This window comes from Streptomyces sp. NPDC036984, from assembly GCF_055607665.1.
The window spans coordinates 1-93,490 of record NZ_JBVJRL010000029.1 but is presented as its reverse complement, the minus strand read 5'-3'; the positions used below and the strand labels follow the sequence as shown (position 1 = coordinate 93,490).

The window sequence follows — 93,490 nt, the reverse complement described above, 5'->3', positions numbered from 1 at the left end:
CGCCGAGACCCGCGAGGTGCTGATCAAGTCCCTGGCGATGCTGCACACCAAGCACGCCGACCTGCCCTCCCGCAAGCACGGCAACCCCCCGCAGTAACCCAGCGGACCCGCCGCGGCAACCCCGCGGACCTCTCTCTCACGGAGACTGACACCCATGAGCACTCCTGACATCCGCGTCGAGAAGGGCCACGCCGAGCCCGAGGAAGTCGCCGCCATCACGGCGGTCCTCATGGCCCGCGCCGCCGCGCAGCCGGCGGCCACGGCCGAGACCCACCGCGGCCGCGCCAAGGCGGGCTGGCGCCGCCTGGAGCGCGAGGGCGGCTTCCGCGCCCCGCACAGCTGGCACTGACGTTTTCGCGCTTGACCGCAGCCCCGCTGCTCCGTTCGGGAGGGCGGGGCTGCGGTGTGTTCAGTCGAGGGTGACGGTGACGCCGGGCAGGTCGGGGGCGGTGACGGGGCCGACGGGGGTCTCGCACTCCCACAGCGTCAGCCTCCTGAGCCGCGTCAGCTCACGCAAGCCGTCGAGTCCGGTCTCGGGCAGCAGACATTTGCTCATGACGAGGTCCCTGAGCTGCGGGCACGACGGCGTCAGCCGTCGGGGCAGATCCTGGGCATCGAAGGTGTACAGCGACAGGTCGCGCAGGTTCGGCAGCGCCGACAAGGGAGCGAGTTCGGGAAGCCGACTGCGTCGCACGCCGTCCAAGAGCAGGTGTTGCAGGCTGCTGTAGTGGGTCAGGGCGTCCAGCCGGGTCTCTTCCGTGACGCGCTGAAACCCCAGGACACCAAGGTCCGGCAGGGCAGGGAGGCTCTCGTTGCCGTCCGGTGCGCGCAGTGAGAGGAAGCGGAGTCCAGGCAGGTCCGCCAGTGCCTCGGGGTGGCGCAGAGACGGCTGACCGAACAGGAAGAACAGTCCGAGCGCCGAGTGGCCCTTCAGCACGGACAGATCGGCCGTCTCCTCCACCGTGCACGTCAGTTCTTCGAGGGGAGGCAACTCGGCGACGACGGACAGGTCCTTGAGCGTGAAGGCGATATCCAGCGTTCTCAGCGACCGCAGCCGCACCGCCGGCCGCAGCTGCCCCGAATGCGTCAGCACCACGGAGTGCTCGTCCAGGGGAAGCCCGGCCATCACCCGATCGGCGTAAGCGTCGGCATCGAAATACGACCAGGCGTCGATGAGCGCGGCGACCACATCACGCCTCCCGTCCTCTGCGTACGCCTCCAGCAGCCCCAACGCCTCCTCCCCGCCGATCAGAGCCACGGTCCGCACGGTCTGCACGGCCGCCTTCGACGTCAGCTCGTCCAGGAAACGGGGCATTCTCCGCAACAGACTCGGCCCGACCGCGGCCAGCGCGGGCGGGTCCGTCTTCCTGCGTGGCGGCAGAAGCGCGGATACCGCCTCCTCCAGCCGCATGGCGAGCCCGTCGGAGACCGCCGGCACCGTCTCCTGACAGGCCGCCGCGAGCAGCCGGAGGGTGCGGGCGTGCCGGGACTCGTCCCGGGACCGGTCCAGGATCCCGCCGAGCAACTCCTCCCGCTGGGGCGTGTTGGCGTGCCCGGCCGCCATGACGATCGTCTCCCGCCACAGGTCGAGATGGGCACGCCCGACGAGATTGCCGATCCGGTCCTCCTGCACCGCCTCCTCGGCGGCCAGGTACTCCTGGAAGGTGCGGTGGACGAAGTCCAGGCGGCCCTCGGCGGGGGAGCGGAGCAGCCCCGAGCGGCTCCTCAGCTGTTCGATCACCCGTCGGCCGTCCTGCTCCTCCAGGTGCCGCATGCCCGCGAGTTTCCGTCCGACGTACTCTCCGGCCCGGTCCAGAGAGATCTCGGTCCGGTTGTTGTCGGACAGTCGCCACGCCAGGTCCCGGAGCAGCATCAGCTTGTCGCCCAGGCTCAGCCGACTGTCCACCGCACTGGGCACGTTCCGGTCCGCGTCCCGGTCGTGGACGAGGGTGTGCAGGGCGTTGCGGTACAGCTCCATCCGGTCGCGCGGGAGCTGGCTGCCGCGGTTCAGGTGCATCGCGCACAGCATCGCCGCGAGCAGCGGCGTACCGGCCAGCGACTGCAGGTGGGGGCGGTCCTTGAGGCTGGTGAGCAACGACTGCTCGTACCGGGGGAGTTCGTCCACCGGGCAGGGCAGTTCGTCGCCGAGCTCCCGAACCGCCTGATGCCACTGCCTGACGAACGCGGCGAGGTCCGGCGGTGACATGCGGTCCAGCTGGAGGGCCGTGAATCTCTCCGGTCGCAGCCAGGCTGCGCTCGCCGCGGCCGGTCGGGAGGTGACGACGACCCGTACCTCGCCGTACGCGGCAAGCAGGCGGCGCAGCCAGTCCCGTACGCCCCGGCGCTCGTTGTCGAGCAGTTCATCCACCCCGTCGATCAGGAGCAGTGCCCGGCCGTCTTCCAGCTGCCGTTCCACCCAGGCCCTCGGCATGACCCCGGAAATGCTCTCGGCGACGGAGTCCAGCATCGCCTCCGGCCTGGGCAGCTCCCGCCCGCTGTACTCACGCAGCTTCACGAAGATCGGCGTCAGGCCGTTCCAGGCCGCCAGCTCGCCGGTGAAGGCCCCGCGGGCCGCCGTGACCGCCAGCCAGCGCAGCAGTGTCGTCTTTCCGGAGCCCGCCTCGCCGCGCAGCAGCACGCGTGAGGCACTCCCGAGCGCGGCCTCGACCCGCATCCCGGCGCTCTCGCCTCCGGGCTCCTCCCAGTCGCTCATGTCGGGCCGCAGCACGGGGAGCGAACGGGCCGGACGGCGCCGGCTGCCGTCGTCGCCCGTGGCCCGCAAGCTCACATACGCCACCGACAGCCGCACCCGCGCCCCCGCCCGGTCCGACGTGCGCCGGAACAGCTCCACCTCGTCCAGGGTCGTGCTGACCAGCTCCAGATAGCGGCGCCGGAAATCCTCGTCCCGGTCCGTCCCCTCCGGCGCGAACAGCGACCGGTCCGGGAGCCGCTCCAGCACCCGGGCGATCTGCGCGCCCAAGGACGTCGTACGGCTGAGGAGTTCGCTCAGCGCCCGCTCCTCGAAGACCGGCAGCCCCTGCACGATCCGCACGTAGTACTCGACGCACTCCGCGAAGAGCACCTCGTGCAGCCGGCTCTCCGCCTCACCGAGGCCCACCGGCGGCCGTACGGAACCTGTCACCCGGCGCACGATCTCCGCCGGTCTCGCGTCCGCGGCCAGCACCGCCTCGTCCGACAGGTCCGCCGCCGCGAACGTGTCGCACACCCCGTCGATCACGGCCTGCCGGCTGCTCTCCTCCAGCCCGGGGAACTCCCGCTCCAGGAACGGCGCCAGCCGGTCGTACACCGCGTCCGCGATCTCCTCGAACTGCCGTTGCACGCCCCGCTGGAAGCGGAGCCCGGACACCCGCAGCCGGATCAGCTCCGACATGTCCAACCGGCGTTCCTGCTCCCGCCGTTTGCCCCCGAGCCACATCTGGGCCGCGGCCTTCGCCACGGTCGTGCCCAGTCGTAACGCCGCCGCCTCAGCACTCATCGTCCGCCCCCTCGATCACGTCCGGATCCAGTGTGGCAGCGGGGTACGACAAAGGGGCCCTCTCCGGAGGGAAAGGGCCCCTCGGCAAGCGGGGATCGGCTAGCGCAGCCGCGCCATCAGGGCGTGCTCCACGAGCGTGATCAGCGCGCTCTTGGCGTCAGCGCGATGGCGGGCGTCGGTCGTGATGATCGGGGTGTCCGGCCCGATCTGCAGCGCTTCCCGTACTTCCTCGGGGGCGTAGGGCTGCTGGCCGTCGAAGCCGTTGAGGGCGATGACGAAGGGCAGGCCGCTGTTCTCGAAGTAGTCGACGGCGGGGAAGCAGTCGGCGAGCCTCCTCGTGTCGACCAGCACGATGGCGCCGATGGCACCACGGACCAGGTCGTCCCACATGAACCAGAAGCGGTCCTGGCCCGGCGTACCGAAGAGGTAGAGGATCAGGTCCTGGTCGAGGGTGATACGGCCGAAGTCCATGGCCACCGTGGTGGTGGTCTTGTCTCCGGTGTGGGTGAGGTCGTCGATGCCGGCCGAAGCGGACGTCATGACGGCCTCTGTGCGCAGCGGGTTGATCTCCGAGACGGCGCCGACGAACGTGGTCTTGCCCACGCCGAAGCCGCCCGCCACCACGATCTTCGCGGAGGTGGTGGAGCGGGAAGGACCGCCGCTAGAGCTTGCGAAGTCCACTGAGCACCCTTTCGAGCAGTGTCACGTCTGGCTGGCCACCGGCGTTCTCGTCGCCGCCGGGCTGATGGATGGCGACCAGGCCCGCCTCCGCCAAGTCGGCGACGAGGATCCTGGCCACGCCGAGGGGGATCGTGAGGAGCGCCGAGATCTCGGCCACCGACTTGATCTCTCGGCAGAGGTTGCAGATGCGCTGATGTTCGGGCAGCTGGCCCTGCATCTGGTGCGGCTGCGCGGTGGTGTGCACCAGAGCCTCGATGGCGAGCTGGTAGCGCGGGCGGGTCCGGCCGCCGGTCATGGCGTACGGACGCACCAAGGGGTTGTTGGACGCCGTAGCGGGGGCCGGCTCGGGGCGACGCTGCGGCTGGACCGGCTGGATACGCGGGGCCTGGGGCTGGTCGTACGGCGACGGGCCGGGGCCCTGCGGCGCGTACGGCTGCCGGTGGCTGGGCGCGGAGGGGAAGTTGTACCGGTTCGCCGAACCGTCGCCCTGACCCTGACCAGGGCCGTACGACCAGTTACCCGAAGACGAACCGCCTGGGGGTGTTGCCACTTTCTCCTCCTCCGACTGCGCCGGGCACCCAAACCTGTGGCGCCGCGTCCCGAAACCTTACGGCCCCGGGACACGAATACGCACCGTCCGATTACTAGTTGAGAAGGCTCCCCTGGAGCTCCGCACGGAGATCCGGGGTGAGGACCGTGCCCGCGCGGTCCACCAGAAGTGCCATCTCGTACCCGATGAGGCCGATGTCCGCCTCCGGGTGGGCCAGAACCGCGAGCGAGGAACCGTCGGAGATGGACATGATGAAGAGGAATCCCCGCTCCATCTCCACAACCGTCTGGTTCACGCTGCCGCCCTCGAAGATGCGCGAGGCACCGGCGGTCAGCGAGGTCAGACCGGAGGCGACGGCCGCGAGCTGGTCGGCGCGGTCGCGGGGGAAGCCTTCGGACATCGCCAGAAGGAGTCCGTCGGCGGAGACCACCACCGTGTGGGACACCCCCGGGGTGTTGTCCACGAAGTTGGTGATCAACCAGTTCAGGTTCTGTGCCGCCTGGCTCATCGGGCTCACACTAACGCTCCTGGTTGTAGGTGCTGTCAGGACCGAAGCCCTGGCCGTTCGTTTCACTGCCTGCGCTGCGTCCGCGCTGGACGCCCCGACGCAGGTTGCTCAGCCTGCCCCGGACGTCCTCCGGGGCGCGGGAGACCTGTGGGCCTCCCTGGGGGGTGGTTTCGGCGGAACCCTCGACCAGGTTGGCCTTGGGTACCCGCCGCGGCAGGCCGGAGGCGGTGACCCCGCCTGCCTTGGGTTTCCGGAGCTGCGATGCCTGCTGCCACCGCTCGTCGTTCGCCGAGCGCCAGCTGCTGTCGCCGCCCGCTCCCGGCGCGTTCCCCTGCGCGGGAGCCGGGGCTTCCCGCTGCGCGCGCGCGGTGCCGTTGGCCGAGCCGGCGCCGTGAGAGCCGCTCGCGGTGGAACCGCGGCGGGGCAGCCCGGCGTCGGTCAGCTCGTGTGCGGCGGGAGAGGCCGTTTCCGGACGGTCGAAGCCTACGCGGTTCCGCTCACCTGCGTCAGCGGCCTGCGAGGATTCCGTTTCCGGAGCGTACTGGGCCGGATAGCCGCTCTGGTAGCCGTCCTGCTGGGGCCAGTCGTCCTGGTAGGACGGCGTCTGGGCAGGCTCCGCATACGGGGCCGCGGGCTCCGGGTAGCCGCCGTTTCGAGCGAAGCCGTCGGCCTGCTGCTGGTCACCGTTCGGCGCGTAGTACTGCTCGTCGTACGGCTGCTCGTACGAGGTGTGCTGCTGCTCCTCGTACGCCGGCGCCTCGTACGCCTGCTGCGGCTGCTCGTCGTACGCCTGCTGCTGTTCCTGGTACGCCTGCCGTCCGGTGAACGGGTCCGCGTACCCGGCGTGGGCCTCGGGGGCCTCCTGCTGCGGCTCGCCGGGCTGCTGGCCGTGGCTCTGCGCCTCCAGGGCGGCGCGGCGCCCCTCGCGCATCAGGGAACGGCCGACGGGGTCCAGGTCGCGGATGTCGTCGGGGACCTCCGTGTACTGGCTGTCGTCGAAGCCCAGCTCGGCGGCGGTGCGCATCGGCTGCACCTGGCTGAAGTTCTCACCCTGGAACTGCTGCTCCGGGATGATCTGCGAGACCGTGAACTCCTCGCGCTCCAGGGAGTCGCCGCCACCGCCGTGCGTGATCGCGTCCGGCAGCATGACCAGGGAGGTCGTGCCGGCCTGCTCGCCCGAGGGGCGCAGCTGGACCCGGATGCCGTGCCGGTCGGACAGCCGGCCGACCACGAACAGGCCCATGCGCTGGGAGATCGCGGCGTCCACGGTCGGCGGGTTGGCCAGCTTGTGGTTGATGTCCGCGAAGTCCTCGGCCGTCAGGCCGATGCCCTTGTCGTGGATCTCGATCATGATGCGGCCGTCGGGGAGACGGGTCGCGGTGACGCGGACCTTGGTCTGCGGGGAGGAGAACGTGGTGGCGTTCTCCAGCAGCTCGGCGAGCAGGTGCACGAGGTCGGTGACCGCGCGGCCGTGGATCTCGGCCTCCGGGACGCCGGACAGCTCGATGCGCTCGTACTGCTCCACCTCGGAGGAGGCGGCGCGCAGCACGTCGACCAGCGGGACCGGCTGGTCCCAGCGGCGGCCGGGCTCCTCGCCCGCGAGGACCAGGAGGTTCTCGCCGTTGCGGCGCATACGGGTGGCCAGGTGGTCCAGCTTGAAGAGGTTCTCCAGCTGGTCCGGGTCGGCCTCGTTGTTCTCCAGGTCGGTGATCAGGGTCAGCTGGCCCTCGATCAGCGACTGGTTGCGGCGCGAGAGGTTGGTGAAGATCGCGTTGATGTTGCCCCGGAGCAGGGCCTGCTCGGAGGCGAGCCGGACCGCCTCGCGGTGGACCTGGTCGAAGGCGCGGGCGACCTCGCCGATCTCGTCCTTGGTGGTGATCGGGATCGGAGCGACCCGGGTGTCGACCCGGCCGGGATCGGTGCGCGAGAGCTGGTCGACCAGCATCGGGAGCCGCTGTTCGGCGATGCCGAAGGCGGCGTTGCGCAGCTGGCGCATCGCGCGGCTCATCTGGCGGGCCACCAGACCGGCCAGGATGAAGGCGGCCAGCAGAGCGATGACGACCACGGCACCGGTGATGAAGGCGGAGGTCTTGGCGTCGTCGGCGATGTCGGACGCCTCGTTCACCGCCTTGTCGGCCATGTCCGACTCGATCTGGCGGTAGGCCTTGTACTTGAGCGTGTTGAACGCGAACCAGTTGTCGGCGGTGATGCCCTTGGCGGCCAGTGCCTGACGCGTGAGCGGGCTGGTGTCCTTCATGGTGGCGAGGGCCGTGACCATGTCGGTTTCACCGGTCGGCGGAGCGACGTACTGCGGGTTCCGCGCCTTGGCCTGCTCGGCCAGGGCGGCGCCGTCCGCCTTGATCTTCTCCTTGGCGTCGTCCAGCTTCTGGGCGTCGGCCTCGGTGCCACCACCCTTGTACTCCTCGACGGCGATGCGCTCGAGGTAGGCGTACGAGGACAGGGAGACCCGCTGGGTGGCCAGGTTCGGGGCGTCCGGGCCGGGCTTGACCAGCAGGTGCGTGCCGATCGACCGCTCCAGCGAGAGCGCCGCCTTGGTCAGCGAGATGGCGTAGACGGTACGGCCGTAGGAGGTGATGTTTCCGGTGCCCAGGCCGAGCTCGTTGGCGAACTCCATCAGGGGGTGGGCGAGGGCGACGTAGCCCTCCTCCGTCTGGACGCCGGTCGTCTTGGAGGTGTAGGCCGCCTGCCGCAGCTGCACCAGCTTGGGCTCGGCCTCGTGGAACAGGTCCAGCCGGCGCTTCAGGCCCGCCTCGCCCGGCATGCTCTTCGTCGCCTCGTCGAAGGCGTCGGCGGCTCGGTCGGTGGCCTTGCGGGCGTCGTCGACGGTCTGTTTGCCGGTCCCGTTCTGCTTCTTCAGCAGCAGCGGAGCGGCGGTGACGTCACGCTCGTTCTCCAGGGCGTCGGCGTAGCCGAGGGCGGCGCGCACCAGGCGGGCGGTGTTCTCGGCGTCGCGGGCCTGCTGCCAGGTGTCGATCGAGCTCTTCACCTGGAAGCCGCCCATGACGAGGCCGACCGCCACGGGTATGAGCAGGATGGCGTTCAGACGGGTGGGCACCCGCCAGTTCCGCGGGGAGAAACGGCCGCCGCTGGGCGCGGGCGTGGCCGCCGGTTCCGCACCGGGCACGGGGGTGGGCGCCGCAGCGCGCGGCGGCGGGGTGAAGTTGCCCCGTGCCGACGGCTCGGGACCGTTCTTGCTTCGCCTCACTCGACCAACAACCTCTCGGCGGTCGGCACCTTCGTCGTGCCGCAGTCTCTCAGAGCCCGGTTCGTCATCGACCACTCAGTACGCACTCAGTACGTCATCGACCATTGGGCAGTTCAGGCATTCCAGCACGTGGACCAGCGCACTTCCAAACAGTGGAAACCTCGTGACGGCGCCGTTGTAAACGCCAGATAAAACGGTCATAAAGAACGAGCCCCGCCAAAAGGCGGGGCTTTTGTGAGCACAGCGGCACCGCCCGACCGCGTCGCGTGGTGAGACCGGCCGATTCCTCTGCCGAACTGTTATGAACCGGAGCCGACCGTGTCTAAGACCACAGCCGGCTCCGCGCCCCTTACGACAACTGCCGTGCGACCCGTCGGACTTGAGTGCTACCTCAGCCGTGCCATCAGAGCGTGCTCCACCAGCGTGATCAGCGCACTCTTGGCATCCGCGCGGTGCCGGGCGTCGGTCGTGATGATCGGGGTGTCCGGCCCGATCTGCAGCGCTTCCCGTACTTCCTCGGGGGCGTAGGGCTGCTGGCCGTCGAAACCGTTGAGCGCGACGACGAACGGCAGGCCGCTGTTCTCGAAGTAGTCCACGGCCGGGAAGCAGTCCGCGAGGCGCCGGGTGTCCACGAGCACCACCGCGCCGATGGCACCACGGACCAGGTCGTCCCACATGAACCAGAAGCGGTCCTGGCCCGGCGTACCGAAGAGGTACAGGATCAGGTCCTGGTCGAGGGTGATACGGCCGAAGTCCATGGCGACCGTCGTGGTCGTCTTGTCTCCGGTGTGGGTCAGGTCGTCGATGCCGGCCGAAGCGGACGTCATGACGGCCTCTGTGCGCAGCGGGTTGATCTCCGAGACGGCGCCGACGAACGTGGTCTTGCCCACGCCGAAGCCGCCCGCCACCACGATCTTCGCGGAGGTGGTGGCCCGGCCCGCGTCAGAGCTTGCGAAGTCCACTGAGCACCCTTTCGAGCAGCGTCACATCCGGAGCGCCGCCGTTGTTCTCGTCGCCACCCGGCTGGTGGATGGCGACCAGGCCGGCCTCGGCGAGGTCGGCGACCAGGATCCGGGCCACCCCGAGCGGCATGGCCAGCAGCGCGGAGACCTCCGCCACCGACTTCACCTCGCGGCACAGGTGGCAGATGCGCTGGTGCTCCGGGAGCAGTCCCATGAGCGCTGCCGGGTCGGCCGTCGTGCTGATCAGCGCCTCGATGGCGAGCTGATACCGCGGCCGGGTCCGGCCACCGGTCATCGCGTACGGGCGCACCAGCGGCTGGTCGCCCTCGTCCCCGTACGGCTCCGCGTACGGATCATGATGGGCGGTGGGCGGGGTCATGAATCCTCCGGGCGGGACAGCAAGTCGGTGAGTCGTGCCGTCTGACGGGGCCGGTGGGGGGATTGTGGCGGCCGGACGGTGTTTTAGTGAGGTGGGTGGTGCCGGGGGAGGTCAGTGAAGCAGACTTCCCTGGAGTTCGGCGCGCAGGTCCGGGGTGAGTACCGCCCCCGCGCGGTCGACGAGCAGTGCCATCTCGTAGCCGACGAGACCGATGTCCGCATCGGGATGGGCCAGGACCGCGAGGGACGACCCGTCCGAGATGGACATCAGGAAGAGGAAGCCGCGCTCCATCTCGACGACCGTCTGCGCCACGCTGCCGCCCTCGAAGATCCGGGACGCCCCGGCCGTGAGAGAGGTCAGCCCGGACGCGACGGCCGCCAGCTGGTCGGCGCGGTCCCGCGGGAAACCTTCGGACATCGCCAGCAGAAGGCCGTCGGCGGAGACCACCACTGTGTGCGACACCCCGGGGGTGTTGTCCACGAAGTTGGTGATCAACCAGTTCAGGTTCTGTGCCGCCTGGCTCATCGGACTCAACTAACGCTCCTGCTGGTGAGTGGGGCTCGGGAAGCTGCCGGTCTGGCCGCTGCCGGCCTGACGGCCCTGAGCGATGCCCCGACGAAGATTGGTCAGCCGTCCGCGTACGTCGTCAGGCGCACGCGAGACCTGCGGACCGGCTTGGTGCTGTTGCTGCTGCGCCGTGCCCGGGACGAGGTTCGCCCGGGGGACGCGGCGCGGCAGGCCGGAGGTGGTGACCCCGCCTGCGGCGGGCTGCCGGACGCGCTCGGCCTGCCGGACGAGTTCGTCGTTCGGCGAGGTACGCCAGGAGCCGGTGTTCGGCGCGGGCCGCTGCGGAGCCGGCGCGGGCGCCTGCGGCTGCTGCGGCGGGGCCGCGCTCTCCTGCTGCTGACCGCCGTGGAACCAGTTGGTCTCCAGTGTGTCGTACAGCGGGGTACGGCCGTCGCCCGGGTTGCTGGCCGGCGGCAGCGCCTCCGGCTCGTGCCGGGCCGGGTACTGCTGCGGGTCCTGGTGGACCGGGCGCTGCTGCGGGGCCGCCGGGCGCGGGGCGCCGAAGTCGTCACGGCCGGCCGGCTGCGGGCGCTCGAACTGCCCGGTGTGGCCGGGGGTCTGGTGCGCGGGCAGCGCGTGCTTTCCGGTGGAGCCGTTGTCGTAGCCGCCGTCGTACGCCTGCGGGGCCGGGAACTGGCCCGTGTGCTGCCCGCCGTTGTCCTGCGGAGCGGGCGCCTGCGTGCCGAACACGTCGGGGCGGACGAAGGAACCGCTGCCCTGCTGGGCGCCGGGACCGTCGAACCGGCCGGGCTCCCGGTCGGCGTCGGGGCGGGCGAACTGGCCGGTCTGCTGCGCGCTGTCGGGGCGCGGGTACTGGCCGGTCTGCTGGAAGTCGTCGGGACGCGCGAACTGACCCGTGGCCTGAGCGGAGCCGCCCGCACCGGGCAGCTCGGGGCGCGGGAACTCACCCGTCGCGGCCGGACCCTGGGCGTCGATGCGGGGTATCTCCGAGGTCGAGCCCGGACCCTGCCGGTCGTCCATGCGCGGCATCCGCCCGGCCTGTGCCGGGTCCTGCTCGTCGTGGCCGCGCGGGGTGTCCAGCGAGGCACGCGACGGCGGGGCCTGGGTGTCGTTCCAGTCCGGGGTGCGGGACTGCGGGGCACCGCCGGGCAGCTCGGCCCGCGGGCCGCCGCGCGGCGGCAGCTGGGGCTGGCGGCCGGAGTCCGAGGGGGCGCCGGGCCGCTTCCGGCCGCGGCCGCCGAAGAGGTCCTGCTGCTGTCCGCCCGGGTTCGCGGCCTGGAGACCCTGCGGGGCGCCGGGCGCCTGACCGCCGAAGCCGCCGGCACCGGTGGGCATCGGCCGGCCCTGCTGCTGACCACCGGGAGCACCGGGGCCGCCCTGGGGACCACGCGCACCGCCCGGCCCGCCGGGACGCCCGCCCTGGCCCGCGCCGGGCAGCGCGGCCCGGGGACCCTGGGCGGAGCCGACCTGGCCGCGCGGGGCCGGACCGGCACCGAGCAGACCGCCACCGGCCGGGGCGCCGCCGAGGGCGCCGCCGTTGTTGCCGTTCTGCCGCCGGGCCGCCGCCGCACCGGCCGCGGCCTGCGCGGCAGCCGGGCCACCGGTCGTCACGGGCGCGCCGGGCTTGCCCGCGGGCTTCTTGCCGCCCTGGGCCACATCGACGGGCAGCATGACCAGCGCGGTCGTACCACCGGAGTCGGACGGGCGCAGCTGGATGCGGATGCCGTGCCGCTGGGACAGCCGGCCGACCACGAAGAGGCCCATGCGGCGGGAGACGGAGACGTCCACGGTGGGCGGCGAGGCGAGCCGCTCGTTGATCGCCGCGAGGTCCTCGGGGGAGAGGCCGATACCGGTGTCGTGGATCTCGATCAGCACGCGGCCGTCGGGCAGCGCGTGACCGGTGACCTTGACCTTGGTCTGCGGCGAGGAGAAGGAGGTGGCGTTCTCGAGCAGCTCGGCGAGCAGGTGCACGAGGTCGTTGACCACGCGGCCGGCGACTTCGGTGGTCGGCACCGAGGCCAGCTCGATGCGCTCGTACTGCTCCACCTCGGAGGCGGCGGCACGGAGCACGTCGACCAGCGGGACCGGACGGGTCCAGCGGCGGCCGGGCTCTTCACCGGCGAGAACGAGGAGGTTTTCGCCGTTACGGCGCATACGGGTGGCGAGGTGGTCGAGCTTGAACAGCGAGGACAGCTGGTCCGGGTCGGCCTCGCGGGACTCCAGCTCGGAGATCAGCGACAGCTGGCGCTGGATCAGACCCTGGGAGCGGCGCGAGAGGTTGGTGAACATCGCGTTGACGTTGCCCCGCAGCAGGGCCTGCTCGGCGGCGAGGCGGACCGCCTCGCGGTGCACGTCGTCGAAGGCCGCGGCCACCTGGCCGATCTCGTCACGGGAGTGCACACCGACCGACTCCACGGAGGTGTCGACGTCCTGCGGGTCGGACTCGGAGAGCTGCTTGACCAGCTCGGGCAGGCGGTCCTGGGCGACCCTGGTGGCCGTCTCCTGGAGCCTGCGCAGCGAGCGGATCATGGACCGGGCGACGACGAACGCGCCGACCAGCGAGACACCGAGCACGATGAGGATCAGCGCACCGGAGATGATCGCGTCACGCTGGGTGGCGCTCTTCAGCTCGCGGGCCTTCTGCTCCATCTCCTCGAGCAGCGTGTGCTCGATCTTCTTCATCTGCTCGATCTTGGTCGAGCTGTCGTCCACCCAGTCCTTGTAGGACCGCGCCGGCAGCTGCTGGAGGCCGTCCGGGGACTCGAAGGAGCGCTTGGCGTAGGTGTCCGCGGACTCGATCGTCGGGTTGCCCTCGTCGATCGGCTTCAGCAGTTCCTCGGCGTTCTCGTTGGCGTAGATCTTCCGGAAGATCGCCAGCTCGGAGCCTTCGCTCTCGTACGCCGACTGGCCGTAGAGGCGGTCGTTCTCGGAGAGGTCGCCCTTGGTGTCGGTGGTCGCGGGCAGCGCGGCGGCGATCATGGCGCGCTGGACGGAGGCGTACTCCTTGGCGGTGGAGAAGGCCGCCAGGGCGCGCGTGCGGGAGATCATCTCCGGGTTGCTGGACGCCTCGGCCATGTCCTGGGAGAGGCCGATCAGCTGGCTGATGAGCCGGTGGTAGGACTCGACCGTCTGGGTCGCGTTGTCCTTGGAGGTGTAGGCCTTCTGACGGATCTTGGCCAGGTCGTCCAGCTGGTTGGCGAGGCCGACGAGGGCGTCGCGGACGCCCTGGAGGTTGCCGTCCTTGCTGGCGGCGTCGATCTCCTCGGAGGCGTCGAGGAAGTCCTCGCGGGCCCGGTCGGTCTTCTGCTGGTAGCCCTTGATCTGGTAGTCGGTCGCCTTCAGACCGCCGTGCGCCAGGGGGCCGGCGGACTGGTCGCGCTCCTCCTGGAGCGCGGCGGCCAGCTCGGTGGCCTGCTTGGTCATCTCCGTCAGCAGCTTCATGTTGTCGAGCTGCTGGATGTCGTCCATGGACTGGTCGATACGCAGCGCACCCAGCGAGGTGGCCGCGACCACGGGCAGGGCGAGCAGCGACACCAGGCGCGTGGAGATGCGCCAGTTGCGCAGGGCCAGGCGCGAGCCGGTGCTGGTCGGGCCCTGGGCGGGCTTCACCGCCGGGGTGGGGTTGCCCGAGGGCGCCGCCGTCGTGGCGGACGAGGAGGCCGACGTACCGGAGCGCCCGGAGCGCTCACCGCCGTCTCCGGCCGGGCCCGGGTTCTGGGCGTGCTGGGGCGAGGAGCTGACGGCCCTGGGGCCAGTCCCGCCGTGCGGCTCCGGCTCCGCCGAAGCGCTGCCATCCCTCTTGAAACGTCCCTGCACTAGCGTCGCAACCTCTGGACCAGGCGCCCCTCCGCGCGAACGGAGGGACACGGTGTCGGCGTTGTGGGGAGCGTCCTGAACACGCGCCCCAAGTGGTCTTGAGTGACCGGCGCTGGTTCCCCCCTGTCCCGCCGCCGCTCGGCGCTGTTGCGCCCTGCGCGCCGGCTCGATCCCGCGGCGGTCCGTGGAATTCCAGCACAGTGCAGGATCTCCAACAAGGGCAGTGGGCCGAGCTGTGACCTCCGTGACAGCGCGTGATGGGTAAGTCACCACCCGTGGAACCAAATTCGGTGCATACCGGACACATCCATGCGAGTCGCCGCTGGGTGTCTGGTGTCCCAGTCGCCATGATCAGGAGCGGAATGATGGCTTCAGGGGGTCAATGTCCGTTTCGTTGAGGCGGATTGTCAGCCGGAATTGACCGATTTGCCCGTGAGGTCGTGAGCAAACTCACACGCTGGTCGTGGGCAGTTGGCGGCTTCGCCGGGGAATCGGATGTTTAGCCTGACGCTTTACAGGACGGACGACTCTGCCAACCCACTCGATCAGAGGGCACAGGACGACAACGGTGAAGACGACGATGATGTTCCGCACGATAGCCAACCCGCGGCGCACGACCCTGGTGCACCTCGAGGACGCCGGCGAGCTGCACACGCCGGAGCTCCCGGAGCACTCCGTCGACCTCCCGGCCCAGACGGCCAACCCCCGGCGCACCATCCTCGACGAGATGCCGGCCGGCGTGGGTGCCGCGGCCGGCGAGTGAGGAACGGCTCCGCCGGGCGCGGCCGGAAGGGATCGTGCGACGGTCCGTCCGGCCGCGCTCGCGTACGGGGCGGCCGCGCTCCTTTCTGTGCCGGGGCGGCGCAGGGTCTGCCGCACAAGCTCGGGTGACCCGCCTCTGACCTGCGGCGATGCCCCCAGAAGTGAAGACCGTCGAAGAGCTCCGATAGCCTGAGGCGTCAGTACGCCGGTTCTCAGTGAGGGGCGCAAGGATCCCGTGCGCATCGCCAGGTTCTCCATCGACGGGAACGTAGCCTTCGGCGCGGTCGAGGGCGACAAGCAGGACGAACTCGTCCTCGACATCATCAAGGGCATCCCGTTCGCCGACTACGAGCTGTCCGGGACGAAGGTGCCCCTGAGCAAAGTCAGGCTGCTCCCGCCGGTGCTGCCCAACAAGGTCGTGGCGTTCGGCCGCAACTACACCGAGCACGCGCGTGAGCTGGGCAACGAGGTGCCCGAGGCGCCGTTCGCCTTCTTCAAGCCGTCCACCTCCGTGATCGGCCCCGGCGACGACATCCAGTACCCGTCGTTCTCCGAGGAACTGCACCACGAGGCCGAGCTGGCCGTGGTCATCGGCCGGATGTGCCGCGAGGTGCCGCGCGAGCGCGTCAAGGACGTGATCTTCGGCTACACCTGTGCCAACGACGTCACCGCCCGCGATGTGCAGAAGCGCGAGAAGCAGTGGGCCCGGGCCAAGGGCTTCGACACCTCCTGCCCGCTCGGCCCCTGGGTGGAGACGGACCTGGACCTCGCCCGCGCGAACGACCTGACCATCCAGCTCACCGTCAACGGCGAACAGCGCCAGCTGGGCCGTACGAGCGAGATGATCCACTCCATCGAGGACCTGATCGTCAACATCTCCGAGGCCATGACGTTGCTCCCCGGCGACGTGATCCTCACGGGCACCCCGGCAGGCGTCGGGCCGCTCACCGTCGGCGACGAGGTCGCCGTCACCATCGAAGGCATCGGCACTCTCACCAACAAGGTTGTCAAGCGTGGCTAGCGCACCCGTCCGCGTACGTTTCTGCCCCTCGCCCACCGGTAACCCCCACGTGGGCCTGGTCCGCACCGCCCTGTTCAACTGGGCGTTCGCCCGGCACCACCAGGGCACCCTGGTCTTCCGCATCGAGGACACCGACGCGGCCCGCGACTCCGAGGAGTCGTACACCCAGCTGCTCGACGCCATGCGCTGGCTCGGCTTCGACTGGGACGAGGGCCCCGAGGTCGGCGGCCCGCACGCGCCGTACCGGCAGTCGCAGCGCATGGACCTCTACGCCGAGGTCGCCCAGAAGCTCCTCGACGGCGGCTACGCCTACCGCTGCTACTGCTCCCAGGAGGAGCTGGACACCCGCCGCGAGGCGGCCCGCGCCGCCGGCAAGCCCTCCGGCTACGACGGCCACTGCCGCGACCTGAGCGCCGAGCAGATCGAGACGTACAAGGCCCAGGGCCGCTCCCCGATCGTCCGCTTCCGCATGCCCGACGAGGCGATCACCTTCACGGACCTGGTCCGCGGCGAGCTGACCTTCACGCCGGAGAACGTGCCCGACTACGGCATCGTCCGCGCGAACGGCGCCCCGCTGTACACCCTGGTCAACCCCGTCGACGACGCGCTGATGGAGATCACCCACGTCCTGCGCGGCGAGGACCTGCTCTCCTCCACCCCGCGCCAGATCGCGCTGTACAAGGCACTGATCGAGCTGGGCGTCGCGAAGCAGATCCCGGCCTTCGGCCACCTGCCGTACGTGATGGGCGAGGGCAACAAGAAGCTCTCCAAGCGCGACCCGCAGTCGTCCCTCAACCTCTACCGGGAGCAGGGCTTCCTGCCCGAGGGCCTGCTCAACTACCTGTCCCTGCTGGGCTGGTCGCTCTCGGCGGACAAGGACATCTTCACGATCGAGGAGATGGTCGCGGCCTTCGAGATCTCCGACGTGAACCCCAACCCGGCCCGCTTCGACCTGAAGAAGTGCGAGGCGATCAACGGCGACCACATCCGCATGCTGGATGTGACGGAATTCACCGAGCGCTGCCGCCCCTGGCTGCAGGCCCCGTTCGCCCCGTGGGCGCCGGAGGACTTCGACGAGGCCCAGTGGCAGGCGATCGCCCCGCACGCCCAGACCCGCCTCAAGGTCCTCTCCGAGATCACCGACAACGTCGACTTCCTCTTCCTGCCGGAGCCGGCCTTCGACGAGGCGAGCTGGGCTAAGGCGATGAAGGAGGGCTCCGACGCCCTCCTGCGCACGGCCCGCGAGAAGCTCGGGGCGGCCGACTGGACCTCCGCCGAGTCCCTCAAGGAGGCCGTCCTGGCCGCCGGCGAGGTGCACGGCCTCAAGCTCGGCAAGGCCCAGGCCCCGGTCCGCGTGGCCGTCACCGGCCGCACCGTCGGCCTGCCGCTCTTCGAGTCCCTGGAAATCCTGGGCAAGGAGAAGACCCTGACCAGGATCGACGCGGCCCTGGCCAAGCTGGCCGCGTAGCCGAACCACCCGCAAGGGGCGGCACCCGGAACTCCGGGTGCCGCCCCTGTCGCGTTGTTCACCCGGCGGGATACGTTCGGATCATGAGCATCAGAGCCGTGGTCTGGGACGTGGACGACACTCTTTTCGACTACACGACCGCGGACCGGGAGGGGATGCGGGCGCACCTGGTGGCGGAAGGGCTGCTCGCCGGGTACGGCACCCCGGAGCAGGCCCTGACCCGGTGGCGGGAGGTCACCGCTCAGCAGTGGGCGCGGTACGCGGCGGGGGAGTGCTCCTTCCAGGACCAGCGGCGCGACCGGGTGCGCGTGTTCCTCGGCGCCCGGCTGAGCGACGCGGAGGCCGACTCCTGGTTCCAGAGCTACCTCGGGCACTACGAGGCCGCCTGGCGGCTCTTCCCGGACGTCCTGCCCGCCCTGGAGGCCCTCGCGGCCAGCCACCGGCACGCGGTGCTGTCCAACTCCAGTCTCACCGTCCAGGAGCACAAGCTGCGCACCCTCGGCCTGCGCGACCGTTTCGAGTCCGTGCTGTGCGCCGTCGAGCTGGGCGTCTCCAAGCCGGAGGCGGGCGCCTTCCTGGCGGCCTGCGAGGCGCTGGGGCTGCCTCCGCACGAGGTGGCGTACGTCGGCGACCACCCGGAGATCGACGGGCGGGGCGCCGCCGAGGCCGGGTTGCTGTCCGTGTGGATCGACCGCGGAGCGGCCTACGCACGGGCCGTCGGGGAGGTCGTGGCGCACCGGATCTCGACCCTCTCCGAACTCCCGGCGCTCGTCCGCGCGGATACCCGTTTTGGAGCCCCGTCCACCTTCGGGTAATGTTCTTTCTGCGCCGAGGGGAGCGGGCCGGAAGGCCGGAGCCCCGAGGAGCGAACTAGAACGAGAACCCCGCAGGGGCTTGAGTTCCAGTGGCCTATGGTGTAATTGGCAGCACGACTGATTCTGGTTCAGTTAGTCTTGGTTCGAGTCCAGGTAGGCCAGCTCGCAGAGCTTATCTGCAAAGCCCCCGTTGTGTAGCGGCCTAGCACGCTGCCCTCTCAAGGCAGTAGCGCCGGTTCGAATCCGGTCGGGGGTACTGATCTCGACTCTGTCGAGGTCGCTAGGGCCCCCGTTGTGTAGCGGCCTAGCACGCCGCCCTCTCAAGGCGGTAGCGCCGGTTCGAATCCGGTCGGGGGTACTGACTGGTCTAAACCATCATTGGTCTATGGTGTAATTGGCAGCACGACTGATTCTGGTTCAGTTAGTCTTGGTTCGAGTCCAGGTAGACCAGCTCGGATCTGCGGAAACGTAAGATCCTCGCCCCCGTTGTGTAGCGGCCTAGCACGCCGCCCTCTCAAGGCGGTAGCGCCGGTTCGAATCCGGTCGGGGGTACGCACAGGGAAGGCCCTCCACCTCGGTGGAGGGCCTTCGCCGTTCCCGGCGCCGGCCGGCTCACCCGAAGCCGTACCGCCGCGTCGACTCCTCTTCCTGGGCCAGCCGGTGCAGCGCCTTCAGCACCGGCTCATTGAGGATCGCCCCCAGGATCGCGAACTCGACCTGCTCCGCCTCCGTCGGGTACGTCTCCATGTTGTCCAGGTCCAGGACGGCTGTCCGGTGCATCAAGTCGGCGTACGGTGCGAGCTGTTCGGCCCCCCAGACGTAGCCGAGCCGGCGGAACGCGGCCACCCCCACCACCAGTGAGCGGTACGCGGGGGAGATGCTCGCGAGCTGCTTGGCGTTCTCCCAGCCGAGCCGGTCCAGGAGCGCCGCGACCTCCTGGTGCGCGGCCTGGACGTACTCGTCGTCCTCGTCCGGCTCCGGCACCTGCGGCAGCGCCCACAGCGCCGCGCCGAGGTGCATCGCGCCACCCAGGGATTCGTCGTCCACGTGCCCGAGCACCTCCCGGACCGTCGCCACCGGGACCCGCCCGACCTGGATCATCGCGCGCACCAGCCGCAGCCGGCGCAGATGCTCCTCGTCGTACTCCGCCGTCGTCGCGTTGACCTGGCGGCCCGGCGGCAACAGTCCTTCGCGCAGGTAGTACTTGATCGTCGCGGTGGGTACACCGCTGCGTCCGCTCAGCTCGGCAAGCCGCATCCCTTGCGTTCCTCCTTGGATAACGGCACTATCCAAGCACGCGCCGCTTGGATAGCGCCGCTCACCGACGAGGGGGAACTCATGGTGTCCCGAACGACCGCCGACGCGGAGGGCGAGATCGTCGTCCTGCTGATCGGTATGCGTATCAACCGCTTCTGGGCGGTGCACCTGTGGCTGCCCGTGATGCTCGCGATGTTCCGCATGCTGCGGGAACTGGAGAAGGACCCCGGGCGCGGGCTGCGCGCCAAGGTGATGCTGACGGCGTCGCCCCGGACGTACTACGTCGTGCAGTACTGGGAGTCCAAGGACAAGCTGTACGCCTACGCGACCGCGCCGGACGCCTTCCACCACAAGGCGTGGGCCGTGCTCAACCGCAAGGAGCGCACGGGCAAGCTGCGGGGGCAGGTCGGGATCTGGCACGAGACGTACGTCGTGCCGGAGGGGTCGTACGAGGCGATCTACGGCGACATGCCGGCGTTCGGGCTCGCGGCCGCGCACGGACAGGTGCCCCTGGAGAAGCGCGGCCGGTACGCCAAGGACCGGTTCGCCCACCGGTCGCAGCAGGCGCCGGCGGGGGAGCGGGCCGGCTGAGGGCGAGACGGGGGGTCGGGGGAGCGAGGAGGGCCTGCCGCGGCGTTGGGGCAGGCCCTTCTCAGTGTTCGGACACCCCGCTCAGCCCGAGCGGCGCAGGGCCTCGGAGAGGCGGGCCGCGGCGTCGATGACCGCCTGGGCGTGCATACGGCCCGGGTGCCGGGTCAGACGCTCGATGGGGCCGGAGACGGACACGGCGGCCACCACGCGGTTGGAGGGCCCGCGTACGGGCGCGGAGACGGACGCGACGCCCGGCTCGCGCTCGCCGATGGACTGCGCCCAGCCGCGCCGCCGTACGCCCGACAGGGCCGTCGCCGTGAAGCGGGCGCCCTGGAGGCCGCGGTGCAGGCGCTCGGGCTCCTCCCAGGCCATCAGGATCTGTGCCGACGAGCCCGCCTTCATCGTGAGTGTCGAACCCACCGGGACGGTGTCCCGCAGGCCGGACAGGCGCTCCGCCGCGGCCACACAGATCCGCATGTCACCCTGGCGTCGGTAGAGCTGTGCGCTCTCGCCGGTGACATCACGGAGGTGGGTGAGCACGGGGCCCGCCGTCGCGAGCAGGCGGTCCTCGCCCGCCGCCGCCGCAAGCTCCGCGAGGCGCGGGCCGAGGATGAACCGGCCCTGCATGTCACGTGCCACCATGCGGTGGTGTTCCAAGGCCACGGCCAGGCGGTGAGCCGTGGGTCGTGCCAGTCCGGTGGCGCCGACCAGACCCGCGAGGGTGGCCGGACCGGACTCCAGAGCGCTCAGGACGAGGGCCGCCTTGTCCAGAACGCCGACGCCGCTACTGTTGTCCATGCAACGATACTCACGTCTCACTCTGTGAAACGCAAGTTCAATTTTCCGTGGAACGCGCCACCCTGGAATCACACAGCGGCCCGCAGACCAACGGGCCTGGCGGTGGACGCCCGGAATCACGACTTCATGGGGCCCCTCACAAGGGCAGTCGCCGCTTCCTCAAGATCTCGAGTTGGGCCGGTGGACGTGTGCCGGCCGGAGGGAAAGCGATGGGTAGGACACTCGCGGAGAAGGTCTGGGACGACCACGTCGTCCGGCGCGCCGAGGGCGAGCCCGACCTCCTCTTCATCGATCTGCACCTGCTGCACGAGGTGACCAGCCCCCAGGCATTCGACGGGCTCCGCAAGACCGGCCGCCCGGTGCGCCGTCTCGACCTCACCATCGCGACCGAGGACCACAACACCCCCACCCTCGACATCGACAAGCCCATCGCCGACCCGGTCTCCCGCGCCCAGCTGGAGACGCTGCGCAAGAACTGCGCCGAGTTCGGGGTGCGGCTGCACCCGCTGGGTGACGTCGAGCAGGGCGTCGTGCACGTCGTCGGCCCGCAGCTGGGCCTGACCCAGCCGGGCACCACGGTCGTCTGCGGTGACTCCCACACCTCCACGCACGGCGCCTTCGGCGCGCTGGCGTTCGGTATCGGCACCTCCCAGGTCGAGCACGTGCTGGCCACCCAGACGCTGCCCCTGGCCCGCCCCAAGACCATGGCGATCACCGTCGAGGGCGAGCTGCCCGAGGGTGTCACCGCCAAGGACCTCATCCTGGCGATCATCGCCAAGATCGGCACCGGCGGCGGCCAGGGCTACATCCTGGAGTACCGCGGCTCCGCCATCGAGAAGCTCTCGATGGAGGCCCGGATGACCATCTGCAACATGTCGATCGAGGCCGGCGCCCGCGCGGGCATGATCGCCCCCGACGAGACCACCTTCGCGTACCTCAAGGGCCGCCCGCACGCCCCCGAGGGCGCCGACTGGGACGCCGCCGTCGCGTACTGGAAGACCCTGAAGACCGACGACGACGCCGTCTTCGACGCCGAGGTCGTCATCAACGCCGGCGAGCTGTCGCCGTTCGTCACCTGGGGCACCAACCCCGGCCAGGGCGCACCGCTTTCGGCGAACGTCCCCGACCCGGCTTCGTACGAAGACGCTTCGGAGCGCCTGGCCGCCGAAAAGGCTCTGGAATACATGGGGTTGGCGGCCGGACAGCCGCTGCGCTCCATCGACGTGGACACCGTCTTCGTAGGCTCCTGCACCAACGGCCGCATCGAGGACCTGCGCGCCGCCGCCGACATCCTGCGGGGCCGCAAAGTCGCCGACGGCGTACGGATGCTGGTCGTCCCGGGCTCCGCGCGGGTCGGTCTCCAGGCCGTCTCCGAGGGCCTGGACGTGGTCTTCAAGGAGGCCGGCGCCGAATGGCGGCACGCGGGCTGCTCGATGTGCCTCGGCATGAACCCCGACCAGCTGGCCCCCGGCGAGCGCTCCGCGTCCACCTCCAACCGCAACTTCGAGGGCCGGCAGGGCAAGGGCGGTCGTACGCACCTGGTGTCGCCGCAGGTCGCGGCCGCCACGGCCGTCCTCGGCCACCTGGCCTCGCCCGCCGACCTGTCCGACGCAACCGCCGCGCCCGCTGGAGTCTGATCAGCCATGGAAGCATTCACCACGCACACCGGCCGGGCCGTCCCGCTGCGCCGTTCCAACGTCGACACCGACCAGATCATCCCTGCTCACTGGCTCAAGAAGGTGACCCGGGACGGTTTCGAGGACGGCCTGTTCGAGGCCTGGCGCAAGGACGCCGAGTTCGTCCTCAACCGGCCCGAGCGGCAGGGGGCGACCGTCCTGATCGCCGGCCCCGACTTCGGCACCGGCTCCTCCCGCGAGCACGCCGTCTGGGCGCTCCAGAACTACGGCTTCAAGACCGTGATCTCCTCGCGCTTCGCCGACATCTTCCGGGGCAACTCGCTGAAGAACGGCCTGCTCACGGTGGTCCTGGACCAGAAGATCGTGGACGCGCTGTGGGAGCTGACGGAACAGGACCCCACTGCTGAGGTCACTGTGGACCTTGAGGCGCGTGAGGTGCGTGCCGAGGGCATCACCGCCTCCTTCGAGCTGGACGAGAACAGCCGCTGGCGGCTGCTGAACGGCCTGGACGACATCTCCATCACGCTCCAGAACGAGGCCGACATCGCCGCGTACGAGGCCAAGCGGCCCGCCCACAAGCCGCGGACGCTCCAGGTCTGAGCCGGCCCCCGAACAGGTCGGGTTTCGGCCACCCCAACACCCCGTCTGTACCCCCGATCGCCACGATCGGGGGTACAGCCATGTCTGCACCCGAACGGCCCCGTCGCGCCGCGCCGACGCGCTCAACTGCCCATGTTAAGAAGGTCGTTGTCCGGGTACGTGAGTGCTGTGTTCGCGCCCTCCGCAAGTGCCTGGAAAGCCATTTGAGGCGGTAGTTGCCCCCTGAGCAGGCGACAACTCGCCCCAGATGGCACAATCTGTGCATGGGACACGACGGCCAACTCCAGCTCTATACGGCGGTCGCGAACCAGCTCAAGGAAGCGCACGCAAGGGTGCGCGCACTGCAAGTCCCGGAGGGCGTACGGATGGCGCTGACCCGGAAGCTGCTGGTCATTACGGCCGCGGCCAAGCACGATCTCGCCGGTGCGGCAAGGCGGCTCGAGCGGTTCACCGCGGACCTCGACGAGGGTCGGATCCCTGACGAGGACCGCTGAACAGCCCGAGACAACCGAGTCCGTTGCGGCACAAGGGTGATAAGCCCGTTTCGTGTTTGATTTGCGGTATATATCTGCCTAACGTGCGAAAAAGCTTGAACACTTTCGTTCTGGCGAGGTCTCCGAAGGGGAAGACGTGAACAAGGCGCAGCTCGTAGAAGCGATTGCCGACAAGGTGGGCGGCCGCCAGCAGGCCGCCGATGCTGTCGATCATGTCCTGGACGCCATCGTCCGCGCGGTCGTCGCGGGCGAGCGGGTCTCGGTCACCGGCTTCGGGTCCTTCGAGAAGGTGGACCGCCCCGCCCGCTACGCCCGCAACCCTCAGACGGGCGAGCGGGTTCGGGTCAAGAAGACCTCCGTGCCGCGCTTCCGCGCCGGTCAGGGCTTCAAGGACCTGGTGAGCGGCTCGAAGAAGCTTCCGCGGGGTGGCGAGGTCTCGGTCAAGAAGGCGCCCAAGGGCAGCCTGACCGGCGGCGCCGCGGCGACGGTCAAGAAGGCCGCCGCGAAGAAGACCACCAAGGCGGCGGCCGCGAAGAAGACGACGGCCAAGAAGGCGGCACCGGCGGCGAAGAAGACGACGGCGGCCGCCGCCGCGAAGAAGACCACGGCGAAGAAGGCGCCCGCCAAGAAGACCACGGCGACCGCCAAGACCACCGCGGCGAAGAAGACCACCGCCAAGAAGGCGACGGCCAAGAAGGCTCCGGCCAAGAAGGTCACCGCCAAGAAGGCCCCGGCCAAGAAGTCGACGGCCCGCAAGACCACCGCCAAGAAGACCACCGCCCGCAAGGCGACCTCGTAAGGCCGCCAGGGCACTCACGCGCCGGGCCGGACTCCCCTGGGGAGCCCGGCCCGCGGCGTGTGTAAGGGAAGTTACAGGGTTTGAAGGGTTACGAGGGTGATCCGGACGGCGTCGCCCTCGCCCTCCGTCTCGATCCGCACCCGCTGCCCGGGACGCAGCAGCCGGAGGTCTCCGGCGTCGAACGCGGCGGTGTCGAAGGGCATCGGGGTGCCGTCGTCGAGGAGCACCTGGCCGCTGCGGGTCTGCGGGTCGTAGGTGTATGCGGTGGCCTGCATGACGGCCAGCCTAATGCCCGCCGAAGTGGAGGGCTCGTCGGCGGCCTTCCGGGCGCACCTCAGGATCCCGGGAACAGCAGCCCCGCCGACGCCGCGGCCGTATGCCGGCCCACCCCGAGGGTCAGCGCGGCGCGCAGGTCGTCTCCCGTGTCCACGTCCTGGCGTACCGAATCGACCTCCGTGAGTGCGAGTTCCGTCGCGCCGGAGGCCCGGTGGCGGAAACGGGAATCAATGCCGAACGCCGGCTGCAATTCCCGGCCGGGGCCCGCGGCCAGCAGAGTTGTGCCGCGCCCCGCCGTATCCGCCAGAAAAGCGCGGGCGAATTCCGCGGCAGCGGCCAGCACCCGGGACAGTTCCCGCGGACGCAGTGCCGGCAGATCGGCGTTGAGGGCCGCGACCGGAGCGCCGGGGCGGATTTCCCGTACGACGGCGGCACCGTGCGCCAGAGCGGCGTTCAGACCGTTTGCGGGGGTGTCCGGGACGATCCGCGCGCCCAGCGCGGCCAGCTCGCGGCCGGCCAGCTCGTCGTCCGTGACGACCGCCACATCCGAAACGGCCGGGCAGGCCAGCGCCGCGGCCACGGTGTCCTGCGCGAACGCCAGTGCCAGTCCCGGGCGCACCCCGTCGCCGGCGGTGTCAGCGAGCCTGCTCTTGGCGCGCGTCAGGGGCTTCAGGGGGATGACCAAGCTCCACAGCACCGGCGTACCGTCCCTCTCTCGTCGCGGTCATTGTCCCCCGGGCGATCCGGAGCCGAGGGTGTGGGGGAGGGGTGCGAAGCTCCTCACGAGGGCGGGGGCGGTGACGGGCGGGCGTACGGTGTTCTCGACAGACCGGCGGCCCGGGGCCACACTTGTGCGGCCCCCGCCGGGGTGGCAGCCCTAGAGGAAGGTGTCCTTGTGTCCCGCCGCAGAATCGGCTTCTGGTACCGCTTCGCCGCGGTGATCTGCAAACCGCCGCTGGTGGCTCTGATCAAGCGGGACTGGCGTGGAATGGAGCACATTCCGGCCGAGGGCGGATTTATCACCGTGGTGAACCACAATTCCCACGTGGACCCCTTCGCGTACGCGCATTATCAGTACAACACCGGGCGGGTCCCGCGATTCCTGGCGAAGAGCGGCCTTTTCAAGAAGGGATTCGTCGGCGCCGCCATGCGCGGCACCGGGCAGATCCCCGTCTACCGCGAGTCCACGGACGCGCTCAGCGCCTTCCGCGCCGCCATCGACGCCGTGCAGCGCGGCGAGTGCGTCGCCTTCTACCCCGAGGGCACCCTCACCCGCGACCCGAACGGCTGGCCCATGACCGGCAAGACCGGTGCCGCGCGCGTCGCCCTCCAGACCAAGTGCCCGGTCATCCCGGTCGCCCAGTGGGGCGCCAACGAACTGCTGCCGCCGTACGCCAAGAAGCCGGACCTCTTCCCGCGCAAGACCCACCACGTGCTGGCGGGCCCGCCCGTGGACCTCTCCCGGTTCTACGGCCAGGAGATGACCCCGGAGGTGCTGAAGGAGGCCACCGAGGTCATCATGGCGGCCATCACCCGCCTCCTGGAGGAGATCCGCGGCGAGAAGGCGCCCGAGGCGCCGTACGACCCGCGCCGCGAGCGGATCGAGCAGCGGCGCCGCACCGAGGCGCAGACGCGGGGCAAGCAAGCGGAAGGGCAGAGCAAGTGAGCAAGCCTGTGCGGGCGGCCGTCATGGGCACCGGTTCGTGGGGCACCGCCTTCGGCATGGTCCTCGCCGACGCCGGCTGTGACGTGACCCTGTGGGCCCGCCGCCCGGAGCTGGCCGAGGCGGTCAACTCCACCCGGACCAACCCCGACTACCTGCCCGGCGTGGAACTCCCGGAGAACCTGCGTGCCACCGCCGACCCGGCCGAGGCGCTGCGCGACGCGGACTTCACCGTCCTCGCGATTCCGTCCCAGACCCTGCGCGCCAACCTCGCCGAGTGGACCCCGCTGCTCGCTCCGGACACCGTCCTCGTCTCCCTGATGAAGGGTGTCGAACTCGGCTCCACCATGCGGATGAGCGAGGTCATCGAGGACGTAGCCAAGGTCGGCGCCGACCGGATCGCCGTCGTCACCGGGCCCAACCTGGCCCGCGAGATCGCCGCCCGCATGCCCGCCCTGGCCGTCGTGGCCTGCACCGACGAGCAGGTCGCCCAGCGGCTCCAGGCCGCCTGCCACACGCCGTACTTCCGGCCGTACACCAACACGGACGTGGTCGGCTGCGAACTCGCCGGCGCGGTCAAGAACGTCATCGGGCTCGCGGTCGGCATCGCCGACGGCATGGGACTCGGCGACAACGCCAAGGGCTCGCTCATCACGCGCGGCCTCGCCGAGACCACCCGGCTCGGCCTCGCCATGGGCGCCGACCCGCTGACCTTCTCCGGACTCGCGGGCCTGGGCGACCTGGTGGCCACCTGCTCCTCGCCGCTGTCCCGCAACCACACCTTCGGCACCAACCTCGGCAAGGGCATGACCCTGGAGGAGACCATCGCGGTCACCCGGCAGACCGCCGAGGGGGTCAAGTCCTGCGAGTCCGTGCTGGATCTGGCCCGCCGGCACGGCGTCGACATGCCCATCACCGAGACGGTCGTCAGCATCGTGCACGAGGGCAAGTCGCCGGTCGCCGCGCTCAAGGAACTGATGGCCCGCAGCGCCAAGCCCGAGCGCCACTGACCCACCCCCCACGAGGCACGCCGAGCGGTGCCGGATCCCGGCCGCGAATCGTTCCGGAGCCGCCCGCGAGCCGTACCGGGTCCCGGCCGCGAGTCGTCCGGCAACCGGCCGCGAGCCGTTCCGGACCCGGCTCCGAGCCGTCCCACGCGACGCTCCGCGACCGTCCGTGCGACGCTGAGCGACGGCCCGGGAGCGCGCGCTGACTTGGGCGCTACCTCCGGGTACTCTCATCGCGATATGAGCACCGAGAACCTTCCCCAGAGCCCTGAGCAGCCGTCGCGCAAGCCGCGCGTCGCCGTCGTGTTCGGCGGCCGCAGCTCCGAACACGGGATCTCCGTGGTCACCGCCGGCGCCGTCCTCAAGGCCATCGACCGGACGAAGTACGACGTCCTGCCGATCGGTATCACCGCGGACGGCCGCTGGGCGCTGACGGCCGACGAGCCGGAGCGGATGGCCATCACCGACCGCCGCACCCCGAGCGTGGAGGAGCTGGCGGAGTCGCACGAGGGCGGCGTGGTGCTCCCCGTCGACCCGGCCAGCCGCGAGGTCGTCTACAGCGAGCCCGGCTCCGTGCCCAAGGCCCTCGGCGAGGTCGACGTGGTCTTCCCGGTGCTGCACGGCCCCTACGGCGAGGACGGCACCCTCCAGGGCCTGCTGGAGCTGTCCGGGGTGCCCTACGTGGGCTCCGGCGTGCTCGCCTCGGCCGTCGGCCAGGACAAGGAGTACATGAAGCGGGTGTTCACCTCCTTCGGGCTCAAGGTCGGCCCGTACGTGGTGATCCGGCCCCGCGAGTGGGCCCAGGACGAGTCCGCCGCCCGCAAGAAGATCGTCGACTTCGCGGGGGAGCACGGCTGGCCGCTGTTCGTGAAGCCCGCGCGCGCGGGTTCGTCCATCGGTATCACCAAGGTCGACGACCTCTCCGGCCTGGACGAGGCGATCGCCGAGGCGCAGGCCCACGACCCGAAGATCCTCGTCGAGGCGGCCGTACACGGCCGTGAGATCGAGTGCGGCGTCCTGGAGTTCGAGGACGGTCCGCGCGCCTCCGTCCCGGCCGAGATCCCGCCGCCGGACGCGCACGCGTACTACGACTTCGAGGCCAAGTACATCGACTCCACGCCCGGCATCGTCCCGGCCCCGCTCACCGAGGAGCAGACCGCCGAGGTGCGCAGGCTCGCGGTCGAGGCGTTCGAGGCGGCCTCCTGCGAGGGACTGGTCCGCGCGGACTTCTTCCTCACCGAGGACGGCGAGTTCGTGATCAACGAGATCAACACCATGCCCGGCTTCACGCCGATCTCGATGTACCCGCAGATGTGGCAGGCGAGCGGGATCAGCTACCCCGAGCTGGTGGACCGCCTGGTGCAGGCGGCGCTGCGCCGCTCGACCGGGTTGCGCTGACCCCGCGGGTCAGTGCCGCATGGAGGCGAGCCCCTCCGGGACCGCCTTCTTCACGGCCGCTGCCAGGTCCATGAGCACCTGGGCGCTGTCGTCCGACCCGGACAGCTTCTTCGGCAGCGTCACCTGCACATACGCACGGCGACCGGACGTGGTGAACCGCCACGTCCCGTCGTCCTCCTTCTCCATCAGCCAGTCGACTCCGTCGACCCCGCCGCCGATCGCGTTCGGGTCCTCGCCGAGGGCGACCTTGGGATCGATCATCTTCGGCGGCCGGACGATGCCGCAGCGCAGTATGATCGCCGGGTTTCCCCAGCCCGCCGTGTAGGCGGACCGGGGTTCGGGGTCCTGGCGGCTTCGCCCGTCCACCTTCCGTGGCAGCACCTTGTCCAGGTCACGGCAGATCGGGGCGGTCTTCGCGTCGGGGGTGGGAACCGCCACGGTGTCGTCGTCCGCGCTGGAGCAGCCCGCGACCACGATGAGCAGGGCGGGCGCGAGCAGGCCGAGAGGCCGGTGACGGAAGATGTTCACCGGCCAAGCGTAGACGGGGGCTACAGATGCACGACCGGGCAGGTCAGGGTGCGCGTGATGCCGTCCACTTGCTGGACCCTCGCGACCACCATGCGACCGAGTTCGTCGACCGTGTCGGCCTGGGCGCGCACGATGACGTCGTACGGACCCGTCACGTCCTCGGCCTGGAGCACTCCAGGGATCTTGTTGATCGTCTCGGCGACGGTCGACGCCTTGCCGACCTCCGTCTGGATCAGGATGTACGCCTGTACCACGGAACCTCCAGGGCGGCCACGAGGATCATGTGGGGAAAAGGAACGCCACGGTATCGCGTCGCCGCTCCCCGCGGGGAGACCTGCGGGAACCGGGCTTGCGCGCCAGGGTGCAGGCACGACGGAAGTTGACGGTCACCTGGACCGTTTCGATGGTCATCACGACCGTGTCGGCGGCCGGGGGACTGCGACGACGGTCACCTCGACCGTATCGGGGACACTGATGACGCGCGACCGGGCACGGCAAGGGAGAGAAGGGGAGCAAGGGACATGAAGGGCACTGTTGGTGAGCTCGGGGAGTTCGGGCTCATCAGGGAGCTCACCTCCCGTCTCACCACCACCCCGGCGGTCCGGGTCGGCCCCGGCGACGACGCCGCGGTGGTCGCCGCGCCCGACCGCCGGGTGGTGGCGAGCACCGACATCCTGCTGGAGGGCCGGCACTTCCGCCGCGACTGGTCCACGGCCTACGACGTCGGCCGCAAGGCCGCCGCGCAGAACCTCGCGGACATCGCCGCGATGGGCGCCGTACCGACCGCGCTGCTGCTCGGCCTGGTCGTCCCGGCCGAGCTGCCGGTCGCCTGGCCCACCGAGCTGATGGACGGCCTGCGCGACGAGTGCCAGGTCGCCGGAGCCTCCGTGGTCGGCGGGGACGTCGTACGCGGCGACACGATCATGGTGTCGATCACCGCGCTCGGCGACCTGCGCAACCAGGAGCCCGTCACACGCGCGGGTGCCCAGCCCGGCGACATCGTGGCCGTCACCGGCTGGCTCGGCTGGTCCGCGGCCGGGTACGCGGTGCTCGCCCGCGGCTTCCGCTCGCCGCGCGCCTTCGTGGAGGCCCACCGGCGCCCCGAGCCGCCGTACCACGCGGGCCCGGCCGCCGCCGCGCTCGGCGCCACCGCGATGTGCGACGTGAGCGACGGACTGATCGCCGACCTCGGGCACATCGCCGAGGCCAGCAAGGTCCGCATCGACATCCGCTCCGGCGCGATCGACATCCCGACGCAGATGAACGACATCGGGCAGGCCGTCGGCGTGGACCCGCTGCAGTGGGTGCTGACCGGGGGAGAGGACCACGCGATCGTGGCGACCTTCCCGTCGGACGCCAAGCTGCCGGCCCGCTGGAAGGTCATCGGTGAGGTCCTCAACCCCTCCGCGCTGCCCCAGGTGACGGTCGACGGGGCGCCCTGGACCAGCAAGGGCGGCTGGGACCACTTCGGGGACATCGAGTCATGAGCACCCCCGGAGCGCCGCCCAGGGTCCTCACGGTGGCCGGCTCGGACTCCGGGGGCGGTGCCGGCGTCCAGGCCGACCTGAAGACGATGCTGGCGCACGGCGTGCACGGCATGAGCGTGATCACGGCCGTGACCGCGCAGAACTCCCTGGGCGTGCAGGGCGCCTGGGAGCTGCCGGTGGAGGCGGTACGGGCCCAGTACCGCAGCGTCGTGGACGACATCGGCGTCCAGGCCGTGAAGACCGGCATGCTGTCCTCCGCCGAACTGGTCGAGGCGGTCGCCGAGTTGATCTCCGGCACGGACGCGCCCGCCGTGGTGGACCCGGTGGGCGTCTCCAAGCACGGCGACCCGCTGCTGGCGGCCTCCGCGCTGGACTCCGTACGGACGAAGCTGCTGCCGGCGGCGACCGTGGCCACCCCGAACCTCGACGAGGTGGCTCAACTCACCGGGGTGCGCGTCGAGTCCGAGGACGATCTGCGGCGGGCCGCGGCGGCCGTGCTGGAGTACGGGCCGCGGTGGGTGCTGATCAAGGGCGGACACCTGTCCGGAGACGCCTTGGACCTGCTCACCGACGGCGCCGAGGAGCACTGGCTGCGCGCCCCCCGCCACGACAACCGGCACACCCACGGCACCGGCTGCACCCTCGCCTCCGCGATCGCCTGCGGGCTGGCGCGGGGCCGGGCCGTGCCGGAGGCGGTCCGGGTGGCCAAGGAGTACGTCACCGGGGCGATCGCCGCCGGCTTCGCCCTCGGCGCCGGCATCGGGCCCGTGGATCACGCATGGGCGCTGAGGCGCGAGACTCCCTGAGCCCGATGGGCGCCTTCGGGTGGGCCGCCTTCGGGTGGGCCGCCTTCGGGTACGGCAAAAAGCCGGCCCACCCTCAGGTGGACCGGCTCAGTGCAGCGGACCAGGCAGTGGCCGCGCGCTCAGCTGTTGGCGTCAGCGCGAGACCTTGCCGGCCTTGATGCACGAGGTGCAAGCGTTCACGCGCTTCGGCGTCCCGCCGACCACGGTACGCACACGCTGGATGTTCGGGTTCCAGCGGCGGGGCGTACGGCGGTGCGAGTGCGAGATGTTGTTGCCGAAGCCCGGCCCCTTGCCGCAGACGTCGCAGTTGGCAGCCACGGGTCACTCCAAAGACTTCAGATGCACTTACGGTTAATCCCGGCATGCCGGGATCGAGATCCTAAAACCTGAGATCTTGAGTGGCGTTGCCAGGGGACGGCCCGATCGGATCGGGCAACCGGAGCAGCATACAACGGCTGCACCAGCACCACGAAACTACCATGGCAGCTCGGGGCCCCGCTCCCGGCCCTCTTCCGGAGGACACCGGTCCGGGGTCTACGCTGCGTCCACGTCCAGCCAGCTCAGGGAGGCGCAGGTGGCGCAGGTGCCGCAGACATTCTTCGATGCTCTCGCGGTGCGCACCTGGTGCGGTCTGGCGCTCCGGGCACTGGGGCGGGCCCGCGAGGAGATCGACGCGATCAACGTCTATCCGGTGGCGGACGGCGACACCGGCACCAACCTCTATCTGACCCTGGAGTCGGCGACGACGGCCGTGGAGGCGGTGTTCGCCGGGTACGGGACCGGCTGTACGGAGCCGTCCCTCGCGGACGCGGTACGGGCCATGGCCCACGGGGCGCTCATCGGGGCCCGGGGCAATTCCGGGACGATCCTGGCGCAGCTGCTGCGGGGCATGGCGCAGGTGCTCGCGGAGAACGGTGACGCGTCTCACATCGACGGCTCCGGGCTGCGGCTGGCCCTGCGCCGGGCCGCCGACTCCGCCCGGCAGGCCGTGGCCCACCCGGTCGAGGGCACGGTGCTGACGGTCGCCTCGGCCGCCGCCGACGCCGCCGAGGGGGCCGAGGGCGACTGCGGGACGGTCGCGCGGGCCGCCTACGAGGGCGCGCGGGCGGCCCTGGCGGCGACCCCGGGCCAGCTGGCCGTCCTGAAGCGGGCCGGTGTGGTCGACGCGGGCGGACGGGGCCTGGTGGCGGTGCTGGGCGCGCTGGTGGAGGCGTTCACGGGGGAGTCGGTACGAGAAGCTCCGCTTCGGGAGAGCCCGCGTCGGGAGGCGTCGCTCGGGGAGGCCCCACTCGGGGAGGCCCCACTCGGGGAGGCGTCGCTCGGGGAGGCCCCGCTGGGAGAGGCGTCGCTCGGGGAGGCCCTGCTTCTGCAGGCCCCGCGGGCCCCGGAAGCCGTTTCCGTCGGGCACGCGCGCGGGGAGAGCGGTTCCGCACCCGACCTCTGCGCCGACGCGACGGAGGCCGACGGCCCCGCCTTCGAGGTGATCTATCTGCTGGAGGCCGACGACGCTGCCGTGGCCCGGCTCCGCGCGCGGCTCGACGCCCTCGGGGACTCGCTGGTCGTGGTCGGCGGCGACGGACTGTGGAACGTCCATGTGCACGTCGACGACGCCGGCGCCGCCGTGGAGGCGGGCGTCGAGGCCGGGCGGCCGTACCGGATCCGGATCACGCACTTCGGGCTCGGCGACGCGCACACCGGCCGCGAACGCCCACCCCGCGAACGCGCCCAGCGGGCGGTCGTCGCCGTCGTACCGGGCGAGGGGCTGGCCGGGCTGTACGCCGAGGCCGGCGCCACCACCGTCCTGGCCCGCCCCGGAGAGCCGCCCGCCAGCGGGGAACTGGTGCAGGCCGTACGGCGCGCCCACGCGCGCGAGGTCGTGCTGCTGCCCAACGACGCCGAGCTGCGTCACACGGCCGCCGCCGCGGCCGAGCAGGCCCGCACCGAAGGCATCCGGGTGGCGTTGATCCCGACCCGCTCGGCGGTCCAGGGCATCGCCGCGCTCGCGGTGCACGAGCCGGAGCGCCGGTTCGACGAGGACGTCGTCCAGATGACCTCGGCGGCGGGCGCCACCCGGTACGCCGAGGTCGTCGTCGCCGAGCACCAGTCGTGGACGACGGCCGGGATCTGCCAGGCCGGCGACGTGCTCGGCCTGATCGACGGCGATGTGGCGGTGATCGGCACGGACGTCACCGCCACCGCCCGGACCGTCCTGGACCGCATGCTCCAGGCCGGCGGCGAGCTGGTCACGCTCGTCGTCGGCGACGAGGCGCCCGGGACCGTCGCCGCGCACCTGGAGGCGCGCGTACGGGCGTCCTACCTGGCCGTGGACACGGTGGTGTACCGCGGCGGCCGGCAGGGCGCGCTGCTGCTCATCGGCGTGGAGTGACGCGGCGCGGCTCAGCCCCGCGGCTCGGCCTGCGCGCCCGCCTGTGCATCGTCCTCCGCGACCTGCGCGTCTTCCGCGTCCTCCGCCTCCTGTGCCGCCTCCAGCAGCTGGTCCGCCTCGGCCCGCCGCGCCCGGACGGTCTCGTCGCCGTCGTCGGTGCCCTCGTAGGCCGCGAGCACGGCACGCGCGCGTGCGGCCGCCCGCGCAGGGCGGCCTAGGTCCGCCTCCAGCCAGCCCGCGGCCAGTTCGGCGCCGGTACGGCCGTGCAGCCCGGCCGTGCCGAGCGCGTCGAACACCGCCACGGCCCGCGTCATCTGCTCCAGCGCCGCCTCGAACGCGGCGCGGATCGCCGGGTCCTCGGCCTCCTCGGGCGCCGAGCGGGCCAGCAGCTCCGCGAACTGCCGGTGCGTCCCGCCGAGTTCGGTGGCCAGCTGCTCCCGGTCCGCCGGGTCCGCCACCGCCAGCGCCGCCTCGCACTCCCGTACCGCCTGCGCCATCAGCACGCGTGCGTCCGCCGCCCCGGACTCCCCGCCCAGCGCCAGCCAGGCGCGGGCGCGCAGCGAGCGGACCAGGAACTGCGTGTTGCCGAGCGCGCGCCACAGGTCGCCCGCGCGCGCGTAGGCCCGGTCCGCCTCCTCCGCCAGCCCGGCGCTGCCCAGCGACTCGGCGGCGAGGTGGGCGAGCGTGGCGTGGTCCTGCTGCTCGGGCCAGTGCCGGGCGAGGTCGGCGGCCTTGAGCCGCTCTTCGGCGGCGGCCCGGTGCTCACCCAGCTCGCCCAGGCAGTCCCCGAGCCACCAGTGCGCCTGGACGACCACCCCGTCGCCGTGCGTCTCGGCGCTCAGGTCGGCCAGCGCGGACTCCAGCACCTCGGCGGCCTCCGCGTACCGGCCCAGGCGCAGCAGGAAGCCGCCCAGCTGCTGACGCGCCCAGGCGCCCAGCGTGCCGCTCTCGCCGGCCTCGTCGGCCCAGTGCGCGGCCTCCAGCGCGTGCTCGGCCGCCTCCGCGGGCGCGTCCCGGCCGCCGAGCACCTCGGCGAGCTGGAGGTGCAGCTGAGCCCGCCCGACCGGCTCCACGTACGGCCCGCCGTGCTCCAGGGCCGCCCGCAGCGCCCGCTCGGCGCCGGCCAGGTCACCGGCCTGGTGGGCCAGGGCCGCGATCTGCACCTCGTACTCCACCGCGAACCACGGCAGCCCGGCGGCCACGTACCCGCCGGCGGCCTGCCGGAACAGCTCCGCCGCCCGCTCCGCGTCCCCGGTGAGCCCGGCCAGCTCGGCGAGCATCGCCCGCGCCTCGGCCGCCCGCGCCGACAGCCGCACGTCACCCCCACCGCGCCCCTCGACGAGCGCCAGCACCTCCCGTACGGCGGCTTCGGCCGCCGCGACGGCACCCGGCCGGTCGGCCCCCTCGTGCACCTGTCGCATCAGGATCCGTGCCCGGCTCATCACCACCGACGCGGTCTGCCGTACGCCGGTGCCCTCGTCGGCGTAGAGCGCGAGTACCTCGTCGTACAGGCCGGTGACCGTGGCCAGGGCCGCGGTCACCTCGCCGGTCAGCGCGCGGACGTACGCCCCGCGCGCGCGTGCCGCCAGCGCCTCGCCGGGGTCGCCCGCCTCCGCGTACAGCGCCGCCGCTCGTTCGAACAGGGGCAGGCCCTCGGGGCCGCGGGCCATCGCCTCGTGGTCGGCGATCTCCGCGCGGTCGCGCGGCGCCAGCCCGGCGCCGTCCCGCGCCGCCCGCGCGACGGCCGCCCACGCCTCCAGGGCATGCGGCCGCAGGGTGTCCGACAGCCGCCGTGCCTCGGCGAGCAGGACGGGCAGGCCGGCCTCGTCGGGGGCTTCCGGCGACGCCGGGGGCGCGACCGCCGGTGTGGGCGCCGGGCGTACCGTACGCACCCCCAGCGGCAGCCGCTCCACCAGCGGGCGCTGGGCCATCCGCGCGCGGATCCGGTCGCCGACGGACGAGGTGCCGTTGCGGCGGTCGAACCGGTCGGCCAGTTCCGTCGCCTCCGCGCGCGCGTGCGCGGCGAGTTCCCGCGCGGTCCAGGTCCGCCCGGCCGGGCCCGGCACCCGCTGCTCGCCCAGGCCCAGCCCGGTCAGCCGGTCCATGAGCAGCGTCACCACGGCCATGAAGTCCAGCCGGCTGCGCGGATGCCCGGTGTCCGTGAAGTACGCCGGCCGCTCCGCCAGCAGCTCCAGGCCGCGCGCCTCGTTGCCGGTCAGCGCGCAGAACTCCACGTGGTCGGCGTACGCGCCGCGCATGCTCTCCATCGGGCGGACCAGCCGGAAGCCCCGCAGATGGTGCGCCCGGGCCTCCTCCACGCGGCCGAGCCGCAGCAGCGGGGCCAGCGATGAGGCGAGCGCGGTGTGCGGTTCGTGCGCGCAGGCGAACTCTCCCTCCAGCACCGGCCGCCACAGCCGAAGCGCCTCCGCGTCCCGGCCGCACCGGACCTGCCAGGTGCCCTGCGCGTGCAGCTCACAGGCGTGGCAGTCGGCCATCCGGTCCCGATCGGCGGCCAGCCACGCGGCGTACGCCCGCTCCGCGCGCGCGAGGTCCCCGATGTGCGCGGCCACGCTCAACTCGGCGCTGCGCACGGCACGTTCGGAATGCCCGGCGAGCCGGTAGCGGTGCTCCATCTCGCCGAGCCACTTCTCGATCGAGGCGAGCGGGATGTGCGGCTGGTCCAGCATGCCCGCCGACATCCACTTGAAGACCCAGTGCAGCGAGTGCGTCTCGTACTCGTCGAAGTCCTCGGGCCGTTCGTCCCACATGCGCAGCAGCCGCGCGAACGGGACGAACATCTTGTCCTTCTCGGAGCTGTAGTTGTAGACCTTCAACTGGTGCCCGAGCGCCTCGATCACGGCGAGCGGGATGTCCAGCCGCTCGGCCTCGGCGAGCAGTTGCTCCGCGCGCGCGTTGCGGGCCGGGCCCTCCGGCTGCTCGGAGTTCTCCGCCAGCGCCCGGCGCAGCGCGTCGAGATCCGTGATCTCACTCATCGTCCGTCACCCTCCCCGTGGGTCGCCCATGCGAGCAGCCCGATGAACGCCCGGTTGAGCAGCGCCGAGTCGGCCGGCCGCAGCGGCCGCTGCGCCATCAGCAGCGCCTGCCCGTACAGCGACTCGGTCGCGGTGCCGATCAGCTCCGGGTCCCCGAGCGCACCGATCCGCCGGACCAGCGGGTTGAGATGGTTGAGCACCAGACGCGCGCGGGGGGCGCTGCCGCGCAGCGAGCCCAGGATGCCCGCCCACAGGTCGTCGGCCTGCTCCTCGGCAGCCGCGCGGGCCTGCTCGTGCCGGGCCGCCCGGTCGTCCAGGTGCAGCGCGGGCACGGACAGCGGGTGGAAGGCCCGCAGGACGACGTCACAACCCAGCGGATCCAGCCTGGCCCGCGCGGCGGCCAGGAAACCGGACAGCGCCAGCTCCTCGCCCGGGTCGACCGCGTCCAGGTGCGCGGTCACGGTGTCCGCGTCCAGCTCGGCGACCACCGTCCCCGGCCGCACCCGCGGCAGCGCCTCGACCAGTTCGCTGTCGTACGTGTAGCCGCCGTTGATCACGCCGACGCCCTGCGCCGAGGCGATCGGCGCGACCTGCCGGTACTCCTCGACGGTCCGCGTGAAGTGCACCACCGGGTGCCGCTGTGCGAACTCCTCCAGGGACAGCTGCCCGTCGGTCGTCTCGAACGGCAGCCACGGCAGCATCGTGCGCAGCATCTCCCGGTCGTGCCGGGCCAGGGACTTCACGCCCAGGTGGTGCACGGCGAGGAAGGCCGACAGGCGCTCCGGGTCACCGGCCGCCAGCCCGGTCAGCCAGGACCGAATCCTTTCGCCGAGCGCGTCCCGTACGGCGGCGAGCGTCTCGTCCTCGTACAGCGACTCGCGCGAGGCCGTCGGCCGCAGACTGTCCGTGTCCAGTACACAGCGCACGAAGAACGCCCAGTCCGGCAGCAGCTGTTCGGCCCGCTCGGTGAGCAGCATGCCCTTCAGATGCACGCGGTGCGTCGCCCGCTGGGCCGGGCTCACCGCCGACGGCAGCACGTACGCCACCCCGCGGACCCCGGCCAGCGGCACGTCCAGGTCGATCGAGTCCAGCGGGGCGAAGCCGAACAGCTCCTGGCAGTGCCGGGCCAGCGCCACCCTCCGGCCGGCCGGACTCGGATGGGCGCGGTCCCAGGGGGCGGGCAGCTCGGTGACGGGCTCGTCGCCGACCCGGACGTCGTACGGCAGCAGGGAGCCGAAGTCGCGGGCGAGGCCGCGGACCCGCTCGGGCGCCAGCCACTCGGCCGCCCCGGCCCGCGCCGTCAGGTACACGGTCGTACCCGGCTCGGGCCGCTCCGCGGCGGGCAGTGTCCGCACGGTGTACGAGCCGTCGTCGCGGGCCGTCCACTCCACCGGCGGGGCCTCGGGCGTACGGGCGCTGCGGCTGACCACCCGGATCCGCTCGGCGACCACGAAGCAGGCCAGCAGCCCGATGCCGAACTGGCCGAGGAAGTCCGACCGGGCCTCCGCGAGGCCCTCGGCCCGCTTGGAGCTGCGGCCGATGGTCGCCAGCAGGCTGTGCACGTCCGGCTCGGTGAGCCCGACACCGGTGTCCTCCACACGCAGCCCGCCGTCCCCGGCGTACAGCCGGACCCGCGCCGGGGCGTCCGGCTCCGCGGCGCGGCGGGCGGTGATGGCGTCCACGGCGTTCTGGAGCAGCTCACGCAGATAGACCTTGGGGCTGGAATAGAGGTGATGCGAGAGCAGGTCCACCAGACCGCGCAGGTCGACCTGAAACGTATGAGGTAGGTGAGGTGACTGGGATGCCTGGGATGCCTGTGAGGTCTGGGAGTCCATCGTCACTGCGCCGGAGGGGGAGTGCGTGCGGCGCGGGGTCGGGCGGTCCCGGCGGGGCGGTGACCGCGAAGGATGGCCGGAGCGCGCCATCCTAGGCCGGAAGATCCCGTCTGACCAGGAGTTTCCCTGATGTTTACGGGATCGGGCCCGGAACCCGCAGGGCAGCGTCTACGGCATTGTCAGTGCGGTGGTGTGCAATGGATCTCGTGCCCGCACTGGAAGAACCACTGAAGCAGCCCCTCAAGTCAGTGCTCGGCCCCGCCACCGCGAAGGTGATGGCCGAGCACCTCGGCCTGCACACCGTCGGCGATCTCCTGCACCACTACCCGCGCAGATACGAGGAGCGCGGCCAGCTCACCCACCTAGCCGACCTCCCCATGGACGAGCACGTCACGGTGGTCGCCCAGGTCGCCGACGCCCGCCTGCACAGCTTCGCCTCGGCCAAGGCGCCCCGTGGCAAGGGCCAGCGCCTCGAGGTCACGATCACCGACGGCAGCGGCCGGCTCCAGCTGGTCTTCTTCGGCAACGGCGTGCACAAGCCCCACAAGGAGCTGCTGCCGGGCACCCGCGCGATGTTCGCCGGCAAGGTCTCCGTCTTCAACCGCCGCCTCCAGCTCGCCCATCCGGCCTACGAGTTGCTCAGAGGCGACGGCGAGGAAGCCGTCGAGACCTGGGCCGGTGCCCTGATCCCGATCTATCCCGCCACAGCCAAGCTGGAGTCCTGGAAGATCGGCAAGGCGGTGCAGACGGTCCTGCCCACCGCCCAGGAGGCACTCGACCCCCTCCCGGACTCCCTGCGCGCGGGCCGCGGCCTGGTCCCCCTCCCGGAGGCCCTGCTCAAGATCCACCGCCCGCACACCAAGGCCGACATCGCCGACGCCCGCGCCCGTCTGAAATGGGACGAGGCATTCGTCCTCCAGGTCGCCCTGGCCCGCCGCCGGCACGCCGACACGCAGTTGCCCGCCGTGCCCCGCGCACCCAAGCCGGACGGCATCCTCACGGCCTTCGACGACCGCCTCCCGTTCACCCTCACGGAAGGCCAGCAGAAGGTCTCCCGCGAGATCTTCGACGACCTCGCCACCGCACACCCGATGCACCGCCTGCTCCAGGGCGAGGTCGGCAGCGGAAAGACACTGGTCGCCCTGCGCGCCATGCTCGCCGTGGTCGACACGGGCGGCCAGGCGGCCATGCTCGCGCCCACCGAGGTCCTCGCCCAGCAGCACCACCGCTCCGTCACCGAGATGATGGGCGAACTGGCCGAGGGCGGGATGCTGGGCGGCGCCGAGCACGCCACCAAGGTGGTGCTGCTCACCGGCTCCATGGGCACGGCGGCCCGCCGCCAGGCCCTGCTCGATCTGGTCACCGGCGAGGCCGGCATCGTCATCGGCACCCACGCCCTGATCGAGGACAAGGTCCAGTTCCACGACCTCGGCCTGGTCGTGGTCGACGAACAGCACCGCTTCGGCGTGGAACAGCGCGACGCCCTGCGCGGCAAGGCGCACTCCCAGGGGGAAAGGCGGCTCCCGCACCTCCTCGTCATGACGGCGACGCCCATCCCGCGCACGGTCGCCATGACGGTCTTCGGCGACCTGGAGACCTCGGTCCTCGACCAGCTCCCGGCGGGCCGCTCCCCGATCGCCAGCCACGTCGTCCCGGCGGCCGACAAGCCCCACTTCCTGGCCCGCGCCTGGGAACGCGTGCGCGAGGAGGTGGCGAACGGCCACCAGGCGTACGTCGTCTGCCCCCGCATCGGCGACGAGGACGACGACCCGAAGAAGGCCGGCAAGAAGCAGACCGCGGAGGAGGAGGCCGACAAGCGCCCCCCGCTCGCGGTCATGGAGGTGGCCGACCAGCTGACCCGCGGCCCCCTCAAGGGCCTTCGGGTGGAGGTCCTGCACGGCCGTATGCACCCCGACGACAAGGACGCCGTGATGCGCCGCTTCGCGGCCGGCGAGACGGACGTCCTGGTCGCCACCACCGTCATCGAGGTCGGTGTGAACGTCCCGAACGCCACGGCCATGGTCATCATGGACGCCGACCGCTTCGGCGTCTCCCAGCTCCACCAGCTGCGCGGCCGGGTCGGCCGTGGCTCCGCCCCCGGCCTGTGCCTCCTGGTCACCGAGATGCCCGAGGCGAGCACGGCCCGCCAGCGCCTGAACGCGGTCGCCGCCACCCTGGACGGCTTCGAACTCTCCCGTATCGACCTCGAACAGCGCCGGGAGGGTGACGTCCTCGGCCAGGCCCAGTCCGGCGCCCGCTCCAGCCTCCGGGTCCTCGCGGTCATCGAGGACGAGGAGGTCATCGCGGAGGCGAGACAGGAGGCGGCGGCGGTGGTGGCGGCCGACCCGGAGCTGGAGCACCTGCCGGGCCTGCGCACGGCCCTGGACGCCCTGCTGGACGACGAGCGGGAGCAGTATTTGGAGAAAGGATGAGAAAGGGCGAAAAAGGGCGAGAACGGGTGAAGCGGGGGTGAAGCGGACTTGCCCAGGGCCGCGGCGCCGTGTCGCCATGCGGCTGCGCCACCCGGGCGCGAGCGGCCACGACGGGCCTGCTGCCACACTGAATTCGTAACCACCCCCGAACAAGGACCGAAGATGACCCGCGTGATCGCCGGCGCAGCCGGCGGACGTCGCCTGGCAGTCCCGCCAGGGACCGGCACCCGCCCCACCTCCGACCGCGCACGTGAGGCCCTCTTCTCCACCTGGCAGTCCCTCCTCGGCGGCCCCCTGGACGGCGAACGGGTCCTCGACCTCTACGCCGGCTCGGGCGCCGTGGGTCTGGAGGCGTTGTCGCGGGGCGCGGGGCACGCCCTGCTGGTGGAGGCCGACGCGCGCGCGGCGAAGACCGTCCGTGAGAACGTGAAAAACCTGGGCCTGCCCGGCGCCGAGGTCAGAGCGGGCAAAGCGGAACAGATCATCAAGGCGCCGGCGCCGGAAGAGCCGTATGACCTGGTCTTCCTCGACCCGCCGTACGCCGTCACAGACGACGATCTTCGCGAGATTCTGCTCACACTCCGCTCGGAACGCTGGCTCGCTGAGCAAGCGCTCGTCACCGTGGAGCGCAGCACCAGAGGCGGCGAATTCCACTGGCCGGACGGCTTCGAGGCGATCCGGTCCCGTCGCTACGGCGAGGGAACGTTTTGGTACGGTCGCGCCGCCTCTACGTGCGAAGACGCACGATGACCGGACCGGAGAGCGAGGGATCACAAGTGCGCCGCGCCGTATGTCCCGGGTCGTTCGACCCGATCACCAACGGACACCTCGACATCATCGCCCGAGCTTCCCGTCTCTACGACGAGGTCTATGTCGCGGTGATGATCAACAAGTCCAAGAAGGGCCTGTTCGGGATCGAGGAGCGGATCGAGCTGATCCGCGAAGTCACCTCCGAGTTCGCCAACGTCCGCGTGGAGGCGTTCCACGGCCTCCTCGTCGACTTCTGCAAGCAGCGCGACATCCCCGCCATCGTCAAGGGCCTGCGCGCCGTCAGCGACTTCGACTACGAGCTGCAGATGGCCCAGATGAACAACGGCCTCACCGGCGTCGAAACGCTGTTCGTGCCCACCAACCCCACCTACAGCTTCCTGTCCTCCTCCCTCGTCAAGGAGGTCGCGGCCTGGGGCGGCGACGTCTCCCACCTGGTGCCCGCCCAGGTCCTGGAGGCGTTGAACAAGCGTCTCGCCAAGGACTGATGGGGCTACAGTCGTCCCGTCCGTCTCCAACCCGGCAGAGAGTGGCGAGCACAGGTGGACGTGCAGAAGAAGCTTGACGAGATCGTCTCCACGGTCTCCAGTGCCCGGTCCATGCCCATGTCGGCATCGTGCGTGATCAACCGCGCCGAGCTGCTCGCGATGCTCGAAGAGGTGCGCCAGGCGCTGCCCGGCTCCCTCGCCCAGGCGCAGGAGCTGATCGGCGGCCGTGAGCAGATGGTCGAGCAGGCCCGGCAGGAGGCCGAGCGGATCATCGAGAACGCGCACGCCGAGCGCGGCTCGCTGATCTCCGACACCGAGATCGCCCGCCGCTCCCAGGCCGAGGCCGACCGGATCCTCGCCGAGGCCCGCAAGGAGGCCGAGGAGATCCGCGCCGAGGCCGACGACTACGTCGACTCCAAGCTCGCCAACTTCGAGGTCGTCCTCACCAAGACCCTCGGCTCGGTCGGCCGCGGCCGCGAGAAGCTGCTCGGCACCGGCCCCGGCCTGGACGAGAACGGCTACGAGGACGAGGACGCCCCCGAGCGCAGCCAGGACCCGCAGACCCTGCGCCACAACGCCGACGCCTACGTCGACGCCAAGCTGGGCGCCTTCGAGGCGGTCCTCGCCAAGACCCTGGAGGCCGTCGGCCGCGGCCGGCAGAAGCTGCACGGCAGGATCGCCACCGACGACCTCGGCGCCCTCGCCGACGACACCACGACGTTCCAGCACTCCAGCGACGCCGACTACCTCGCCGACCTCGCGGCCCTCGCGGACAGCGACCGCACGGACCGGCGGCAGCCGGAGCCGTCGTACGAGCCGCAGCCGGCCTACTCGCCGACCTCCGGCTACGCACCGGCGGGAGACGCCCCCCTCCAGCAGCAGGACCCGTACACGGGCTTCCCGCAGCAGCCGGACTACCCGGCGCAGCAGGACCCGTACGGCTACCGGCAGGCCGACCCGTACGCCTCGCCCGCCCCCGGCTACGCACCGGCGGGAGGTGCCGCCTTCCAGGGCTCCTACGACGCCCGGCAGGCCGCCTACGACCCCCAGGCCCAGCAGCCGCAGGAGCCGCAGCAGCAGGGCTATGCTCTGGACGAGACCAGCCTCTTCGACACGAGCATGATCAGCGCGGAGCAGCTGAGGGCGTACGAGCAGGGCCGGGGCCTCTAGCCCGCACCGGATTGGGCGCTGAGCGAAAGGTCCAGTATCCTGGCTGTTCGGTCGCGCGTATGCCCGCGATCACCGCTGCCCGGAGCACCTACGGGCGGCGTCCCTTCGAGTTCGAAGATCGAAAGCAGGAATGGCCTCCAACGCCCGCCTCGACCACCGCAACCCCCTCGTGTTCGATACGCACGAGCTGGGTCGGCGTCCTGGCGCGCTCCAGCGCCTGACCCGCACGATCGACGCTCCCGCCGATCTCGGCATCGATGGAGTCATCGGAGTGCCGCAAGGCGCCCCGGTGGAGCTCGAACTCCGGCTCGAGTCGGTGTTGGAAGGGGTGCTTGTCACAGGCACCGCCCGTGCAACGGCCGAGGGGGAGTGCGTAAGGTGTCTGGAGCCGGTCGGGCTGGAGCTCGAAGCGGACTTCCAGGAACTGTTCTCGTACCCTGACGCCGACGACCGGGGCCGCGTGATCGCGGAACCGGGCGACGACGCCGAGGACGACGAGGACAGGTTCTTCCTCGAGGACGGACTCTTCGACCTCGAACCTCTGCTGCGCGATGCGGTGGTGCTCGCACTGCCGATGCAGCCGGTGTGCCAGGAAGACTGTCCGGGCCTGTGCTCCGAGTGCGGAGCGCGGCTCGCGGACGACCCGGACCACCATCATGACGCCGTCGACATCCGTTGGGCGGCTTTGCAGGGACTCGCCGGTTCACTCGAAGACGGCGAGAAGGACGAGATGAGCGGCGACGCGACTCGATCAGCGCGCGTCGACGAGAAGCAGGAGAAGTAGCCGTGGCTGTTCCGAAGCGGAAGATGTCGCGCAGCAACACGCGCCACCGCCGGTCGCAGTGGAAGGCTGCGGTCCCCACCCTGGTTGCGTGCGAGCGCTGCCACGAGCCCAAGCAGCAGCACATCGCGTGCCCGTCTTGCGGCACCTACAACAAGCGCCAGGTCCTCGAAGTCTGAGCGGGCTGGTGAGGGGCACTGTGTCCACGGCAAAGAAGAACTCTCCCCGCGTCAGCGGGGGTGGCCCGGCGGACAACCAGGCCTCGTCCCACGCGCTTCTGGAAGGGCGGCTCGGCTACCAGGTCGAGTCCGCCCTTCTGGTGCGAGCGCTGACCCACCGTTCCTACGCGTACGAGAACGGCGGTCTGCCGACGAACGAGCGGCTGGAGTTCCTCGGGGACTCCGTGCTCGGCCTCGTCGTCACGGACACGCTGTACCGCACCCACCCCGACCTGCCCGAAGGCCAGCTGGCCAAGCTGCGGGCCGCGGTGGTCAACTCTCGTGCGCTGGCGGAGGTCGGCCGCGGCCTCGACCTGGGCGCCTTCATCCGGCTCGGCCGGGGTGAAGAGGGCACGGGCGGCCGGGACAAGGCGTCCATTCTCGCCGACACCCTGGAAGCGGTGATCGGCGCGGTCTATCTCGACCAGGGCCTCGACGCGGCCTCCGAACTGGTGCACCGCCTGTTCGACCCGCTGATCGAGAAGTCCTCCAATCTCGGCGCCGGCCTGGACTGGAAGACGTCCCTCCAGGAGCTGACCGCGATCGAGGGACTCGGCGTGCCCGAGTACCTGGTCACGGAGACCGGCCCCGACCACGAGAAGACCTTCACTGCTGCCGCCCGCGTCGGAGGCGTCTCGTACGGCACCGGCACCGGCCGCAGCAAGAAGGAGGCGGAGCAGCAGGCCGCCGAGTCCGCCTGGCGGTCCATCCGGGCCGCCGCGGACGAGCGCGCCAAGGCGGCCAAGGAGCCCGCCAAGGAGCCTGTCAAGGAGACGGCCGACGAGGCCGTCAAGGGCGGCGACACGTCGTCCGCAACCGCCTGACACCACAGCACACGAGCGCCCGCCCCGCCGTCCACGCCGGGGCGGGCGCTCGGCTCATCCACCGGTTCCTACGGTTCTGACGGGGGTGCCCATGCCCGAGTTGCCCGAGGTCGAGGTCGTCCGGCGCGGACTGGAGCGCTGGGTCGCCCACCGGACCGTCGCCGAGACCGAGGTGCTGCACCCGCGCGCCGTGCGCCGGCATCTCGCCGGGCCCGACGACTTCACGCACCGGCTCAAGGGCCACCACATCGGCCCGCCCCGCCGGCGCGGCAAGTACCTGTGGCTGCCGCTGGAGGAGACCAACCAGTCCGTCCTCGCCCACCTCGGCATGAGCGGCCAGCTGCTGGTCCAGCCGCATGACGCGCCGGACGAGAAGCATCTGCGCATCCGCGTCCGGTTCGCCGACGCCCTCGGCACCGAACTCCGCTTCGTCGACCAGCGCACCTTCGGCGGCCTGTCGCTGCACGACAACACCCCCGACGGCCTGCCCGACGTCATCGCGCACATCGCCCGCGACCCGCTGGACCCGCTCTTCGACGACGCGGCCTTCCACCAGGCGCTGCGCCGCAAGCGGACGACCATCAAACGGGCGCTGCTGGACCAGTCGCTGATCAGCGGGGTCGGCAACATCTACGCGGACGAGGCCCTGTGGCGCGCCCGCCTCCACTACGAGCGCCCCACGGCCACCTTCACCCGCCCGCTCACCACCGGACTCCTCGGCCACGTCCGGGATGTCATGAACGCGGCCCTCGCCGTCGGCGGCACCAGCTTCGACAGCCTGTACGTCAACGTCAACGGCGAGTCCGGCTACTTCGACCGCTCCCTGGACGCCTACGGCCGAGAGGGCCTGCCGTGCAAGCGCTGCGGCACCCCGATGCGCCGCCGCCCCTGGATGAACCGGTCCAGCTACTTCTGCCCGAAGTGTCAGAGGGCGCCGCGCGTCTCGTCGTAACGTGCGCGGGCCGCGAGGACGTCGTCCATCGCGCCCTCCACGCAGTGGATGAGCGCGAGGAGCCGTTCGGCGACCTGACGGCCCAGGGGAGTCAGCTCGTAGTCCACCCGGGGCGGGTTCGTCGGCTGGGCCTCGCGGTGTACCAGGCCGTCGCGCTCCAGCGCGTGCAGCGTCTGGGACAGCATCTTCTCGCTCACGCCGTCGACGCGGCGGCGCAGCTCGTTGAAGCGCAGAGAGCCCTCGTACAGCGCGCCGAGCGTCAGTCCGCCCCAGCGGCCTGTGACGTGCTCCAGCGTGCCGCGTGACGGGCAGGCCTTGGCGAAGACGTTGTAGGCGAGGTCCTCGTGGTCCTCGATGGTGGCGCTCATACCACAAGCGTACGCGAGCGCAGCGCTAACCGGCAGGTTGCACTAACCAGAAGTTAGTGCTTTCCTGGGGTCACTGCTTTGAGCTGTCCATTCGAGGAGTCTCCGTGACCACCCCTGTCGTTTCCATCGCCTACCACTCCGGCTACGGCCACACCACCGTCCTCGCCGAGGCCGTCCGCGCCGGTGCCGTCGAGGCCGGTGCCGAGGTGCACCTGATCAAGGTGGACGAGATCACCGAGGAGCAGTGGGAGACGCTGGACCGCTCCGACGCCATCGTCTTCGGCTCGCCCACCTACATGGGCACCGCCTCCGGCGCCTTCCACGTCTTCGCCGAGGCGACCTCCAAGCGCTGGTTCGGCCAGGACTGGAAGGACAAGCTGGCCGCCGGCTTCACCAACTCGGCCTCCAAGAGCGGCGACAAGCTGCACACCCTCCAGTTCTTCCAGACCCTTGCCGCCCAGCACGGCATGCACTGGGTCAACCTCGGTCTGCTCCCCGGCTGGAACAGCAGCACCGCCTCCGAGAACGACCTCAACCGCCTCGGCTTCTTCACCGGCGCGGCCGCCCAGACCAACAACGACCAGGGCCCCGAGGGCGTCCACAAGGCGGACATAGCCACCGCCGAGCACCTGGGCCGCCGGGTGACGGAAACGGCGAAGGTCTTCGCCCGGGGGCGCGTCACCGCGTAAGCCGGATCGCCGCCGAGTAAACGTTCACCGGGTTGGTCGCGGAGTCCTCGATCGCCGGACGTGGGACAACCCAGCCTGTCCGGTGATTGAGCCCTCCTCAGGTCTTCCCTCAGCGGGTCCTCCCTCATCCGCAGGGCGGATACGGTCCGCCGTAGCGGACGAAGCGCGGCCGCCGTGTCCAGGACGATCATGTACGTCATGACGACAGCGACCGCCCCTCTCCCCGCCTCCGCGCCTGCGTCTGTGTGGGCTCGCCGGGCTGCCCACGCCATCGCTTTGTGTGCCGTCCCGTCCGGCCTGTGGCGCATCGCCATGGCATCGGGTGTCTATGTGGGCTACAGCGACCAGGTGCTGCACGACGTCTTCGACATCCCAGGCTGGGGCATCGGATACGTCGTCGGTCTCTCCGTCCTTGCCGAGCTGGCCGCTCTGTTTCCGCTGCTCCTCGTCAGTGACCGGTGGCGACCGCTGCCTCCCAAGGTCCTCGCCCCGCTGGCCTGGACTGCCTCGGGCGTCCTGGTCCTGGTGGCGCTGTGGCAACTCGTGGTCGCTTTCACCGTCGAGAGCCAGACGTACATGTCGAGCGGTACGGCACAGACCGTCTGGGGCTTCGCTTTCGCCCCGCTGTTCGCCATCCCGGCTCTGATGACCGCGGTGACCTGGTCGTACGCAAAGCGGCACCGGGCGCGGGGACAGGCATACAGCGGTCGGAACAGACGTCACCACCCATCCAACCGACCCAACCACCGACCCGGCGAACCTTCCCGGTCAGAGCACTAGCCCGGCGGAGCGGCTTTGGGCTGGAGCTGCTTCGGGACGAGTGATCATGGCCCCCTGTATCGGGCGCTTGTGGACCGTGCTGCCGGTTGCGGGCTCCGTCAGGGGGAGGCGTTCGGTCTGGCGGTCGAAGACGTGGTTACCGATGGCGGCCCTGAGGCGGCCCAGGAGACCTCACAGGGCGCTGACCTGCGGGAATCTCAATAGCCGAAATCCTGGGTCCACCAGGGGCCGCCCGGCCCGAGGTGGACGCCGACGCCGAGGGTCTTGAAGTCGCAGTTCAGGATGTTGGCGCGGTGGCCGGGGCTGTTCATCCAGGCCGCCATGACGACCGCCGCGTCGGCCTGGCCGCGGGCGATGTTCTCGCCGCCGAGGTCGGTGATCCCGGCCTTCGCGGCCCGGTCCCACGGCGACCTGCCGTCCGGGTCGGTGTGGTCGAAGAAACCCCGCGCGGCCATGTCGTCGCTGAACGCCTCGGCCAGCCCGGTGAGCGAGGAGTTCGCCGCCAGCGGGCTGCAACCGACCTTCGCCCGCTCCTCGTTGACCAGCTTCAGCACCTCCGCCTCGGCGGCGGCCTCCCTCGACACCGTCACCGGTGCGGAGGTCGGCGTCGGCGCCTTGGTGGCCGTACGCGACGGGGGGCCCTTCGGCTCGGCGGACATCGGCGGCTTGGAGGGGGTGGCCCTGCGGGTCGGCTTCCTGGTGGCCGTCTTCGACGGGGACGGCGTGGGTGACGCCGACGCGGAGGCGGAGGAGGAGGCGGCGGAGGAGGAGGAGGCCGACGGGGTCGGGGGCGTGCTGTGCCCGGTCTTCCCGCCGGTGGCAGCGCTGCTCGGGCTGCCGGCGCCGCTTCCGGCCCCGTCGTCGGCGCTGCCCGAGGTGCCGCCCTGCTCGCTGGCCGTGTTGCTGGGCGAGCCCACGGCCTGCACGCGGTCCCCGCCGGTGGTGTGCGTACCGCCGCCGAGCTGGTAGTTGTCCAGGCCCGGCACCACACCCGTGGCCACCGCGGCCGTGCCGAGGGCGACGGCCGCGGACACCCCGAGCAGGCCCGCGCGTACCGGCCGTACGGCCTTCTTCCGGCGCCGTCGGCCACTCGAGGACCCGTCCGACGGGGTGAAGCCGCCATCGAAGCCGCCATCGAAGCCGTCACCGAAGCGGCCACCGAAGCCGCCGCCACCGACGCCCCCGCCCGCGGCCACTCCCGGGTCGGCGTCCGTGTCGAACAGATACGCCTGGGCCTTGGCGGTGGCCTCGGCGTACGCCTCCGGGTTCAGATAGGGCGCGATGCCCATGGGTATCTGCCGGTCACCACGTTCCCCCGCGGACGAGTGCAGGGGGCTCCCGCCTCCGGTGCCGAGGCGCTTCGTGTCCGTGGCCCCCGTGGCGGCGCGGCCGGCGGCGGTGCGTCGGTGGCGTCCCATGTCCTTGCCCTCTTCCTCGTGCGCGCGGTCGGCCCGGAGCCTGTACGGCGAGCGACTCGCCGGCGAGTGACTCCCTCTGGCCGACCCGACTCACTCGATCGAGTGAGTTTCATGGGCGAGTCATTGGGTCCGGACGGTACCCCATGGCGCTCGGGGGCGATGTGTCCGGAAAGACATGGGCCGGTTAGGTTGCACCCATGAGCGAGGAAGTACGGCTGGTCGCCTGGGTGCGCGGACGCGTGCAGGGCGTGGGTTTTCGCTGGTTCACGCGTGCCAAGGCGCTGGAGATCGGCGGGCTGAGTGGTTTTGCTCTCAATTTGGCCGACGGCCGGGTCCAAGTGGTCGCCGAGGGCGCCCGAGAGGGCTGCGAGGGCCTGCTGGACTGGCTCCAGGGCGACGACACGCCCGGACGCGTGGACGGCGTCACCGAGATCTGGGACACACCCCGCGGCGGCTACGAGGGCTTCGCCATCCGCTGAGCTCCTGCGGCCGAGGGCCCGGGGCCGAGCGGGCCGACCTGCCCGGGGCATGTGCGGAGAGCGGAAACGCCCTGGTGGTTGCCAACACGGGCGTGGCATGGCAGGCTCCGCAGGTACTGCTGGTCGCCACGCCCTGAGGGTCCGGAGAAGTCGCAGCACCGCCGTTTTCCCGGCCGCGCGCCCCGGTTCGCCCGCCAATACAGGGCGTGATCGTGTTGACCGTCAAACTTTTTGGTGAGACGCTGAAAGCCCCGCGCACCTTAGCTGTTTGGCATGGAGCAACACCAGAGCACCACCCGGATGTGCCAAGCACCGCGGGTGCGAATCCCTCACGACCCACACCGCATCGGTCGGTCACTCAGTGTGGAGGACCATCCATCATGGCAAAGGCGCTTCTCGGTTACGTCGGCGGCTCCGACCCTCGACTCCTCGCCGAGATGCGACGGCTGCAGCAGCGCGTACAGGACCTGGAGTCCGAGCTCGGACGGATCCAGGCGGAGAACGAAGCGCTGACGGCTGCCGCCTCTCAGGACAGGATCATGGAGAGCATCGACGCACACCAGGCGGAGCCTGCGCTCACCTGATCGCTGCACCGCTCCACAACAGCAGTCGCAGCGAGCGGGCTGCCCGTATCAACCGCTCAAGTTGATCCAATCGACTGGAACCCAGTCGGTCAGAGTTGCAAGGGACGCTTCGGCGTCCCTTCTTTCTTTCCCCGCGCATCCTTTCACCTTCTTTAACGTCTGATGTGCCCTGCCTGTTCAGTGGCGAAACCGTGGGGTTGCGAGTGTCCGTGGAGTGAGATAGCGGCGGCAGGTAGAGTCCAGCGGCGTGCACCTCAAGGCCCTGACTCTCCGCGGGTTCAAGTCGTTCGCGTCGGCAACCACGCTCCGGTTCGAACCGGGGATCACGTGTGTGGTCGGTCCGAACGGCTCGGGCAAGTCCAACGTCGTGGACGCGCTCAGCTGGGTCATGGGCGAACAAGGCGCCAAGTCGCTGCGCGGCGGCAAGATGGAGGACGTCATCTTCGCCGGCACCACCGGCCGCCCGCCGCTCGGCCGCGCCGAGGTGTCCCTGACCATCGACAACTCCGACGGGGCGCTCCCCATCGAGTACGCCGAGGTCACCATCACGCGGATCATGTTCCGCAACGGCGGCAGCGAGTACCAGATCAACGGCGACACCTGCCGCCTCCTCGACATCCAGGAACTGCTCTCCGACTCCGGCATCGGCCGCGAGATGCACGTCATCGTCGGCCAGGGCCAGCTCGACTCCGTCCTGCACGCCGACCCCATGGGCCGCCGCGCCTTCATCGAGGAGGCCGCGGGCGTCCTCAAGCACCGCAAGCGCAAGGAGAAGGCGCTGCGCAAGCTGGACGCGATGCAGGCCAACCTCGCGCGCGTGCAGGACCTCACCGACGAGCTGCGCCGCCAGCTCAAGCCCCTGGGCCGCCAGGCGGCGGTGGCGCGCCGGGCCGCCGTCATCCAGGCCGACCTGCGCGACGCCCGGCTGCGGCTGCTCGCCGACGACCTGGTACGGCTGCGGGAGGCCCTCCAGGCCGAGATCGCCGACGAGGCGGCCCTGAAGGAACGCAAGGAGACCGCCGAACAGGAGCTGAAGCGGGCCCTGCACCGCGAGTCCCTGCTGGAGGACGAGGTACGCCGGCTCACGCCCCGCCTCCAGCGCGCCCAGCAGACCTGGTACGAGCTGTCCCAGCTGGCCGAGCGGGTGCGTGGCACCGTCTCGCTGGCCGACGCCCGGGTCAAGAGCGCCACCTCCGCGCCCCCGGAGGAGCGGCGCGGCCGGGACCCCGAGGACCTGGAGCGCGAGGCCGCCCGCGTCCGCGAGCAGGAGGCCGAGCTGGAGGCCGCCCTGGAGGCGGCCCAGCGGGCACTGGACGACACGGTCGCCCACCGTGCCGAACTGGAGCGCGAGCTGGCCGTGGAGGAGCGCCGGCTGAAGGACGTCGCCCGCGCCATCGCCGACCGCCGCGAGGGTCTGGCCCGGCTGTCCGGTCAGGTGAACGCGGCCCGCTCGCGCGCCGCCTCCGCTCAGGCCGAGATCGACCGGCTGGCCACGGCCCGCGACGAGGCCCAGGAACGTGCGGTGCGGGCCCAGGAGGAGTACGAGGCCCTCCAGGCCGACGTCGACGGCCTCGACGCCGGCGACGCCGACCTGGCCGAGCGGCACGAAGCGGCGAAGCGGCGGCTGGCGGAGGCGGAAGCGGCCCTGAGCACGGCCCGCGAGGCACTCATCGCCGCCGAGCGCAGCCGTGCCGCCACCCAGGCCCGCCATGAGGCGCTGGCCCTGGGCCTCAGGCGGAAGGACGGCACCGGCATACTGCTCGGCGCACGGGACCGGCTCACCGGAGTCCTCGGCCCGGCCGCGGAGCTGCTGGGCATCACCCCGGGCTACGAGATTCCGCTGGCCGCGGCCTTCGGTGCGGCGGCGGACGCGATCGCCGTGACGACCCCCGCGGCCGCAGCCGAGGCGATCAACCTGCTGCGCAAGCAGGACGGGGGCAGGGCGGCCCTCCTCCTGGCGGGCGCCCCGGAGGCAGCGCCCCGAAGCGGCGCGGGGAACGGCTCGCTCGGCCACGGCGAACCGGCGGACGACGAGCCCGGGGCAGCGCCCCGAAGGGGTGCGGGGAACGGCGCGCTCAGCCACAACGCACCCGCACCCGACCACCGACCCGGCGCCCCCCTGCCCGCCGCCGACCTCGTCCGCGGCCCCGCCGAGCTGATGCCCGCCGTCCGCCGGCTCCTGCGCGGAATCGTCGTGGTCGAAACCCTGGACGCCGCCGAGGCGCTGGTCTACGCCCACCCGGAGCTGACCGCCGTGACCGCCGAAGGCGACCTCCTCGGCGCCCACTTCGCGCACGGCGGCTCCGCCGGTGCCCCGAGCCTGCTGGAGGTGCAGGCCTCCGTCGACGAGGCCGCGGCCGAGCTGGCCGACCTGGCGGTGCGGTGTGAGGAGCTGGCCCAGGAGCAGCGGGCGGCAGCCGACCGGCGTACCGGGGCCGCCGCCCTCGTGGAAGAACTCGGGGAGCGGCGGCGGGCCGCCGACCGGGAGAAGTCGGCCGTGGCCCAGCAGCTCGGGCGGCTGGCCGGACAGGCGCGGGGCGCCGCCGGGGAGGCCGAGCGGTCGGCCGCGGCGGCGGCACGCGCGCAGGAGGCGCTGGAGAAGGCCGTACAGGAGGCCGAGGAGCTGGCCGAGCGGCTCGCGGTCGCCGAGGAGATGCCGGTGGAGGAGGAGCCGGACACCTCCGTACGGGACCGGCTCGCCGCCGACGGGGCCAACGCCCGGCAGACCGAGATGGAGGCCCGCCTCCAGGTTCGTACGCACGAGGAGCGGGTCAAGGGGCTGGCGGGGCGCGCCGACTCGCTGGACCGGGCGGCCCGCGCCGAGCGCGAGGCACGGGCGCGTGCCGAGCAGCGCCGGGCCCGGTTGCGCCACGAGGCGGCCGTGGCCGAGGCGGTGGCCTCCGGCGCCCGGCAGCTGCTCGCGCACGTCGAGGTGTCCCTCGCCCGGGCCGAACAGGAGCGCGCCGCCGCCGAGGCCGCCAAGGCCCGGGGCGAGCAGGAGCTGGCCGCCGCCCGTACGGCCGGCCGGGAACTGAAGGCCGAGCTCGACAAGTTGACGGATTCGGTGCACCGCGGCGAGGTACTCGGCGCCGAGAAGCGGCTGCGTATCGAGCAGCTGGAGACCAAGGCGCTGGAGGAGCTGGGTGTCGAGCCGGAGGGGCTGGTGGCGGAGTACGGGCCGCATCTGCCCGTGCCGCCCTCGCCCCCCGCCGAGGGCGAGCGGCTGCCGGACGACCCGGAGCACCCGCGCAACCGGCCGCGCCCCTTCGAACGGGCCGAGCAGGAGAAACGGCTCAAGACCGCCGAGCGGGCCTACCAGCAGCTGGGCAAGGTCAACCCGCTGGCGCTGGAGGAGTTCGCCGCGCTGGAGGAACGGCACAAGTTCCTCAGCGAGCAGCTGGAGGACCTGAAGAAGACCCGCGCCGACCTGCTGCAGGTGGTGAAGGAGGTCGACGAGCGCGTCGAGCAGGTCTTCACCGAGGCGTACCGGGACACGGCCCGCGAGTTCGAGGGCGTCTTCAGCCGGCTCTTCCCGGGCGGCGAGGGCCGCCTGGTGCTGACCGACCCCGACAACATGCTCACCACGGGCGTCGATGTCGAGGCGCGTCCGCCGGGCAAGAAGGTCAAGCGGCTGTCGCTGCTCTCCGGCGGCGAACGCTCGCTGACCGCGGTCGCGCTGCTGGTGTCGATCTTCAAGGCCCGGCCGAGCCCCTTCTACGTCATGGACGAGGTCGAGGCCGCGCTGGACGACACCAACCTCCAGCGGCTGATCCGGATCATGCAGGAGCTCCAGGAGGCCTCGCAGCTGATCGTGATCACCCACCAGAAACGCACGATGGAGGTCGCCGACGCGCTCTACGGCGTCTCCATGCAGGGCGACGGTGTGTCAAAGGTCATCTCGCAGCGGCTGCGGTAACTATCTGTTCAAGAAGTGAACACAATGCAGCTGGGTATATCTCAAAACTCACAGCCGTTGAACTATTGACTTCGAAAGTTGAAGGCATAGTCTCTCCAGCGTTGCTTTTACCTTCAGGTGTCGCCACCTGAGAGGGCTCACCCCACGCGGCAGCGTTGCCGCGGCCCGAGGAGATACACGTGACCAGCACAGCGCAGGCACCACAGTCAGGAGCCAGGACGGCCCACCCCGAACATCTCGGGCACGTCATATTCATCGCGGCGGCTGCCGCCATGGGCGGCTTCCTCTTCGGCTACGACAGCTCCGTCATCAACGGCGCCGTCGAGGCCATCCGCGACCGCTACGGCATCGGTTCCGCCGCTCTCGCGCAGGTCATCGCGATCGCCCTGATCGGCTGCGCCGTCGGTGCCGCCACCGCCGGCCGCATCGCCGACCGGATCGGCCGCATCCGCGTCATGCAGATCGCCGCGCTCCTCTTCGTGGTCAGCGCCGTCGGCTCCGCGCTGCCCTTCTCCCTGTGGGACTTCGCCCTCTGGCGCATCGTCGGCGGCTTCGCCATCGGCATGGCCTCCGTGATCGGCCCGGCCTACATCGCCGAGGTCGCCCCGCCCGCCTACCGCGGCCGGCTCGGCTCCTTCCAGCAGGCCGCGATCGTCGTCGGCATCGCCGTCTCCCAGCTGGTCAACTGGGGTCTGCTCAACGCCGCCGGCGGCGACCAGCGCGGCACGCTGATGGGCCTGGAGGCCTGGCAGGTCATGCTCGGCGTGATGGTCGTCCCGGCCGTCCTGTACGGCCTGCTCTCCTTCGCCATCCCCGAGTCCCCGCGCTTCCTGCTCTCCGTCGGCAAGCGGGACCGCGCCCGGGAGATCCTCGCCGAGGTCGAGGGCAAGGACGTCGACCTGGACGCCCGCGTCGCCGAGATCGAGCTGGCGATGAAGAGCGAGCACAAGTCCACCTTCAAGGACCTGCTCGGCGGCGGCTTCTTCTTCAAGCCGATCGTCTGGATCGGTATCGGCCTGTCGGTCTTCCAGCAGTTCGTCGGCATCAACGTCGCGTTCTACTACTCCTCGACGCTGTGGCAGTCGGTCGGCGTCGACCCGACGGACTCGTTCTTCTACTCCTTCACGACGTCGATCATCAACATCGTCGGCACCGTGATCGCGATGATCTTCGTGGACCGCGTCGGCCGCAAGCCGCTCGCCCTCATCGGCTCGGTCGGCATGGTCGTCGGCCTGGCCCTGGAGGCCTGGGCGTTCTCCTACGACCTGGTCGGCGGCAAGCTGCCGAGCACCCAGGGCTGGGTCGCCCTGATCGCCGCCCACCTCTTCGTCCTCTTCTTCGCCCTCTCCTGGGGCGTGGTGGTCTGGGTCTTCCTCGGCGAGATGTTCCCGAACAAGATCCGTGCCGCCGCCCTGGGCGTCGCCGCCGCCGCGCAGTGGATCGCCAACTGGGCCATCACCGCGAGCTTCCCGTCGCTGGCCGACTGGAACCTCTCCGGCACCTACGTGATCTACACCGTCTTCGCCGCGCTCTCCATCCCGTTCGTCCTGAAGTTCGTCAAGGAGACGAAGGGCAAGTCGCTGGAGGAGATGGGCTGACCCGCGCAGGGCTCCCCGAACTCGGGGAGAAGGGCCAAGTCCCCGCTGCCCCTCTCCTCGTACCGTCCGCCGCCCCCGGCCCGGCCACTGCCCGGACCGGGGGCGGCGGTGCCGTACCCGCCACCCGTGAGCCGGATCAGTCACCGAGCGCGGGGAGCACCCGCTGCGCGAACAGCCTGAGGCTCCGCCAGCCCTCCTCCACCGGCATCCCGCCCGCCAGCGGATGCAGCACCAGGCTGTCCAGGCCCTGCGCCACGCACTGCTCCGGGGTGAGGATCCGGTACACGCCCTCCGCGCGCAGCTCGTCCACGGTCGCCGCCGCCGACCTCACCGCAGAGGTGATGTCCGCCGACTGCCAGGAGGCGTACGTCCGCGCCTCGTGCAGGAAGTGCCCGCCGTACTCGGCCCACGCCCGGTCCGGGTCCTCGGCGATGTGCAGCAGCGGGGTCTCGGCGGCCGGCATCATCGTCCAGCCCTCGGTGCCGTACTCGGTGAGCTTCTCCTTGTAGTACGCCTCCAGCTCCGGCAGATGCGCGCTCGGGAAGAACGGCAGGCCGAGCCGGGCGGCCCGGCGGGCGGCGGCCTTCGAGGAACCGCCGACCAGCAGCAGGGGGTGCGGATCGGTGTACGGGCGGGGAGTGAGCCTCACCCTGCGGCCCCGGTACGTGAACTCCTCACCGGTCCACGCCCGCAGCAGCGTCTGAAGCAGTTCGTCCTGGAGCCGGCCCCGCCGCTCCCAGTCGACGTCGAACAGGGCGTACTCCTCGGGCCGGTAGCCGATCCCGGCCACCGTCACCAGCCGCCCGCCGCTCAGCAGGTCCAGTACGGCGATGTCCTCGGCCAGCCGTAGCGGGTCGTGCAGCGGGCCGATCACCGCCGACACCGTCACCGCGATCCGGCGGGTCGCGCCGAACACCGCGCCCGCGAAGGCGAACGGCGACGGCAGCCAGTTGTTCTCCGCGCCGTGGTGCTCCTCCGTCTGCACGGTGGTGACCCCGCGCTCGTCCGCGTAGGCGGCCATCTCCAGGGCGGCGCGGTAACGGGCGGAGAGGGCGGCGGGGCCGGTGCCGGGTGCGACGAGGTTGAAACGTACGACGGTGACGGGCATGCGAAGTCCCCCTCCGGTACGGCACGGTGGAGGGGGACGGTAGCTGACGTGGCGTCAGATCGCCAGGAAGGCGGCGGCCGGGATCAGACGCCGGCGGTCGTGGGCTCCTCGACGGGCTCGCCCGCCCGGACCGGGACCGGAGCCGGCTTGGGCAGCACCAGGTACAGCAGCCCCGAGATCACGATCGTCGCCACCCAGCCGAGGCCGTACTCGCCGACCACGTTGTTCTTCGCGAGCGGGCCGGTGAACCAGTCCGAGGTGGTGAACATCAGCCCCGAGGCGAGGCCGACCGCCCAGGCGGCCACGGCCGCGGGGGCGAACCCGCCCTTGTACCAGTAGGCGCTGGTGCGCGTGGTGTCGGCCATGGCCCGGCCGTCGTACTCGGTACGGCGGAACATGTCCGCGCCGAACACGCCGACCCACGCCGAGAAGGCGACCGCGAGCAGCGACAGGAAGGCGATGAACGAGCCCATGAAGCTCGTGGCCACCAGCATCAGCACCCCGCCGAAGATCAGCGAGATCACGGCGTTGACCGAGACCGCCCAGTGCCGCGGCACCTTGAAGCCCAGGGTCTGCGCGGTGAAGCCCGCCGAGTACATCGACATCGAGTTGATCAGCAGCATGCCGATCAGCGCGATGAACAGGTAGGGCACCGCGATCCACGTCGGCAGGATCTCGCCGAGGAAGGACACCGGGTCGGTCGCCGAGGCCAGGTCCGGCGTGGAGACCGCCATCACCGCGCCCATCAGGACCATGGGCAGCACGACGACACCGGCGCCGCCGACCGCCGTGCCCACGATCGCCCTGGAGGACGCCGTGCGCGGCAGGTAGCGGGTGAAGTCCGGCGCGGACGGGATCCAGCTGACACCGCCGGCCGCGATCATGCCGATGCCGGTGATCACTGCGGCCGTGGAGCCGGCGCTGTGGTCCAGCACCTTCGACCAGTCGGTGTTCGCCACCAGATAGACCAGGACCAGCACCGAGAAGACGCCGAAGAGATAGGTCGCGTACTTGTTGCACTTCTGCACGGCGTTGATACCGAGCCCGGAGATCGCGAAGGTCGCGACCACGAACACCAGCAGCATCACCATGTCCAGCACGCTGTTCGCCTTCAGGCCGAACAGGATGTCCAGGATGGTGAGCATCGCGTAGGCGCCGGTCACCGCGTTGATCGTCTCCCAGCCCCAGCGCGCGACCCAGATCAGCGAGCCGGGCAGCAGGTTGCCGCGCTGGCCGAAGACCGCGCGCGAGAGCGCCATGCCGGGCGCGCCGCCCCGCTTGCCGGCGATGCCGATCAGCCCGACCAGGCCGTACGACACGATCGGCGCGGCCACCGCGACGACCAGCGCCTGCCAGATGTTCAGGTGGTAGGCCACGACCAGGCTCGCGCCCATGGTCAGCAGCAGCACGCTGATGTTCGCACCGACCCAGGTGGGGAACAGCTCCCGGGTCTTCGCGGTGCGCTCGTGGTCGGGGACCTGCTCGATACCGCGGGTTTCGAGAGCACCTTCGGTCTCGACGGTTTTGCTCATGGAAAAAGGGCCAGACGTGGGGGGACAGCGGACGCTCGGACTCTACGCGCGTGGATAGAGCGGCCACCATCGTACTTTGCTCCGAGTCCTTGTATTACGTGGCGTTTGTCTCTCGGATGAAGGCACAAACGGGGCCCTGACGAACCCCATGGCCGATACTGGTCGGGTTATGGAAACCGTCATCCTTGCTGTAGTCATCGCCGTGGTCGTGCTCGCGGCGCTCGGCGGGCTGGTGGTCGGCAGCCGGCGCCGCAAGCCGCTGCCTCCGCCGCCCCCGAAGGCGCCCGACATCACCGCGCCCCCGGCCGAGCCGCACGTCGGCGACGAGGCCGAGACGCCGCGCGACGAACCGCGCCGGACGATCGAGGAGGTGGATCTCCCAGGCGGCCCCGCGCCGGTCGCCGTCGAGGAGCCCCCCGTTGTCGAGGTTCCGGAGATCGAGGTCCCGGAGCCCACCGCAGGCCGGCTGATCAGGCTGCGCGCCCGCCTGTCCCGCTCGCAGAACGCCCTCGGCAAGGGCCTGCTCACCCTGCTCTCCCGTGAGCACCTGGACGAGGACACCTGGGAGGAGATCGAGGACACGCTGCTCACCGCCGACGTCGGCGTGCTGCCCACCCAGGAACTGGTCGAGCGCCTGCGCGAACGCGTCAAGGTGCTCGGCACCCGCACCCCCGAGGAGCTGCGCGGCCTGCTGCGCGAGGAGCTGCTCAAGCTGGTCGGCACCGACGTCGACCGCACGGTCAGGACCGAGCCCGAGGACCGCAAGCCCGGCATCGTGATGGTCGTCGGGGTCAACGGCACCGGCAAGACCACCACCACCGGCAAGCTCGCCCGCGTGCTCGTCGCCGACGGCCGCACGGTCGTCCTCGGCGCCGCCGACACCTTCCGGGCCGCTGCCGCCGACCAGCTCCAGACCTGGGGCGAGCGCGTCGGCGCCTACACCGTGCGCGGACCGGAGGCCGGCGACCCCGCTTCCGTCGCCTTCGACGCGGTCAAGGAAGGCAAGGAGATGGGGGTCGACGTCGTCCTCATCGACACCGCCGGCCGCCTGCACACCAAGACCGGTCTCATGGACGAGCTGGGCAAGGTCAAGCGCGTGGTCGAGAAGCACGCGCCGCTTGACGAGGTGCTGCTCGTCCTGGACGCCACCACCGGCCAGAACGGCCTGGTGCAGGCCCGCGTGTTCGCCGAGGTCGTGGACATCACCGGCATCGTGCTGACCAAGCTGGACGGTACGGCGAAGGGCGGCATCGTGGTCGCGGTCCAGCGCGAGCTGGGCGTGCCGGTCAAGCTGGTCGGGCTCGGCGAGGGCGCGGACGATCTCGCCCCGTTCGAGCCGGAGGCGTTCGTGGACGCCCTGATCGGAGAGTAGCCGTCACGGAAACCGGTGACTGCCGAGAAGTGCCCGCCCCCGGTGCAGTGGGGACGGGCACTTCGTCTTTCGGCGCGCTACCGGGGCCGGGCCTGCGGACCGGACCAGGTGCGCGACCGATGGGCCACATACGCCAGCGTGCCCAGCAGCAGCTGCGCCGCCGGCGGCCGCGTCGCCGAGTCCAGCGCCGGCGGGCGCAGCCAGCGCACCGGGCCCAGGCCACCGCGGTCGGAAGGCGGTGCGGTGATGTGGCTGCCGGGGCCGAGACCGCGCAGGTCCAAGGCGGCCGGGTCGTCCCAGCCCATGCGGTACAGCAGCCGGGGGAGGTCGGCGGCGGCGCCGGGGGCGACGAGGAAGTGGGCGCGGCCGTCGGGTGTGGCGGCCACCGGGCCGAGCGGGAGGCCCATCCGCTCCAGCCGGACCAGGGCGCGCCGGCCGGCCGGCTCCGCGACCTCGATGACGTCGAACGCCTGGCCGACCGGCAGCATCATGGAGGCGCCCGGGACCTCGGACCAGATCTTGGTCACCTCGTCCAGCGTGGCCCCGGCCGGCACCACGCGGGCGAAGTCCAGCGGATGCGCGCCCGGCGCCGCACAGTCGGACCGCCCGCACGAACAGGCACCTCCGGCGGCCCGCGCCCCCGGCACCACGTCCCAGCCCCACAGCCCGGTGAACTCGGCGACGGCGGTGCACTCCCCGGAACGGCCGCGCCGGCGCGTGCCGGAACGGATCTCGCGGATGCCGCCGATCGTGAAGCCCATGCCCCCTCCAACGGGTCCAGCGCGCCGGTGGTTACGCCACGGAACGAGACGGAAACGGAACGTAACGCTACGGCTCCGCTTTTTCCCGACGTCCCGTCGGAGTAAGGCGGCGCCTTGACGTACGCGGGGTGGCGCACCGGGGGTCACGCGCCCCTGCGTGCATCACTCCGCCGGCTTCCGGTCGTCCTATGTCAAGTGAATCGCGCGGTGTCGATCGTGAGTTCATTCGAAGGGGTGGCGAATGGTGGCGTTTCCGGGATCCATGTGGCTGGACGGGTGATCGTAGGATTACTGTGAGTGTGCGAGTCCCCGGGGCACATGCACTCGTGGGTATGCCGGAGGCAAGTCGCCATCGCGTTCGAAGGGTGAGAACCGGCGGACGGCGGGCCGTATGTACCGGCATTCTGATAGGGCTTGGCGCATCAGGCGACAAGTGGTCTCAGGGATGGGGGCGTTCCAGTGGGCGGCAACGGCGGTAGCGGGACGAACGCTGACAAGCGCCCCAACGAGCTGCTCGGCTCGTGGTTCGTGCGCAGCGGCTGGTCCAAGGGTGAGCTGGCCCGCCAAGTGAACCGCCGGGCACGCCAGTTGGGTGCCAACCACATCTCCACCGACACCTCGCGGGTGCGCCGCTGGCTGGACGGGGAGAACCCGCGCGAACCGATCCCGCGCATCCTCTCGGAGCTGTTCTCCGAGCGCTTCGGCTGTGTCGTCTCCATCGAGGACCTCGGCCTGCGCGCCGTCCGCCAGTCACCCGCCGCCTCCGGTGTCGACCTGCCCTGGACCGGCCCGCAGACGATCGCCCTGCTCGGCGAGTTCTCGCGCAGCGACCTGATGCTCGCCCGGCGCGGCTTCCTCGGCACCTCGCTCGCCCTCTCCGCCGGTCCCTCCCTCATCGAGCCCATGCAGCGCTGGCTCGTGCCCACCCCGGCCTCCCCGGCCCCGTCCGTGCCCGCGCCCGTCCTGGACACGCGCCGGCCGGGCCGGCTCTCCCGGCCCGAGCTGGACCTGCTGGAGTCCACCACGCGCATGTTCCGCCAGTGGGACGCCCAGTGCGGCGGCGGCCTGCGCCGCAAGGCGGTCGTCGGCCAGCTGCACGAGGTCACCGACCTGCTCCAGGAACCCCAGCCCGAGGCCACCACCCGCAAGCTGTTCCAGGTCGCCGCCGAACTGGCCGAACTGGCCGGCTGGATGTCGTACGACGTCGGCTTACAGCCCACCGCGCAGAAGTACTTCGTCCTCGCGCTGCACGCGGCCAAGGAGGCCGGCGACAAGCCGCTCGGCTCCTACATCCTCTCCAGCATGAGCCGCCAGATGATCCATCTCGGCCGGCCCGAGGACGCCCTGGAGCTGATCCACCTCGCCCAGTACGGCAGCCGCGACTGCGCGAGCCCGCGCACCCAGTCCATGCTGTATGCGATGGAGGCCCGCGCCTACGCCAACATGGGCCAGCCCGGCAAGACCAAACGCGCCGTCCGCATGGCCGAGGACACCTTCGCCGACGTCGACGAGTGGGACGAGCCGGACCCCGACTGGATCCGCTTCTTCTCCGAGGCCGAGCTGTACGGCGAGAACTCCCACTCCTTCCGCGACCTCGCCTACGTCGCCGGTCGCAGCCCCACCTACGCCTCCCTCGCCGAGCCGCTGATGCGCAAGGCCGTGGAGAAGTTCGCCGAGGACCCCGAGCACCAGCGGTCGTATGCGCTCAACCTCATCGGTATGGCCACCGTCCACCTGCTCCAGCGCGAGCCGGAAGAGAGCACGGCCTACGCCGCACAGGCCATGGAGATCGCCAAGAAGGTCCGCTCCGAACGGGTGAACACTCGTATCCGAAAGACGGTCGACACGGCCGTACGCGACCACGGCGACCTCGCCGCCGTGGCCGCCCTCTCCGACCAGCTCGCCGTCGACCTGCCGGAGACCGCCGAGGCGGTCTGATCCCCGCCCGACACCCAAGCCCCGGCCGCGGCCGGTCCTCCCGAACTGCCCGACTCGGCTCCCCCATGCCAGGTCATCGAGAGGCCGCCGCGGCCGGTTTTTTCGGCTCCCCAGAAGGTTGCGCCACGATAACGATCGCGCGGCCGCACATCTCGCACTTCACCGACGCGTAACACACAGGGCGCCTTCGTCACCCCGGCGAAACAACGAGGGGCTTCCACCGAAACCGCGCTGCGCCAATCTCATGGCGCATAACCGGCCCACCCCTCACCCCGACCGGATCGCTCAGGCACCGCCCGCACGGGGCCGTACAACCGACGAGGAGACGCCGATGGCATCAGCCATCATGCTTGCGGCGGACACACCCGAACTGTCGTCCGCCAACACAGGCTTCATGCTCATTTGTTCCGCCCTGGTGATGCTCATGACCCCGGGCCTGGCCTTCTTCTACGGAGGAATGGTCCGGGTCAAGAGCACCCTCAACATGCTGATGATGAGCTTCATCAGCCTGGGGATCGTCACGATCCTGTGGGTGCTCTACGGCTTCTCCCTCGCCTTCGGCACGCACAACAGCCTCATCGGCTGGAACTCCGACTGGTTCGGCCTCAGCAACATCGGCCTGACGGAGCTCTGGGACGGCTACTCCATCCCGATCTTCGTCTTCATGGTCTTCCAGCTGATGTTCGCGATCATCACGCCGGCCCTGATAAGCGGCGCCCTCGCGGACCGCGTCAAGTTCTCCGCGTGGTCGCTGTTCATCGCCCTGTGGCTGACGATCGTCTACGTCCCGGTCGCCCACTGGGTCTGGGGTGCCGACGGCTGGGCCTACAAGCTCGGCGTGATCGACTTCGCGGGCGGTACGGCGGTCCACATCAACGCGGGTGCAGCGGCCCTCGGTGTCATCCTCGTCATCGGCAAGCGCGTCGGCTTCAAGAAGGACCCGATGCGCCCGCACAGCCTCCCGCTGGTCATGCTCGGCGCAGGGCTGCTGTGGTTCGGCTGGTTCGGCTTCAACGCCGGCTCCTGGCTCGGCAACGACGACGGCGTCGGCGCGCTGATGTTCGTCAACACCCAGGTCGCGACGGCCGCCGCCATGCTGGCCTGGCTCGCCTACGAGAAGATCCGGCACGGCGCGTTCACCACGCTCGGCGCCGCCTCCGGCGCGGTCGCCGGCCTGGTCGCCATCACCCCGTCCGGTGGCGCGGTCTCCCCGCTCGGCGCGATCGCCGTCGGCGCCATCGCCGGTGTCGCCTGTGCCGCGGCCGTCGGCCTGAAGTTCAAGTTCGGCTTCGACGACTCCCTCGACGTGGTCGGCGTCCACATGGTCGGCGGCATCATCGGCTCCCTGCTGATCGGCTTCTTCGCCACCGGCAAGGGCCAGTCCACCGCGACCGGCGTCTTCTACGGCGACCACACCTGGACCCAGCTGTGGAAGCAGTGCGCCGGTGTCGGCGCGGTCCTCGCCTACTCCCTGGTCGTCTCCGCGGTCCTCGCCTTCCTGCTCGACAAGACCATAGGAATGCGGGTCACCGAGGACGAGGAGGTCTCCGGCATCGACCAGGCCGAGCACGCCGAGACCGCATACGACTTCAGCGGCGCCGGCGGCGGTGTCGCCGGGACCCTCGCCGCCCCGGCCCTGGCCGCCGCGCAGACCCGGAAGGTGGACGCATGAAGCTCATCACCGCCGTCGTGAAGCCCCACCGGCTCGACGAGATCAAGGAAGCCCTCCAGGCCTTCGGCGTCCACGGACTCACGGTCACCGAGGCCAGCGGCTACGGCCGGCAGCGCGGCCACACCGAGGTCTACCGCGGCGCCGAGTACACCGTCGACCTCGTCCCCAAGATCCGCATCGAGGTCCTCGCCGAGGACGACGACGCCGAGCAGCTGATCGAGGTCATCGTCAAGGCCGCCCGCACCGGCAAGATCGGTGACGGCAAGGTCTGGTCCCTGCCGGTCGAGACCGCCGTACGGGTCCGCACGGGCGAGCGCGGGCCGGACGCGCTCTGACGCAGGACAATCGAGTCGGGGGAAACGGAACAGGAGTCGCCGGGTGACGGGTACGGATGTGCGAACAGGGACGGAAGACTCGGGACCCGGCGGCTACGCGGCGGCCCGGCTGCGCCTCCTCACCGAGGGGGCGCGGTCCGGGCCGCCGCGCCGTACCGGCCTCGCCGAACTGACCGACGACTGGCTCGCCGGACTGTTCACCGCGGCGGCCGGCTCGCTGCCCGGTGTCTCGCTCGTCGCCGTCGGCGGCTACGGCCGGGGGGAACTGTCCCCGCGCAGCGACCTCGACCTCGTGCTGCTGCACGACGGCTCCGACCCCGGCGCGGTCGCCGCCCTCGCCGACCGGCTCTGGTACCCCGTCTGGGATCTTGGCCTCGCCCTCGACCACTCCGTCCGCACCCCCGCCGAGGCCCGCAAGACGGCCGGCGAGGACCTGAAGGTCCACCTCGGCCTGCTGGACGCCCGTCACCTCGCCGGCGACTCCGCCCTCACCGCCGGACTGCGCACCGCCGCCCTCGCCGACTGGCGCAACCAGGCCCCCAAACGCCTCCCCGAACTCCAGGAACTGTGCGCCGAGCGGGCCGAGCGCCAGGGCGAACTGCGGTACCTGCTGGAACCGGACCTGAAGGAGGCCCGGGGCGGCCTCCGCGACGCCACCGCGCTGCGCGCCGTCGCCGCCTCCTGGCTCGCCGACGCCCCGCGCGAGGGCCTCGCCGACGCCCGCCGCCGGCTGCTCGACGTACGGGACGCCCTCCACCTGGCCACCGGCCGCGCCACCGACCGGCTCGCCCTGCAGGAGCAGGACCAGGTGGCCGCCGAGCTGGGACTGCTCGACGCCGACACCCTGCTGCGGCAGGTCTACGAAGCGGCGCGCGTGATCGCGTACGCCAGTGACGTCACCTGGCGCGAAGTGGGGCGCGTCCTGCGCTCGCGTGCCGTCCGGCCGCGGCTGCGCGCCATGCTCGGCGGCGGCAAGCCCGTCACCGAGCGCTCCCCGCTCGCCGAGGGCGTGGTCGAGCAGGACGGCGAGGTGGTGCTCGCCCGCGCCGCACGCCCCGAACGCGACCCCGTGCTCCCGCTGCGCGCCGCGGCCGCCGCCGCCCAGGCCGGTCTTCCGCTCTCCCTGCACGCCGTACGCCGCATGGCCGCCACCGCGCGCCCCCTGGCCACGCCCTGGCCCGCCGAGGCCCGCGAACAGCTGGTCACCCTGCTCGGCTCCGGCCGCCCCACGGTCGAGGTCTGGGAGGCGCTGGAGGCCGAGGGCCTGATCACCCGCCTGCTCCCCGACTGGGAACGGGTCCGCTGCCGCCCCCAGCGCAACGCCGTCCACATCTGGACGGTCGACCGGCACCTGATCGAGACCGCCGTCCGCGCCTCGGAACTCACCCGCCGCGTCAGCCGCCCCGACCTGCTCCTGGTCGCCGCCCTGCTGCACGACATCGGCAAGGGCTGGCCCGGCGACCACTCCGTGGCCGGCGAGATCATCGCCAAGGACGTCGCGACGCGGATCGGCTTCGACCGGTCGGACGTGGCCGTACTGGCGCTGCTGGTCCGCCACCACCTGCTGCTCATCGAGACGGCCACCCGCCGCGACCTGGACGACCCCGCCACCGTCCGCTCGGTCGCCGAGGCGGTCGGCACCCAGAGCACCCTGGAACTGCTGCACGCGCTCACCGAGGCCGACGCCCTCGCCACCGGCCCGGCAGCCTGGTCCTCCTGGCGCGGCTCCCTCGTCGCCGACCTCGTACGGCGCGCCTCCGCCGTCCTCGCCGGAGACGCCCCCGGCGAGCCCGAGCCGGCCGCGCCCACCGCCGAGCAGGAGCGCCTCGCCATCGAGTGCTTCCGCACCGGCGGCCCGGTGCTCGCCCTGCGCGCCCAGCCCGAACCGGTGACCGAGGGGGAGCCGTCCGGCGATCCGGAACCCCTGGGCGTCGAACTCCTCATCGCCGTCCCCGACCAGCCGGGCGTGCTCCCCGCGGTCGCCGGCGTCCTCGCCGTCCACCGCCTCACCGTCCGCACGGCGGAACTGCGCGCCCTGAGCCTGCCGGACGACGTGGACGACGACGGCTCCGTCCTCCTCCTCAACTGGCGGGTCGCCGCCGAGTACGGCTCCCTGCCCCAGGCGACCCGTCTGCGCGCCGACCTCGTCCGCGCCCTGGACGGCACCCTCGACATCGCCGGCCGCCTCGCCGAACGCGACGCGGCCTACCCGCGCCGACGCGGCTGGGTCGCCCCGCCGCCCCGCGTCACGGTCGCCCCGGCGGCCTCCCGCCACGCCACGGTGATCGAGGTCCGCGCCCAGGACGCGCCGGGCCTGCTGTACCGCATCGGGATGGCCCTGGAGAAGGTGGGCGTGCGGGTGCGGAGCATGCACGTGAGCACGCTGGGCTCCAACGCGGTGGATGCGTTCTATGTCACGACGGGGGCGGGCTCACCGTTGCCCGGTCAGGACGCCGCGTCGTTGGCGGGAGTGCTGGAGGAGACGCTTCGCGGATGACCCTGCCCCGGTGCCTTCGACGCCGGGCTACCCTGGAGGGCGATTCCCTCAAGACCGTCACCGACCCCGAGGACCGCGAGCGCCGTGTTCGACACTCTCTCCGATCGCCTGTCAGCGACTTTCAAGAACCTGCGCGGCAAGGGACGGCTCTCCGAGGCGGACATCGACGCCACGGCGCGCGAGATCCGCATCGCGCTCCTCGAAGCGGACGTGGCCCTCCCCGTCGTGCGCACGTTCATCAAGAACGTCAAGGAGCGCGCGCTCGGGGCCGAGGTCTCCAAGGCGCTGAATCCCGCCCAGCAGGTCCTGAAGATCGTCAACGAGGAACTGATCACCATCCTCGGCGGCGAGACCCGGCGCCTCCGCTTCGCCAAGCAGCCCCCCACCGTGATCATGCTGGCCGGTCTCCAGGGTGCCGGTAAGACCACCCTCGCGGGCAAGCTCGGCCGGTGGCTGAAGGAGCAGGGCCACTCGCCGCTGCTGGTCGCCTGTGACCTCCAGCGCCCCAACGCCGTCAACCAGCTGAGCGTCGTCGCCGAGCGCGCCGGCGTCGCGGTGTACGCCCCGGAGCCGGGCAACGGCGTCGGCGACCCGGTGAAGGTCGCCAAGGACTCCATCGACTTCGCGAAGTCCAAGGTCCACGACATCGTGATCGTGGACACCGCCGGCCGCCTCGGTATCGACGCCGAGATGATGCAGCAGGCAGCGGACATCCGGGACGCGGTCTCGCCGGACGAGATCCTGTTCGTGGTCGACGCCATGATCGGTCAGGACGCCGTCAACACCGCCGAGGCGTTCCGGGACGGCGTCGGCTTCGACGGCGTGGTCCTCTCCAAGCTCGACGGTGACGCCCGCGGTGGTGCGGCCCTGTCGATCCGGCAGATCACCGGCAAGCCGATCATGTTCGCGTCGAACGGCGAGAAGCTGGACGACTTCGACGCGTTCCACCCGGACCGGATGGCCTCCCGCATCCTCGACATGGGTGACCTGCTCACCCTGATCGAGCAGGCGGAGAAGACCTTCAGCCAGGAAGAGGCCCAGAAGATGGCCTCCAAGCTGGCGTCGAAGAAGGGCCAGGACTTCACCCTGGACGACTTCCTGTCCCAGATGGAGCAGGTCAGGAAGATGGGCAGCATCAGCAAGCTGCTCGGCATGCTCCCGGGCATGGGCCAGATCAAGGACCAGATCGCCAACCTGGACGAGCGGGACGTCGACCGCGTCGGCGCGATCATCAAGTCGATGACCCCGGCCGAGCGCCAGGACCCGACGATCATCAACGGCTCCCGCCGCGCCCGTATCGCCAAGGGCTCCGGTGTCGATGTCAGCGCGGTGAAGGGGCTGGTCGAGCGGTTCTTCGAGGCCCGCAAGATGATGTCCCGGATGGCCCAGGGCGGCGGTATGCCGGGCATGCCGGGGATCCCGGGCATGGGCGGCGGCCCCGGCCGGCAGAAGAAGCAGGCGAAGAAGGCCAAGGGCAAGCAGCGCTCCGGCAACCCGATGAAGCGCAAGCAGCAGGAGCTGGAGGCGGCGCAGCGCCGCGAGGCCGCCGCACAGGGTGGCGCCTTCGGCCTGCCGGGCCAGCAGGACGGCCAGGACTTCGAGCTGCCGGACGAGTTCAAGAAGTTCATGGGCTGAGTCCCGCTCGTACGACGCCGGGGGCGCTCCCTTCCGCAGGGGGCGCCCCCAGCGTGTGCCAAGGCCCGCTTCATGTCGTAACGTCCAGATATGAGCAATGCGGCGCCACCCCGCAAGGCCCCTGATCAGCCGTGGCGCGCCGAGGGCACACCGGACGAGCCGCCCCGGCGGCCCGGCGGATTCCGCGGCGGCAAATGGTGGGGGCTGCTCGCCACCGCGGTGATCGTCTTCGTGCTGGCCTACCTCGGGCTGCACTATTTCGGGCAGGGCAACGAGCCGACGATCTCGTACACGCAGTTCAGCAAGGAGGTCGGCGACGGCAACGTCGCCAAGATCTACTCGAAGGGCGACGCGATCCAGGGTCAGCTCAGGAGCCCTCGCACCGATCCCGAGGGCGGCGGCGAGTACACCAAGTTCAAGACGCAGCGGCCGGCCTTCGCGGACGACAGGCTGTGGCAGAACCTGAGCAGCCACGGTGTCACGGTGACCGCGCGGCCGGTCGTGCAGGAACGCAGCCTGCTGTCCAACGTGCTGATCTCCCTGATCCCGATCGCGGTCCTGGTCGTGGTGTGGATCCTCGTCCAACGGCGGCTCGGCGGGATGCTGCCCGGCGCGGGCGGCCTGTTCGGCCGCCGGTCGCCGCCCAAACCGGTCGGGCTGCGGCCGGGCACCGAGCGCACGACCTTCGCCGACGTCGCCGGCATCGACGAGGTCAAGGGTGAACTCGACGACGTCGTCGACTTCCTGGAACACCCCGACGTCTACCGCCAGATGGGCGCGAAGCTGCCCCGCGGGGTGCTGCTCGCCGGGCCGCCCGGCACCGGCAAGACCCTGCTCGCCCGAGCGGTCGCGGGTGAGGCCGGCGTGCCGTTCTTCTCCGCCTCGGCGTCCGAGTTCATCGAGATGATCGTGGGCGTCGGCGCGTCCCGCGTCCGCGAGCTGTTCGCCGAGGCCCGCAAGGTGGCGCCGTCGATCATCTTCATCGACGAGATCGACACCATCGGACGCGCGCGCGGCGGCAGCTCCTCGATGAGCGGCCACGACGAGCGCGAGCAGACCCTGAACCAGATCCTCACGGAGATGGACGGCTTCTCGGGCTCCGAGGGCGTGATCGTCATCGCGGCGACCAACCGCGCGGACATCCTGGACCCGGCGCTGACCCGTCCCGGCCGCTTCGACCGGGTGGTCAACGTCGCCCCGCCCGACCGCGGTGGCCGCGAGTCGATCCTGCGGATCCACACCCGGCAGATCCCGCTCGCGCCCGATGTGGACCTGACCCAGCTGGCCCGCGTGACCCCGGGCATGACCGGCGCGGATCTGGCCAATCTCGCCAACGAGGCCGCTCTGCTCGCGGTCAAACGCAAACAGCAGCAGGTGACCGGCGCCGACCTGTCCGAGGCGCTGGAGAAGGTGCAACTGGGCGCCGAACGCACCCTGATCATGCCCGAGGAGGACCGTCGCCGTACCGCGTACCACGAGAGCGGCCACGCCCTGCTCGGCATGCTGGAGCCCGGCGCCGACCCCGTCCGCAAGATCACCATCGTGCCGCGCGGCCGGGCACTCGGCGTGACCATGTCCACGCCCGAGGTGGAGCGGTACGCCCACTCCGAGAAGTACCTGCGCGGGCGCATCATCGGCGCCCTGGGCGGCATGGCGGCGGAGGACGTCGTCTACGGGGTCGTCACGACGGGTGCGGAGAACGACCTCGAACAGGTCACCAACATCGCGCGCGGAATGGTGGGCCGCTGGGGCATGAGCGAACGCGTCGGCCGGCTGTCCGCCCTGCCGAGCGACGCCCAGCAGGCGTACGGGCTGTCGGCCGCCCCGCAGACCCTGGACGTCATCGACTCCGAGATGCGGCGGATCGTGGACGCGTGCTACGAGGAGGCGTGCCGCAAGCTCCGCGACCACCGTGGCCGGCTGGACGCGCTGGCGCAGGCGCTGCTGGAGCGGGAGACGCTGGAGGAGGCCGACGCGTACCGCATCGCCGGGATCCCCCGCCTCGCCAAGGACAGCGAGGGCGCCTAGGGCACCCGGGCGACGAGGTAGCGGAAGACGTTCGGCATCCACACGGTCCCGTCCGGGCGCCGGTGCGGGTGCAGCGCTTCCGTCAGCTCCTTGTCGACCTGCTTGGGGTCGGTCGCCGCGATCGCCGCGTCGAACAGGCCGGTCGACAGCAGGCCCCGTACCGCGCTGTCGAGGTCGGCGTACCCGAACGGGCACGCGACCCGGCCCGAGCCGTCCGGTTTCAGCCCGGCCCGCTGGGCGACCTCCTCCAGGTCGTCGCGCCGGGCGGGCCGCCAGCTGCCGCCGCCGCGCAGCGGCTCGGTCAGCTTCGCCGCCACACGCAGCACCGAGGAGGTGGCGCAGCGCTCCGGCGGCCCCCAGCCGGCCAGCACCACGGCGGCCCCGCGCCCGGCCAGCGGCAGCGCGCCGGCGAGCAGCTCGCCGAGCCCCGCGGAGTCGCCCGCGAGGCTGCCGACCGGCTCGAAGACGGTCATCAGGGTGTACGCGGCCGGCTCCGCGCCGCCCGCGTCGGGTGGGCCGTCGAGGAGTTGCGCGGCCGTAGGCGCGCGCGTGCCGCGTCTGCCGCTTCCGCCGCCGGGCGGAGGGTCCGGCAGCAGGCGCTCGCGCGCGAGGGCGAGCCGTTCGGGTGAGGCGGAGTCCACGCCGGTGACCGCGGCGCCTCGGGAGGCCGCCATCAGCAGGGCGAGCCCGGAACCGCAGCGCAGGCCCAGCAGCCGGGTGGCGGGGCCCACTTCGAGTCGGTCGTACACGGCTTCGTAGAGCGGTACGAGCATCCGCTCCTGGATCTCGGACCAGTCACGCGCGCGTGCGCTCAGGTCCACGCGGGGTGTGGAGTCCGCGTGAGACACGTGCTGCCGCACGAGCGTAGGTGTCATAGGTAAGCGCCCCAATCCGCCGACAGTTCGCCGCTGTGCCCGGTTGCGTGGCCCCCGTGCCGTGCGCACCCACGTATGCCACGTAACTCCCGGCTCGCTGTGCCGTCCAGGGGTCGTGGGCCCCGGCTTGGGGCCGGGACGCGGGTGTGGCGAGATTTCACATCCCGGCAACCTGCGCGGCCGTACGGTGTCGGCTCCGGGGTACGGGCCGGTGGCGGGGGACGCGGCGGCAGACGGTAACGTCACCGGCGCCCGGGACGCTGACCGGAGTGAGACCGCTGCGTCGAGAGCGGCCGAAACACCTCTTGCGCAGCAGCCGGTCATCGTCGCTTCAGGGCTCCCGAACGGGGCGTAGCGCGGACTACGCACCAGCTTGGTAGGAGCTGTGAGGCTTCTCCGTAGATCAGCGCACCCGCCCTCGTCAGGACGCATCAGCGGCAACTGACGGGTACGTGCAAATTATTTGGGATGACCCGGAATAGGAACACATTCGGGCTCCTGCTCGTTGTCATTACGTGAGCACGACACAGACACCACCAGTCCTCGCCGCAGAGCTGGCGCAGGCGTGGGCCGACATCCAGCGGTACCACCCCGAGCTGCCGGACCTTGCCGCGCCAGAGTCCCTGATCGGGGAGTCGTCGTCCGCGTGCGGTCACGAACTCTCCTTCGAGCGACTGCTCCATGAGGCAGTCCACGGCATCGCCGCCGCCCGTGGCGTCCGCGACACCTCCCGGGCCGGCCGTTACCACAACCGTCGTTTTCTCGCGATCGCCGAGGAATTGGGCCTGGACCACCCCGAGGAGCCGCACCCGAGCAGCGGTTTCTCGCTGGTCACGCTCAACGCCGACGCGAAGCGGCGCTACCGCCCGACCATCGAGCGGCTCCAGCGCGCGCTGAAGGCGCACACGGTGGCCACCTCGGCCGACACCACCCGCACCTTCCGCGGCCCGGCCGCCCGGCACGGCTCCTCCGGCGGTGGCGTCCGCGTCAAGGCGGTGTGCGACTGCGGCCGCAACGTCCGGGTCGTCCCCTCGGTCCTGGCCCAGGCCCCCATCGTCTGCGGCGGCTGCGGCAAGCCGTTCAGAATCCCGGAGGTCATGGGGGTGGCGTAGCCGCGGGCCGCACGTACCGGCATCTCGTGGGTGCCGGAGCGGTCGAGAGCGCGGGTGAGGTCGCCGCTGTCAGCAGCGGCACCTCGGAACGCCGAGCGGTGCACCCGACGTACGTTCACCTCCACGCCGGGTGCCTCCCAGGCATGCCCTGGTCCGGCCCACGCCCCCTCGGCCGGAACCGACCCGCGGGGTGTGGCACAATGGCTAGCTGTACTCGACAGCCGCACAGGACCCCTCTCTCCTCCGGCTGACGCGTCCATCGGGCACTCGGGTACCGCAACCCCACGCGGCGTCTCGCCGTGCCCAACCACGTCAATTCCAGGAGAACCCACTCCCGTGGCAGTCAAGATCAAGCTGAAGCGTCTGGGCAAGATCCGTTCGCCTCACTACCGCATCGTCGTCGCCGACTCCCGTACCCGCCGTGACGGCCGGGCCATCGAAGAGATCGGCAAGTACCACCCGACCTACAACCCGTCGGTCATCGAGGTGGACGCCGAGCGTGTGGCGTACTGGCTCGGTGTCGGCGCCCAGCCGACCGAGCCCGTTCTCGCCATCCTGAAGAAGACCGGCGACTGGCAGAAGTTCAAGGGCGAGCCGGCTCCCGCGCCGCTGCTCGTCGCCGAGCCCAAGCCGGCCCGTCCGTCCTTCGAGGCTCTCGGCGGCGACGACGAGGGCAAGGGTGAGGCCATCACCCAGAAGAAGAAGGCTGAGAAGAAGGACGAGGCCGCTGCTGAGTCCTCTGCGGCTGAGTCGACCGAGGCCTGAGCAGCATGCTCGAAGAGGCGCTTGAGCACCTCGTGAAGGGCATCGTCGACAACCCTGACGATGTGCAGGTCGCCTCGCGCAACCTGCGCCGCGGGCGCGTGCTGGAGGTCCGGGTCCACCCCGACGACCTCGGCAAGGTGATCGGCCGCAACGGCCGCACCGCGCGCGCTCTGCGTACCGTCGTGGGCGCCATCGGCGGCCGCGGTGTCCGCGTCGACCTCGTCGACGTGGACCACGTCCGCTGACGCTTCATCGCAACCGGCTCGGGCCGGGGAGGGCCACTGGGCCGTCCCCGGCCCGCAGTCGTATGACAGGAGACCAAGGACAGTGCAGCTCGTAGTCGCACGGATCGGCCGCGCCCACGGCATCAAGGGCGATGTCACCGTGGAGGTACGTACCGACGAACCCGAGCTCCGGCTCGCGCCCGGCGCCGTACTCGCCACCGATCCCGCCGGCGTGGGACCGCTCACCATCGAGACGGGCCGCGTGCACAGCGGCCGCCTGCTCCTGCGCTTCGAGGGCGTCAGCGACCGCAACGCCGCCGAGGCCCTGCGCAACACCCTGCTGATCGCCGACGTCGATCCGGAGGAACTGCCCGAGGGCGAGGACGAGTACTACGACCACCAGCTCATCGACCTCGACGTGGTCACCGAGGACGGCACCGAGGTCGGCCGGATCACGGAGATCTCGCACCTGCCCTCGCAGGACCTGTTCATCGTGGAGCGCCCGGACGGCAGCGAGGTGATGATCCCCTTCGTCGAGGAGATCGTCACCGACATCGACCTGGCGGAGCAGAAGGCGGTCATCGCGCCCCCGCCGGGCCTGATCGACGACCGCGCGGAGATCGCGTCCACCCGGGAAGCCGCCGGAGACGAGTCGTAATGCGCCTCGACGTCGTCACGATCTTCCCCGAGTACCTGGAACCCCTGAACGTCTCCCTCGTCGGCAAGGCACGCGCGCGTGGGCAGCTGAACGTCCACGTGCACGACCTGCGGAGCTGGACGTACGACCGGCACAACACGGTGGACGACACCCCGTACGGCGGCGGCCCCGGCATGGTCATGAAGACCGATCCCTGGGGCGACGCCCTGGACACGGTCCTCGCCGACGGCTACGAGACCGGCGCCCAGGCCCCCGCGCTGATCGTGCCCACGCCCAGCGGACGCCCCTTCACCCAGGAGCTGGCCGTCGAGCTGTCCGAACGCCCCTGGCTCGTCTTCACGCCCGCCCGCTACGAGGGCATCGACCGGCGCGTGATGGACGAGTACGCCACCCGCATGCCGGTCTACGAGGTCTCCATCGGCGACTACGTGCTCGCCGGCGGCGAGGCGGCCGTACTCGTCATCACGGAGGCCGTGGCCCGGCTGCTGCCCGGCGTCCTCGGCAACGCCGAGTCGCACCGGGACGACTCCTTCGCTCCCGGCGCGATGGCCAGCCTCCTCGAAGGGCCCGTCTACACCAAGCCGCCCGTCTGGCGCGGCCGGGACATCCCCGAGGTGCTGCTCAGCGGCCACCACGGGAAGATCGCCCGCTGGCGCCGCGACGAGGCCCTGAAGCGCACGACGGCCAACCGGCCCGACCTGATCGAGCGCTGCGATCCCAAGGTCTTCGACAAGAAGGACCGCGAGATGCTCTCGATCCTGGGCTGGGCACCGGACCCGGACGGCCACCCGTACGGCCGATTTTGGCGCCGGGCCGAGGGCGTGGAAGAATAGACCGCTGTTGTGCGCCCGTCCGGCGTGCGCCCCTGCCACAGGGGGACACGACGCCCGCCCCGACCCGCACGGCAGACCTCCTGGAACCCCTAGTTTCCGTTGATGACCTGTGGCATCAGCGAAGAAAGCAGACGAAATGTCTCACCTGCTCGACACCGTCGACGCCACGTCGCTGCGCAGCGACATCCCGGCCTTCCGTCCGGGTGACACCGTCAACGTCCACGTGCGCGTCATCGAGGGCAACCGCTCCCGTGTGCAGCAGTTCAAGGGCGTTGTGATCCGCCGCCAGGGCTCCGGTGTCCGCGAGACCTTCACGGTCCGCAAGGTCTCGTTCTCCGTCGGCGTCGAGCGCACCTTCCCGGTGCACACCCCGATCGTCGAGAAGATCGAGCTGGTCACCAAGGGTGACGTGCGCCGCGCCAAGCTGTACTACCTCCGTGACCTGCGCGGCAAGGCCGCGAAGATCAAGGAGAAGCGCGAGAACTGAGCGCTCTGCGGCGTCCACATCGCAGCGGGATAGCATCCTGCTCCGATGGACACCGAAGCACAGCCGACGGAACGCGACCGCTCCTCCCACCCCGGTACTCCGGGGCCGGAGGGCCGGTCGCGTTTCGCGTTGGTGTCGCGGATCACCGAGTGGCTGCCGGGCGGCCGGATCACTCTCACCGTCTTCGTCTGCCTGGCGTTCCTGCTGCTCCTCAACGCCTTCGTGGCGCAGCCGTTCCAGATTCCGAGCGGATCGATGGAGCGGGGTTTGAGGATCGGGGACCGCGTTCTCGTAAACAAGTTGGCGTACCGTTTCGGTGCTCAGCCGCGCCGCGGGGACGTGATTGTGTTCGACGGAACCGGGTATTTCGGGGACGCCGACTACATCAAGCGCGTGGTCGGGGTGGGGGGAGACCACGTGGTCTGCTGCGACAAGAAGGGGAGGATCGAGGTGAACGGCCGCCCGGTCGACGAGACCGCGTTCCTCTATCCCGGGGACAGCGCCTCCAGTGTGCCTTTCGACGTCGTCGTGCCGTCGGGCCGCCTGTTCGTGCTCGGCGACCACCGAAGCGACTCCAGCGACTCCCGCGACCATCTCGGCTCGCCCGGCGGCGGCATGATCCCCGTAGGCGACGTCGTGGGCCGGGCCGACTGGATCGTGTGGCCGTACCGCCACTGGACGCACCTGACCCGGCCGTCCGCCTACGCGCGTGTGCCCGCCGCCCCGGCGGAGGGCGCCCATGGGTAACCGCGGCAAACCGCGCGGGGTGCCCGCCACGCCCGCCGACAACCTGCTGCCCACCGGGGTCCGCCGCACCTCCGCGCCCGGTGGCGGCCGCACGCGCGCGGAGCGGCGCAAACTCCAGCGCAAGGTGAAGCGCAAGCGCAGGCGGTCAGCCGTTCGGGAGATCCCGCTGCTGGTCGGTGTCGCGGTCCTGATAGCGCTCGTCCTCAAGACCTTCCTCGTCCAGGCGTTCGTGATCCCGTCCGGGTCCATGGAGCAGACGATCCGGATCGGCGACCGCGTGCTGGTCGACAAGCTCACCCCGTGGTTCGGCTCCAAGCCGCAGCGCGGGGATGTCGTCGTCTTCCACGACCCGGGCGGCTGGCTCCGGGACGAGCAGACGACCAAGAAGAACGACCCGGTCGTCGTCAAGCAGTTCAAAGAAGGGCTCACCTTCATCGGCCTGCTGCCGTCCGACAACGAGAAAGACCTGATCAAGCGGGTCATCGGGGTCGGCGGCGACCACGTCAAGTGCTGTGACGCGCAGGGCCGCGTCACCGTCAACGGCGCTCCGCTCACCGAAGGCGACTACCTCTACCCGGGGGACGTGCCCTCCACCATGTCCTTCGACATCACCGTCCCAGAGGGCCGGCTGTGGGTGATGGGCGACCACCGGGGCAACTCCGCGGACTCCCGCTCCCACCAGAACACGCCCTACGGCGGCACGGTCTCCGAGGACTCGGTGGTCGGCCGGGCCATGGTCATCGGCTGGCCGGTCGGGCACTGGACGCGCCTGGAAGAACCTAAAACCTTCGCAAGCGTCGGCGACTCGGCCTCGGGGGCGGCCGCTGCTCCCCAGGCGTCGCATAGGGTTGCCTCGGAGAATCCGAACGGAATGACCCAGCTCCCGACCCCTGCGGAACTCCCGCTCGTTATGGGAGTGGTGGGCCTGCGTCGTATGCGGGGCAGGCGGCGGCACAGAGTGAGGAGTTGGCGTGGGGGATGTGGCGGTTGGCGCACGGTCGGGACACGACGGCGAGGAGCACCGCGGGCACCCTGTGGAACCGGACGTTCCCGTACCGGACGGCGCCATGACCTCCGGGAATGACGAGGCCGCGGGCGACGACGGCACGCCGGAGGGCGAGCAGGGGCCGGGCGGCGACGGCCCGGACGCGGGCGCGGCGGCGCTCCGGCCGGGGAAGTCGCGCTCCTTCCTGAAGGAGCTGCCGATCCTGATCGGCATCGCGCTGGTCCTGGCGCTGCTGATCAAGACCTTCCTGGTGCAGGCGTTCTCGATCCCGTCCGACTCGATGCAGAACACCCTCCAGCAGGGCGACCGCGTCCTGGTCGACAAGCTCACCCCGTGGTTCGGCTCCGAGCCCGAGCGCGGCGAGGTCGTCGTCTTCCACGACCCGGACGACTGGCTGGCGGGCGAGCCGACGCCGAACCCGAACCCGGTGCAGAAGGTCCTCAGCTGGATCGGCCTCATGCCGTCCGCGGAGGAGAAGGACCTGATCAAACGGGTGGTCGGGGTCGGCGGCGACACCATCGAGTGCAAGGGCAGCGGCCCGCTGAAGGTCAACGGCAAGGCGCTGAACGAGCCGTACGTCTACCCGGGCAACACGCCGTGCAGCGTGGACGACCAGGGCGGCCAGTTCAAGGTGAAGGTCCCCAAGGGCTACATCTGGGTGATGGGTGACCACCGCCAGAACTCCCGTGACTCCCGCTACAACCAGTCCGACAAGAACCACGGCATGGTCCCCGTCGACAAGGTCGTCGGCCGCGCGATCGTCAAGGCCTGGCCGATCAACCGCTGGGGCACCCTGCCGGTCCCGGACACCTTCGACCAGCCCGGCCTCGACCAGCAGTCCTCCGCCGCCGCGGTCCTGACCGTGGTCCCGCAGGGCGCGACCGTCGCCGCGGTGCTGCCGGTGGCGGTGTGGCGGCGCAGGCGCGCGGACCGGCTCGAGACCAAGGCCGCACCGAAGACGCCCGCCGGCCGACGCTGACCTGGCGGCCGACGGCCCGCCCGACCCGGGGCGAGCGGCCGGCCGGGGTGCTCCGCGAAAAGAGGGGCTGCCCCTGTTCGGTACCGCCGGGTAGGGTGCGGGTCCATGGGTGGCGAGAGCATGACGCGTACGGCCCCGCAGGACGGCGGCACCGGTGCGGCACAGGCCGGCGGAGGCCGACTCGGGCAGCGGCTGTCCGGAGTGGCCGTGGCACTGGGCCTGCTGCTGTTCCTCGGCGGATTCGCCTGGGGAGCGGTGGTCTACCGGCCGTACACCGTGCCCACCAGCTCCATGACCCCCACCATCGACGCCGGCGACCGGGTACTGGCCCAGCGCATCGACGGGGACGAGGTGCGGCGCGGTGACGTGGTCGTCTTCGAGGACAAGAGCTGGGTCGAGAACGCCAAGGTGGTCAAGCGCGTGGTCGCCGTCGGCGGCGACACCGTCTCCTGCTGCACCGACGGCAAGCTGACGGTCAACGGCAAGCAGATCGACGAGCCGTACCTGCCCGAGGGCAGCCTGGCCGAGATCAAGAACTTCGGCACGGTGACCGTCCCCGAGGGCCGTCTCTTCCTCCTCGGCGACGAGCGCCAGGGCTCTTTGGACTCCACCGCCCACCTCACGGAGGCGGGCCAGGGCACCGTCTCCCGCACGGCCGTCTCCGCCCGCGTGGACGCCGTCGTCTGGCCCTGGAAGGGCATGCTCACGCGCCCCACCGGCTTCGAGACGCTCGGCGCCCTCTCCCAGCCCGGCCCGCTGCGCACGATCGAGCTGCTGGTGGCGGCCGGCGCGGTCCTCGTGCTCGGCGGCGGTGCCTACGGCCCGATCGCGGCCCGCGTGAGCCGTTCCCGCGCGCGTACCGCCCGCCCGGAGGCGGCCGGTGCCCGCTGACATCATGCGGCCGGCCGAGGAGTCGTACGAGGGCGAGGGTGGCCCGCGGAAGGTGGCCCGGGTCGTTCTCCTCGACCCCGCGGACCGCATCCTGCTGCTGCACGGCCACGAGCCGGACGACCCGGCCGACGACTGGTGGTTCACCCCCGGCGGCGGTGTGGAGGGCGACGAGACACGCGAGGAGGCCGCGCTGCGGGAACTCGCCGAGGAGACCGGCATCACCGACGTCGAACTCGGCCCCGTGCTGTGGCGGCGCCGGTGCTCGTTCCCGTTCGCGGGCCGCCGCTGGGACCAGGACGAGTGGTACTACCTGGCCCGTACGACGCAGACGGCCACCGCGGCGACGGCGCTGACGGAACTGGAGCGGCGCAGTGTCGCCGGAGCGCGCTGGTGGACCTGTCGGGAACTGACCCGGGCACATGAGACGGTGTATCCGACCAGACTCGCCGAGCTGCTGCGCACGCTGCTCGTCGAAGGTCCCCCGGCCAGGCCCGTGACCCTCGACACGGAAATCGTCTGAGGGCTCCCGGAACTGGCGCACAATGGGGGGATCGCACGGCTGAAGGGGAACATGCCATGAGCGCCGAGGACCTCGAGAAGTACGAGACCGAGATGGAGCTGAAGCTCTACCGGGAGTACCGAGATGTCGTCGGTCTGTTCAAATTCGTGATCGAGACCGAGCGGCGTTTCTACCTCACCAACGACTACGAGATGCAGGTGCACTCGGTCCAGGGTGAAGTGTTCTTCGAGGTGACCATGGCCGACGCCTGGGTCTGGGACATGTACCGGCCGGCTCGGTTCGTCAAGCAGGTCCGCGTACTCACGTTCAAGGACGTGAACATCGAGGAGCTGAACAAGAGCGACCTCGAGCTGCCGGGCGGCTGATGCCACCCTCCCGGGTGGGGGAGTTTTCCACATCCGCCGAGTAATCCACCAAGATCAACAACTTGGGGCGGGATGCGTGACGGTTGGCGCCGGAGGTGGTGCCGACATGAACGCACGAGAAGCAATCGGCAAGTACGGCGAGGACCTGGCCGCCCGGCGGCTCGCCGAGGCGGGCATGACGATCCTGGAGCGCAACTGGCGCTGCGGACGGTCCGGCGAGATCGACATCGTGGCGCGGGACGGTGACGCGCTCGTCGTCTGCGAGGTGAAGACCCGCCGGGGCGGTGACTACGAGCACCCGATGGCCGCCGTGACCCCCGAGAAGGCGGCGAGGCTCCGCGCACTCGCCGAGCACTGGATCCAGGCCCACGGCGGCGCACCGCCGGGCGGCGTCCGCATCGACCTCGTCGGCGTCCTCCTGCCCCTGCGGGGCGCCCCGGCCGTGGAGCACGCGCGGGGGGTGGCCTGAATGGCATTCGCCCGTACGTGCTCGGTGGCCCTGGTGGGCGTCGAAGGCGTGGTCGTCGAGGTCCAGGCCGACCTCGAACCCGGCGTGGCCGCCTTCACCCTGGTCGGCCTCCCGGACAAGAGCCTGACGGAGAGCCGGGACCGGGTGCGGGCGGCGGTGGTGAATTCGGGAGCGGCCTGGCCGTCGAAGAAACTCACCGTCGGCCTGAGCCCCGCATCGGTGCCCAAGAGCGGCAGCGGTTTCGATCTGGCCGTCGCGGCCGCCGTCCTCGGCGCGGCCGAGCGGATCGACCCCCGGGTGCTCGCCGACATCGTCATGATCGGAGAGCTGGGCCTTGACGGCCGGGTCCGGCCGGTCCGGGGCATCCTGCCGGCGGTCCTCGCCGCGGCGGACGCGGGATACGAACAGGTCGTCGTCCCCGAGCCGGCGGTGCCCGAGGCGTCACTGGTGCCGGGCGTGTCGGTGCTCGGTGTACGGAGCCTGCGCCAGCTGATCGCCGTCCTCACCGACGAACCGGTGCCCGACGAGGAACCCGTGCCCGGGGACATCCGCCCCGACCCCTTCCTCGCCGGTCTCGCCCTGCCCGGAACCGGGCCGGGCACAGGCGTCGCCGAGCGCGGGCACACCCCCGACCTGTCCGCTGTCGCAGGCCAGCACACGGCGCGGGCGGCGCTGGAAGTCGCGGCGGCAGGCCGGCACCACGTCTTCTTCAAGGGCCCGCCCGGCGCCGGCAAGACGATGCTCGCCGAACGGCTCCCAGGGCTCCTGCCCGAGCTGGGCCGGGCCGAGTCCCTGGAGGTCACGGCGGTCCACTCGGTGGCCGGGATGCTCCCGCCCGGCCATCCCCTGGTCGACAGACCCCCGTACTGCGCGCCGCACCACTCCGCGACCATGGCCTCACTCGTCGGCGGCGGCAACGGCCTCCCGCGGCCCGGCGCGGTCTCGCTGGCCCACCACGGAGTCCTCTTCCTGGACGAGGCCGCCGAGTTCCACAGCAGCGTCCTCGACGCCCTGCGCCAGCCCCTGGAGTCCGGCCACGTGGTGATCGCCCGAGCGGCGGGGATGCTGCGGATGCCGGCCAGGTTCCTCATGGTCCTGGCCGCCAACCCGTGCCCGTGCGGCCGGCATGGACGCGGCGATGACATCTGCGAATGCAGGCCGTCCTCGATCAAGCGCTACCGCGCCCGGCTGTCCGGCCCCCTGATGGACCGAGTAGACCTACGGGTCACCGTGGAGCCGGTCGCCAGGGCCGAGCTGCTCCGGACGCACACCGGTAACGAACCGACGGCCGTCGTGGCCGACCGCGTCAGGCTCGCCCGGGAACGGGCCGCCCGACGCTACGAGGGACTGCCCTGGCGCACCAACAGCGAGGTGCCCGGACACGAACTGCGCACCCGCTGGCACGTGCAGCCCGGTGCACTCGCCAAGGCCGAGGAGGACCTGGACCGGGGCCTGCTCACCGCCCGCGGCCTCGACCGCGTCCTCCGGGTCGCCTGGACACTCGCCGACCTGGGCGGCCGCGACCGGCCCTCGGCGAACGACGTGAACTGGGCCCTGGAACTCCGCACTGGCGTCCGCCGCGGTGCGCTCCTGGAAGGAATCGGCAGGTGAACGGCAACAGCCCCCGCCACACCGCAGGCCACGGCGACGGCCGGCCTCCGGCGGGGCCCGGCGGGCCACCCGTCGTCGCTGATCACGCACCCGGGTGCCGGGGCCCAGAGGGGCGGTCCCCAGGGCGGCGAGCAGGAACGGCAGCGGGCCGCGCCGCACGATCGGCCTGCCGGCGAACGACAGCGCAAGCAGCGCGGCCCGGCACCCGACCGCGCCGGCCGGCCGAACGGCTCGGCGCCACCACGGCGGGAATCGGCGCATGAGGGACGACGGGTGGCGGGTGAGTCGCGCGGAGGGCCAGGCGACCGGGGGCGGTGAACCGGATGACGAACTGCTCGGCCGGGTCTTTCTCGGGCGGGTGATCGAGCCGGGGGACGAGGTCGGTGGGCGGTGGGTGCGGGAGTTCGGGGTGGGGGAGGTGGTGCGGAGGCTGCGGTGCGGTGGGGCGGCGCTGCCGGGGGTGAGCGGGACCCGGTGGGCGGGGCTCGTCGCGCGGGCCGGGCGGGCCGAGCCGGAGCGGGATCTCGCGGTCGCCCGGGCCGCGGGGGCGCGCTTCGTGTGCCCGGGTGACGCCGAGTGGCCCGGACAGCTCGATGACCTCGGGGACGCCCGGCCCCTCGGGCTCTGGGTGCGCGGCCGGCCCGGTCTGCGCATGTGGGCGCTGCGGTCCGTGGCCGTCGTCGGCGCCCGTGCCTGCACCGAGTACGGCACCCACGTCGCCGCCACCCTCGCCTCCGGCCTCGCCGAGCGCGGCTGGGTCGTCGTGTCGGGCGGTGCCTACGGCATCGACGGCGCCGCCCACAGAGGCGCCCTCGCCGCCCGCGGCGCGACCGTCGCCGTCCTGGCCTGCGGCGTCGACCAGCCCTACCCGCGCGGTCACGCCGCGTTGATCGGCCGGATCGCGGAACAGGGACTGGTGGTGGGCGAGTTGCCGCCGGGGGACCACCCGACCCCCAGCCGGTTCATCCTCCGCAACCGCGTGATCGCCGCGCTGACCAGGGGAACCGTCGTCGTGGAGGCTGCCCGCCGCAGTGGCTCCCTGGCCACCGCACGGGCCGCACAGCGCCTCGGCCGGTTCACCATGGGCGTGCCCGGCCCGGTCACCAGCCCCCTCTCCGCCGGCGTGCACGAACTGTTGCGCGGCGAGGCCACCCTGGTCACCGACGCCACGGAGATCGTCGAACTCGTGGGCGACATGGGTGACCTGGCACCGGTCCGCCGGGGCCCGGTCCTCCCGCGTGACCTGCTGGAACCGGCCGCCCGGACCGTGCTCGCCGCCCTCCCGGGCAGCCGCGCGGCCCCCGCCGAGGAGATCGCGCTCGGCGCGCGCACCACGCCGGACGAGGCGATCGCGAGACTGTACGAGCTCCGAGCACTTGGATACGTCGAACGACACGGCGATGGCTGGAAGTTGACACGCCAGGCGGTGATGTCGGTCCGGGTCCGTCACGGTCCGTGTTGATCGAGCGTGTTCGGCCGTCCGGGGGAACCCCCGACACCCTTGGCCTTTCCCGGAGTTGGCGACTCCGGCCGGTCACACAGAGCGAGCCGTGGAGCGCGGTCACACCCCCGGCGCGAGCCCCCGCGCACGGGTGGTGCCTCGGTGTTCGCACACCGCGACTCCTCAGTCACGCTACGCTCACGAAGGCGTCGGCGCAGACCGCGCCAACCCGACATCAGACCGACACCTCACCCAGGCAGCCCACCTCCCCGTACGAACCCCACTCCCACCCACTTCACGGCACTTCACAGCACTTCACGGCAGAACGGCACAAGGCGACGAATGCCCCAGCACACCTCCGGGTCCGACCGGGCGGCGATCCCCCCAGCCGCCCGCGACGGTGGCAGCGTGCGGCCGCCCGCTCCCTCGACGCTCGACGAGCTGTGGCGGTCGTACAAGGCGACGGGGGACGAGCGGCTGCGGGAGCAGCTGATCCTGCACTACTCGCCGCTGGTCAAATACGTGGCGGGGCGGGTGAGCGTCGGTCTGCCGCCCAACGTGGAGCAGGCCGACTTCGTCTCCTCGGGGGTGTTCGGGCTGATCGACGCGATCGAGAAGTTCGACATCGACCGGGAGATCAAGTTCGAGACGTACGCGATCACCCGGATCCGCGGCGCGATGATCGACGAGCTGCGGGCGCTGGACTGGATCCCCCGCTCCGTCCGGCAGAAGGCGCGGAACGTCGAGCGCGCCTACGCCACCCTGGAGGCGCGGCTGCGGCGGACGCCGACCGAGGGTGAGGTCGCCACCGAGCTGGGCATGGAGGTCGACGAACTCCACGCTGTTTTCAGCCAGTTGTCGTTGGCCAACGTGGTCGCGCTGGAGGAGCTGCTGCACGTCGGTGGCGAGGGCGGGGACCGGCTCAGCCTGATGGACACGCTGGAGGACACCGCCGCCGACAATCCGGTGGAGGTGGCCGAGGACCGGGAGCTGCGGCGGTTCCTGGCGCGGGCGATCAACACGCTGCCCGAGCGGGAGAAGACCGTCGTCACCCTGTACTACTACGAGGGGCTCACCCTCGCCGAGATCGGCAATGTACTCGGGGTCACCGAGAGCCGGGTCAGTCAGATCCACACCAAGTCGGTGCTCCAGCTGAGGGCCAAGCTGGCGAGCTTCGGACGCTGAGTCGCTCCCGTTCGCCCGGGCGCGTCCGTAAAGTGGTCGACGTGCCAAGGATTCGAGCGGCCTCCGTGGCCGAGCACCGGTCGATGCAGCGAGCCGCCCTGCTGGACGCGGCTCGTTCCTTGTTGTCCGAGGGCGGTACGGAGGCGTTGACCTTCCCGGCCCTCGCCGAGCGCACGGGGCTGGCGCGGTCGTCCGTGTACGAGTACTTCCGCTCCCGGGCGGCCGTGGTCGAAGAACTGTGCGAGGCCGACTTCCCGGTATGGGCGGCGGAGGTCGGGGCGGCGATGGAGCGGGCCGGCTCCGCCGAGGGCAAGGTCGAGGCGTACGTCCGGCAGCAGCTGGCGCTGGTCGGGGACCGACGGCACCGGGCGGTCGTGGCGATCTCCGCGAGCGAGCTGGACGCGGGGGCCCGGGAGAAGATCCGGGCGGCCCACGGCGGGCTGGTCGCGATGATCGTGGAGGCGCTGGGGGAGATGGGCCACGCGCAGCCCCGGCTGGCCGCGATGCTGGTGCAAGGGGTCGTGGACGCTGCGGTGCGGCGGATCGAGCTGGGGGCCGCGGAGGATCCTGCGGTGGTGACGGACGCGGCGGTGGCCATGGCTCTGCGGGGCGTGCGGGGCTGAGCCGCGCCGAGCGCGCGCCGCTACCCGTCGGACGCGGCGGTGGCCATGGCTCTGCGGGGGTGTGCAGGGCTGAGCCGCGCCGACCGTGCGCCTCTACCCGTACACCGGCAGCAGTCTCGACGGCCCCCTGGCGAGCAGCCACGGCGGGAGCAGTGACAGCGGGTCCAGGTAGGTCCCGCCGCTCAGCAAGCCCCAGTGCACGCACGTCGCCGGTCCGCAGTGGGACCCGCTCGCTTCCACCACCCCCACGGCCTCCCCCGCCGCCACCTCGTACCCCTTCCGCACCGACGGGCGCACCGGCTCGTACGTGGTGCGCAGATCCGTGCCCGCCAGGGCCACCGACACCACGCCCCGCCCCGCCACCCGCCCCGCGAACAGGACTCGGCCCGGTGCCACCGCCCGTACCGGGGAGCCGGCCGGTGCCGCCAGATCCACACCCCGGTGCCCGGGGCCGTAGACCGTGGCCGGTGGCTCCCAGCCGCGGAGGACCGCCGGACGGACGCCCACCGGCCAGGTGCGGCCGATGGCCGGAACCGGTGGCGCCACGCGGGGCGGCGGTGCGGGGGGCGGGGTGCCCGCCCGGGCCGGGGGAGTCAGGGCCGCGGCCGCCGACGCCAGCAGCAGGGCCGTCCACGCCATCACGTATCGCATGCCGACACCGTGCCGCACCCCCGCCGGTCAAGCCCGCTCCCTGTGGACTACTCGCCGGTTGTGGGCAGCGGCGTCACCCGGTGCCCCGTCGGTCCCGTACACTTCTTCTGGCGATCCGGGTCACCGGGTCGACTTCGCACGCCCGGGTACGGCAGCCGGCAACGGTTCGTACCAAGCGCCCCTCGGTCCCTCGCGGCACGGCGCAACTCGGGCGTCAGGCGCGACCGCCGTCCGGCGGACGCGGCACAACCGAGCAATTCAAGGAGATACGGCCATGGCCGTCGTCACGATGCGGGAGCTGCTGGAGAGCGGCGTCCACTTCGGTCACCAGACCCGTCGCTGGAACCCGAAGATGAAGCGCTTCATCTTCACCGAGCGCAACGGCATCTACATCATCGACCTGCTCCAGTCGCTGTCGTACATCGACCGCGCCTACGAGTTCGTCAAGGAGACCGTCGCCCACGGCGGCACGGTCATGTTCGTCGGCACGAAGAAGCAGGCGCAGGAGGCCATCGCCGAGCAGGCCACCCGCGTCGGCATGCCCTACGTCAACCAGCGCTGGCTGGGCGGCATGCTCACCAACTTCTCGACCGTCTACAAGCGTCTGCAGCGCCTCAAGGAGCTCGAGCAGATCGACTTCGAGGACGTCGCCGCTTCCGGTCTGACCAAGAAGGAGCTTCTCGTGCTCTCGCGCGAGAAGGCCAAGCTGGAGAAGACCCTCGGTGGTATCCGCGAGATGCAGAAGGTGCCCAGCGCCGTCTGGATCGTGGACACCAAGAAGGAGCACATCGCCGTTGGTGAGGCCCGGAAGCTGAACATCCCGGTCGTCGCGATCCTCGACACCAACTGCGACCCCGACGAGGTCGACTACAAGATCCCGGGCAACGACGACGCGATCCGCTCCGTCACCCTGCTCACCCGCGTGATCGCCGACGCCGTCGCCGAGGGCCTCATCGCCCGCTCCGGCGTCGCCACCGGTGACAAGGGTGAGAAGGCCGCGGGCGAGCCGCTCGCCGAGTGGGAGCGCGACCTGCTCGAGGGTGAGAAGAAGGACGAGGCTCCGGCCGCCGAGGCTCCGGTCGCCGAGGCCGCTCCGGCCGCCGAGGCCGCTCCGGCCGAGGCTGCTCCGGCCGAGGGCGAGAAGGCCGCCGAGGGCGAGCAGGCCTGACGCCGGTCCGTCAGCGTTGACGGCGGGGGCGGTACTGCATCCCACGGCGCCTCCGGCGCGGTGGAGTCCGCCCCCGCTGTTCACCCGTAGGTCGGCACGACGTACGCGGTCCGCGACTACATGTGGGTCGCGACCGTGCGGATCTAAACCAGACTTCGAGAAAGACTCACAGACTCATGGCGAACTACACCGCCGCCGACGTCAAGAAGCTCCGTGAGCTCACCGGCGCCGGCATGATGGACTGCAAGAAGGCGCTGGACGAGGCCGAGGGCAACGTCGAGAAGGCCGTCGAGGCGCTGCGCATCAAGGGCCAGAAGGGCGTCGCCAAGCGCGAGGGCCGCTCCGCCGAGAACGGCGCCGTGGTCTCCATCATCGCCGACGACAACTCCTCCGGCGTCCTGGTCGAGCTGAAGTGCGAGACGGACTTCGTCGCCAAGGGCGAGAAGTTCCAGGCCGTGGCCCACGCCATCGCCGAGCACGTCGCCAAGACGAACCCGGCCGACCTCGAGGCCCTGCTGGCGTCCGAGATCGAGGCCGGCAAGACCGTCCAGGCGTTCGTGGACGAGGCCAACGCCAACCTCGGTGAGAAGATCGTCCTGGACCGCTTCGCGCAGTTCGCCGACGGCTACGTCACCGCCTACATGCACCGCACCATGCCTGACCTGCCCCCGCAGATCGGTGTCCTGGTCGAGCTCGACAAGCCGAACGCCGAGGTCGCCAAGGGCGTCGCCCAGCACATCGCCGCCTTCGCGCCGAAGTACCTCTCCAAGGAGGAGATCCCGGCCGAGGTCGTCGAGTCCGAGCGCCGTATCGCCGAGGAGACCACCCGCGCCGAGGGCAAGCCCGAGGCCGCGATCGCCAAGATCGTCGAGGGTCGTCTGAACGGCTTCTTCAAGGACGCCACGCTGCTCGGCCAGCCGTACGCCCTCGACAACAAGAAGTCGGTCCAGAAGGTTCTGGACGAGGCCGGTGTCACCCTGAAGCGCTTCTCGCGCATCAAGGTCGGCATCTGAGTCCGTACCGCGATCGACGCGCGACCCACGGAGAAATCCCCGGGGAAATCCCGATAGGGTCGACAGCAGTCGTCCGCGCACATCGCCACACCCGGGCGTGGGGCGGACGGCAGCAGATCTGACGAGGAGGCCATTGCCGCGCATGGGAGCGAAAAGCAACCCCATCGGCAATGGCCTTCTTCGTATGTGCAACACGTGAAAGAGGCGGGATCCCCATGACCACCAAGGCCCAGAAGAGCGACGACGGCAAAGTACGCGGCCGGTTTCTGCTGAAGCTGTCCGGAGAGGCCTTCTCCGGTGGCGGGGGCCTGGGCGTCGACCCGGACGTGGTGCACAAGATCGCCCGCGAGATCGCGGCCGTCGTGCGTGACGGTGCCCAGGTCGCGGTCGTCATCGGTGGCGGCAACTTCTTCCGCGGCGCCGAACTCCAGCAGCGTGGCATGGACCGCGCCCGCTCCGACTACATGGGCATGCTCGGCACCGTGATGAACTGCCTCGCCCTCCAGGACTTCCTGGAGAAGGAGGGCATCCAGTCCCGGGTGCAGACCGCCATCACCATGGGCCAGGTGGCCGAGCCGTACATCCCGCTGCGCGCCGTGCGCCACCTGGAGAAGGGCCGCGTGGTCATCTTCGGCGCCGGTATGGGCATGCCCTACTTCTCCACCGACACCACCGCCGCCCAGCGCGCCCTGGAGATCGACGCCGAGGCGCTGCTCATGGGCAAGAACGGCGTGGACGGGGTCTACGACTCCGACCCCAAGACCAACCCCGACGCCGTCAAGTTCGACGCCCTCGGCTACGGCGAGGTCATCACCCGCGATCTCAAGGTCGCCGACGCCACCGCCATCACGCTGTGCCGCGACAACAAGCTCCCGATCCTCGTCTTCGAGCTTCTCGCGGAAGGCAATATCGCCCGCGCCGTGAAGGGTGAGAAGATCGGCACGCTGGTGGGCGACCAGGGCAGCCGGGACTGACCCGGGATCAACCCGGCCGTGGTGTGCGGCCCCGTAAGGGGGTCCTACCCAGGCCGGGGGATGGACAATGTCCTGCCGGTCGGGAACCGTGCAGGAAGAAGACGCGACGCAGCCGGCCGCCGCCGACAAGGAACCGCAGCCGGGCCTTACTCAAGACACGCAGGAGCAAGTGGTGATCGAAGAGACCCTCCTCGAGGCCGAGGAGAAGATGGAGAAGGCCGTCGTGGTCGCCAAGGAGGACTTCGCCGCGATCCGCACCGGCCGTGCGCACCCGGCGATGTTCAACAAGATCGTGGCCGACTACTACGGTGCCCCGACGCCGATCAACCAGCTGGCCTCGTTCTCCGTGCCGGAGCCGCGCATGGCGGTCGTGACGCCGTTCGACAAGAGCGCCCTGCGCAACATCGAGCAGGCCATCCGCGACTCCGACCTGGGCGTCAACCCCAGCAACGACGGCAACATCATCCGTGTGGTGTTCCCCGAGCTGACCGAGGAGCGCCGCCGCGAGTACATCAAGGTCGCCAAGGGCAAGGGCGAGGACGCGAAGGTCTCCATCCGCTCCGTGCGCCGCAAGGCCAAGGACGCCATCGACAAGCTCGTCAAGGACGGCGAGGTCGGCGAGGACGAGGGCCGTCGTGCGGAGAAGGAGCTGGACGACACCACGGCGAAGTACGTCGCCCAGGTGGACGAGCTTCTCAAGCACAAGGAAGCGGAGCTGCTCGAAGTCTGATGAGCGACTCTTCCTGGGGGGCGCCGCCACCGGCGGGACAGGCCGGGTACTGGGGGTCCACCGCGGGTGGGCCTGCCCAGGGGGCCGCCCCGGCGGGTCCCGCGTACGATGCGCCTGAGGCCCAGCAGACTCGCCCCATGCCCATCGTGCCCGAGGGACCCGCATACGGCGGAGACCAGGACGACGACCGGGGGGCCGCTCGGCTGAGCGGCCCCTTGTTCCGAGACGAGCCGTTCCAGGCCGGGGGACTCCCGGCCGAGACCCAGAACCCGGAGCCCATGCCCGACGTCCCGCAGCCGGCGCCAGCGCCGCAGAAGAAGAGCGCGGGCCGTGACCTGAGCGCGGCCATAGGCGTCGGTGTGGGACTCGGTGCGGTGATCGTCGCGTCCCTGTTCATCGAGAAGGCCGTCTTCGTCGGCGTGATCGCGGTCGCCGTCGTCGTCGGTCTGTGGGAGCTGACCAGCAGGCTCCAGGAGCGCAAGGGCATCAAGGCACCGCTGGTGCCGCTCGCGGTCGGCGGTGCGGCGATGGTCGTCGCCGGCTATGTGCGCGGTGCCGAGGGCGCGTGGGTCGCCATGGCCCTCACCGCTCTGGCCGCCCTGGTCTGGCGCATGACGGAACCCCCGGAGGGCTACCTCAAGGACGTCACGGCCGGCATCTTCGCCGCGTTCTACGTGCCTTTCCTGGCCACGTTCGTCGCGCTGATGCTCGCCGCCGACGACGGTCCCTGGCGGGTGCTGACCTTCCTGCTCCTGACGGTCGTCAGCGACACCGGTGCCTACGCGGTCGGCTGGCGCTTCGGCAAGCACAAGCTCGCCCCGCGCATCAGCCCCGGCAAGACGCGCGAGGGCCTGCTGGGCGCGGTGCTGTTCGCGATGGTCGCGGGCGCGCTGTGCATGCAGTTCCTGATCGACGACGGCGCCTGGTGGCAGGGCCTGCTGCTGGGCCTCGCGGTCGCGGCCAGCGCCACGCTGGGCGACCTCGGCGAATCCATGATCAAGCGCGACCTGGGCATCAAGGACATGGGCACCTTGCTCCCCGGTCACGGCGGCATCATGGACCGCCTGGACTCACTGCTGCCGACGGCGCCGGTGGTGTGGCTGCTGATGGTGGTGTTCGTCGGCAGCGGCTGACGTGGGCCGCGGTCTGCGTGGCCGTCGGCTCCCGGTGAGCCGCGTGCCGTAGGGCTTCCGGGCCCCCGTCCTGAACGCAGGGTGGGGGCCCGGTGTCGTAGCGCGGCCCCGGATGCCGCAGCAGAAATCGCCGGGCCGGACCGGCGGACGGCAGACTCCCTGAGAGGACGGCGTGTTCTGCGCCGTAAGCGCCGCAGGGAGTATGCCCATGCCCCTCGACCCAGCCGCCGCCCCGGTCGACCCGGCCTCCACCCCGCCCCCTCCGCCCGTGCGGTTCTGGCCCGTCGACGACCTGCCCGCGCTCGACCCCGACCCGCTCCTGGACGAACTGCTGCGCAACGAGCCGGTCACCCGGATCAGGCTGCCGCACGGCGACGGGCACGCCTGGCTGGTCACCCGGTACGAGGACGTCCGCTTCGTCACCTCCGACCCGCGCTTCTCCCGCGAGAAGGTCGTCGGCCGCGATGTCACCACGATGCGCCCGGTGCCGGTGGCCTCGCAGACGGCGGGTCTCCAGTACATCGATCCGCCCCGGCACACCGTGCTGCGCCGGGTCGTCGCCCGCGCGTTCACCGGGCGGAGCATGCAACGGCTGCGCCCGCTCGCGGAGCGCCGGGCCGCCGAACTGCTCGACGGGATGCAGCGCGCCGGCGCACCGGCCGACCTCATGGAACATCTGCACGGCCCATTCCCGATCGCCGTCCTCCGCGACTTCCTCGGCGTGGACGAGAAGGACTGGCACCGCTGGGCCGAGACGGGCGAGGCGCTGCTGTCCGCGGGCGCCGAGTCCAAGGAGCGCGCCATGGCGGCCGCCCAGGCCACCCGGGCCCGCATCGTCGAGCTGCTCCGGCGCCGCCGCGAGGAACCCCGCGAGGACCTGGCCGGAGTGCTGGCGCGGGCGGCCGAGACGGGCGAGATCACGGACGACGAGGCGATCTCCCTGGCCATCGCGGTCCAGGTCAGCGGCGGCCACGCGGTCCGCAACAACAGCGGTTCGATGATGTACGCGCTGCTCACCCACCCCCGGCAGCTGGAGCGGCTGCGCCGCGAGCCGGAGCTGCTGCCGCGGGCCGTGGAGGAGCTGTTCCGCTACGTCCCGCACCGAAACGGCGTCGGCATCCCCCGGGTCGCCACCGAGGACGTGCGGGTCGGCGGCCATCTGATCCGGGCCGGTGACGTGGTCTACAACGCGTACGTCGCGGCCAACCGCGATCCCGAGGTGTTCCCCGACCCCGGCGCCCTGGACTTCGACCGCGAGAACGCCGCCCACCTTGCCTTCGGCCACGGCCCGCACCACTGCCTGGCCGCCGTCATGGCCCGGATGGAGGCCGAGGTCGTGATCGGCTCCGTACTCACCCGCTTCCCCGGCATCCGCCTCGCCGTACCGCCCGAGGAGGTCGGGTTCCAGCGCCAGGGCCTGATCCGCGGACCGCGCACCCTGCCCGTGACCTGGTGACGGAACCTTTCGTACGCGCATGGCGTCTGCGCGTAGGACAGAGGCTGCCGGCATGACCACACAGGCGGGGACCATGATCTTTCTACTGCTCGGCGTCTTGGCGCTCCTCGTCGGCGGATGCGTCTGCGTGGTGTGGGCGGAGCGCGGCGGCCCACGCTGGGCCCGCGCCATCGCGACCGTGACCCTCGCCCTGGGCGCGCTGGCACGCAGCTCCTCGAAGAAGCGAGGCGGGTCCCGCGGCGGAACCAGCCTCGCGGACGGCGACGACTAGCCCCCCGGCCCACCGGCTCGCCTCGCAGGGTCACCCGATTGGATCTGCGACACTGGTACAGCCATGCCTAAGCCCGGAGAACTGATGTTGACCGGATGCTTAGCCTCGGCCTTTCACGAGGGTCTTGTCCGGTCCTTGATCAAACAAGTGGAGAGTACTGCTGACCTGCAACGATGGGACTCGCCTAAGGTCC

The 93,490-nt window shown here is 71.2% G+C and carries 86 protein-coding genes and 5 tRNA genes; 66 read left to right on the top strand and 25 right to left on the bottom strand.

Annotated features, from left to right (window positions below; translation table 11 throughout):
- Window positions 1–154 precede the first annotated feature (154 nt).
- The gene (locus tag ACZ7DL_RS34710; protein ID WP_470780411.1) at window positions 155–349 is read left to right on the top strand and encodes an acyl-CoA carboxylase subunit epsilon; all 195 of its coding nucleotides are present in this window, start codon (window positions 155–157) and stop codon (window positions 347–349) included.
- Between the two features lie 60 nt (window positions 350–409).
- Here the strand turns inward: ACZ7DL_RS34710 and ACZ7DL_RS34705 are convergent, their stop codons facing one another.
- The 9 genes from ACZ7DL_RS34705 to ACZ7DL_RS34665 form a co-directional block, all read right to left on the bottom strand.
- Window positions 410–3,496 carry an NACHT domain-containing protein gene (locus tag ACZ7DL_RS34705; RefSeq protein WP_470780409.1) on the bottom strand — a complete coding sequence of 1,029 codons (3,087 nt, stop codon included), beginning with the start codon at window positions 3,494–3,496 and terminating at the stop codon, window positions 410–412.
- A 99-nt stretch (window positions 3,497–3,595) separates the two neighbouring features.
- Window positions 3,596–4,177: a GTP-binding protein gene (locus tag ACZ7DL_RS34700; RefSeq protein ID WP_358636250.1), complete on the bottom strand. Its 582-nt coding sequence runs from the start codon at window positions 4,175–4,177 to the stop codon at window positions 3,596–3,598.
- Window positions 4,158–4,727 (bottom strand): DUF742 domain-containing protein, encoded by a 570-nt coding sequence (locus ACZ7DL_RS34695; protein WP_470780408.1) that lies wholly within the window; start codon window positions 4,725–4,727, stop codon window positions 4,158–4,160. Before ACZ7DL_RS34695 ends, ACZ7DL_RS34700 begins: the two co-directional genes overlap by 20 nt.
- Before the next feature lie 94 nt (window positions 4,728–4,821).
- On the bottom strand, window positions 4,822–5,235 hold the full coding sequence (locus ACZ7DL_RS34690; protein ID WP_004983065.1) for a roadblock/LC7 domain-containing protein: 414 nt from the start codon (window positions 5,233–5,235) through the stop codon (window positions 4,822–4,824).
- Window positions 5,236–5,245: 10 nt separating this feature from the next.
- Window positions 5,246–8,461 carry a sensor histidine kinase gene (locus tag ACZ7DL_RS34685; RefSeq protein WP_470780406.1) on the bottom strand — a complete coding sequence of 1,072 codons (3,216 nt, stop codon included), beginning with the start codon at window positions 8,459–8,461 and terminating at the stop codon, window positions 5,246–5,248.
- A 386-nt stretch (window positions 8,462–8,847) separates the two neighbouring features.
- A complete protein-coding gene (locus ACZ7DL_RS34680) occupies window positions 8,848–9,423 on the bottom strand; it encodes a GTP-binding protein (protein ID WP_133930189.1) in 576 nt (191 codons plus the stop codon).
- A complete protein-coding gene (locus tag ACZ7DL_RS34675; RefSeq protein WP_009190816.1) occupies window positions 9,404–9,802 on the bottom strand; it encodes a DUF742 domain-containing protein in 399 nt (132 codons plus the stop codon). The genes ACZ7DL_RS34680 and ACZ7DL_RS34675 overlap by 20 nt, the downstream gene beginning before the upstream one ends.
- A gap of 111 nt (window positions 9,803–9,913) precedes the next feature.
- Window positions 9,914–10,327, bottom strand: a complete 414-nt coding sequence (locus ACZ7DL_RS34670; RefSeq protein WP_184970701.1) for a roadblock/LC7 domain-containing protein — start codon at window positions 10,325–10,327, stop codon at window positions 9,914–9,916.
- A 9-nt stretch (window positions 10,328–10,336) separates the two neighbouring features.
- A complete protein-coding gene (locus ACZ7DL_RS34665) occupies window positions 10,337–14,146 on the bottom strand; it encodes a sensor histidine kinase (protein ID WP_470780405.1) in 3,810 nt (1,269 codons plus the stop codon).
- 568 nt (window positions 14,147–14,714) lie between these two features.
- Here ACZ7DL_RS34665 and ACZ7DL_RS34660 point away from each other — a divergent pair.
- From ACZ7DL_RS34660 to ACZ7DL_RS34620, 9 genes are all read left to right on the top strand, one after another.
- Entirely contained in the window at window positions 14,715–14,909 is a 195-nt protein-coding gene (locus ACZ7DL_RS34660) for a hypothetical protein (protein ID WP_470780403.1), read from the top strand.
- 234 nt (window positions 14,910–15,143) lie between these two features.
- Complete coding sequence (locus tag ACZ7DL_RS34655) at window positions 15,144–15,929, top strand: fumarylacetoacetate hydrolase family protein (protein WP_470780401.1); 786 nt, start codon at window positions 15,144–15,146, stop codon at window positions 15,927–15,929.
- Window positions 15,913–17,397 carry a glutamate--tRNA ligase gene (gene gltX / locus ACZ7DL_RS34650; RefSeq protein ID WP_470780400.1) on the top strand — a complete coding sequence of 495 codons (1,485 nt, stop codon included), beginning with the start codon at window positions 15,913–15,915 and terminating at the stop codon, window positions 17,395–17,397. Before ACZ7DL_RS34655 ends, gltX begins: the two co-directional genes overlap by 17 nt.
- An 83-nt stretch (window positions 17,398–17,480) precedes the next feature.
- Entirely contained in the window at window positions 17,481–18,212 is a 732-nt protein-coding gene (locus ACZ7DL_RS34645) for an HAD family hydrolase (RefSeq protein ID WP_470780398.1), read from the top strand.
- 90 nt (window positions 18,213–18,302) lie between these two features.
- Window positions 18,303–18,374 (top strand) — tRNA-Gln (locus tag ACZ7DL_RS34640).
- Between the two features lie 21 nt (window positions 18,375–18,395).
- Window positions 18,396–18,468, top strand: a tRNA-Glu gene (locus ACZ7DL_RS34635).
- 29 nt (window positions 18,469–18,497) lie between these two features.
- A tRNA-Glu gene (locus ACZ7DL_RS34630) sits at window positions 18,498–18,570 on the top strand.
- 21 nt (window positions 18,571–18,591) lie between these two features.
- Window positions 18,592–18,663, top strand: a tRNA-Gln gene (locus ACZ7DL_RS34625).
- Between the two features lie 28 nt (window positions 18,664–18,691).
- Window positions 18,692–18,764 (top strand) — tRNA-Glu (locus tag ACZ7DL_RS34620).
- Between the two features lie 60 nt (window positions 18,765–18,824).
- On the opposite strand, the gene ACZ7DL_RS34615 is transcribed toward ACZ7DL_RS34620, so the two are convergent.
- Window positions 18,825–19,469, bottom strand: coding sequence for a MerR family transcriptional regulator (locus ACZ7DL_RS34615; RefSeq protein ID WP_470780396.1), 645 nt, complete (start codon window positions 19,467–19,469; stop codon window positions 18,825–18,827).
- Between the two features lie 81 nt (window positions 19,470–19,550).
- On the opposite strand from ACZ7DL_RS34615, the gene ACZ7DL_RS34610 reads away from it, so the two are divergent.
- A complete protein-coding gene (locus ACZ7DL_RS34610; RefSeq protein WP_470780395.1) occupies window positions 19,551–20,060 on the top strand; it encodes a DUF4188 domain-containing protein in 510 nt (169 codons plus the stop codon).
- A gap of 81 nt (window positions 20,061–20,141) precedes the next feature.
- Here the strand turns inward: ACZ7DL_RS34610 and ndgR are convergent, their stop codons facing one another.
- A complete protein-coding gene (ndgR, locus tag ACZ7DL_RS34605; protein WP_009320373.1) occupies window positions 20,142–20,858 on the bottom strand; it encodes an IclR family transcriptional regulator NdgR in 717 nt (238 codons plus the stop codon).
- A gap of 209 nt (window positions 20,859–21,067) precedes the next feature.
- On the opposite strand from ndgR, the gene leuC reads away from it, so the two are divergent.
- From leuC to ACZ7DL_RS34585, 4 genes are all read left to right on the top strand, one after another.
- Window positions 21,068–22,495 carry a 3-isopropylmalate dehydratase large subunit gene (gene leuC, locus ACZ7DL_RS34600; protein ID WP_470780394.1) on the top strand — a complete coding sequence of 476 codons (1,428 nt, stop codon included), beginning with the start codon at window positions 21,068–21,070 and terminating at the stop codon, window positions 22,493–22,495.
- A gap of 6 nt (window positions 22,496–22,501) precedes the next feature.
- Window positions 22,502–23,095, top strand: coding sequence for a 3-isopropylmalate dehydratase small subunit (gene leuD, locus ACZ7DL_RS34595; protein ID WP_470780392.1), 594 nt, complete (start codon window positions 22,502–22,504; stop codon window positions 23,093–23,095).
- 263 nt (window positions 23,096–23,358) lie between these two features.
- The gene (locus ACZ7DL_RS34590) at window positions 23,359–23,589 is read left to right on the top strand and encodes an SCO5555 family protein (RefSeq protein WP_470780390.1); all 231 of its coding nucleotides are present in this window, start codon (window positions 23,359–23,361) and stop codon (window positions 23,587–23,589) included.
- A gap of 136 nt (window positions 23,590–23,725) precedes the next feature.
- On the top strand, window positions 23,726–24,388 hold the full coding sequence (locus tag ACZ7DL_RS34585; protein WP_470780388.1) for an HU family DNA-binding protein: 663 nt from the start codon (window positions 23,726–23,728) through the stop codon (window positions 24,386–24,388).
- 71 nt (window positions 24,389–24,459) lie between these two features.
- Here the strand turns inward: ACZ7DL_RS34585 and ACZ7DL_RS34580 are convergent, their stop codons facing one another.
- A complete protein-coding gene (locus ACZ7DL_RS34580) occupies window positions 24,460–24,663 on the bottom strand; it encodes a hypothetical protein (protein WP_470780386.1) in 204 nt (67 codons plus the stop codon).
- A 59-nt stretch (window positions 24,664–24,722) separates the two neighbouring features.
- Complete coding sequence (gene cofC, locus ACZ7DL_RS34575) at window positions 24,723–25,361, bottom strand: 2-phospho-L-lactate guanylyltransferase (RefSeq protein WP_470780384.1); 639 nt, start codon at window positions 25,359–25,361, stop codon at window positions 24,723–24,725.
- A 198-nt stretch (window positions 25,362–25,559) separates the two neighbouring features.
- Here cofC and ACZ7DL_RS34570 point away from each other — a divergent pair, with 198 nt between their 5' ends.
- From ACZ7DL_RS34570 to ACZ7DL_RS34560, 3 genes are all read left to right on the top strand, one after another.
- Window positions 25,560–26,330 (top strand): lysophospholipid acyltransferase family protein, encoded by a 771-nt coding sequence (locus tag ACZ7DL_RS34570; RefSeq protein WP_470780382.1) that lies wholly within the window; start codon window positions 25,560–25,562, stop codon window positions 26,328–26,330.
- Window positions 26,327–27,337: an NAD(P)H-dependent glycerol-3-phosphate dehydrogenase gene (locus tag ACZ7DL_RS34565; RefSeq protein WP_470780380.1), complete on the top strand. Its 1,011-nt coding sequence runs from the start codon at window positions 26,327–26,329 to the stop codon at window positions 27,335–27,337. Before ACZ7DL_RS34570 ends, ACZ7DL_RS34565 begins: the two co-directional genes overlap by 4 nt.
- A gap of 237 nt (window positions 27,338–27,574) precedes the next feature.
- Window positions 27,575–28,732, top strand: a complete 1,158-nt coding sequence (locus ACZ7DL_RS34560) for a D-alanine--D-alanine ligase family protein (protein WP_470780378.1) — start codon at window positions 27,575–27,577, stop codon at window positions 28,730–28,732.
- A 9-nt stretch (window positions 28,733–28,741) separates the two neighbouring features.
- On the opposite strand, the gene ACZ7DL_RS34555 is transcribed toward ACZ7DL_RS34560, so the two are convergent.
- Entirely contained in the window at window positions 28,742–29,260 is a 519-nt protein-coding gene (locus tag ACZ7DL_RS34555; protein ID WP_470780376.1) for a DUF3515 domain-containing protein, read from the bottom strand.
- A gap of 20 nt (window positions 29,261–29,280) precedes the next feature.
- The gene (locus tag ACZ7DL_RS34550) at window positions 29,281–29,514 is read right to left on the bottom strand and encodes an Lrp/AsnC family transcriptional regulator (RefSeq protein WP_470780374.1); all 234 of its coding nucleotides are present in this window, start codon (window positions 29,512–29,514) and stop codon (window positions 29,281–29,283) included.
- Between the two features lie 267 nt (window positions 29,515–29,781).
- Here ACZ7DL_RS34550 and ACZ7DL_RS34545 point away from each other — a divergent pair, with 267 nt between their 5' ends.
- Window positions 29,782–30,747: a thiamine-phosphate kinase gene (locus tag ACZ7DL_RS34545; RefSeq protein WP_470780372.1), complete on the top strand. Its 966-nt coding sequence runs from the start codon at window positions 29,782–29,784 to the stop codon at window positions 30,745–30,747.
- Complete coding sequence (gene thiD / locus ACZ7DL_RS34540; protein ID WP_470780370.1) at window positions 30,744–31,553, top strand: bifunctional hydroxymethylpyrimidine kinase/phosphomethylpyrimidine kinase; 810 nt, start codon at window positions 30,744–30,746, stop codon at window positions 31,551–31,553. Before ACZ7DL_RS34545 ends, thiD begins: the two co-directional genes overlap by 4 nt.
- Window positions 31,554–31,685: 132 nt before the next feature.
- Here thiD and rpmB read toward each other — a convergent pair whose 3' ends face one another.
- Window positions 31,686–31,871, bottom strand: a complete 186-nt coding sequence (gene rpmB / locus ACZ7DL_RS34535) for a 50S ribosomal protein L28 (RefSeq protein WP_004924906.1) — start codon at window positions 31,869–31,871, stop codon at window positions 31,686–31,688.
- Between the two features lie 256 nt (window positions 31,872–32,127).
- On the opposite strand from rpmB, the gene ACZ7DL_RS34530 reads away from it, so the two are divergent.
- Window positions 32,128–33,939 (top strand): DAK2 domain-containing protein, encoded by a 1,812-nt coding sequence (locus tag ACZ7DL_RS34530; protein ID WP_470780369.1) that lies wholly within the window; start codon window positions 32,128–32,130, stop codon window positions 33,937–33,939.
- 11 nt (window positions 33,940–33,950) lie between these two features.
- Here ACZ7DL_RS34530 and ACZ7DL_RS34525 read toward each other — a convergent pair whose 3' ends face one another.
- On the bottom strand, window positions 33,951–36,932 hold the full coding sequence (locus ACZ7DL_RS34525; protein ID WP_470780367.1) for a tetratricopeptide repeat protein: 2,982 nt from the start codon (window positions 36,930–36,932) through the stop codon (window positions 33,951–33,953).
- Window positions 36,929–38,767, bottom strand: a complete 1,839-nt coding sequence (locus tag ACZ7DL_RS34520) for an HSP90 family protein (RefSeq protein WP_470780365.1) — start codon at window positions 38,765–38,767, stop codon at window positions 36,929–36,931. The genes ACZ7DL_RS34525 and ACZ7DL_RS34520 overlap by 4 nt, the downstream gene beginning before the upstream one ends.
- Window positions 38,768–38,964: 197 nt before the next feature.
- On the opposite strand from ACZ7DL_RS34520, the gene recG reads away from it, so the two are divergent.
- The 8 genes from recG (at window position 38,965) to mutM (ending at window position 46,400) form a co-directional block, all read left to right on the top strand.
- On the top strand, window positions 38,965–41,199 hold the full coding sequence (gene recG / locus ACZ7DL_RS34515; protein ID WP_470780363.1) for an ATP-dependent DNA helicase RecG: 2,235 nt from the start codon (window positions 38,965–38,967) through the stop codon (window positions 41,197–41,199).
- A gap of 162 nt (window positions 41,200–41,361) precedes the next feature.
- Complete coding sequence (rsmD, locus tag ACZ7DL_RS34510) at window positions 41,362–41,949, top strand: 16S rRNA (guanine(966)-N(2))-methyltransferase RsmD (RefSeq protein WP_470780361.1); 588 nt, start codon at window positions 41,362–41,364, stop codon at window positions 41,947–41,949.
- Between the two features lie 26 nt (window positions 41,950–41,975).
- On the top strand, window positions 41,976–42,455 hold the full coding sequence (gene coaD, locus ACZ7DL_RS34505; RefSeq protein ID WP_470780359.1) for a pantetheine-phosphate adenylyltransferase: 480 nt from the start codon (window positions 41,976–41,978) through the stop codon (window positions 42,453–42,455).
- A gap of 54 nt (window positions 42,456–42,509) precedes the next feature.
- The gene (locus tag ACZ7DL_RS34500; RefSeq protein WP_470780357.1) at window positions 42,510–43,625 is read left to right on the top strand and encodes an ATP synthase F0 subunit B; all 1,116 of its coding nucleotides are present in this window, start codon (window positions 42,510–42,512) and stop codon (window positions 43,623–43,625) included.
- A 130-nt stretch (window positions 43,626–43,755) separates the two neighbouring features.
- A complete protein-coding gene (locus ACZ7DL_RS34495) occupies window positions 43,756–44,409 on the top strand; it encodes a YceD family protein (protein ID WP_470780356.1) in 654 nt (217 codons plus the stop codon).
- Window positions 44,410–44,411: 2 nt separating this feature from the next.
- Window positions 44,412–44,585, top strand: a complete 174-nt coding sequence (rpmF, locus tag ACZ7DL_RS34490) for a 50S ribosomal protein L32 (protein WP_003951102.1) — start codon at window positions 44,412–44,414, stop codon at window positions 44,583–44,585.
- Window positions 44,586–44,605: 20 nt separating this feature from the next.
- Complete coding sequence (gene rnc / locus ACZ7DL_RS34485) at window positions 44,606–45,448, top strand: ribonuclease III (RefSeq protein ID WP_470780354.1); 843 nt, start codon at window positions 44,606–44,608, stop codon at window positions 45,446–45,448.
- A 91-nt stretch (window positions 45,449–45,539) separates the two neighbouring features.
- Complete coding sequence (gene mutM, locus ACZ7DL_RS34480) at window positions 45,540–46,400, top strand: bifunctional DNA-formamidopyrimidine glycosylase/DNA-(apurinic or apyrimidinic site) lyase (RefSeq protein ID WP_470780352.1); 861 nt, start codon at window positions 45,540–45,542, stop codon at window positions 46,398–46,400.
- Here mutM and ACZ7DL_RS34475 read toward each other — a convergent pair.
- Entirely contained in the window at window positions 46,373–46,768 is a 396-nt protein-coding gene (locus ACZ7DL_RS34475; RefSeq protein ID WP_470780350.1) for a winged helix-turn-helix transcriptional regulator, read from the bottom strand. The genes mutM and ACZ7DL_RS34475 overlap by 28 nt on opposite strands.
- A 104-nt stretch (window positions 46,769–46,872) precedes the next feature.
- On the opposite strand from ACZ7DL_RS34475, the gene ACZ7DL_RS34470 reads away from it, so the two are divergent.
- Window positions 46,873–47,457 (top strand): flavodoxin family protein, encoded by a 585-nt coding sequence (locus ACZ7DL_RS34470; protein WP_470780348.1) that lies wholly within the window; start codon window positions 46,873–46,875, stop codon window positions 47,455–47,457.
- A gap of 189 nt (window positions 47,458–47,646) precedes the next feature.
- Window positions 47,647–48,237 (top strand): hypothetical protein, encoded by a 591-nt coding sequence (locus ACZ7DL_RS34465; protein WP_470780417.1) that lies wholly within the window; start codon window positions 47,647–47,649, stop codon window positions 48,235–48,237.
- Window positions 48,238–48,434: 197 nt separating this feature from the next.
- Here ACZ7DL_RS34465 and ACZ7DL_RS34460 read toward each other — a convergent pair whose 3' ends face one another.
- Window positions 48,435–49,655, bottom strand: coding sequence for a CAP domain-containing protein (locus ACZ7DL_RS34460; RefSeq protein ID WP_470780346.1), 1,221 nt, complete (start codon window positions 49,653–49,655; stop codon window positions 48,435–48,437).
- Between the two features lie 197 nt (window positions 49,656–49,852).
- Here ACZ7DL_RS34460 and ACZ7DL_RS34455 point away from each other — a divergent pair, with 197 nt between their 5' ends.
- From ACZ7DL_RS34455 to ACZ7DL_RS34440, 4 genes are all read left to right on the top strand, one after another.
- Complete coding sequence (locus tag ACZ7DL_RS34455; RefSeq protein WP_470780344.1) at window positions 49,853–50,134, top strand: acylphosphatase; 282 nt, start codon at window positions 49,853–49,855, stop codon at window positions 50,132–50,134.
- A 380-nt stretch (window positions 50,135–50,514) separates the two neighbouring features.
- Window positions 50,515–50,718 (top strand): hypothetical protein, encoded by a 204-nt coding sequence (locus ACZ7DL_RS34450; RefSeq protein WP_030346494.1) that lies wholly within the window; start codon window positions 50,515–50,517, stop codon window positions 50,716–50,718.
- 247 nt (window positions 50,719–50,965) lie between these two features.
- Window positions 50,966–54,634: an AAA family ATPase gene (locus ACZ7DL_RS34445; protein WP_470780342.1), complete on the top strand. Its 3,669-nt coding sequence runs from the start codon at window positions 50,966–50,968 to the stop codon at window positions 54,632–54,634.
- Between the two features lie 179 nt (window positions 54,635–54,813).
- Window positions 54,814–56,232 carry a sugar porter family MFS transporter gene (locus tag ACZ7DL_RS34440; protein ID WP_470780340.1) on the top strand — a complete coding sequence of 473 codons (1,419 nt, stop codon included), beginning with the start codon at window positions 54,814–54,816 and terminating at the stop codon, window positions 56,230–56,232.
- Between the two features lie 136 nt (window positions 56,233–56,368).
- Here ACZ7DL_RS34440 and ACZ7DL_RS34435 read toward each other — a convergent pair whose 3' ends face one another.
- Together ACZ7DL_RS34435 and ACZ7DL_RS34430 are read right to left on the bottom strand one after the other, a co-directional pair.
- Window positions 56,369–57,340, bottom strand: a complete 972-nt coding sequence (locus tag ACZ7DL_RS34435; RefSeq protein WP_470780338.1) for an LLM class flavin-dependent oxidoreductase — start codon at window positions 57,338–57,340, stop codon at window positions 56,369–56,371.
- A gap of 83 nt (window positions 57,341–57,423) precedes the next feature.
- Window positions 57,424–58,872 carry a cytosine permease gene (locus tag ACZ7DL_RS34430; RefSeq protein WP_470780337.1) on the bottom strand — a complete coding sequence of 483 codons (1,449 nt, stop codon included), beginning with the start codon at window positions 58,870–58,872 and terminating at the stop codon, window positions 57,424–57,426.
- Between the two features lie 169 nt (window positions 58,873–59,041).
- On the opposite strand from ACZ7DL_RS34430, the gene ftsY reads away from it, so the two are divergent.
- Window positions 59,042–60,244: a signal recognition particle-docking protein FtsY gene (gene ftsY / locus ACZ7DL_RS34425; RefSeq protein WP_470780335.1), complete on the top strand. Its 1,203-nt coding sequence runs from the start codon at window positions 59,042–59,044 to the stop codon at window positions 60,242–60,244.
- A 77-nt stretch (window positions 60,245–60,321) separates the two neighbouring features.
- Here ftsY and ACZ7DL_RS34420 read toward each other — a convergent pair whose 3' ends face one another.
- Window positions 60,322–61,005 (bottom strand): bifunctional DNA primase/polymerase, encoded by a 684-nt coding sequence (locus ACZ7DL_RS34420; RefSeq protein ID WP_470780333.1) that lies wholly within the window; start codon window positions 61,003–61,005, stop codon window positions 60,322–60,324.
- A gap of 459 nt (window positions 61,006–61,464) precedes the next feature.
- Here ACZ7DL_RS34420 and nsdA point away from each other — a divergent pair, with 459 nt between their 5' ends.
- The 6 genes from nsdA to ftsH all read left to right on the top strand — a co-directional run bounded on the left by nsdA (window position 61,465) and on the right by ftsH (window position 71,110).
- Complete coding sequence (gene nsdA / locus ACZ7DL_RS34415; protein ID WP_470780331.1) at window positions 61,465–62,943, top strand: transcriptional repressor NsdA; 1,479 nt, start codon at window positions 61,465–61,467, stop codon at window positions 62,941–62,943.
- A gap of 331 nt (window positions 62,944–63,274) precedes the next feature.
- Window positions 63,275–64,615, top strand: coding sequence for an ammonium transporter (locus ACZ7DL_RS34410; protein WP_470780329.1), 1,341 nt, complete (start codon window positions 63,275–63,277; stop codon window positions 64,613–64,615).
- Window positions 64,612–64,950, top strand: a complete 339-nt coding sequence (locus ACZ7DL_RS34405) for a P-II family nitrogen regulator (RefSeq protein ID WP_030990174.1) — start codon at window positions 64,612–64,614, stop codon at window positions 64,948–64,950. The genes ACZ7DL_RS34410 and ACZ7DL_RS34405 overlap by 4 nt, the downstream gene beginning before the upstream one ends.
- 43 nt (window positions 64,951–64,993) lie before the next feature.
- Window positions 64,994–67,447, top strand: coding sequence for a [protein-PII] uridylyltransferase (locus ACZ7DL_RS34400; protein WP_470780327.1), 2,454 nt, complete (start codon window positions 64,994–64,996; stop codon window positions 67,445–67,447).
- 84 nt (window positions 67,448–67,531) lie between these two features.
- Window positions 67,532–69,082: a signal recognition particle protein gene (ffh, locus tag ACZ7DL_RS34395; RefSeq protein ID WP_470780325.1), complete on the top strand. Its 1,551-nt coding sequence runs from the start codon at window positions 67,532–67,534 to the stop codon at window positions 69,080–69,082.
- 90 nt (window positions 69,083–69,172) lie between these two features.
- Window positions 69,173–71,110: an ATP-dependent zinc metalloprotease FtsH gene (gene ftsH, locus ACZ7DL_RS34390; protein ID WP_470780323.1), complete on the top strand. Its 1,938-nt coding sequence runs from the start codon at window positions 69,173–69,175 to the stop codon at window positions 71,108–71,110.
- On the opposite strand, the gene ACZ7DL_RS34385 is transcribed toward ftsH, so the two are convergent.
- Window positions 71,107–71,985, bottom strand: a complete 879-nt coding sequence (locus ACZ7DL_RS34385) for a class I SAM-dependent methyltransferase (RefSeq protein ID WP_470780321.1) — start codon at window positions 71,983–71,985, stop codon at window positions 71,107–71,109. The genes ftsH and ACZ7DL_RS34385 overlap by 4 nt on opposite strands.
- 515 nt (window positions 71,986–72,500) lie before the next feature.
- Between ACZ7DL_RS34385 and ACZ7DL_RS34380 the strand changes: the two genes are divergently transcribed.
- The 17 genes from ACZ7DL_RS34380 to ACZ7DL_RS34300 all read left to right on the top strand — a co-directional run bounded on the left by ACZ7DL_RS34380 (window position 72,501) and on the right by ACZ7DL_RS34300 (window position 85,901).
- Window positions 72,501–73,097: a hypothetical protein gene (locus ACZ7DL_RS34380; protein WP_470780320.1), complete on the top strand. Its 597-nt coding sequence runs from the start codon at window positions 72,501–72,503 to the stop codon at window positions 73,095–73,097.
- Between the two features lie 336 nt (window positions 73,098–73,433).
- Window positions 73,434–73,862 carry a 30S ribosomal protein S16 gene (rpsP, locus tag ACZ7DL_RS34375; protein ID WP_470780319.1) on the top strand — a complete coding sequence of 143 codons (429 nt, stop codon included), beginning with the start codon at window positions 73,434–73,436 and terminating at the stop codon, window positions 73,860–73,862.
- 5 nt (window positions 73,863–73,867) lie between these two features.
- Window positions 73,868–74,107, top strand: coding sequence for an RNA-binding protein (locus tag ACZ7DL_RS34370; RefSeq protein ID WP_003973401.1), 240 nt, complete (start codon window positions 73,868–73,870; stop codon window positions 74,105–74,107).
- A gap of 82 nt (window positions 74,108–74,189) precedes the next feature.
- Window positions 74,190–74,744, top strand: a complete 555-nt coding sequence (gene rimM, locus ACZ7DL_RS34365) for a ribosome maturation factor RimM (RefSeq protein ID WP_470780317.1) — start codon at window positions 74,190–74,192, stop codon at window positions 74,742–74,744.
- Window positions 74,744–75,577: a tRNA (guanosine(37)-N1)-methyltransferase TrmD gene (gene trmD / locus ACZ7DL_RS34360; RefSeq protein ID WP_470780315.1), complete on the top strand. Its 834-nt coding sequence runs from the start codon at window positions 74,744–74,746 to the stop codon at window positions 75,575–75,577. The genes rimM and trmD overlap by 1 nt, the downstream gene beginning before the upstream one ends.
- A gap of 136 nt (window positions 75,578–75,713) precedes the next feature.
- Window positions 75,714–76,064 carry a 50S ribosomal protein L19 gene (gene rplS / locus ACZ7DL_RS34355; RefSeq protein ID WP_470780314.1) on the top strand — a complete coding sequence of 117 codons (351 nt, stop codon included), beginning with the start codon at window positions 75,714–75,716 and terminating at the stop codon, window positions 76,062–76,064.
- A gap of 45 nt (window positions 76,065–76,109) precedes the next feature.
- A complete protein-coding gene (lepB, locus tag ACZ7DL_RS34350) occupies window positions 76,110–76,811 on the top strand; it encodes a signal peptidase I (RefSeq protein WP_470780312.1) in 702 nt (233 codons plus the stop codon).
- On the top strand, window positions 76,804–77,895 hold the full coding sequence (gene lepB / locus ACZ7DL_RS34345; RefSeq protein WP_470780310.1) for a signal peptidase I: 1,092 nt from the start codon (window positions 76,804–76,806) through the stop codon (window positions 77,893–77,895). The genes lepB (ACZ7DL_RS34350) and lepB (ACZ7DL_RS34345) overlap by 8 nt, the downstream gene beginning before the upstream one ends.
- Window positions 77,783–78,796 carry a signal peptidase I gene (lepB, locus tag ACZ7DL_RS34340; protein ID WP_470780308.1) on the top strand — a complete coding sequence of 338 codons (1,014 nt, stop codon included), beginning with the start codon at window positions 77,783–77,785 and terminating at the stop codon, window positions 78,794–78,796. The genes lepB (ACZ7DL_RS34345) and lepB (ACZ7DL_RS34340) overlap by 113 nt, the downstream gene beginning before the upstream one ends.
- 105 nt (window positions 78,797–78,901) lie before the next feature.
- The gene (gene lepB, locus ACZ7DL_RS34335; protein ID WP_470780306.1) at window positions 78,902–79,687 is read left to right on the top strand and encodes a signal peptidase I; all 786 of its coding nucleotides are present in this window, start codon (window positions 78,902–78,904) and stop codon (window positions 79,685–79,687) included.
- Between the two features lie 4 nt (window positions 79,688–79,691).
- Window positions 79,692–80,207, top strand: coding sequence for an NUDIX hydrolase (locus tag ACZ7DL_RS34330; RefSeq protein ID WP_470780415.1), 516 nt, complete (start codon window positions 79,692–79,694; stop codon window positions 80,205–80,207).
- 56 nt (window positions 80,208–80,263) lie between these two features.
- A complete protein-coding gene (locus ACZ7DL_RS34325) occupies window positions 80,264–80,572 on the top strand; it encodes a DUF2469 domain-containing protein (protein WP_004924843.1) in 309 nt (102 codons plus the stop codon).
- Between the two features lie 76 nt (window positions 80,573–80,648).
- Window positions 80,649–81,041 (top strand): YraN family protein, encoded by a 393-nt coding sequence (locus ACZ7DL_RS34320; protein WP_470780288.1) that lies wholly within the window; start codon window positions 80,649–80,651, stop codon window positions 81,039–81,041.
- Window positions 81,042–82,652, top strand: coding sequence for a YifB family Mg chelatase-like AAA ATPase (locus tag ACZ7DL_RS34315; protein WP_470780285.1), 1,611 nt, complete (start codon window positions 81,042–81,044; stop codon window positions 82,650–82,652).
- Window positions 82,653–82,911: 259 nt separating this feature from the next.
- Window positions 82,912–84,114: a DNA-processing protein DprA gene (dprA, locus tag ACZ7DL_RS34310; RefSeq protein WP_470780282.1), complete on the top strand. Its 1,203-nt coding sequence runs from the start codon at window positions 82,912–82,914 to the stop codon at window positions 84,112–84,114.
- A 321-nt stretch (window positions 84,115–84,435) separates the two neighbouring features.
- The gene (gene whiG / locus ACZ7DL_RS34305; RefSeq protein WP_470780278.1) at window positions 84,436–85,278 is read left to right on the top strand and encodes an RNA polymerase sigma factor WhiG; all 843 of its coding nucleotides are present in this window, start codon (window positions 84,436–84,438) and stop codon (window positions 85,276–85,278) included.
- A 65-nt stretch (window positions 85,279–85,343) separates the two neighbouring features.
- The gene (locus ACZ7DL_RS34300; protein ID WP_470780413.1) at window positions 85,344–85,901 is read left to right on the top strand and encodes a TetR/AcrR family transcriptional regulator; all 558 of its coding nucleotides are present in this window, start codon (window positions 85,344–85,346) and stop codon (window positions 85,899–85,901) included.
- 93 nt (window positions 85,902–85,994) lie between these two features.
- On the opposite strand, the gene ACZ7DL_RS34295 is transcribed toward ACZ7DL_RS34300, so the two are convergent.
- Window positions 85,995–86,552 carry a peptidoglycan DD-metalloendopeptidase family protein gene (locus tag ACZ7DL_RS34295; RefSeq protein WP_470780276.1) on the bottom strand — a complete coding sequence of 186 codons (558 nt, stop codon included), beginning with the start codon at window positions 86,550–86,552 and terminating at the stop codon, window positions 85,995–85,997.
- A 274-nt stretch (window positions 86,553–86,826) separates the two neighbouring features.
- Here ACZ7DL_RS34295 and rpsB point away from each other — a divergent pair, with 274 nt between their 5' ends.
- The 7 genes from rpsB to ACZ7DL_RS34260 all read left to right on the top strand — a co-directional run bounded on the left by rpsB (window position 86,827) and on the right by ACZ7DL_RS34260 (window position 93,297).
- Complete coding sequence (rpsB, locus tag ACZ7DL_RS34290) at window positions 86,827–87,720, top strand: 30S ribosomal protein S2 (RefSeq protein ID WP_470780274.1); 894 nt, start codon at window positions 86,827–86,829, stop codon at window positions 87,718–87,720.
- A gap of 176 nt (window positions 87,721–87,896) precedes the next feature.
- Window positions 87,897–88,733, top strand: coding sequence for a translation elongation factor Ts (gene tsf, locus ACZ7DL_RS34285; RefSeq protein WP_470780271.1), 837 nt, complete (start codon window positions 87,897–87,899; stop codon window positions 88,731–88,733).
- 215 nt (window positions 88,734–88,948) lie between these two features.
- Entirely contained in the window at window positions 88,949–89,707 is a 759-nt protein-coding gene (gene pyrH, locus ACZ7DL_RS34280) for a UMP kinase (protein ID WP_391847289.1), read from the top strand.
- A gap of 172 nt (window positions 89,708–89,879) precedes the next feature.
- Window positions 89,880–90,437 carry a ribosome recycling factor gene (gene frr, locus ACZ7DL_RS34275; RefSeq protein ID WP_044388432.1) on the top strand — a complete coding sequence of 186 codons (558 nt, stop codon included), beginning with the start codon at window positions 89,880–89,882 and terminating at the stop codon, window positions 90,435–90,437.
- Complete coding sequence (locus ACZ7DL_RS34270) at window positions 90,437–91,570, top strand: phosphatidate cytidylyltransferase (protein ID WP_470780269.1); 1,134 nt, start codon at window positions 90,437–90,439, stop codon at window positions 91,568–91,570. The genes frr and ACZ7DL_RS34270 overlap by 1 nt, the downstream gene beginning before the upstream one ends.
- Window positions 91,571–91,778: 208 nt before the next feature.
- The gene (locus ACZ7DL_RS34265; RefSeq protein WP_470780267.1) at window positions 91,779–93,026 is read left to right on the top strand and encodes a cytochrome P450; all 1,248 of its coding nucleotides are present in this window, start codon (window positions 91,779–91,781) and stop codon (window positions 93,024–93,026) included.
- 52 nt (window positions 93,027–93,078) lie between these two features.
- On the top strand, window positions 93,079–93,297 hold the full coding sequence (locus ACZ7DL_RS34260; RefSeq protein ID WP_470780266.1) for a hypothetical protein: 219 nt from the start codon (window positions 93,079–93,081) through the stop codon (window positions 93,295–93,297).
- Window positions 93,298–93,490: the final 193 nt, after the last annotated feature.

Excerpts from the sequence above, each read along its gene's own strand:
- ACZ7DL_RS34710 (WP_470780411.1), top strand. The coding sequence starts at position 155 with ATGAGCACTCCTGACATCCGCGTCGAGAAGGGCCACGCCGAGCCCGAG.
- ACZ7DL_RS34705 (WP_470780409.1), bottom strand. The coding sequence starts at position 3,496 with ATGAGTGCTGAGGCGGCGGCGTTACGACTGGGCACGACCGTGGCGAAG.
- ACZ7DL_RS34690 (WP_004983065.1), bottom strand. The coding sequence starts at position 5,235 with ATGAGCCAGGCGGCACAGAACCTGAACTGGTTGATCACCAACTTCGTG.
- ACZ7DL_RS34675 (WP_009190816.1), bottom strand. The coding sequence starts at position 9,802 with ATGACCCCGCCCACCGCCCATCATGATCCGTACGCGGAGCCGTACGGG.
- ACZ7DL_RS34670 (WP_184970701.1), bottom strand. The coding sequence starts at position 10,327 with ATGAGCCAGGCGGCACAGAACCTGAACTGGTTGATCACCAACTTCGTG.
- ACZ7DL_RS34645 (WP_470780398.1), top strand. The coding sequence starts at position 17,481 with ATGAGCATCAGAGCCGTGGTCTGGGACGTGGACGACACTCTTTTCGAC.
- ACZ7DL_RS34615 (WP_470780396.1), bottom strand. The coding sequence starts at position 19,469 with ATGCGGCTTGCCGAGCTGAGCGGACGCAGCGGTGTACCCACCGCGACG.
- ACZ7DL_RS34610 (WP_470780395.1), top strand. The coding sequence starts at position 19,551 with ATGGTGTCCCGAACGACCGCCGACGCGGAGGGCGAGATCGTCGTCCTG.
- ndgR (WP_009320373.1), bottom strand. The coding sequence starts at position 20,858 with ATGGACAACAGTAGCGGCGTCGGCGTTCTGGACAAGGCGGCCCTCGTC.
- leuC (WP_470780394.1), top strand. The coding sequence starts at position 21,068 with ATGGGTAGGACACTCGCGGAGAAGGTCTGGGACGACCACGTCGTCCGG.
- leuD (WP_470780392.1), top strand. The coding sequence starts at position 22,502 with ATGGAAGCATTCACCACGCACACCGGCCGGGCCGTCCCGCTGCGCCGT.
- ACZ7DL_RS34590 (WP_470780390.1), top strand. The coding sequence starts at position 23,359 with ATGGGACACGACGGCCAACTCCAGCTCTATACGGCGGTCGCGAACCAG.
- ACZ7DL_RS34580 (WP_470780386.1), bottom strand. The coding sequence starts at position 24,663 with ATGCAGGCCACCGCATACACCTACGACCCGCAGACCCGCAGCGGCCAG.
- ACZ7DL_RS34560 (WP_470780378.1), top strand. The coding sequence starts at position 27,575 with ATGAGCACCGAGAACCTTCCCCAGAGCCCTGAGCAGCCGTCGCGCAAG.
- ACZ7DL_RS34545 (WP_470780372.1), top strand. The coding sequence starts at position 29,782 with ATGAAGGGCACTGTTGGTGAGCTCGGGGAGTTCGGGCTCATCAGGGAG.
- thiD (WP_470780370.1), top strand. The coding sequence starts at position 30,744 with ATGAGCACCCCCGGAGCGCCGCCCAGGGTCCTCACGGTGGCCGGCTCG.
- ACZ7DL_RS34525 (WP_470780367.1), bottom strand. The coding sequence starts at position 36,932 with ATGAGTGAGATCACGGATCTCGACGCGCTGCGCCGGGCGCTGGCGGAG.
- ACZ7DL_RS34520 (WP_470780365.1), bottom strand. The coding sequence starts at position 38,767 with ATGGACTCCCAGACCTCACAGGCATCCCAGGCATCCCAGTCACCTCAC.
- recG (WP_470780363.1), top strand. The coding sequence starts at position 38,965 with ATGGATCTCGTGCCCGCACTGGAAGAACCACTGAAGCAGCCCCTCAAG.
- rsmD (WP_470780361.1), top strand. The coding sequence starts at position 41,362 with ATGACCCGCGTGATCGCCGGCGCAGCCGGCGGACGTCGCCTGGCAGTC.
- ACZ7DL_RS34495 (WP_470780356.1), top strand. The coding sequence starts at position 43,756 with ATGGCCTCCAACGCCCGCCTCGACCACCGCAACCCCCTCGTGTTCGAT.
- mutM (WP_470780352.1), top strand. The coding sequence starts at position 45,540 with ATGCCCGAGTTGCCCGAGGTCGAGGTCGTCCGGCGCGGACTGGAGCGC.
- ACZ7DL_RS34475 (WP_470780350.1), bottom strand. The coding sequence starts at position 46,768 with ATGAGCGCCACCATCGAGGACCACGAGGACCTCGCCTACAACGTCTTC.
- ACZ7DL_RS34465 (WP_470780417.1), top strand. The coding sequence starts at position 47,647 with ATGTACGTCATGACGACAGCGACCGCCCCTCTCCCCGCCTCCGCGCCT.
- ACZ7DL_RS34460 (WP_470780346.1), bottom strand. The coding sequence starts at position 49,655 with ATGGGACGCCACCGACGCACCGCCGCCGGCCGCGCCGCCACGGGGGCC.
- ACZ7DL_RS34455 (WP_470780344.1), top strand. The coding sequence starts at position 49,853 with ATGAGCGAGGAAGTACGGCTGGTCGCCTGGGTGCGCGGACGCGTGCAG.
- ACZ7DL_RS34450 (WP_030346494.1), top strand. The coding sequence starts at position 50,515 with ATGGCAAAGGCGCTTCTCGGTTACGTCGGCGGCTCCGACCCTCGACTC.
- ACZ7DL_RS34435 (WP_470780338.1), bottom strand. The coding sequence starts at position 57,340 with ATGCCCGTCACCGTCGTACGTTTCAACCTCGTCGCACCCGGCACCGGC.
- ACZ7DL_RS34430 (WP_470780337.1), bottom strand. The coding sequence starts at position 58,872 with ATGAGCAAAACCGTCGAGACCGAAGGTGCTCTCGAAACCCGCGGTATC.
- ftsY (WP_470780335.1), top strand. The coding sequence starts at position 59,042 with ATGGAAACCGTCATCCTTGCTGTAGTCATCGCCGTGGTCGTGCTCGCG.
- ACZ7DL_RS34420 (WP_470780333.1), bottom strand. The coding sequence starts at position 61,005 with ATGGGCTTCACGATCGGCGGCATCCGCGAGATCCGTTCCGGCACGCGC.
- ACZ7DL_RS34410 (WP_470780329.1), top strand. The coding sequence starts at position 63,275 with ATGGCATCAGCCATCATGCTTGCGGCGGACACACCCGAACTGTCGTCC.
- ACZ7DL_RS34405 (WP_030990174.1), top strand. The coding sequence starts at position 64,612 with ATGAAGCTCATCACCGCCGTCGTGAAGCCCCACCGGCTCGACGAGATC.
- ftsH (WP_470780323.1), top strand. The coding sequence starts at position 69,173 with ATGAGCAATGCGGCGCCACCCCGCAAGGCCCCTGATCAGCCGTGGCGC.
- ACZ7DL_RS34385 (WP_470780321.1), bottom strand. The coding sequence starts at position 71,985 with ATGACACCTACGCTCGTGCGGCAGCACGTGTCTCACGCGGACTCCACA.
- ACZ7DL_RS34370 (WP_003973401.1), top strand. The coding sequence starts at position 73,868 with ATGCTCGAAGAGGCGCTTGAGCACCTCGTGAAGGGCATCGTCGACAAC.
- trmD (WP_470780315.1), top strand. The coding sequence starts at position 74,744 with ATGCGCCTCGACGTCGTCACGATCTTCCCCGAGTACCTGGAACCCCTG.
- rplS (WP_470780314.1), top strand. The coding sequence starts at position 75,714 with ATGTCTCACCTGCTCGACACCGTCGACGCCACGTCGCTGCGCAGCGAC.
- lepB (WP_470780312.1), top strand. The coding sequence starts at position 76,110 with ATGGACACCGAAGCACAGCCGACGGAACGCGACCGCTCCTCCCACCCC.
- lepB (WP_470780310.1), top strand. The coding sequence starts at position 76,804 with ATGGGTAACCGCGGCAAACCGCGCGGGGTGCCCGCCACGCCCGCCGAC.
- lepB (WP_470780306.1), top strand. The coding sequence starts at position 78,902 with ATGGGTGGCGAGAGCATGACGCGTACGGCCCCGCAGGACGGCGGCACC.
- ACZ7DL_RS34330 (WP_470780415.1), top strand. The coding sequence starts at position 79,692 with ATGCGGCCGGCCGAGGAGTCGTACGAGGGCGAGGGTGGCCCGCGGAAG.
- ACZ7DL_RS34325 (WP_004924843.1), top strand. The coding sequence starts at position 80,264 with ATGAGCGCCGAGGACCTCGAGAAGTACGAGACCGAGATGGAGCTGAAG.
- ACZ7DL_RS34315 (WP_470780285.1), top strand. The coding sequence starts at position 81,042 with ATGGCATTCGCCCGTACGTGCTCGGTGGCCCTGGTGGGCGTCGAAGGC.
- dprA (WP_470780282.1), top strand. The coding sequence starts at position 82,912 with ATGAGGGACGACGGGTGGCGGGTGAGTCGCGCGGAGGGCCAGGCGACC.
- whiG (WP_470780278.1), top strand. The coding sequence starts at position 84,436 with ATGCCCCAGCACACCTCCGGGTCCGACCGGGCGGCGATCCCCCCAGCC.
- ACZ7DL_RS34295 (WP_470780276.1), bottom strand. The coding sequence starts at position 86,552 with ATGCGATACGTGATGGCGTGGACGGCCCTGCTGCTGGCGTCGGCGGCC.
- rpsB (WP_470780274.1), top strand. The coding sequence starts at position 86,827 with ATGGCCGTCGTCACGATGCGGGAGCTGCTGGAGAGCGGCGTCCACTTC.
- tsf (WP_470780271.1), top strand. The coding sequence starts at position 87,897 with ATGGCGAACTACACCGCCGCCGACGTCAAGAAGCTCCGTGAGCTCACC.
- pyrH (WP_391847289.1), top strand. The coding sequence starts at position 88,949 with ATGACCACCAAGGCCCAGAAGAGCGACGACGGCAAAGTACGCGGCCGG.
- ACZ7DL_RS34270 (WP_470780269.1), top strand. The coding sequence starts at position 90,437 with ATGAGCGACTCTTCCTGGGGGGCGCCGCCACCGGCGGGACAGGCCGGG.
- ACZ7DL_RS34265 (WP_470780267.1), top strand. The coding sequence starts at position 91,779 with ATGCCCCTCGACCCAGCCGCCGCCCCGGTCGACCCGGCCTCCACCCCG.
- ACZ7DL_RS34260 (WP_470780266.1), top strand. The coding sequence starts at position 93,079 with ATGACCACACAGGCGGGGACCATGATCTTTCTACTGCTCGGCGTCTTG.